The following is a 114,536-nucleotide window of genomic DNA, read 5'->3' on the forward strand; positions in this document are numbered from 1 at the left end:
ATCTCCGTCGCGGAGGCGCTGCGCATCGGCATCCGGCTGGCGTCCGCGGTCGAGACCGCGCACCGTGCCGGCATCCTGCACCGGGACATCAAGCCCGCGAACGTCCTCACCACCGACTTCGGGTGGCCCGCGCTGACCGACTTCGGCATCGCCGCGACGACGGGCCACGGGGCCGGCGCCACGGTCGGCATGTCGATCCCGTGGTCGCCGCCCGAGCTGCTGGGCGAGCACCCCACGGGCGACGAGCGGTCGGACGTCTACTCGCTGGCCGCCACGATCTACTCCCTGCTCGCCGGGCGGACCCCGTTCGAGGTCCCCGGTGGCCAGAACACCGCCCAGCAGCTGGTCGGGCGCATCGAACGGGCGCCCCTGCCGCCGACGGGCCGCAACGACGTGCCGCCGAGCCTGCAGGAGCTCCTCGAGCGCGCGATGGCCAAGCACCCGACCCGCCGCTTCGCGTCCGCGGCGGCGGTCGCGCGTGCGCTCCAGCAGGTCGAGGCCGACCTGCGGCTGCCGATCACGCCGCTCGACCTCATGGACGCCCCCGGTGCCGAGCCGGACGTCGGTGCGCCGGTCAGACCGTCCGCGGACGAGGGACGCGAGGACGCGACCCGGCTGCGCTCGATCGTCACCGTCGCCCCGTCGGCGCCCGTCCAGGAGCCGGTGTCTCCGCCGCCTCCCGGCGCCGACGAGCCGACCCGCCTGCGGGGCGTCACCTACGTCGCTCCCGAGCCGACCAGCGCACGGCCCGGGCCGGTGTTCGTCACGCCGGCCGAGACGGCGGAGCCCGAGCCGGACGAGACGCTCCAGCGCGGCAGGTCGCGCGCCGTGGCGGGCATCGTGTCCGGCGTCGTGGTGCTCGCCGCGGTGGTCGCGATCGGAGCGGCGGCCCTGCGCGGGGACGACCCGACCAGCGACGGACCGACGTCGGAGTTCACGCAGGACGCCCCGCCCACGCGTATCGCCGACGCCGTCCCCTCCCCGTCGGGGCTGCAGGGCGTCCGTCAGGGCGACGGTTCCGTGCTGTTCACGTGGGACAACCCGGAGCCGCAGGAGGGTGACCGCTACGTGTGGGGCGTCCTGCAGCCGACCGGCGAACCCGAGCTCGCCCTGATCGACGCGCTGAAGGTGACCGTCCCCGCCGACCAGGCGACGACCGCCCAGGTCTGCATCCAGGTCGCCATCGTGCGCGCGGACCGCCGGGTGTCGGCCGAGCCGGCGCAGGGGTGCACGTCATGAGGTGGCGTGCGGTCCGCTCGCGGGCGACCACGGCGGCGGCCGTCGTGACGGTCCCGGTGCTGGTGCTCGTGCTGGCACTGTTCGACCAGGGGTTCCCCCTCGCCCGTCTCGACCTCAACGACGGCGGCGTGTGGCTGACCGCCACGAGCAAGCTCCAGCTCGGCCGGTACAACGCGCAGGTCGAGGAGCTCAACGGCGGGCTGTCGGCGGCGGGCAGCACGTTCGACGTGCTCCAGGACGAGGGCGACGTGCTGCTGGTCGAGCCGGGCTCGATCGCGGTGGTCGACCCCGCGTCGGTCACGCTCGCCACCCAGGTCGCCGTGCCGGGCGCGAAGGTGTCCATGGCTGCCGGCGTCGTGGCGGTCGTCGACCCGGACGGGAACGTGTGGGTCCGGTCGATCGCCGACCTCGACACGCTGCGGATCGCGACGGACGCCCCCGACGTCGAGCTGGGCGAGGGCGGTGCCGCGGTGGTCGCGCGCAGCGGCGCCGTGCTGGCCGTGGCCGCGGAGGACGGGGCGGTCACGCGGGTCGACCTCGTGGACGGGACCGCCCGCAGCACCCCGGTGGGAACGGTCGGCGCCGGCCCCGTCGACCAGGTGACCGCCGTCGGCGACGTCGCGGTCGTGCTGTCGGACGGCACCGTCCGGACGCCGGACGGCGAGGTCGAGGTCGACGGCGACGGCCTGGTCCTGCAGCAGCCCGGACCGGAGGCGTCGCGGGTGCTCGTGGCCAGCCGCACCGCGCTGCTGGAGGTCCCGCTCGACGGTGGCTCCCCGGTGGAGCACCCGACCGCGGGGTCCGGCGTGCCCGCCGAACCCGTGCAGGTCGGCCGGTGCGCCCACGGAGCCTGGGCGTCGGCCGTCGGCTCGTACCTGCAGCTGTGCGACGGCGACGACGCCGAGGTCAGCAACCTCGAGGAGATGTCGAGCGCGGACGTGCTGAAGTTCCGGGTGAACCGACAGGTGGTCGTCCTCAACGACACGCTGCGCGGCCGTCTGTGGATGCCCCTGCAGGACACCGACCTGCGCGTGCCGAACTGGACCCAGATCGAGCCCGAGGAGGAGCCCGACGAGGCCGAGGAGGAGACCGAGGCGTCGGACACCACCCAGGACCTCGTCACCGAGTGCTCCGCCGAGTCGGCGCCACCGACCGCGGCCGACGACGAGTTCGGTGTGCGGCCGGGCCGGACCACGATCCTGCCGGTGATCGACAACGACTCGTCCTCGGACTGCGGGATCCTCGCGATCTCGGTGTTCGACCCCTTGCCCGCCGAGTTCGGGACCGTCGAGGCGATCTACGGGGGCCGTTCGCTGCAGGTCGCCGTCGCCGAGGGTGCCACCGGCACGGCCGAGCTGACGTACACGATCACCGACGGGCGCGGCACCAACGCCCCGTCCACGGCGCGCGTCGTGCTGACCGCCCGGGACGGCTCGCTCGACTCCCCGCCGGTCCAGCTGCGGACCGGGGCGCTGCAGGTGGAGCAGGGCGGGCAGGCCGACCACCAGGCCCTCGCGGACTTCCAGGACCCCGACGGCGACGACCTGGTGCTCGTCGGCGCCACCGCGGACCCCGCCTCCGGGTCGGTGCGGTTCCGCCAGGACGGTTCTGTGACGTTCCGCGCGGACGGCGCCCAGCTGGGCCGCACGAGCGTGACCCTCCTCGTGTCGGACGGCACCTCCACGACGGAGGGGCGGCTCGACGTCGACGTGCGCCCCACCGGCTCGCTGCCACCGCAGATCGACCCGGTGCACGCCGTGACGTACGTCGACCAGCCCGTGACGCTCCACCCGCTGGACCTGGTGCGCAGCTCGTCGGCCGAGCCGCCCCGGCTCGCGGGTGTCGACGAGGTCGTCGGCGCCACCATCACGACCGACCTGCAGGGCGGCACCTTCACGTTCAGCGCGGCCCGTGCCGGCAGCTACTACGTGCCGTTCCTCGTCTCGGCCCCGCCGCAGCAGGCGACCGGTCTGGCGCGGATCGACGTGCGGGTCTGGCCCGAGACCGACCAGCCGCCGATCGCGGTCCGCGACCAGGCGTTCCTGCCGGCCGACGGCGAGGTGACGGTGGACCCCCTCGCCAACGACACCGACCCGGCGGGCAAGGTGCTGGTGCTGCAGTCCGTCGACGCGCCGGACGGGCTGCGGGTCGCCATCCTCGAGCACCACCTGGTGCAGATCTCGTCCGAGCGCACGCTCACCGCTCCCGTGGCGCTGCGGTACACCGTCTCGAACGGGCAGGACAGCACGGTCGGCGAGATCATCGTGCACCCGGTGCCGCCGTCGGCCACGTCGCAACCTCCCGTGGTGCCCAACGTCGAGGTGGACGTCCGGACCGGCGGGGTCGTGACGATCCCGGTGCTCGACGACGCGTACGACCCGGACGGCGACCGGCTCACCCTGCGGACCGAGCTCGTCGAGCCCCTCGGCACGGGGGAGGGTCTGCTCTTCGTCTCGGGCGACGTGCTGCGCTACCAGGCGCCCGACGAGCCCCTCACGGCGCGGGCCACCTTCGAGGTCGAGGACGCCACCGGCAACCTGACCGCCGCGACGGTGACCGTCCGCGTGCACGCGTCGGACGCGAGCACCAAGGCTCCGCCTCGGCCGAAGGACCTGGTCGCGCGCGTGTTCCAGGGCGACACCGTGCGCATCTACGTCCCGCTCGTCGGGATCGACCCGGACGGCGACGGCGTGACGCTGCTCGGCATCGCGTCGTCCGCGCTGCGCGGTCGGGTCGTCGCGACGGGTGCCGACTGGCTGGAGTACCAGGCGTTCCCCGACGAGGTCGGCACGGACGAGTTCACCTACGCCGTCGAGGACTGGGTCGGGCAGCGTGCGGTGGCCACGGTCCGCGTCGGCATCAGCCCGCGGCCCACCGACTCGGCGACCGTCGTGGCACGCGACGACGAGGTCACCGTGAAGCCCGGCCAGCGGGTCGAGGTCCGGGTGCTGGCGAACGACGTCGACTCGAGCGGCGGCGACCTCGCCCTGGACCCGGTGCTGGAGAAGGCGGACGGCGTCGACGCGGTGGTCGAGGACCGGCGCATCGTCGTGCGGGCCCCCGACGAGCCGGCGGTGCTCCAGATCGTCTACACCGCGTCCAACAAGCGCGGCGGGCGGGACACCGGCGTGCTCACCGTGACGGTGTCCGCGGACGCCCCGGTGCTGCCGCCGATCGCCCGCGACATCGTCGTGCCCGCGACCGACACGCTGGACCGCACCGAGGTCGCCGTGGACGTGCTGGCCGTCGCGCAGAACCCCAGCGGGCCGCTGAGCGACCTCGAGGTGTCGGTGCCCGGTTCGCAGGCGGACGTCGCGCGCGTCACGGAGGACGGACAGGTCGTCGTGACCCTGGTCGACCACGCCCAGACGGTGCCGTACCTGCTGACCAACCGGACAGGGGCCAACCCCGTGGCGTCCTACGCGTTCATCACCGTGCCGGCGCTCGGGTTCTTCCGGCCCGTGCCCCGGCCGAAGGCCCCCGAGCTGCGCGTCGCGTCCGGCGAGCGCCTCGTCATCCCGCTCGGCGAGCAGGTCCAGGTGGCTCCCGGGCGCACCGCGCGGATCGCCGACTCCCTGGGTGTGTCCGCGACGCGGTCCGACGGCACGAGCCCGATCGTGGACGACGAGACCCTGCAGTTCACGTCGGCGCCCGGGTACGCCGGACCGGCGTCGATCACCGTCCCCGTCACCGACGCGTCCTCCCCGGGCGACACGTCCGCCCGGACGTCCGTCATCACGCTCCAGATCACGGTGTACGCCGTCGACGACTACCCGCCGACGTTCGAGCCGTCGACCATCGACGTGGCGCCCGGGGAGCCCGCGCTCGCCGTGGACCTCCGGTCCTTCACCACCGGGCCGGAGGGGGCGAACCCGACGGACGGCCGCTACGCCTACACGCTCGTCTCAGCGATCCCGGCCGGGTTCTCGGGCGCGATCACCGACGGCGTGCTGAGCATCGCGGCGGACGCGACGACGCCGAAGGGTCGCAACGAGACGCTGGCCGTCCGGGTGGGTTACGGCCGCACGGGCTCGTTCGAGACGTCCATCGGGGTCCGGGTCATCGCCAGCACGCGGCCGACGGCGCGCGTGGTCGACCGCACCATCGACGGGGTCGAGGGACGGCAGAGCACCGTCGACGTCCTCGAGGGTGCGTTCAACCCGTTCGCGCCCGACCCGATGACCGTCGTCGGCGCCACGGTCGAGACGCCCGGTGCGGGCACCGCCGGGGCGACGGCCAGCACCGTGAGCGTGCGGCCGGCCGAGGGGTTCATCGGCCAGATGGTCACGCGGTTCCGCGTCCGGGACGTCACGGGCGACCCGGACCGCGAGGTCGAGGGTCGCGTCACCGTCGTCGTCCGCGGCAAGCCCGCCACGCCGAACGCCCCGCGGGTCGGCGAGATCCGGGACCGGACCGTCGTGCTGTCCTGGGACGCGCCCGACAACCGCGGCGCGCCGATCACCGGGTACCGGGTCGTCGCGAGCCCGGGCAACCTCGTGCGGCAGTGCGCGAGCACGACCTGCACGATCGACGGCCTGACCAACGACGTCGAGTACACCTTCACGGTCGCGGCGCAGAACGAGGTCGACTGGTCGGAGCCGAGCGGACCGTCCGCCCCGGCACGACCCGACGCGGTCCCGGACGCGCCGTCCGCACCGACGCTGGACTTCGGCGACGGCTCGGTCCGGGCGACGTGGCCGGCGCCCGCCTCGGCCGGCTCGCCGATCACCAGCTACACGCTCGAGATCTCGCCCGCGCCGCCGGCCGGGCCGTCCTCGGTCACGTCCCCGACGACGAGCTACACGTTCTCCGGCCTGCGCAACGGCACGGCGTACTCCGTGCGCGTGCGCGCGCACAACAAGGCGGCGGAGCCCAGCGGCTGGTCGCCGTCGTCGCAGCCCATGGTGCCGGCGGGCGTGCCGGAGGCCCCGCTGAACCTCACCGCGCTGCGCGCGGAGACCACGCTCGGCGGCCAGATCAACGTGGCCTGGACGGAGCCGGACGGGAACGGTGACCGGGTCACCGGGTACGAGCTGGTGATCTCCGGCGGGCCGAACTCCCGCACGGTCCCGTTCGAGGGGACGGGGACGACGTCGTACGCGTTCACCGACGCGGCCAACGGGGCGCCGTACCAGTTCTCGGTCCGGGCGAGGAACAAGGCGCCGGGGTGGTCGGCACCGGCGGTCACGACGGCCTCCACCTACGGTGTTCCGGCGGCGACCACGATCACCTCCGCGGTCGGCGCCCCCACGGCCGAGCCCGGCGACGGCAGCGTGCGGGTCGTCTGGGCCAGCGCCGACCCGAACGGCTCCCCGGTCACGTCCTACCGGCTGTTCGTGAACGGCACGGACATCGGCGACGTGGGCACGGGCACGTCCCGGGACGTGGGCGGGCTGACCGGCGGTGCCGACGCCACGTTCCAGGTGCAGGCGTGCAACGTGGCGGGCTGCGGCGAGTGGTCGGCGCCGCGGTCCGCGTCGCCGGTGCCGGTCACCAAGCCGTCTCCCGCGTCCGGCGTGAGCCTCGACGACCCTGCGCGCAACGACGACCGCCAGCCCACGTCGATCACCGCGCGGTGGGCGGCGACGAGCGCCTGGGGCGGCGGGTCCGGCACCGTCTACCGGGTCGACTTCTCCATCGACGGTGTCGTGACCGACACGCAGCGGGTGACGGGCCTGACGGCGACGTCCACCGCCAGCATGCCGACGCTCTCCTTCCTGCGGCGGTCCGCGACCTTCCGGGTCGTGGTCACTGCGGAGACCTCGGCGGGCGCCTCGACGCCGGCACCGAGCGCGGACAAGGTCGTGCAGCGGGCGAGCGAGCCCGGGGACGTCGCCGACGGCTACGCCCTGACCGTCTCCGACGACGGGGCGTCCATCTCGTCCGACTGGGCCGACGTGCAGGACACGGGCGGCGCCGCGATCACGGGCTACCTCGTCCAGGTCAAGGTGGGCTCCGACGGCTGGGCGGACATGCCGACCACCGGGACGTCGCAGCTCAGCAACGCGCCGCTGCCCGCACCCGCCGCGCCCGGGACGGCGATCACCATCCGGGTCCGCGCCCAGAACCAGTTCGGTACCAGCCAGCGCTGGGCCCAGTCGGTCGAGGCCCGGGTGCCGGAGCCTCCTCCGGCCACCCCCTGACCCACCCTGACCTCCCACCACCGCAGCACCCCGAGACGGAGACACCGCACATGACCCCCGAGCAGAGCACCTGGTTCGCCGAGACGTTCGACGCGCTCGTGTCCAACGTCGGGCTGGCGCTGCTCGGCAAGGAGCGCCCGGTGCGCCTGGCGCTCACGGCGATGGTCGCCGAGGGTCACCTGCTGCTCGAGGACGCACCCGGCACCGGCAAGACGTCGCTGGCCAAGGCGCTCGCCGCGACCGTGCAGGGCAGCCACCACCGGATCCAGTTCACGCCGGACCTGCTGCCGTCCGACGTCACGGGCGTCACGATCTACGACCAGAGCACCCACCGGTTCGAGTTCCACCCCGGGCCGATCTTCGCCTCCGTCGTCCTCGCCGACGAGATCAACCGGGCGTCCCCGAAGACGCAGGCGGCCCTGCTGGAGGTCATGGAGGAGGGCCAGATCACCGTCGACGGCGTCACGCACCCCGTCGGCCGCCCGTTCATGGTGATCGCGACGCAGAACCCCATCGAGCAGGCGGGCACCTACCGTCTGCCCGAGGCGCAGCTGGACCGGTTCCTCATCAAGACGTCGCTGGGCTACCCCGACCGCGCGTCGACGATCGAGATCCTGGCCGGGGCGAAGGACCGCACGACGAACCTGACCCCCCGGATCACGACGCAGGCCGTGGGCACGCTGGCGGACCTCGCGCAGACCGTGCACATCGACGAGGTCGTGCTCGACTACGTGGCCCGGCTCACGGAGGCGACGCGCGACGACTCGCAGACTGCCATCGGGGCGAGCGTGCGCGGGGGTCTGGCGCTCGTGCGGACCGCGAAGGTGTGGGCCGCGGCGGCCGGGCGCGAGTACGTGATCCCGGACGACGTGAAGGAGCTCGCCCAGCCCGTCCTCGCGCACCGGCTCCTGCTCGACACCGAGGCGGAGTTCGCCGGCGTGACGGCGATCGAGATCCTGGCCCGGATCCTCGAGACCACCGCGCCGCCGGCCGTGCGGGTGGGCTGACCGTGGGTCTGCGGGTCTCACCGCTCGGTTGGGGGGCCGCCGCCGTGGCGGCCCTCGGTCTCGTGCTGGGCCGGTGGTTCGGGTGGCTGGAGCTCGCGGCGCTCGGTGCGGGGCTGACGGCCGTGGTCGCGGTGTCGCTGCTGATGACCGTGGGCCGGGCCCGCTACGCCGTGACGCTCGACATGGCCGACCGTCGTGTGAAGGTGGGGGAGCGCGCCCTCGGCCGTCTGGAGGTGCGCAACGTCGCGCGCCGCCGGTCGCTGCCCTCCCGGATCGAGCTGCCCGTCGGCGCGGCCGTCGCGGAGCTCGCGGTGCCGGCGCTCGGACCCGGTGCCGCGCACGACGACCTGTTCGCGATCCCGACCACGCGCCGCGCGGTCATCGTCGTCGGTCCCGTCCGCTCGGTGCGCGGGGACCCGTTCGGGCTCGTGCGACGCAGCGTGCGGTGGACCCGGCCGGCGGAGGTGTTCGTGCACCCGCTCGTCGTGTCCCTCGCCGGTGCGAGCGCGGGCCTCCTGCGCGACCTGGAGGGTCAGGCGACGCGCGACCTGTCGGACTCGGACCTCTCGTTCCACGCCCTGCGCGACTATGTCGCAGGAGACGACCGGCGGTACATCCACTGGCGCACGACGGCGCGCCGCGGCAGCCTCATGGTCAAGCAGTTCGAGGACACCCGGCGCACGACGACGGCGCTCGCCCTGGCCACCGACCCGGCGGACTACGCGGACGACGACGAGCTGGAGCTCGCGGTGTCCGTCGTCGCCTCCGTCGGCGTCCAGACGATCCGCGAGGAGCGGGACCTCGTGGTGCTGGCCGGCCCGGGCAGGCTGCGCGCGGAGACCCCGCCGCTCCTGCTCGACGACTGCTCCGGGGTCGCGCTGTCGAGCGCGGGTGCGCCCGTGACCCTGCTGGGCCGCCGCGTCGTGCGCGAGGCGCCGGAGGCGTCCGTGGCGATGCTGGTCACCGGCTCGGTGCCCGGCGACGCCGAGCTGCGGCTCGGCGCCCAGCACGTGCCGGCCGGGACGCGCACCGTGGTCGTGCGGTGCGAGCGCGGCGCCGACGTGTCGGTGCGGACGCAGGGCTCGCTGAGCCTCGCGACGATCGGCCGCCTCGACGACCTCCCGCGGCTGCTGCGGCGGGTGACCGCGTGACACCCCGACCCGCCCGCCGCGCCGCGGTCGACATCGTCTGTCTCGTCGGCGTGCTCGCCTTCGTTCTGGTGCCTCTCCTCGAGGTGTACGGCGGGCTGACGGCGCTGCCCGCGCTGGCGGGTGGTCTGCTGCTCGGCACGTCGGTGGCGGTGCTCGGTGCGGTCCGGCGCTGGTCGGCGATCACGGTCGTCGCGGCGGTCGTCGTGGTGTACGTGGTGGCCGGCGGGGCGCTGGCTGCACCGGGGACCACGCTCGCCGGGGTGGTGCCCACCCCCACGACCGTCGTGGACCTCGCGCGCGGCGCCGGCTCGACCTGGAAGCAGCTGCTGACGCTCCAGCCGCCGGTCGGCTCGGAGGGCACGCTGCTGGTCGCCGCCTACCTGCTGGCGCTCGTCGGGTCCTGCCTCGCCGTGTCGGTCGCCCTGCGTGCACGCACCGGTGCCGCGGCGGCGTCCGCGGCTCTCGTGCCGGTGGGGGTGGCGATCGCGACGATCGTGCTCGGCACCCGGCGCCCCATCGTCGACCCGGTCCTGACCGGCGTGGTGCTCGTGGTCGTCCTGCTGCCCTGGGCGGCGTGGCGGGCCGGGGTGCTGCGGGCCCGGCGGGTGGTCGCGACCGGCGTCCTCATGGGCGTGGCGGTCGGCGCCGGCGTCCTGGGTGCCCCGGTGGTGGCGGGCGGGACGGAGCGGCTCGTCGTGCGCGACGAGATGGTCCCCCCGTTCGACCCGCGTGACTACCCGAGCCCGTTGTCGGCCTTCCGCAAGCTCGTCAAGGACGACGCCTCCCTGTTCACGGTCTCCGGCCTGCCCGACGGGGCGCGCGTCCGGCTGGCGACGATGGACCGGTACGACGGCGTCGTCTGGAACGTGGCGGGGGACGGGTCCGCGCAGGCGTCCGGCGAGTTCCGCCGCGTCGGCTCCGAGATCGACACGACCGTCCGGGGTGAGCGCGCGCGCGTCGAGTTCACCGTGCAGCAGCTCGACGGTGTGTGGCTGCCGACGGTCGGTCAGGCCACGGCGTTCGACATCGCCGACCCGGACGCGGCCGGCGACCTGCGCTACAACGACGCCACCGGTGGGGCGGTGCTGACCGGGGGCGTGCACGAGGGGCTCGAGTACGGCATCGACGTCGTCGCGCCGCGCGTGCCGGCGGCGACGGAGGTGGGCAGCGCGCCCGCGGCCGACATCGCCCAGCCGCCGCTCGTCGGCCAGCCGGACGCCGCCGCGGTGACTGCTGCCGACGTGGCGCGCGACGCCGGCAGCCCGGTGCAGATCAGCGAGGCGCTGGAGACGTGGCTCGCCGAGGAGGGCTACTTCAGCCACGGTGTCGACGTCTCGGGCACGGAGTCGCTGTCCGGCCACGGAGCCGACCGGATCACGGCGCTGCTCGGCGGCGACCTCATGGTGGGTGACGGCGAGCAGTACGCCGCGGCGATGGCGCTCATGGTCCGGGAGATGGGTCTGCCGGCGCGGGTCGTGCTCGGGTTCGTCCCCGGGGCGGACGGCGAGGACGGCCCTGCGGATGGGCCCGTGGAGGTCACGGGCAAGGACGTCCAGGCATGGGTCGAGGTGGCGTTCCAGGGCTACGGCTGGCTCCCGTTCGACCCGACGCCGCCCCCGGAGCAGACGCCGCAGGAGGAGGACCAGGAGAAGCCCTCCGAGCCGAACCCGCAGGTCGTGCAGCCGCCGCCGCCGCCGCCCGGTGCCGTCACGCCGCCGGACGAGGACACCGAGCAGCCCCAGACCGACGACCCGGACGAGACGACCGACGGCAGCGCGCTGTTCTGGCGGATCGCCCGCGTGGCCGGGATCGTCGCGATCCCCGTGCTCGTGCTCGCGCTCCCGCTGCTCGTCGTCGTCGCGCTGAAGGCCCGGCGCCGCCGCCGTCGTCGCCGCAGCCCCGACCCGGTGGCCCGGGTCGCGGGCGGCTGGGACGAGGTGCTGGACACCGCTCGTGACCTGCGCCGCCCGGCCGGTGCGCTGGCGACGCGCAACGAGTCGGCCCGTGAGCTCGCCGCGTCGTTCGCCGACGCCCCCGGGGGTGCGCTGGTCGCCACCCGGGTCGGCGCGCTCGCGCGGTCGGCGGACCACGCCGTGTTCAGCGCCGGCGAGCCGAGCGGCGCGCACGCCACCGCGTACTGGGCCGACGTCGAGCAGACCGTCGCCGCCATGACCCGCAGCGTGGGCTGGCGTCGGCGCGTGCGCGCCCGCGTGTCGACCGCCTCCCTGAAGAACCACCGCAACCGCCGCCCGAAGGGCACGTCATGACACGTCACGGATCCCACGTGCACGACCCGTACTCGGGCGGGGACGACCTGTCGCCCGCGACCCTGGCCCGGCGCCTGTCCGCCGGCCTGCTCGACCTGGCGCTGCTCCTGGTGCTCGGCGGCGTGCTGGTGGTCGTCGGCCTGTCCCGGGGCAGCGGCGCCCTCGTGGCGCTCGGCTGCGCGTCCCTCGTCGTGGTGTCGGTGGCCCAGTGGGTCGCGCACGGGTGGACGGGATCGACGCTCGGGCGCCGCGCGGTCGGCATCCGTACGCTCGACGTCGAGTCGCGCACCCCGATCGGCCTGCTCCGCGTCCTGCTGCGGGGCGCCGTGATCGCCGCCGGTGTGCTGGCGCTCGGTGTCGGGCTCCTCGTCGTGCTCGTCTCGCCGGCCTTCGACCGGACCGGGCGGCGGCGGGGCTGGCAGGACCTGGCGGCCCGCGACGAGGTGCTGGACGTCCGGGGGGCGCGGCGGCCGGTGATCGTGCCGGCACGGGCGCGCCGCGCCGAACCCGACCCGGCGCCGCCGCAGCCCGCGGCACGTCGGCCCGTCACGGTCCCGGGCTGGGCTGTGGCCGAGCCCGGCAAGGACGGGACCGCGCTGCTCGACCTCCTGCTGGACGAGGCACGGCCGGCGGCGCTCGTGCTCGCGCCGCTGTCCCAGCAGCGCAGCGGACCCGACGTGGACACGCGCGCGATCCCCGTGGTCCGTCAGGTCGGGCTCAGCTACGGGCTCGCCCCCGAGCTCGAGCTGACGCGCCCGGCCGGCCCCCGTGCGGACCTGCTCGCCGCACCGGCCCCGACCACCGCGGTCGACCGTGCGGCGGCGGAGATCGAGCTGGGCGACGGACGGCGCGTCACGATCGCCCGGACCGCGCTGGTCGGTCGCAACCCGGCGTCGGACGCTGAGGTGCAGCTGGTGCGCGTCGTGGACCCGGCCCGCTCCGTGTCCAAGACCCACCTCCAGATCGGGGTGGAGCCGGGCGGCGTCTGGGTGGCCGACCGTGGGTCGACGAACGGCACCGTCGTGACGCTGCCCGACGGTGCGCAGGTGGTGTGCCGCGTGGACCAGCAGGTGCGTCTCCGGGTGGGGTCGACGGTGACGTTCGGCGACTGCTCCCTTCGGCTGGTCCGCTCTCCCGGCCAGGACCGCCAGGACCCCGTGGCCTAGTCTTCGACCATGGCGGACCGGCGCCCCGCTGCGCGGATGCAGCTCGTCGAGGTCGAGGACGCCCCGACAGCGGCAGCACTGCCGCGCCCGCCGGACGACCTGCCCCGGCACGACGCCGCGGTCACGCAGGGGCCGCCCCGGCCGCGCGCGCGGCTGCTGCGCAGGTGGTGGCCCGTGGCGGCGGTCGTCGTGCTCGTCGTCGTCGTGTCGGGTGTGGTGTCCGCCGCGCGGGACCGTGCGTTCGTCGCACGCATCGCGGCGGTGCCGGGCCTGGTCCGTCCCCTCGACGCGGCGCCCGAGCCGCTGTGGGAGACCCGGGGGTCCACGCTGCCGGGCACGATCCTCGCCGCCGACGGCGCGCTCGTCGTGCTGGAGGGTGGCGACCGGGCCTGGACCGTGACGTCGCACGACCCGACGTCCGGCGAGCGGCGCTGGGCGGTGGACGTGGCGCCGGTGTCGCGCGCCGGGTTCGAGGCGACCGCGGCGGTCTGCCCCCCGCTGCGCGGTGACGTCGGCGAGCTCGTGGTGTGCCTGGTCCGGCATCCCCGGGTGCTCTACTCCGACGAGGCGTCGATCCAGGAGATGCCGCGGATCATGGTGGTACCGGTGTCCGCGCAGGACGGCGAGCGCCTGGGGGAGTGGCAGGTCCGCGGGGAGCTCGTGGCCTTCGACCGCGTCGAGGACGACCTCGTCATCGGCACGCTCGACGCCGAGGGCCGGATGACGGTGCAGCGGCGCGACGCCCGGACGGGGGACGTGGTCTGGTCGGTCGTCACGTCGGTCGTCATGAACGACCCGGTGATCAGCGTCGCGGCGACGATGCGCGTGCTGCCCCCGCTGGTCGTGCTGGACGGTGGCGCCACGATCGTCCTCGACGTCGACGACGGCAGCACCCTCATGACGGGACCGCGGTTCGGCGGGCTGCAGGTGGCCGCCCTCGGGGACCGGTTCGCCACGTGGGCCCCAGTCGGCGGCGGGCGCGTCCACGACGCCGACGGCACGGCGCTGTTCGAGGTGGCGGGCCTGCCGGCGCAGCTGTCGGCTGATGACGGCTCCGAGGCCGGCACGATCATCGTCGACGAGGGGTCGCAGGTGTCCGGCGTGGATGCGGCGTCCGGCGCGCCGAGGTGGCGGACCCCGTCTTCCCTCGACCCGCGCCTGCTCGTGTCCGGCAGGCTGGTGATGTCCGGCGCGGACCGGTACGGCGTGCTGGACGCCACGGACGGCTCCACGGTCTGGGACGTCGACACCGGCGACGTCCTCGCGTGGGACCCCGTCTCGGACGGCACGCTCGTGATCGGTCCCGGCACGTCCCCGGACGGCAGCCCCGAGCTGTGGGGACTCGGGCTCGAGGACGGGGTCCGGTACTGGGCCGTCCCCCTGCCCGAGGGGGTCCGTCGGGTCGACGCCGTCGGCGGCCACCTCGTCGTGCGGACCGAGAGCGACCTGATCGTCTACGGCTGACGCGGCGCGGGGTGGTCGCCGTCTGCCGTGAGACGACCTGGTCGCGAGGTTGCGGAACGTCCGGTCGTTCGGGGTACGGTGACTTCGTGCTCGCAGTCACCCTCCTTCTTCGCTGCCGCGACGAGGCCCTCTAGGCCGCATCCTCGTCGCGGTGTCGTGTGTGCCGGCTGACTCCCCGCCGAACCGCCCGAAGGACGAGAAGACCATGACCTATCTGGAGACGAGCGCACAGCAGCCGTCGTCGATGCCGGTGCACAAGTACCGCCCGTTCCACGAGCAGATCCAGGTGGACCTGCCCGACCGCCGCTGGCCCGACAACCGCGTCACGCAGGCGCCCCGCTGGTGCGCCGTCGACCTGCGCGACGGGAACCAGGCGCTGATCGAGCCGATGAACCCGGCCCGCAAGCTCGAGATGTTCGAGCTGCTGGTGCAGATGGGCTTCAAGGAGATCGAGGTCGGCTTCCCGTCGGCGTCGCAGACCGACTTCGACTTCGTCCGGATGCTGATCGAGGAGGACCGCATCCCGGACGACGTCGTGATCCAGGTGCTGACGCAGGCGCGCGAGCACCTGATCGAGCGGACGTACGAGGCGATCGCGGGCGCGAAGCAGGCGATCGTGCACCTGTACAACTCGACGTCGACCCTGCAGCGCGAGGTGGTGTTCCGGTCCGACGAGGACGGCATCGTCGACATCGCGGTGTCGGGCGCACGCTTCTGCCGCAAGTACGAGGAGCTCGTCCCGGACACGGACGTCTTCTACGAGTACTCGCCCGAGTCCTACACCGGCACCGAGCTGGAGTTCGCGCTGCGGGTCTGCAACGCGGTGCTCGAGGTGCTGGAGCCGACGCCGGACCGCAAGGTGATCATCAACCTGCCGGCCACGGTCGAGATGGCGACGCCGAACGTGTACGCGGACTCGATCGAGTGGATGAGCCGCAACCTGCGCTACCGCGAGAGCGTCGTGCTGTCGCTGCACCCGCACAACGACCGCGGCACGGCCGTCGCCGCCGCGGAGCTGGGCTACCTGGCGGGTGCCGACCGCATCGAGGGCTGCCTGTTCGGCAACGGTGAGCGCACCGGGAACGTCTGCCTGGTCACCCTGGGCATGAACCTGTTCAGCCAGGGCGTGGACCCCCAGCTCGACTTCTCCGACATCGACCACATCCGCCGCACGGTCGAGCGCTGCAACCAGCTGCCGGTCAACGAGCGGCACCCCTACGGCGGGGACCTGGTGTTCACGGCGTTCTCCGGGTCGCACCAGGACGCCATCAAGAAGGGGCTCGACGCGCTGGAGGCCTCGGCCGCCCGGCAGGGCAAGACGGTCGACGACGTCGTCTGGGCCGTCCCGTACCTGCCGATCGACCCGAAGGACGTCGGACGCTCCTACGAGGCGATCATCCGCGTGAACTCGCAGTCCGGGAAGGGCGGCATCAGCTACCTGATGAAGTCCGAGAAGGACCTGGACCTGCCGCGCCGGCTGCAGATCGAGTTCTCGCAGGTGGTGCAGCGGCACACCGACCAGCACGGCACGGAGGTCACGGCGGACGAGCTGTGGCACATCTTCAACGACGAGTACCTGCCGGTCGAGGCCGGCAGCCCGTTCGAGCCGTGGGGCCGGTTCTCGCTGCGTGGTACGCGCGGGACCAGCGTCGAGGACGGCCCGGACACCCTGGAGATCGACCTCGTCGACCGGGGGGTGGAGCGCACGCTCCAGGGGTCGGGCAACGGCCCGGTCGCGGCGTTCGTCGCGGCCGTGAAGACCCTCGGCGTCGACGTCGCGGTGCTGGACTACGCCGAGCACGCGCTGTCGGCGGGCGGTGACGCCACCGCGGCCGCGTACGTCGAGTGCGCCATCGGCGACGAGATCCTGTGGGGTGTCGGCATCGACCCGTCGATCACGACGGCCTCGCTCAAGGCGATCATCTCCGCCGTCAACCGGCACGAGCGCTGAGCGCACCCACCCAGAGCCACCGGCCAGGCGGACGACCCCGCCGGCCGGTGTGCCCGGGGAGGGGTGCGTCCGGCGATCCCGCCCGCACCCCTCCCCGGGTCAGCAGTGCTCGGACACGTGCTCCGGCGATCCCGGGGCGGTGAGGTCCCGGTCGCGCAGGCTGGTCATCACCGGCCGGTCGGGGTCGGCGCAGATGCTCTGCAGCGTCCCGGTGTACTCGACGGCGATCACCTGGTCGCCGTACAGCGCGGTGTAGGCCGCGCACTCGTCGAACTCGTGGCACTCCTCGGCGACGGCGAAGTCGAACCCGATCGCGTCGACCTCCTCGGCGGTGAGGTCCGGGGTGTTCTTCTGCCCGACCGCCAGCCCGCGCTCGTGCGCGGCGTCGGTCACGGTCGCCGCGATCGCGAGGGTGTCCTCCCGGTCCAGCCGACCGCCTGACCGGGTCCACGAGTCGAGGTTGTCCAGCTCCACGGCGTCGAACCCGGCTGCACCGCAGCGCTGCAGCACCGCGTCGACCCTCTCGGTGAGCGCATCGCGCTGCGCGGTGTCGAGGAGGTACTCGTCGGGCCAGGCGGGGTCCGGCTCCACCAGCAGCGCGGGGTCGACGGACTCGTCGGGCTGGGTCTGGAAGGCGTTCACGTAGCAGACGGAGTAGACGCCGTCGGCGGGGGTCGCCGTCGAGTCGCGCACCACCACGGTCACGTCCGCGGCCGGCGGGTAGGGCTCTCCCAGCTGATAGTCGGCGACGCCGACCGGCAGCGGGTCGACCTGCACGGAGGGCGCGCACGCGCCGAGCGAGAGCACGGCCGCCGCCACCAGGACCGTCCCTCGCCAGCGCACGCCCGATGGTCGCACCCTGACCGGGCCGAGCGGACCGCCGGTCGCGATCCGGACGTCGTGGCGTCTCGCCGGTGCGTGTCCCGGGGCGTCCGTGTGGGCGCGGCGGGGGACAATGCTCGGGTGAGCCTCTACCGCGACGAGGCGATCGTCCTGCGCACCCACAAGCTGGGGGAGGCCGACCGCATCGTCACCCTCCTGACCCGGTCGCACGGGAAGGTCCGTGCCGTCGGCAAGGGGGTGCGCCGCACGTCGTCGAAGTTCGGGTCGCGGCTCGAGCCGTTCATGTACGTGGACCTGCAGCTGAGCACGGGGCGCAACCTCGACATCGTCACCCAGGCCGAGACGCTGGGACCGTTCGGCCGCAAGATCTGCGAGGACTACACGCTCTACACCGCCGGCACGGTCATGCTGGAGACGGCGGACCGGCTGGTCGACGCGGAGCACGAGCCCTCCCTGCAGCAGTACTGGCTCCTGGTCGGCGCGGTGAAGGCGCTGGCGTCCCGGGACCACGCACCCGGTCTCGTGCTCGACTCGTACCTGCTGCGCGCGCTCTCGGTCGCCGGGTGGGCCCCCAGCTTCACCGACTGCGCGCGCTGCGGGGAGCCCGGGCCGCACACCGCGTTCGCGGTCGCGTCGGGTGGCGCCGTCTGCCGGGCGTGCCGGCCACCCGGTGCGGCAGCGCCGGCACCCGAGACGTTCGCGCTCCTGGCCGCGCTGCTTGCGGGAGACTGGTCCGTCGCCGACGCCAGCGCCGAGCGGCACCGCGGCGAGGGCAACGGCCTGGTCGCCGCGTTCTGCCAGTTCCACCTCGAGCGCCAGCTGCGCTCGCTCCCGATGGTCGAGAGGGTCTGAATGCCGGTCCCGCCCCCGCCGCACCCCAGCGGCGAACGCGCTCCCGAGATCCCGAAGGAGTTCGTGCCCCGGCACGTGGCCGTCGTCATGGACGGCAACGGGCGGTGGGCGAACGCCCGCGGGCTGCCCCGGACGGCCGGTCACGCCGCGGGGGAGGCGTCGCTGCTCGACGTGGTGGCAGGTGCCATCGAGGTGGGTGTCGAGTACGTCTCCGCGTACGCGTTCTCCACCGAGAACTGGTCACGGTCGCCGGACGAGGTGCGCTTCCTCATGGGGTTCAACCGGGACGTGCTGCGCCGCCGCCGGGACCTGATGAACTCCTGGGGGGTGCGGGTCCGCTGGGCCGGCCGGCGGCCGCGGCTGTGGCGCTCCGTCATCGCCGAGCTCGAGACGGCGGAGGAGCTGACCAAGCAGAACTCCACGGTGACGCTCACCATGTGCGTCAACTACGGGGGTCGCGCCGAGGTGGCGGACGCCGCGCAGGCGATCGCGCGCGAGGTCGCGGCCGGCCGCGTGAAGCCGGAGAAGGTCAACGAGAAGCTGTTCGCGCGGTACCTCGACGAGCCCGACCTGCCCGACGTGGACCTGTTCCTGCGGTCCTCCGGCGAGCAGCGGACGTCGAACTTCATGATCTGGCAGGCCGCCTACGCCGAGCTCGTGTTCCTGGACGAGCCGTGGCCGGACGTCGACCGGCGGCACCTGTGGCGGGCGGTCGAGACGTACGCGCGCCGGGACCGGCGCTACGGCGGTGCCGTCGACAAGCCGGGTCAGACCTCGGCCTGAACCTCCGGCGACCCTGCGGGCTGCGCCCGGCGCAGCAGCCGTCGCCGGACCAGCCAGCCGACGACCAGGACCACGACGAGCACCGCAGCGGCGAGCGCCCACGGCGACGTCGCGAACAGCGACACGGCCGCCCACACGGCGCCGAAGCCGACCGTCGCCCAGACGACCGCCCAGACGAGCGCGCCGGGGATCGAGGCGATCGCGAAGCGCAGGTACGGCATCTTCACCAGCCCGGCGGCCGCGAAGATCGCGGTCTGCAGCCCGACGGTCAGGTACGCGAGCGTGACGGCGACGGGGCCCCAGCGTCGCACCAGGCCGAGCCCACGCTGCGCGCTGCGCGTGTCCGTCCAGGTCTCGAGCCGCCGGACCGTCACGTGCCACCAGCCGGGCGCGCCCTCCTGCTCGTGGACCGCCTGCGCCCCGCGGACGACGCCGCGCCCCGCCCAGTACGTGCCGTGCGAGCGGGCCATCACGATGACGAAGAGACCCGCGACGGCGACACCGAGCGGCACGCTGCCGAGGTGATAGGCGTCGAGGGGGTCCACGACCCGATCCTACGTCGTAGGTGAGGGTCGCCTAACCGAGCCGGAGGCGTCGTCGACGTCGTCGACCAGCAGCACGTCGTCGACCATGTCCGGGTGCGGGTCCTGCGGGGCGGCCGGCCGGCGCAGGATCGGCTGCAGCGTGGCGGCGACCGCGTACACGAGGATCGCCAGGACGACGATCGTGGCGCCCGGCGGGATGTCCTGCCAGTACGTGAGCACCAGCCCGGCGACGCTGACGACGACCCCGATGACGCTGGCCAGCGTCATCGTGCGGCCGAACGACCGGGCGAACAGCTGCGCGATGGCAACGGGCACGATCATCAGCGCGCTGACCAGCAGGAGGCCGACCACCCGCATCGCGATGGTCACGGTGAGGGCCGCGATGGTGGCGACGAGCATCGACAGCAGCCGCACGGGCAGGCCGCTCGCGCGGGCGAACTCCTCGTCGTGGCTGACCGCGAACAGCGCCGTGCGCAGGCCGACACCCACGGCGAGCACGAGGACGGCCAGGGCGACCGTCCACCACAGGTCCGCCGTCGATACCGTGGAGATGGAGCCGAACAGGTAGCTGATGAGGTTGGCGTTGGTGCCGCCCGCGAGCTTGATGAGCAGGACGCCGCCGGCGATGCCGCCGTAGAACATGAGCGCGAGGGCGAGGTCGCCGCTGGTCCGGCCGCGCTCGCGCACCAGCTCGATGACGATCGAGCCGACGACCGCGGCGATGACGGCACCGGGGAGCGCCAGCGCGTCCTGCGGGACCAGGCCGGCCCAGCTGCCGACCAGCCAGCCGAGCGCGACGCCGGTGAGGGCGACGTGGCCGATGCCGTCGCCCAGGAGGGCCATCCGGCGCTGCACCAGGAACGTGCCGACGACCGGCGCGGCGGCACCGACGAGGATGGCCGCGACGATGGCGCGCTGCATGAGGGGGGAGCCGAGCAGCTGGAGCACCTGGTCCCACGCGGTCACGGATTCACCTCCACGGACAGCGACGGCCCGGTGCGCGGCGGCTCCGGGTCGGAGTGGGCGTGGGTGTGGTCGTGCTCCTCGCCGGCATGCTCGCTGCGGGCCCGGGGTGGCGGCCCGTCGTGCGCGACGCGACCGTGCCGCAGCACGACCGCCCGGTCGATGAGGGGGGCGAACGGGCCGAGCTCGTGCAGGATCACGACGACGGTCGTGCCGGCGTCGTGCAGCCGGCTCACGGTGTCGACGAACGTCGCCTGCGTGGGGATGTCGATGCCCGAGGTCGGCTCGTCGAGGACCAGGAGGTCGGGGTCGCGGACCAGGGCCCGGGCGATGAGCACCCGCTGCTGCTGGCCGCCGGACAGCTCCTGCACACGCTGGAACGCGCGGTCGGCCAGACCGACGTCGGCCAGGGCGTCGAGCGCCCGGCGCTTGTGCCCGCGTGGCGGTCGCAACGTGCGGCCGTTCAGCAGGCCCGACGTCACCACCTCGTAGGCGGTCGCCGGGACACCGGCCGCGGCCGGCAGCCGCTGGGGCACGTAGCCGATGCGGTCCCACGGGGCGGCCGGCCCGAGGGGCGCGCCGAAGAGCCGGACGTCGCCGGCCGTGCGCCCGACCACGCCCAGCAGCGCACGGACCAGGGTCGACTTGCCGGAGCCGTTGGCGCCCAGCAGGGCCAGCACCTCGCCGGCGGGCACGACGAGGTCGATGCCGTCGAGGATCGGCTGGCCGCCGAGCGTCACGCCGAGGCCGGTGGCCTCGATCACGGGTGTGCTCACGAGCAGGACAATGCCATGCGCAGCGCGTCCAGGTTGGCCCCGGCGATCGAGAAGTAGTCGGCGTCCGGGTCGGCCAGCCCCTCGATCGGGTCGAGGACGGCGGTCTGGACGCCCAGGTCGCCCGCCAGGGTCTCCGCGACCTTCGGGCTGACCAGGGTCTCGAAGAAGATCGTGCTGACGCCCTCGTCGCGCACGAGCTGCTCGACCTCCGCCAGGCGGGCGGGCGACGGCTCGGCCTCGGGGTCGACGCCCGAGATGCCGACCTGGCGCAGGTCGTAGCGGTCGGCCAGGTAGCCGAACGCCTCGTGCGACGTGACGAACGTCCGGGAGTCGCACTGCTCCAGGCCGGCGGCGTACTGCGCGTCGAGCTCCTCGAACCGCTGGGTGAGGGCGGCGGCGTTGGCGGCGAACGTGTCGGCGCCGTCGGGGTCGATCTCCGTGAGCGTGTCCGCGACGTCCTGGACGACCGACGGCATCCGGCTGGGGTCGAGCCAGAAGTGCGGGTCGAGGTCGCCGTGCTCCTCGTGCTCCTCCTCCGTCTCACCCTCGTGGTCCTCCTCGGCGGGCGCCATGAGCGTCGTGTCGCTCGCTGCGTCGACGACGTGCGCCGGGGAGGTCTGGTCGACGGCGTCGTCCACCGCGGCCTGGAAGCCGGACAGGTAGACCACGAGATCGGCGGAGTCGATGCGCGCGACCTGGGCGGGGGAGAGCTCGACGTCGTGCGGCTCTGCGCCGGGAGGGGTCAGGCTGGCGACGTCGACCCGGTCCCCGCCGACCTGCTGGGCGACGAACTGGAGGGGGTAGAAGGAGGCCAGGACGTCGACGGTGCCGTCGTCAGCGCCCGACGCGCCGGCGCACCCGGTCAGAACCAGGGGCAGCGCGGCGAGAGGGGCGAGCACGGTGAGACGACGACGCAGCGTGGACATGACGATCATTCTCAGTTAGACGAGAACCGTTGTCAAAACGCGTTCTGCTCCTGACGGGTAGCCTGGCTGCTCCACCCTGTTCCGCCGTGGCGCCCGTCGCTGCGGTCCACCCGTCCGCGACACCCAGCCGCGGACGCCACCACCCTGGAGTGATCGATCGTGGCTGCACCCTCCCGCCTGGACTCCGTCGTCTCCCTCGCCAAGCGGCGCGGGTTCGTCTTCCCGAGCGGTGAGATCTACGGCGGTACCCGCTCCGCATGGGACTACGGACCGCTCGGCGTCGAGCTCAAGGAGAACATCAAGCGCCAGTGGTGGCGCACGATGGTGACCAGCCGCGACGACATCGTGGGCCTGGACTCCTCGGTGATCCTCCCGCGCCAGGTCTGGGTCGCCTCCGGCCACGTCGGCGTCTTCACCGACCCGCTGACCGAGTGCCTCTCCTGCCACAAGCGGTTCCGCGAGGACCACATGCTCGAGGCGTTCGAGGAGAAGAAGGGCCGCGCCCCCGAGAACGGCCTGGCCGACATCGTCTGCCCCAACTGCGGCACCCGCGGTCAGTGGACCGAGCCCCGTGACTTCAACATGATGCTCAAGACGTACCTCGGCCCCGTCGAGGACGAGTCCGGCCTGCACTACCTGCGGCCCGAGACCGCGCAGGGCATCTTCGTGAACTTCGCCAACGTGAGCACCACGTCGCGCAAGAAGCCGCCGTTCGGCATCGGCCAGATCGGCAAGTCGTTCCGCAACGAGATCACGCCCGGCAACTTCATCTTCCGCACGCGCGAGTTCGAGCAGATGGAGATGGAGTTCTTCGTCGAGCCCGGCACCGACGAGACGTGGCACCAGTACTGGATCGACCAGCGCACCGACTGGTACGTCGACCTCGGCATCGACCGCGACAACCTGCGGCACTACGAGCACCCGGCCGAGAAGCTGTCCCACTACTCCAAGCGGACCGTCGACATCGAGTACCGCTTCGGCTTCCAGGGCAGCGAGTGGGGCGAGCTCGAGGGCATCGCGAACCGCACCGACTTCGACCTCAAGACGCACACCGAGCACTCCGGCCAGGACCTGTCGTACTTCGACCAGGCGTCCGGCACCCGGTACGTGCCCTACGTCATCGAGCCCGCGGCCGGCCTCACCCGCTCCCTCATGGCGTTCCTCGTCGAGTCGTACACCGAGGACGAGGCACCCAACACGAAGGGCGGCGTCGACGTCCGCACCGTGCTCAAGCTCGACCCGCGCCTCGCACCGGTCAAGGCCGCCGTGCTGCCGCTCTCCCGCAACGAGTCCCTGTCGCCCAAGGCTCGCGACCTCGCGGCCGAGCTGCGCAAGAGCTGGAACGTCGAGTTCGACGACGCCGGCGCCATCGGCCGCCGCTACCGCCGTCAGGACGAGATCGGGACGCCGTTCTGCATCACGGTCGACTTCGACACGCTCGACGACCAGGCGGTCACCATCCGCCACCGCGACGACATGACGCAGGAGCGCGTCGCCCTGGACAAGGTCGTCGGCTACCTGGCGCAGCACCTCGTCGGCGCCTGACCTCGCACACGTCGAAGGGCCCCTCGACCGAGGGGCCCTTCGCCGTGCTCAGCCGTCGACGCGACCGCCGACCGACGCGATCGCGTCACGCAGGAGCGCTCCGCCGTCAGGCTGCTCCGCGTAGCACTCGCTGAGAGCTCCGGAGCAGCCGGCGTTGAGGAACGGGGTCCCGTCGGAGCCGACGAAGATCGGGAACGCCACCTCACCGGTCCAGGCGCCGTCCTGGTCGATGGGGCCGACACCTCGGTCGGCGGTCGCGCTGTTCGGACTCGTCTGGACTGCGTAGAGCAGGCGGCCGTCCGCTGTCGGTGCGCGGAATGTCGGCACCTCCACGTGGTGCACCAGCTCGCCGCCCCCCGCGATTCCGGACGGAAAGTAGATCACGACGCGGGGGTCGGGGATCCCCAGGGGCACTGCTCCGGTGAGCATGGTGGGGTTGCCGATGTCGTTGAGTACGTAGGTGGTGTCGAGCGTCGCGGGGTACGTCCGCCCGGCGTAGTCCGAGGCGGTGTCGTCGCTCCGCCAGGTGAGCGTCGTGCGACCGAACGTCGGGGCGTCGACGACCTCGCCCTTCTCGCGAAGCTCGAGCGCAATGCCCATGTCTGCCCGTGGGATTCGTGGGTTCGTTGCCACACCTGTGGCGTCGAGCACGCGGAGGTCGAACACGAGTCCCGTGTCCCACCACGGCCGGCCGTTCGCGTCGGTCTCGGGGATCAGGGTGTTCGTCGCGCTGAGACCGGCGGGCAGGGGCGCCACCTGATCCGTCCCGATGCTGGACGGCTGCTGCGGCCGAGGCGTCAGAGCCTGACTCCCGAGCGTGATGCCGGCGACGACGACACCGACGCCGGCCGCAGCGGTGACGACGTGCGTGGCAGAGCGCCGGCGCCGACGTCGGCGGCCCGCGACAAGGGTCTCGCCCGGGTCGAGCGACATGGGCGGCAGAGCGGCGTCGACCCGGGCGCGCAGGGAGCCGACGAGGTCGTCGTCGGACAGGGTCGGGCTCATCGGGTGCTCCGGTCGGTCGGGTCGTTCGAGGTCAGCGCGGTGCGCAGGGTCGCGAGGCTGCGCGACGCGGTGGACTTCACGGTGCCGACGCTGACGCCGAGCTCGGCGGCCACCTCCGCCTCCGGCAGCCCGAGGAAGTGCCGGAGCACGACGATGCGGCGCTGGCGCGGGGAGAGCAGGGCGAGCGCGCGCACCAGCTGGTCGCGGTCGTCGGACGGCCCGAGCGCGCCGGACGACGAGCCTTCCGGCAGGTGCTCCGGAGCGGACAGGACCTCCCGCCGCCGTCGGCGCCACGTGTCCGTCCGGAGGTTCACCAGGACGCGTCGGGTGTAGGCGAGCGGGTCGTCGGCGCGGGCGCGGGACCACGACGCGTAGGTCCGGACCAGCGCGCTCTGCACCAGCTCCTCGGCGCGGTGGGCGTCGCCGACCAGCAACCAGGCGGTCTTCAGCAGCGTCGCGGAGTGCGCCTGCATGAAGGCGGTGAACTCCACGTCGACGCCCGGCGTGCTCGACGCGCGCCCGGTCGGCAGGACGCGGACCGAGTCGTCGCCGGCGTCGTCGACCGGTGCTGCGCCGCGAGGCGCGAGGGGGATCGGCATGGAGCTCACACGGTAGAAGACGCACGACCGGCCGGGAAGGTTGAGTGCACAGGTGACATCCGTCATCCCGAGCCGGTGACGGTCGGCGGGGGAGCGCCGCCCACCCGCCGGTCAGGATCGAGCCATGACCTTCACCGACACGTTCCCGCTCCCGGCCGAGGCCGGGACCGGTCCGCTCGCGATCCACCTGCGCGGACTGCACAAGTCGTTCGGCGCCGTGCGCGCCGTCGACGGCATCGACCTGGCCGTCGCGCCCGGCGAGGTCGTCGCGTTCCTCGGCCCCAACGGCGCCGGCAAGACGACCACGATCGACATGCTGCTCGGACTGGCTCAGCCGGACGCCGGCTCGGTGTCGGTGCTGGGCCTCGATCCCAGCCGGGCGATCGCCGAGGGCCGCGTCTCCGCCGTGATGCAGAGCGGTGGCCTGCTCAAGGACCTCACGGTCGGCGAGACCGTCGAGCTGACCGCCTCGTTCTTCCGGTCCGCGCGCTCGGCCACCGAGGTGCTCACGCGTGCGGGCATCGCGGACATCGCCGACCGCAAGGTGGGCAAGTGCTCGGGCGGTCAGCAGCAGCGGCTGAGGTTCGCTCTCGCGCTGCTGCCCGACCCGGACGTGATCGTGCTCGACGAGCCGACGACGGGCATGGACGTGGAGGGTCGCCGCGACTTCTGGACCGCGCTGCGCGCCGACGCCGCCCGGGGCCGGACGATCCTGTTCGCCACGCACTACCTGGAGGAGGCCGACGCCTACGCCGACCGCATCGTGCTGGTCAGCAGGGGGCGGGTCGTCGCCGACGGGTCCGCCGCCCAGGTGAAGAACCTCGCCTCGGGCCGGGTGGTCACCGCGACGCTCCCCGACCTCACCGCCGAGCAGGACGCGGCGCTGCGGGCGATCCCCGGTGTCCAGTCGGTCGAGCAGCGACGCGACCGCGTGCTGGTGCACACGTCCGACTCCGACGGCGTCGCCCGCCACCTGCTCACCGCGACCGCGGCGAGCGACCTCGAGATCACCGCCCGAGGGCTCGAGGACGCGTTCCTCGCCCTCACCACCTCAGGGAGCCCGGCATGACCACCGTCGTCGACGCACCGACCACGACCGCTCGCGTCCCGCGGACCGGCTTGGTGAACGGCCCGTTCCTCGCCATCGAGCTGCGTCGCCTGCTGCGCAACCGCCGGACCGTGATCTTCACGCTGATCATGCCGCCGGCGTTCTTCCTGATCTTCGGCACGGCCGACATGTACACGACGCAGTCGGTGGGCAACGCCAACGTGACCGCGTTCATCATGGTCTCGATGGCGCTGTACGGCGCGATGCTCGCCACCACGAGCGGCGGCGCGAGCGTCTCCGTGGAGAGGTCGCAGGGGTGGACGCGACAGCTGCGGCTGACCCCGCTGCGCCCGGCGACGTACGTGCTCACCAAGGTGGCCGTCGCGATGGTCATGGGGCTGGCCGCGGTCGTCGTGGTCGCGGCCGTCGGGCTGGTCAGCGGCGCCTCGGGCGACACCTGGGCGCTCGCCGGGTCGCTGGCGCTCGCCTGGGTGGGCTCCGTGGTGTTCGCCGCGTTCGGCCTGTTCATGGGCTACCTGCTGCCGGCCGAGAACGTCATGCAGATCCTCGGGCCGGTGCTCGCGCTCCTGGCGTTCGCCGGTGGTCTGTTCGTGCCGCTCGGCGACGGGCTGTTCGCCGACATCGCCAAGGTCGTGCCCACGTACGGCCTGGCCGAGATCGTCCGGGCGCCTCTGACGGGGGAGGCCCCGAGCATCTGGGCCGTCGTCAACGTGGTCGGCTGGGCCACCGTGTTCGTCGGCGGCGCCGCCTGGCGGTTCCGTCGCGACACCGCCCGCGTGTGACCGCGCGTGTGAGCGGGCCCGCGGACGGCCTACCGTGGGCGCCGTGACGGCAACCGCGACCCAGCGACCCGGCAGCGTCGGACCGGGCCGGCCAGGCGTCTGGCGTGTCATGCGGGTGGTCGGACCCGTGATGGGCATCGTCTGGGTGGTGTTCCTGCTCCCGGCGTGGCAGTCCGCCTGGGACGCCCCGCAGGGGATCGAGCGGATCCTGTCCCTGGCTGCGATAGCCGGGCTGGCCCTCACCTTCGGTTGGGTCGTGGTCACGTGCGCCGGACCTCGCGGTGGCCCGGGACCGCATCCGGCAGCGGCGCGCGTGCTCGCCGTCGAGCTGTTCCTCGTCGGCCTGGCGACGCTCGCCGCCGAGTCGCGGGGGCTGGTCGGCCTGGTGTTCGTCAGCGTGTCGGCGATCTTCCTGCTGCGGGACCCACGAGCTCTGTTCGTCCCCCTCTTCGCCGCGGCCGTGATCCTGGCCGTCCCCCGCGTCGTCCCGGGGTGGGACACGATCGACGACCTCATCGTCTCGGTCTTCCTCGCGTCGGTCGCCGTGTTCGGGTTCACGCAGCTGGCGGCGCGCAACCGGCAGCTGGCCATCGCTCAGGACGAGGTGGCCGTGCTGGCGGTCGAGCGGGAGCGCGAGCGGATCGCGCGCGACATGCACGACATCCTCGGGCACTCGCTCACCGTGATCTCGGTCAAGGCCGAGCTGGCGGGCAAGCTGTTCGACGTCGACGCCGAGCGCGCGCGCGCCGAGATCGCGGAGGTGCAGGGCCTGGCCCGGGCCGCGCTCGCGGACGTGCGCGCCATGGTCTCGGGGACGCGCGCGGTGACGCTGGCGGGGGAGCTGGCCGGTGCGCGGCAGGCGTTCGACGCGGCCGGGATCGAGGCGCAGGTCCCCGGCGCGCTCGACCAGGTGCCCGACGACCTGCGCGAGCTGTTCGCGTGGGCCGTGCGCGAGGGGACCACCAACGTCCTGCGGCACGCTGCGGCCAGCCACGTGCAGATCACCATGACGCAGGACACGCTCGTCGTGGACGACGACGGGCGCGGGCCGGCCGTGGCCGGCCCGGGCAACGGGCTGAACGGGCTGACGCAGCGCGCCCGCCAGGCGGGCGCCCGCGTCGAGGTGGCGGAGAACGACAAGGGCGGGTACCGCCTGACCGTGACGAGGGCCCGATGATCCGCCTGCTGCTGGCCGACGACCAGGCCCTGGTCCGCGGTGCCCTGGCCGCGCTGCTGGACCTGGAGCCCGACCTCACGGTGGTCGCGCAGGTGGGGCGAGGGGACGAGGTGGTCGAGGCGGCGCGAGCGAGCAGCGCGGACGTCGCCCTGCTCGACGTGGAGATGCCGGGCACCGACGGGATCACCGCCGCGGCGGAGCTGCGCCGGACCTTCCCGGCCTGCCGGTCGCTGATCGTCACCACCTTCGGCCGCCCGGGCTACCTGAGGCGGGCGCTGGATGCGGGCGCCAGCGGCTTCGTGGTGAAGGACACGCCGGCCGAGCAGCTGGCCGACGCGGTGCGGCGGGTGCACCGCGGCCTGCGCGTGGTCGATCCGGAGCTGGCCGTCGAGTCGTTGGCGGTCGGGACGAGCCCGCTCACCGAGCGCGAGCGGGACGTGCTGGTCGCCGCTTCGGGCGGCGGGACGGTCGCGGACATCGCCCGGGAGACGTTCCTGTCCGAGGGCACGGTGCGCAACTACCTGTCCGCCGCGATGGGCAAGACGGGCGCCCGGACGCGGGCGGAGGCCGTCCGGCTGGCGCAGGAGAACGGCTGGTTGCTCGGCTGAGGGACAATGGCTCCATGACCATGACGACTCCCGCGGTCCCGGCGCGCCCCGGCGCCGTGCTGCCGCCGTTGCGCATCGGTCCGCTGACCATCGACACGCCGGTCGTGCTGGCGCCCATGGCGGGCGTCACGAACGCCGCGTTTCGCCGCCTGTGCCGCGAGTCGGGCGCCGGTCTGTACGTCGCCGAGATGGTGACGTCCCGCGCCCTGGTCGAGCGTGGTGAGGAGTCGATGCGGATCATCTCGCACGAGCCCGACGAGCGACCGCGTTCCGTCCAGGTCTACGGCGTGGACCCCGCGACGGTCGGTGCCGCGGTCCGGCTCATCGCCAGCGAGGACCGCGCCGACCACGTCGACCTCAACTTCGGCTGCCCGGTGCCCAAGGTCACGCGACGCGGCGGGGGAGCCGTGCTGCCCTGGAAGCGGGACCTGTTCCGCGCCATCATCACGGCCGCGGTCGAGGCGGCACGCCCGTACGGCGTCCCGGTCACCGTGAAGATGCGTAAGGGCATCGACGACGACCACCTCACCTACCTCGAGGCCGGCCTCGTCGCGCAGGAGGTCGGGGTCGCCGCCGTCGCGCTGCACGCGCGCACCGCTGCTGACTACTACTCCGGCACCGCCGACTGGGACGCGATCGCGCAGCTCAAGCAGACGGTCACGGACATCCCCGTGCTCGGCAACGGCGACATCTGGTCCGCCGAGGACGCCCTGGCGATGGTCGCGCAGACCGGGTGCGACGGCGTCGTCGTCGGCCGCGGCTGCCAGGGGCGGCCCTGGCTGTTCGCCGACCTCGCCGCCGCGTTCTCGGGGTCCGACGAGCGCATCACGCCGGGCCTCGGGTACGTCGCGACCATCGTGCGCCGGCACGCCGAGCTGATGGTCGAGCACTTCGGGGACGAGGGCAAGGCGCTGCGCGAGATGCGCAAGCACATGGCCTGGTACTTCAAGGGCTACGTCGTCGGCGGGGAGACCCGCGCGGCGCTCGGCCTGGTGTCGACGATGGCCGAGCTCGACGAGCGGCTCGGGCGGCTCGACCTGGAGCAGGGCTACCCCGGTGCCGGCGCCGAGGGGCAGCGCGGTCGCGCCGGGTCGCCCAAGCGCCCCCTCCTGCCGTACGGCTGGCTGGACTCGCGCGACCTGTCCGACGAGTTCGCGAAGGCCCTGCACGAGGCCGAGCTGAGCGTCTCAGGCGGCTGACGCGGGGGTCTGATGCCCCGACGTGCCGTACCAGCTCTCGGTGGCGGTGCTCAAGGCTTGTACGCGGGAAGCGCTCCTCGCCGGCGGTGCGTCAGACGCGCCGGATCGTCACCCTGGCGGCGATGCGGTCGAGGGTCGACGTGGTGGCGGTCGGGGCGCCCAGGTCGGGCGTGGTCACAGCGAGAGCGCCCGCGGCCGACGCGCGGGCGAGGGCACCCTCGACGGGGAGGCCGTCCAGCGTGCCGCTGAGCAGTCCGGCCAGGAACGCGTCGCCCGCGCCGTTCGTGTCCACGACGTCGTCCACCGGTGCGGCCGGGACCTCGATCCACCCGTCGGCGTCGAGCGCGAGCGCGCCGTCGCCGCCGTCGGTGCACACCGCCAGCCGGCACCCGCGCGCGACGGCGTCCGACAGGTAGGCACGCGGGTCGGCCAGCCGCTCGGCGCTCACCAGCAGCACGTCCGCCGCGGCCGCGAACGCGCGCGGGTAGTCGCCGACGCCGTCGTCGTCGTGCACGTCGCACCAGACCGGCACCCCGGCGGCGCGCGCGGCGGCCAGCAGCGGACGGCTGTGGTCGGCGAGGTCGAGGACGGCCGCGTCGACGTCGTCGAACGACGGGACCGACGTGGCCGCGGGATCGGGGAGCTCCAGGTAGATCGAGACCCGGGAGCCGTCGTCGGTCATGAGGTTGACGTGCCGCTCGGTCGCCGCGACGTCGAGCACGACGGTCGTGACCCGGGGGTGGTCGAGCGCGGCGCGCACGAGTCGGCCCTCGCGGTCGTCGCCGATCGCGGTGCGCAGCGTGACGTCGACGCCGAGCGCTGCCAGGGTGACCGCCTTGCCGGCGGAGGTGCCGCCCAGCCCGTCGTGGTGGCTGCTGGCGAAGAGCGCCGACGACCGCGGCTCCGGCAAGGCGGCGATCCGGATCAGGGTGTTCCAGGACGACGGGCCGTTGACGAGGACGCGAGGCACGTCGTCCAGCGTAGGGCGCTAGGGTGGCTCGGACCTGCAAGTTGCTGCAATGAGTTGCAGCCTGCCCCGGATGGTGACGATGACGCGCCTGCCTGCCCGTGCGACCGCCCTGGCCGGCGCCGTGCTGCTCCTCGCGGCCTGCACCGGCACCCCGGAGCCCGCGGCGGCACAGCGGCGTGACGTCGGCGTGCAGCTGTTCCAGTGGACCTGGGACGCGATCGCCGCGGAGTGCACCGACACGCTCGGCCCCGCGGGCTACGCCTGGGTGGTCACCAGCCCGCCGCAGGAGCACATCGTCGGCGAGCAGTGGTGGACGTCGTACCAGCCCGTCAGCTACCGGGTCGAGTCCCGGCTCGGCACGCGCGACCAGTACGCGGCCATGGTCGAGACGTGCCACGACGCCGGCGTCGACGTGTGGGCCGACGCGGTGGTCAACCACATGACCGGCCAGGACCAGCCGGGCACGGGCTGGGCTGGCTCGCCGTACAGCCACGACGACTACCCGGGCATCTGGACCGAGGCCGACTTCCACCACTGCGGCCTGACCCCGAACGACGACATCGCGAGCTATCAGGACGCCGCCCAGGTGCAGACGTGCGAGCTGGTGAACCTGGCGGACCTCGCCACCGAGACCGAGCGCGTCCGGTCGACGATCACCGCGTACCTGGAGGACCTGCTCTCGCTCGGCGTCGACGGCTTCCGGATCGACGCGGCCAAGCACATGCCCGCCGAGGACGTCGCCGCGATCGTCGCGGACCTGCCCGAGGGGACCGGGATCGCGCAGGAGGTCATCCGGGGCAGCGGCGAGCCGATCACGCCGGAGGACTACCTGGGCAACGGGCAGGTCTACGAGTTCGCGTACGGCAAGGAGCTCCAGGGCGTGCTGGCGAGCTCGCCCGGCCGGGCTCTCGAGCTGGGCGCCTCCGCGTCGTGGGTGCCGTCCGACCAGGCGGTGGTCTTCGTCGACAACCACGACACCGAGCGCAACGGCTCGACGCTGAGCTACGCCGACGGCGAGCGGTACGCGCTGGCGAACGTCCTCATGCTCGCGGGCTCGTACGGCACGCCGGTGGTCTACAGCGGCTACGCGTTCTCCGACCGCGATGCCGGGCCGCCCCAGGACAGCGACGGCCGGGTGCTCGACGCCTCCTGCGGCGAGGCGCAGGAGGACGGGGACTGGGTCTGCCAGCACCGCTGGCCGCAGGTCGCGGGGATGGTCGGCTGGCGCAACGTGGTCGGTGACGCGCCGCAGGTCGACCTCTGGTCGGAGGGCGACGCCGTGGCGGTCGGCCGCGGCGAGCGCGGCTTCGTCGTCGTGAACCTGGGTGACGACGAGCTGCGCGCGGAGCTGGCGACGAGCCTGCCCGACGGCGACTACTGCGAGGTGCTGGAGGCGCAGGGCTGCTCCCGGTCCACCGTCCGGGACGGCGCGATCAGCGTCACGGTCCCGCCGATGTCGGCGCAGGCCTGGCACGTCGACGCGCGCCCCTGAGCGCGGGACGGCCCCGCCGTGCGGCGGGGCCGTCCACCAGGGCTCAGGCGGTGCAGCGAGCCCAGGCGGTGACGTCCGACGGCACCAGGACGGTGCCGTCGTCGGCGACCGAGAGGTCGGCCGAGGACAGCAGCACCTCGGCGCCCGCGGGCAGTGCCACCGGCTCCGGGCCCAGGTTGGCGACCACCAGGACGTCCCGGTTCACGAACGCGATGACGTCGTCGCCGAGGCCGTGCAGCCACTCCATCCCGCCCGAGCCGAGCCCCGACTCGCGGCGCAGCCGCAGCGCCGAGCGGTACGTCTCGTACGTCGACCCCTCGACACCGCGCTGGGCGTCGAGCGCGTAGGTCGCCCACGCGGCCGGCTGCGGCAGCCAGGTCACCCCGGTCGGCGAGAAGCCGAAGCCCTCCGCGTCCGCGGCCCACGGCAGCGGCACCCGGCACCCGTCACGACCGCGCTCCGCACCGCCGGTCCGGAAGAACGCCGGGTCCTGGCGCAGGTCGTCGTCGAGCGACGTGTGGTCGGGCAGGCCGAGCTCCTCGCCCTGGTACAGGTACGCGGAGCCGGGCAGGCCGAGCATGAGGAGCGACGCGCAGCGGGCCCGGCGCAGGCCGAGGGTCTCGTCCGGCTGCTCGTCGCCGTGGCCGATGCCGTTCGGGCGGGAGCCGGGCTCGGCCAGGCCGAGCCGCGAGGCGTGCCGGACGACGTCGTGGTTGGACAGCACCCACGTGGTGGGAGCGCCGACGGCGTCCGACGCACGGTAGGAGGCCTCGACGACCGTCCGCAGCGCCGAGGCGTCCCAGTGCGTCGCCAGGAACGCGAAGTTGAAGGCCTGCTGCATCTCGTCCGGCCGCACGTACCGCGTCAGCCGGGACAGGGGCTCCACCCAGGCCTCCGCGACGAGCGCGCGGTCGCCGGGGTACTCGGCGAGGACCTTGTTCCAGGCGCGGTAGATGTCGTGCACGCCGTCCTGGTCGAACATGGGGCCCTGGTTCCCCGCACCCGACACCGTGTCGGTGGGCTCGACGTCGTCGGACCCCTCGATCATGGAGACGTGCCCGTCCCAGTCGGGCAGGCCGGGGGCCTTGACCATGCCGTGCGCCACGTCGATGCGGAAGCCGTCGACGCCGCGGTCGAGCCAGAACCGCAGGACGTCCTCGAACTCGGACCGCACCTCGGGGTGCTCCCAGTCGAGGTCCGGCTGGCGCGAGTCGAACAGGTGCAGGTACCACTCGCCGGGCGTGCCGTCGGGGTCCGTCGTCCGTGTCCACGCCGGGCCGCCGAAGATCGACTGCCAGTTGTTGGGCGGCTCCGTCCCGTCGACCCCGCGGCCCTCACGGAACAGGTAGCGGGCGCGCTCGGGGGAGCCCGGGCCCGCGGCGAGCGCGGCCTGGAACCAGACGTGCTCGTCGGAGGTGTGGTTGGGCACCAGGTCGACGATCACGCGCAGGCCGAGACCGTGCGCGCGCTCGAGCATCTCGTCGAAGTCGGCGAGCGTGCCGAAGAGCGGGTCGACGTCGCGGTAGTCGGCCACGTCGTAGCCGGCGTCGGCCTGCGGGGACCGGTAGAACGGCGAGAGCCAGACGGCGTCCACGCCGAGCTCGGCCAGGTGCTCGAGGCGGGAGGTCACGCCGGGCAGGTCGCCGATGCCGTCGCCGGACGCGTCCGCGAACGAGCGCGGGTAGACCTGGTAGATCACGGCATCCCGCCACCACTCGCCGTCGGGCGATCCGGCGGTGTGCACCAGGGTGCGCAGGGGTCGGGTGTCGATCGTCGTCATGCGGGCATGCCTCACTTCGGGGTGTCTGAGAAGGGGGGAGGCGCCGTTGCCGAACAGGGTCCCGGGGGACCCGCGGTCGGTCAGAGTACGGCGGGGGCCTGTGTGGGCACAGCGACCGAGGTCAGACCGGGTGCGGCACCGGTGGAGCCGCGCACGATGAGCTCGGGGTGGAACTTCAGCTCGGTCCGGGACGCGTGCGTGCCGTTGATCTCCCCGACGAGAGCGGAGACCGCCGCGTGACCCATGGACAGGACGGGCTGGCGCACGGTGGTCAGCGGCGGGTCGGTGAAGGCGATCAGCGGGGAGTCGTCGAAGCCGACCACCGACAGGTCGCCCGGCACGGAGAGCCCGCGCGAGCGGGCCGCACGGATGGCGCCGAGAGCCATGAGGTCGGAGCCGCAGATGATCGCGGTGTGCCCGGAGTCGATGAGCTCGAGGGCCGCCGCCTGGCCGCCCTCGACCGTGAACAGCGTCGTGACGACGTGCCTGTCCGGGTCGGTCACGCCCAGGTGGCGCTCGAGGTTGACCGCGAACTCCACCCGTTTGCGGGCAGCGGGCACGAAGCGCTCGGGTCCGATCGCTAGGCCGATCGAGCGATGGCCGAGCGAGACGAGGTGGCGGAAGGCGAGGTCCAGGGCCGCCGAGTCGTCGGTGGAGACGGACGGGGCGTCGACGCCGTCGGCGAAGCCGTTGACCAGGACGATCGGCATGCCGCGGCTGCGCAGGCGGTGGTACCGCTCCTTGCTGGCGGTCGTGTCGGCGTGCAGACCGGACACGAAGACGATGCCGTCGACGGCGTGCTCCAGCAGCATCTCGACGTACTGGTCCTCGGTGGTCCCGCCGGGGGACTGCGTGCACAGCAGCGGCGTGTAGCCGCGCTCGGTCAGCATCGTCTCGATGACCTGCGCGAACGCGGGGAACACGGGGTTCGACAGCTCAGGCACCACGAGGCCGACGAGACCGGCGGACCGGGTGCGCAGCTTCTCGGGTCGCTCGTACCCGAGCACGTCGAGGGCCGCCAGCACGGCCTGCCGCGCCTGGGCCGACACGCCGTGCTTGCCGTTGAGGACCCGAGACACCGTTGCTGTGCTGACGCCGGCCTGTTCGGCCAGATCCGTCAGTCGGGTGCGCACAGGCGGCAGCGTAGGGGACACCGGACCTCCTCGTCCGTCGTGGTTCATGGGTGGTTCCGGGTGGCCCAGCGGGCGTGGGGGCACCCTCTGAAACCGTTGCCTGAAAGTTACCGTAACGACTTGCAAGCGCTGTGGCAACGACGCTAACTTCGGCCCATCAGGCCAGCGTCGGTGGGGTTCCGCCGCGCGGCACACACCCCACTTTGGAGATGACGATGCGACGGAGCATCCCTGTCGTCGCGGCGACGCTCGGCCTCGCGCTGACGCTCACCGCGTGCTCGGGCTCGGGCGACACCGGCGACGACACGTCGGCCGCCCCCACGGAGAGCGCCGGTGCGACCGGCACCCTGACGATGTGGGTGGACGACACCCGCATCAACGAGATGGAGCCGGTGGTCGCGACGTTCACCGAGTCGACCGGCATCGACGTCGAGCTCGTGCAGAAGGCGTCGGGCGACATCGGCAAGGACTTCGTCGCGCAGGTCCCCACCGGCGAGGGCCCCGACGTGATCATCTCGGCGCACGACGGCCTGGGCGAGTGGGTCAACAACGGCGTGGTCGCGCCGCTCGAGCTCGGTGACAAGGCCGGTGACTTCTCCGAGTCGGCCATCGCCGGTGTGACCTACGACGGCAAGGTCTACGGCACGCCGATCTCCATCGAGAACATCGCGCTCGTCCGCAACAACGCGCTGCTGACGGACACCCCCGCGGCGACGTTCGACGAGCTGGTCGCGCAGGCCAAGTCGGCCGGCACCCCGTTCTCGGTGCTCGTCCAGCAGGGCCCCGACTCGGACCCGTACCACCTGTACCCGCTGCAGACGTCGTTCGGTGCCCCCGTGTTCGAGCAGTCCGCGGACGGCTCCTACACGGACACGCTCTCGATGGGCGGCCCCGCCGGTGACGCGTTCGCCGCGTACCTGGCCAAGCTCGGCGCCGAGGGCGTCCTCGACCTCGCGGTCGACGGCGAGAAGGCCAAGCAGGCGTTCCTCGACGGCCAGGCGCCGTACATGATCACCGGTCCGTGGAACACCTCGGCGTTCGAGGAGGCCGGCATGGACATCGCCGTCCTCCCCGTCCCGAGCGCGGGTGGCCAGCCCGCCCAGCCGTTCGTCGGCGTCCAGGGTGCGTTCGTCTCCGCGAAGTCGGAGAACCCGGTGCTCGCCAACGAGCTCGTCGTGAACTTCCTGTCGACCGAGGCCGCGCAGGACGCGCTGTACGCCGAGGGTGGCCGCATGCCCGCCAACTCGGCGTCGGCCGCGAAGGTGGACAACGGGATCCTCAAGGGCTTCGGCGAGGCGGGCGCCACCGGCGCCCCCATGCCGGCCATCCCCGCGATGAGCTCCGTGTGGGCCTTCTGGGGCGCCACCGAGGCGCAGATCATCAGCGGGCAGGCCGAGCCGGTCAGCACGTGGAACACGATGGTCGCCAACGTCCAGGACGCCGTCGACAAGGTCTGACGGTGAAGGACGTCCCGCCGGCGGCGCGCAGCCGCCCGGCGGGACGTCCTTCCTGCACGCCGTGCCTTGCCGGCAGCACGCCGTGCCCCTGCCGGCGATCCCCGTAGCAGCCACCTGCGTCCCCGGAGGACCCGCATGACCGACCAGCAGACCCTGGAGCCACCCGCCCCGCCCGAGGCTCCCGGGCCCCGGTCGCCCCGTCGCTCGCGTGGCGACGGCTCCCACGCCCGCAACTTCTCGGCCGGCTTCGTCGTCAAGCTGATCCTCGTCGCCCTCGTCGACGCGCTCGGCGTGTACGGGATCCTCGCGGCCCTGGCCGTCCAGTCGTGGGGCATCCTCGCGTTCCTCGTGCTGGCCCTCGTGGCCGTCAACTGGATCTACTTCTCCAAGCGCGCGGTGCCGGGCAAGTACCTCATCCCGGGCCTGCTCTTCCTGCTCGTCTACCAGCTGTTCGTCATGGCCTACACGGGCTACGTGGCGTTCACGAACTACGGCGACGGGCACAACTCCACGAAGGCCGACGCGGTCGAGGCCATCTCGATCCAGAACGAGACCCGTGTCGAGGGATCACCCACGCTCCCGCTGACCGTCGTGCAGCGCGACGGCGAGCTCGGGTTCGCGGTCGTGCAGGACGGCGACGCGGAGGTCGGCACCGCCGAGGAGCCGTTCACCGCGGCCGACGACGCCACCGTCGAGGGCGAGCGCGTCACCGCCGTGCCCGGCTGGGAGGTGCTGGGCTTCGCCCAGATCGCCGAGCAGCAGGCGGCTATCACCGAGCTGCGGGTCCCGTTCTCCGACGACCCGTCGGAGGGGTCGGTCCGCACGCAGGACGGCTCGACCGGCTACGTCTACCAGTCGACGCTCGTCTACGACGAGGCGACCGACACCTTCACCGACTCGGCCACGGGGGAGACGTACACCCCGTCCGAGTCCGGGAACTTCGTGTCCGAGGACGGCGACGTCCTCACCCCGGGCTGGCGCGTCGGCGTCGGCCTCGACAACTTCACGCGCGTCTTCACCGACTCCCGGCTGGCCGGACCGTTCGCGCAGATCACCGTCTGGACGTTCGCGTTCGCGTTCCTCTCGGTGCTCACCACCTTCGCGGTGGGCCTGTTCCTCGCGATCGTGTTCAACGACCCGCGGATCCGCGGCCGCAAGGTCTACCGGTCCCTGCTGATCCTCCCGTACGCGTTCCCCGGGTTCCTGTCCGCGCTCGTCTGGAAGGGCATGCTCAACGAGCGGTTCGGGTTCGTCAACGAGGTCCTGCTCGGCGGCGCCGACATCGGCTGGCTGACCAGCCCGTGGCTGGCCAAGCTGTCGATCCTGATGGTCAACCTCTGGCTGGGCTTCCCGTACATGTTCATCGTCTGCACGGGCGCGCTGCAGGCCATCCCGGCCGACACCATCGAGGCCGCGAAGATCGACGGCGCCGGGGCGTGGCGGATCTTCCGGTCCATGACGCTGCCGCTGCTCATGATCTCCGTGGCGCCGCTGCTGATCGCGTCGTTCGCGTTCAACTTCAACAACTTCACGCTGATCTACATGCTGACCGGCGGAGGCCCCAACTTCGTGGGCACCCCGGTCGTGGTCGGCCACACGGACCTGCTCATCTCGATGGTCTACTCCGTGGCCTTCGAGAGCGGGAACAAGCAGTACGGCCTGGCGAGCGCGCTGTCGATCCTCATCTTCATCGTGGTCGGTGCGATCAGCTACGTCGGCTTCCGCCGGACCCGCAAGCTCGAGGAGATCTGAGATGGCCAGCACCGTCGTGGACCGCGAGACGCCGAGCACCGTCGTGGAGCGGGACGGCGCCCCCCGCGGGCGTCGCTGGTGGATCGAGATCGGGTGGCGGCACGTCGTCGGCATCGTGACGATCGTGATCTGCATCGTGCCGCTCGTGTACGTCCTGTCCGCCTCGCTCAACCCGGGCGGGACGCTGACCGGCTCGAACCAGCTGTTCCGCACGATCGACCTGCAGAACTACCGCGAGCTGTTCGAGGGCAACTACAGCAGCTGGTTCGCCAACTCGATCGTCATCTGCACCGTGACCTCCATCGGCACGGTCCTCATGGGCGGCGCCGCCGCGTACGCGTTCTCGCGGTTCCGGTTCCAGGGGCGGCAGGGCGGCCTGACCGCGCTGCTGATCGTGCAGATGTTCCCGCAGATGCTCGCGTTCGTGGCGATCTTCCTCGTGCTGCTCTCCATCGGTGACGTGTTCCCGATGCTCGGCCTGAACAGCCGGCTCGGGCTCATCGCGGTCTACCTGGGCGGCGCGCTCGGCGTGAACACGTTCCTCATGTACGGGTTCTTCAACACGGTCCCGCGCGAGCTCGACGAGGCGGCCAAGATCGACGGTGCCACGCACGCACAGATCTTCTGGACGATCATCCTGCGCCTCGTCGCGCCGATCCTCGCCGTGGTCGGCCTGCTGTCGTTCATCGGGACGTTCGGCGAGTTCATCATCGCCAAGGTCGTGCTGCAGCGCCCCGACGAGTTCACGCTCGCCGTCGGCCTGTACTTCTGGGCGGCCGACGAGCGCAACGCCCGCTGGGGCCTGTTCGCCGCCGGCGCCGTGCTCGCCGCCATCCCCGTCGTCCTGCTCTTCCTGGCCCTGCAGAGGTACATCGTGTCCGGGCTGACGGCCGGGTCGGTCAAGGGCTGAGCGTGGGCCACCTTCTCGACCAGCCCCACCACGACGGCTCGGAGCTGTACGTCCGGCGCGCCACGCCGCGGCTGGGCGACGTGGTCCCGGTGCGGGTCCGCGTCCCGGCGTCGGGGACCGAGCGGGCCGTCTGGCTGCGCACGGTCCGCGACGCCGAGCCGCGGATGGTCCCCACGCGGCTCGAGCGGGTCGACGCCGATGCGCGCTGGTACGTCGGCGACGTACCGGTGCACAACCCCGTGGCCGCCTACCGGGTCCTGCTCGACGAGCCGGGCGGCTACCGGTGGCTGAACGGCCGCGGCCTGCACGCCCGCGACGTGCCGGACGCCGGCGACTTCCGGCTGACCGTGCACGACCCGGCCCCGGCCTGGATGGACACCTCCGTGGTCTACCAGGTCTTCCCCGACCGGTTCGCGCGCTCGGGCCGGGAGACCGGCACCCCTCCCGACTGGGCCCAGCCCGCGGCCTGGGACGACGAGCCCATCGCGTCCGGCCCGGGAGTCGCGCAGCAGTACTTCGGCGGCGACCTGCCCGGCGTCGAGCAGCGCCTCGACCACCTGCAGCGCCTCGGCGTCGACACCCTGTACCTGACACCGGTGTTCCCGGGCCGCTCCAACCACCGCTACGACGCGAGCACGTTCGACCACGTCGACCCGCTGCTGGGCGGCGACGAGGCGCTCGCGTCGCTGAGCCGTGCGGTGCACGCCCGGGGCATGCGGATCCTGGGCGACCTGACGACGAACCACACCGGCGCCGGGCACGAGTGGTTCGGGCGCGCCCGCGCCGACCGGTCGAGCGAGGAGTCGTCGTTCTACTACTGGACCGAGGAGGAGCCCGGGTACGTCGGCTGGCTCGAGCACGCGTCCCTGCCGAAGCTCAACTACAACGCCCCGGCGCTGGCCGGGCGGATGGTCGAGGGGCCGGACTCCGTGATCGGCCGCTGGCTGGTCGAGCCGTACTCCCTGGACGGCTGGCGGATCGACGTCGCCAACATGACCGGCCGCTACGCCGACGACGACCTGACGCTCCAGGTGGCCCGGACCATCCGGTCGACCATGCACGCGCTGAACCCCGAGGCGGTGCTGGTCTCCGAGCACTTCCACGACGCCGGCACCGACCTGGCCGCGGGCGGCTGGCACGCGAACATGAACTACTCGGCGTTCACGCGGCCCGTGTGGACGTGGCTGGTGGACCCGGACCTGGACCTCGGCTTCCTGGGCATGCCGGTGAGCATCCCGCGCCGGGACGGCGTCTCCATGGTCGAGACCATGCGCGACTTCGACTCGACGGTGCCGTGGGCCGTGACCACCCACCAGTGGAACATGCTGGGCTCGCACGACACCGCGCGGCTGCGCACCGTCGTCGGGACGCGCGAGCGGGTCGAGCTCGCCGCCGGCCTGCTGTTCACCTACCCGGGGACGCCGGCGATGTTCGCGGGCGACGAGGGCGGGTTGACGGGTACCAACGGTGAGCACGCCCGCGGCACGATGCCCTGGGACCAGATCGACGCCGGCGGTGGGCCGCGCTGGGACTCGGCGACGTTCGAGATCTACCGGTCGCTCATCGCGGTCCGGCGCGGCTCCCGGGCACTGCGGGAGGGCGGCATGCGCTGGGCCGTCGTGACCCCGGACGCGGTCGCGTACCTGCGCGAGACGACCGACGAGCGCGTGCTCGTGCTCGTCGCGCGCGGGCCCTGGGAGGGCACCGTCCTGCCGCGGCACCTGCTCGCGCCGGGTGCGTCGCCGGAGAACCTGTACGGCGGCGCGGACCTCGACGTGCGACCGGACGGGCTGGGCCTGCCCGGCGACGGGCCGGGTGTGCAGGTCTGGCGGCTCGCCTGATCGTTACGCTGGCACGGTGACCGCACTGGACCAGGCCCTCGACCTCGACGGGTACGTCGACGCCGACCGGGCGCGCTGGGTCCGCGAGCCCGCGAAGTCCCGCGAGCGGACGGCGTTCGAGCGGGACCGCGCACGTCTCGTGCACTCGTCCGCGCTGCGCCGCCTCGGGGCCAAGACGCAGGTGCTCGGGCCGTCGTCGGACGACTTCGTGCGCACGCGGCTGACGCACACGCTCGAGGTCGCGCAGGTGGGCCGCGAGATCGGCAAGGCGCTCGGCTGCGACCCCGACATCGTCGACACCGCGTGCCTGGCGCACGACCTGGGCCACCCGCCGTTCGGGCACAACGGCGAGCGGGCGCTGGCGGAGCTGGCCAAGGGGATCGGCGGGTTCGAGGGCAACGCCCAGACGCTGCGGCTGCTCACCCGCCTGGAGCCCAAGGTCGTCGCCCCCGACGGCCGCGCGGTCGGGCTCAACCTGACGCGGGCCAGCCTGGACGCGTCGGTGAAGTACCCGTGGCGGCACCTGCAGGGACCGGTCAGCGCGGCGAGCGGGCGGCCCACGCACAAGTTCGGCGTCTACGAGGACGACCTGCCCGTCTTCGCGTGGCTGCGCGAGCAGGCGCCGGACGGCCGCAAGTGCCTCGAGGCGCAGGTCATGGACCTGGCCGACGACATCTCCTACTCGGTGCACGACGTGGAGGACGCGGTCGTCGGCGGGCGGCTGGACCTCGAGGTGCTCGGCGTCGCGGGCGAGCGCGACCGCGTGGTCGAGGCGGTGCAGACCTGGTACGGCGACGCCGTGAGCGCCGAGGGGCTGCAGGACGCGATCGACCGGCTCGTCGCCGCGCGGCTGTGGCGTCCGGGGTTCGACGGGTCCCGCGCGGCGCTGGCCTCGCTCAAGGACTCCACGAGCCAGCTCATCGGGCGCTTCGCCAAGGCGTCGCAGCTGGCCACGCGCGAGGAGTACGGCACCGGGCCGCTGACCCGGTACGCGGCGGACCTGATCGTCCCGCACGAGACTCTCGCCGAGATCCTCGTGCTCAAGGGCCTCGCCGTCACCTACGTCATGGCGCCGCGGGAGCTCGAACCGCTCTACCACCGGCAGCGCGAGGTGCTGGTCGACCTGGTGCACGTGCTGTCCGAGCGGGCGCCCATCGCCCTGGAGCCGCCGTTCGCCGCGGACTGGGTCGAGGCCGAGAACGACGCCGCCCGCCTGCGCGTGGTGATCGACCAGGTGGCCTCGCTGACCGACGTCTCCGCCGCCGAGCTGCACGCCCGTCTGGTTCACCCGCCCCGGCACGGCGGACCGCCCGTCCTCGTCTGAGAACGGTCCGGCACTCAGGGCGCCGACGCCTAGACTCCTCGCGTGGCAGGACGCATCCGGCGGGAGGACGTGGAAGCGGTCCGCGAGCGTGCCCACATCGAGGAGATCGTCGGTCAGCACGTCACGCTGAGGTCCGCGGGCGTCGGCTCGATGAAGGGCCTGTGCCCGTTCCACGACGAGCGTTCCCCCTCCTTCCACGTGCGCCCCCAGGTCGGCCGCTACCACTGCTTCGGCTGCGGCGAGGGCGGCGACGTCATCGACTTCGTGCAGAAGGTCGACGGGCTCGGCTTCTCCGAGGCGGTCGAGTACCTCGCCGGCAAGGTCGGCCTCCAGCTGCGGTACGAGGAGGGCGGCGGTCCGCGGTCGACCGAGGAGCCCGGAAAGCGCCGGCGGCTCATCGAGGCCCACAAGGTGGCCGAGGAGTTCTACCGCGAGCAGCTGAGCACGCCGGCCGCTGCCGCCGGCCGCCAGTTCCTCGCGGAGCGCGGCTTCGACCGGACCGCCGCGGCGGACTTCGGGGTCGGGTTCGCGCCGCAGGGCTGGGACTCACTCCTGCGACACCTGCGCGGGCGCGGGTTCACCGAGGCGGAGCTGACGCTGTCCGGGCTGGTCAGCCAGGGGCAGCGCGGCATCTACGACCGGTTCCGCGGCCGGCTGGTGTGGCCCATCCGCGAGGTGACAGGGGAGACCGTCGGCTTCGGCGCGCGGCGGCTGTTCGAGGAGGACCAGGGGCCCAAGTACCTGAACACCCCCGAGACCCCGCTCTACAAGAAGTCCCACGTCCTGTACGGCATCGACCTGGCCAAGCGGGACCTGCAGCGCGACAAGCGGGTGGTCGTCGTCGAGGGGTACACCGACGTCATGGCCATGCACCTGTCCGGCGTCGGCACCGCCGTGGCCACCTGCGGCACGGCGTTCGGGTCCGACCACGCACGCATCGTGCGACGGCTCATCGGCGACTCCGGGTCGTCCGGGGGCGTCCAGCTGGCCTCCGGTGCCTCGGTCGGCGGCGAGATCATCTTCACGTTCGACGGTGACGCGGCCGGTCAGAAGGCGGCGCTGCGGGCATTCGGGGAGGACCAGTCCTTCTCCGCGCAGACGTTCGTCGCCGTCGAGCGGTCCGGCATGGACCCGTGCGAGCTGCGCCAGGCCAAGGGCCCCGACGCGGTCCGCGCCCTGGTCGCCGGCCGGACGCCGCTGTACGAGTTCGTCATCCGCTCGACCCTCGCGTCCTACGACCTGCGCACCGCGGAGGGCCGGATCGGCGCCCTGCGTGCCGCCGCCCCGGTCGTCGCCGGGATCCGCGACGCCGGTCTGCGCCCCGAGTACACCCGGTTGCTTTCCGGCTGGCTGGGCATCGACGACCAGGACTCCGTGCGCCGGGCGGTGCAGGGCGCGTCGACCCGCCCGCAGGCCGCCGGCCGGTCGCAGTCCAGCAACGAGCGGCCCACCGCATCCGCCGAACCGACTCCCGTGCCCCTGCAGCGCATGCCCGTCCCCGACCGCCGGGACCCGGTCGCGCAGATCGAGCGCACCGCCCTCGAGGTCGTGCTCCAGCGTCCGGACCTGGTCGCGGCGGACTTCGACGAGCTGCCGACCGACGCGTTCGGCGCTCCCGCCTACCGCGCGGTCCACGAGGCCATCCGCGCTGCCGGCGGGCTCACCGTCGCCCGGCCGCTCGTGCAGGCGTCGGGCGGCTCGACCGGCTGGGTCGGTGCCGTCATCGAGGAGGCCGCCGAGCCCGTCCGCGGCCTGGTCACCGAGCTCGCCGTCGCACCCCTGCCCGAGGACCGGCCGGAAGCGCTCGAGGGCTACGTCAAGGGCGTCGTCCTGCGCCTGGTCGAGATCGGGTTCACCCGGCACATCGCCGACCTGCGCGGACGCCTCCAGCGCATGGACGCCGAGGCGGACCCGGCCGCGTACCAGGCCGCGTTCGCGGAGCTGGTCGAGGTCGAGGGCCGCCGCCGGAACCTGCGCGAGAGCGCCTGACGCCTCAGCGCAGGGCGACCAGACCGGTGCCGTCGTCGGCCGGCAGCGCAGCGGGCACGGAGTGGACGGCCGCCGTCACCGTCATCGCGCGGATCGAGAGCTGGCCGCCGTAGTACGACAGGAACGCGGTGTCGGTGGCGTCGCGGCCGGTCGCGATCCGGACCAAAGAGCCTCGCGGTGCCAGCCGGGTGGCGTCGACCACGTGCCAGGCGCCGTCGACGTAGGCCTCGGCGACCGCGTGGAAGTCCATCGGCTTGAGGCCCGGCGCGTAGACCGACACGAGGCGGGCGGGGACGTCCTTGGCGCGCAGCAGCGCGACGACGAGGTGCGCGAAGTCCCGGCACACCCCGCGGCGCTTGAGCAGGGTGTCGGTGGCACCGTCGGTCGGCAGGCTGGAGCCCGACAGGTACGTGACGTGGCCGGTGACCCACGCGACGACGGCGTCGAGCAGCTCGGGTCCCTCGATGCCCCGGAACTGGTCCCGGGCGAACGCGAGCAGGCGGTCCGACTCGGCGTAGCGGCTGGGCCGGCGGTACTCGACGAGGTCGACGTCCTCGACGGGCGGCAGGTCGCTCTGGCCCGTGATGGTGGCCTGGTAGTCGACGACCAGGCGGCCCGCGGGGGACAGCACGCGGTGCATGCGGCCGCCGTGCGCCATCTTGATCTCGGCGACGTCCAGGGCCCCGTCCTCGTGGCGCACCGAGAGGATCTCGGAGCGGTCGTAGGCGCCGTCCGCGACGGCGACGGAGAGCAGGATCTCGAGCGGGTTGCGCACGTCCAGGGACAGGTGCGAGGTGACGGTGCGCAGCACGGCCGGGGGTCCTTTCCCGGCCATCGGCGGCCGGACCATCAGGGGGGCAGGCGCAAGTGTGAGGCTCGCGCGGCCATCCGTCCAGCCCGCGGACAGAACCCGGTGAACACGCAGGTCAGGGGCCTGTCCCACATCGTTCCCGACGGCTCTGGAGACGACTGCGGCGCGGAGGGTTACCCGTGGGTAGCCGACCTCCGCGCCGCATCGTCACCGGGACGCTCAGCGGCTGCGCACCGCCGGGTCCAGCACGTCCAGCCGGCGGCCGTCCCACCGCACCGGCAGGGGGTCGCTGACACCGCCGACGAAGCCCCCGTCGGCACCCGAGTGATGGAAGGCCAGCAGGACCCACTCGCCGTCCGACCGGCGGCGCACGAGGCGCCCGCTGTAGAGGGTGTCGTCCGTCGCCTGGTGGGCGTCGGCCACGTCGTACGGACCCAGCAGGCTCGCCGCAGGGGCGGCCCAGACGCCCCCGGTCGCCCCCGTGGCGACCGCGGCCGCGGACATGTCCGTCGCCAGGCAGGAGAACAGCAGCACCGGCGCGCCGTCGACCACCTCCACCTGCATCACCTCGAGCTGACCGAACCCCTGCCCGGGCTCGCTCAGCGGGGGCCGGAGCTCCCACGTGCGCAGGTCCGGGGACCAGGCGTGGCCGACGACGCCGCGGTCGTCCGCCGGGCCGGTGCGGCCCCGGGCGGTGACGAGCATGTGCCACCCGTCGCCGTCCGGGTCGGGGAACACCCACGGGTCGCGGAACGCCTCGTCGTGCCACTGGCCGTCGGCCAGCACCTCGTACCACTCGCCGTCGGCGCGCAGCACGGGGTTGGTCGGCGACTTGTGCCAGGTCAGCAGGTCGTCGGAGGTGGCGTACCCGATCGTCTGCACGTTGCCCTCCGGCGTGAGCGTGGCTCCCGTGTAGAAGAGGAACCACGTGCCGTCGGGGTGCCGCACGACCGAGCCGGTCCACGTGGCCAGGTCGTCGAACGCCGGTGCGTCGCTGCGCACGAGGGCGTCCGGCACCCGGGTCCAGTCCTGCAGGTCCGACGACACCGCGTGCCCGATCGAGGCCCGGTAGTGCCGGCGGTCCGGCTCGTGCAGCGCACGTGACGCGTAGAGGAAGAAGAGGTGGTGCTGCTCGCCGTCGTCGGCCAGCCAGAAGTCCCACACCCAGGACTCGGGAAGGGTGAACATGGGTCTGCCTTTCACGCCGTCGCCGGCGGGGATGGAGGGGGTCAGCCCTTGACGCCGCTGGCGGCGACGCTGCTGACGAAGGCCCGCTGGAACGAGAGGAACACGATGAGCACGGGCAGCGTGATGAGGGTCGTGTAGGCCATCACCTCGCCCCAGGCGGGGTTCAGCTGGAAGAAGTACTGCATCCCGACCATGACGGGCCGCAGGTTCTCCTCCTGCACGACCATGAGCGGCCACAGGTACGAGTTCCACGCGGGCAGGAACGTGAGGATCGCGACCGTGGCGAACGCCGGGCCGGCCAGGGGCACGACGATCTTGCGGTAGATCGTGAACCACCCGGCGCCGTCGATCCGGGCGGCCTCGTCGAGCGACTTCGGGATCGTCGAGAAGTACTGGGTGAACAGGAAGATCGAGAACGCGTTCGCGATGAACGGGATGATCTGCACCTGGTAGGTGTTCAGCCAGCCGAAGTCGTACTTCGGGACCCCGCCCTCGAACACCAGGGTCGGCAGCTTGGACACCCAGTAGACCATCGGGATCGCGATCGTCTCGAAGGGCACGATGAGCGTCGCGATGACGACGGCGAGCACCGCCCCGCGGCCCTTCCACTCCAGCCGGGAGAGCGCGAAGCCGCACATGCTGTTGACCACCAGGCCCAGCACGACGATGAGCGTCGTGATCAGCACCGAGTTGATCATGAACCGCGCGACGGGGACGCGGTCGAACACGTCGCGGTAGTTGTCGAGGCTGAGGTCGCCCACGGGCAGGAACGCGTTCAGCGACCGGACGTCGGACAGGATCTGCGCGTCGGGCTTCAGGCTCGAGATGAACATGAAGACCATCGGGAAGAGGAAGATGACCGCGAAGAGCGCCATCGCGAGGTAGGACCACACGTTGCGCCGGCGGCGCTGCTGGCGCTCGGTCCGGTCCAGCTGCCGGCTCGAGGGCGCGGTGATGGTGGCCATGGCTCAGTCCTTCTCTCGGGTCACGAAGCGCTGCACGAGGGCGATCACGAGCACCAGCACGAAGAAGATGAGCGAGATCGCGGCCCCGTAGCCGGTCTCCTGCTCGCGGTACCCCTTGCGGACGGCGTGGTAGACGATCGTCGTCGTCGAGTTCTGCGGGCCGCCCTGCGTCATCACGTCGATCTGCACGAACAGGCCGAGGGCCGAGATGGTGATGGTCACCAGGACGAAGATCATGGTCGAGCGCAGGCCGGGCCACGTGACGTTCTTGAACTGCGCCCAGGCGTCGGCGCCGTCCATGCGCGCGGCCTCGTAGAGCTCGCCGGGGATGGTCTGCAGCCCCGAGAGCCAGATGAGCATGTGGAACCCGACGGCCTGCCAGATCGACAGCACGATGATCGCGGGCAGCGCGGTCCGAGGGTTGTTCAGCCAGTCGGCGCCCTGCAGCACCCCGAACGTCATGGTGTCGATGAACGAGTTGATGAGCCCGGTCGGCTGGTACATGAACTTCCACAGGATCGACACCACGACGATCGACGTGACCACCGGGATGAAGTAGACGATCCGGAAGAACGTGACGCCCCGCAGCTTCTGGTTCACCAGGACGGCGAGCAGCAGACCCAGGCCGGCCTGCACGGGGACGACGACGATCGCGAACAGGAACGTGTTGAGGACGGACCGCAGGAACACGGGGTCCTGGGTGAACGCCCGGATGAAGTTGTCGAGGCCGACGAACCGCGGCGGGTTCGGCGAGATGAGGCGCGCGTTCGTGAACGACAGACCGAACGCGAGCAGCACGGGGACGATGAGGAACAGGCCGAGCAGGATGGCCGCGGGCGCGGCCATCGCGAGGCCGGAGCGGCGTTCGCCGCGGGCGCCGGCCGAGGACCGGCGGCGGGCGAGATCAGGGGTGGCCGGTGGGCGCGCGGGCGCCACGGACGTGGTCGAGGAAGCCATGGTGGTGTCCGTTCAGGCGGGGGCAGCAGCGGTGCTGCCCCCGCCGGGCAGGACGGCTCAGAAGCCGTAGCCGTCGTTGGACGTGATGTTGGTGTCGATCTCCTGGACCGCTCCGTCGAGGGTCGACTGGACGTCGGAGCCGCTCATGATGTCCTTGGCGGCCTTCTCGAACGTGCTCGAGATGACCGGGTACGCCGGTGTGGCAGGACGGGCGAGGGCGTAGGCCTGCGACAGCTCCACGAACGGGCGCAGCGGGTCGCCCTCACCGAAGTTGGCGGAGAGCTCCTCGGCGGCGGCGGTCGCCGGGATGACCACCTGCTTGTCGCTGAACTCGGCGATGTACTTGTCCTGGAAGCTGAACTCCAGGTACTCGCGTGCGCCGTCGACCGCGTCGCAGCTGGACGAGATGCCCCACTGCCAGGAGCCGCCACCGATCTTCGGGCCGTCGCCGAAGTCCGGCGGGGGCAGGATCAGCAGGTCGTCGCCGATCGCCTCGAGGGAGCCCATGGCGTTCCAGACGCCCGTGTAGCTCAGCGCGACGACGTCGTCGTTGAACTCCTGGTTGCCGATGGTGCCGGAGTTGCTGGTGTACCCGTTGGCGAACGAGTCCTGGAACCAGGTGAAGAACTCGACCGCCTCGGGGCCGTTGAGCGCCCCGTCCGCGGTGAGCATCGTCTCGCGGTCGATGAGGTCACCGCCCGCGCTCTGCAGCATGGGGGAGTACGCGTACGACCACCACTCGCCCTTGTCCTCGGCACCGATGTCGAGGGGCGTCTCGTAGCCGGCGGCCTTCAGCGTGGCCAGGGCGGCGTCGAACTCCTCGATGGTCCACGGCTCGTCGATGGTCGGGATCCGGATGGCGTTGGCGTCGAGCACCGACTTGCGGGCGAAGATCGACAGTGCCGCGTCCCAGTAGCCGGCGGCGTAGATCTCGTCCTGGTACGTGCCGACGGCCGTCGGGAGCAGGTTGTCGGTGATGCTCGTGGGCAGCTCGAGCGGCTGGATGTACTCCGCCCACGCCCAGTTGGGGACGATCGGGCCGTCCATGTCGAGCAGGCACGGCAGGTCGCCCGCGGCCGCTGCGGCGACGATGGCGTCGTTGTAGGCGCCCTGCGGGAACGACTCCGTCACCACGGTGTACTGGTCCTGCGACGCGTTGAAGTCGTCGATGATCTTCGTGTAGACCTCCAGCTCGGCCGGGTTGCCGGCGGAGTGCGTCCACATGGTGAGCTCCTGCGGTCCGTCACCGGACCCACCGTCGCCCTGACCCGCCTGCCCGCAGGCGGAGAGTGCCAGGGCTGACGCCGCCGACACCGATACGATCGTGACGAGGGACCTGCGCTTCATCGTGGGTTCCTTTCCTGGTGCCCGACCGGCAAGTCGGGTCACCGCTCCACGACCACCGACGGTGGTCGTTGGGGATTGCGTGTCAGGTCCGTCGCCGGCTGTCGCTCGCAGCTGTGGCCGGCGGCGGACCCACCGAGTCCCGATCGACGATCGGGCAGGGCATGAGGTGAGGGGCGTCGGGATCGTCCGGCGTCCGGATGCCGAGGGCGACCTCCATCGCCCATCGGCCCATCTCGTAGTGCGGCAGCGCGACGGTGGTCAGCGGCGGGTCGAGGTCCGCTGCGACGAGCTGCTGGTCGTCGTACCCGACGATCGAGAGGTCCTGCGGGACGGCCAGGCCGCGGCGGTGCGCCGCCACGTACGCGCCCGCGGCGATGCGGTCGTTGAAGCAGAACAGCGCCGTGGGCCGGTGGTCCTCCGGCAGGTCGAGCAGCCGGTCGGTCGCCTCCCGCCCGCCGGCGGACGAGGTGTCGCAGCGGACGTGCAGCGCGGGGTCCGGGTCGATGCCGGCCTCGGCGAGCACCTGGAGGTAGCCCTCGTGGCGCAGGTCGGAGGCGACGGGCGGGTGCGGCTCGTCGACGTCCACGTAGGCGATCCGACGGTGCCCGGCCGCGACCAGCGCCCGGACGGCCGCGACGCCGCCCGCGCGGTCGTCGGGGACGACCGCTGGGAAGCCGCCGTCGGCCGGGCGGCAGTCGAGGAACACGGTGCCGCGGGGGAGCGAGGACGGGGCGTCGACCACCCGGTGCCACATGCAGGCGTAGATCATCGCGTCGACCTGCTGGGCGGCCAGCGCGCGGATGGCCTCCCGCTCCACGGTCTCGTCGGCGTCGGTGTCCACGAGGAACACGAGGATGCCGTGCTCGCGGGCCACGTCCTGGGCGCCGGCCAGCATGCGGCCGGCGAAGGGGGTCGTGGCGATCCGGTCGGAGATCAGGCCCACCGTGTGGCTGCGCTGGGTCCGCAGGCCGCGTGCCACGGAGTTCGGCGTGTACCCGACCTCCTCCGCGGCGCGGCGGACGCGGTCCCGCGTGGCGTCCGTGATGCGGGCCGTGCGGTCGTTGAGGACCAGCGAGACGGTGGCGGTGGAGACGCCCGCCGCGGCGGCGACGTCGGAGATCCGTGCTCGCGCCATGTCACCCCTCACTTCCTCGTGAGCCGCTGCTAAATCGATTAAACAACTGCGCAGAGCATGCCGCCGATCCCGTGGGGCGTCAAGTGGTCGAGGGAAAGTCGCGGGCGCTCAGGCCCGCGCCAGCACGACGGCGGTGACGACCAGCCCGTCGCCGACCGCCCACCGGCCGTGCAGCACGTCGGTGCCCAGCCCGGTCCGGCGGAGCCGTGCCACGAACGTGCCGTCGCCGAGCACGACGTCCACGTCCTCGAACCCGAGCCACGACCGCGTCACGGGGTACCAGACCTTGTAGACCGACTCCTTGGCCGAGAACAGGACACGGTCCGCGCACAGGGCGGGCTCGGTGCGGGCGACCGCCCGCTGCTCGTCGACGCTCAGGACGAGCGCATCGACGCCGGGCGGCAGAGGCGCGTGCGGCTCGGCGTCGATGCCGATCCCCGCCCAGCTGTCGGCGCGCCCGACGGCAGCGGCGCGGTACCCGTCGACGTGCGTCATGCTGCCGACGATCCCGGCCGGCCACACCGGTGCGCGGTCGGGTCCTGCGGGGACGGTCGCGTCCGGCAGACCGAGCCGGCGCAACGCGATCCGCGCGCACCCGCGGACCGCGGCGTACTCGGCACGGCGGGCCGGTACCGCGTTCGCGACCCCGGGCTCCTCCGACGGGTGCAGGACCTCGGGCAGCGGGGGACCCGCGTGCTCGGCCACCTCGACGCCCACCGGCAGCACCCGTCCCATCACCTCGCGCAGTCTGCCAAAGCCTGTTCGCCGCGGGCTGAGTTGTTTCGGGAAACCTCAGGCACCCGAACGTCGTTATGACGTGCAGGACCATCGACGGAGGAGAGGCATGTCGCGACGGATCAAGGGTCTGGTGGAGTTCGAGGACGACCGTGGCGCGGTCGTGCGCTACGTGCGGCACGCCCACGGAGGCGGGCTGGTCTCGCCGGCCGCCCGCGCGCACGAGAGCGCGTGGCTGGCCGACACGTCGTACGTCGAGGCCGGCGCGGTGGTGCACGAGGGTGCACGGGTCGGCGCGGGCAGCTGGGTCGACACCGACGTCGTGGTCGGCGCCAGGGCGGTCGTCGGGAGCAACGTGCACCTGGGTGCCGGGACGCGCGTGGGCGCCGATGCGCGCGTCGGTGCGGGTGCGCGCCTCGGGGAGCGGGTCGTCCTCGAGCCGGGTGCCACCGTGCCCGCCGACCAGGTCGTCCCGGACGAGACGACCGTCGCCGGGTCGGGCCGAGGACGCCCGTCAGGGTACGAGCGGGCCGCCTAGCTCCGACCGCAGGGCGTCGACGGCCAGCTCGACGGCGTCGGCAGCCGTCATGGCCCGGGCGCGGGTCCGCAGCCCGGAGACGTGGTCGGCGCCCATCCGGTCCAGGACCACGCGCACCCGCCGGGCCGCGTCCCCGACGAGCTCGGACGCCGCGTCGGCCGACTCGGCGGCCAGGAGCAGGACACCCGCCGCGTCGGACGACCCGTGCGCGTCGAGGAGGATCGCCGCGTCGCGTGCCGTCGTCCACAGCTGGGTGAGGTTCCCCGCGGCCGACCAGTAGCGCAGGAGCCCGACGTAGTCCTCAGCCGCCGCCCGGACGTCCCCCTGAGCGGCGCGCGACGCAGCGAGCCCGACCGCAGCGACCCCCTCGATGAAGCCGGCGCCACACCCTCGGGCGAGGTCCACGGCCGCGGTGTAGCTGGCGACAGCCGCGTCGGGGTCGCTCGCGGCGCTGAGCTCACCCGCGACGTAGTGGAACCACGCGCGGTGAGACAGGCTCGGCGCCCTGCTCAGCGCTCGTCCCGCGTCGTCGAGCAGGGCACCCGCTCCCGACGCGTCGCCGGCGTAGCCGAGGGCGAGCGCGCCTGACGCGAGGTACGGCGACGGCAGCGGTGACAGGGCCGCGGCGACGGCCCAGTCCTGCGCGGCGCGCGCGTGGTCGCCGCGGAAGAGCGCGACGGCCGCCGACGCGCTCCAGGCACTCACGACGCCGGGGTCGTCGCCGGCGGCCTCGATCGCGGTGCGGGCCAGCCGCGTGGCGCCGGACAGGTCCCCGAGCAGCCATGACGCCTCGGCGGCCGCCGCGCGGACCGCGTGCTCCCGCGGGTCGCCCTGCAGCAGCGGGTCCTGCTCGAGCTCGACGGCCCACGCCCAGAGCTCCGTCAGGTCTCGCCACGTCCCGGCGTCGTCCAGGGCCAGGGTGATGTCGATCCGCGGCTCCACGTCGGCGCGCCCGCGCGACAGGTCCCTCGCGGCACGCAGGTTGGCGAGCTCTGCCCGGAGCCGACGGTCCGCCGCCTGCTCCCCGTCGCCGACGACGGCGGCCCCGATCTCGGCGGCGGCCCGGGACGCCCACCGCAGGAACGTGGTCTCGGCGGCCGCACGTTCGCCGCGCGCGTCGAGGTCGTCCAGGAGGAACGACCGGATGGTTTCCAGGAGCCGGTAGCGCACCTGCTCCTCGTGGGCGGCGTCGACCAGGGAGTGGTCCACCAGGCGGGCCAGGACGGCGACCGGCTCGGCTCCTGGAGCCGCCTCGGTCGACAGCCGCTCGAAGGTCTCCAGGTCGACACCCGCAGGGAACGGCGCGAGGCTGCGCAGGACGGCCCGGTCGGCCGGGTCGAGGAGGCGGTACGACCAGTCGATGGTTGCGCGCAGGGTCTCCTGCCGGGCGTCGGCGGTGGGTCGTCGGGCGGAGAGCGCGTCGAGCGCCCGCCCGAGCCGCTCCTGCAGCGCCGCGAGCGGCACGGCACCCAGCTGCCCGGCGGCGAGCTCGATGGCCAGCGGGAGACCGTCGAGGCGGCGCACCACGTCCAGGAGCGCCGGGGCATCGTCCGGCGCGGGGGTGTAGTCGCGCACCCGCAGCCGAGCGTGCTCCAGGAAGGCCTGCACGCTCGGCTGGTGCGCGAGGGGCGTCAGGTCGCCCTCGCGGGGCACGGGCAGCGGCTGGAGGCGGACGACGAACTCTCCGGGCGCGTGCAGCGTCACGCGGGACGTCGCCAGGATCCGCACGGTCGGTGCCGTCTCCTGGAGCGCGACGACCAGGTCGCGCACCGCGTCCACCACGTGCTCGCAGTTGTCCAGCACCAGCAGGGTAGCCCTGCCGCTGAGCATCGTGGCCACCGCCGCGGGCGCCGGGTCGCGCGTGAGGCGCAGCCCCAGGGCGGCGGCGACCGCCTCGGGCACCCGCGTCCCCTCCGTGACCGCCGCCAGCCGTACCGCGACGCTCTCGGTGCCCGTGCGGTCGCTGTGCTCGGCGGCCGCCTGCAGCGTGAGCCGCGTCTTGCCGACGCCGCCCGGTCCTGTCACGGTGAGCACCGGCTGGCTGTCCAGGAGCCGCAGCAGCTCCGTGACGTCATGGTCGCGTCCCACCAGCGGCCCGGCCGGTGTGCGGACCGCCGACGTGGTGCGGACCCGGCTCGGCGCCAGGGACCCGGCGGCCACCAGACGCTCCCACGTGCTGAGCGCGGGGGTGGGGTCCAGGCCCGTCTCGTCCGCGAGCCGCCGCCGGAACGCCGCGGCGGTGTGCATCGCGTCCGCGGTCCGGCCCTCCGCGGCATACGACCGCATGAGCAGGATGACCGTGCGCTCCCGCAGGGGGGACGTCGCCACCGCTGTCGCCGCGTCGGCGGACCGGCTCGTGCCGCCGACGACCTCGGCCTCGGTCGCGTCGTCGCGCAACCGGAGCCAGAGCTCGTCCAGCGCGACCTTCTCGACCGCCAGTCCCGGCCGGTCGACGAACTCCTCGAGCGCGCCGCCCCGCCAGAGACGCAGGGCGTCCGCCGGGGAGTCGTCGGCGAGCCACCGGGCGTCCGCCACGTCGAGCCCTCCGTCGCCGAGCTCGAGGACGTAGCCGCCGTCACCGTGCCGCAAGCGGTCGGCGTACGGACCGAGATGACGCCGTACCCGGGAGACGTGGCTCTGCACCGCCTGCGTGGCGTCCCGGGGCGGATCGTCCGGCCACAGCTCGTCGACGAGCGCGGTGCGGCTGACCTCCCGGCCCTCGGCCATCGCCAGCACCGCCAGGACGGCCCGCCGCCGGTTGCCGGGGACATCCACGGGGATGCCGTCGACGAGGAGGCGGAGGGGACCGAGGAGCTCGACACGCAGTCCGCTGGCCACCCGACCTCCCTCCGCACGGTCCAGGTGGCCACTGTGCCGGGTCGGCCCCGTGCCGCACCAGGGAGATGTGCGTCAGCCCCGTGCCAGCGCCGTGCCAGCGGTGCCCGGGATCGTCGGGACCGAGGCGGCACGGAGCCGTCGGACGACGAGAGGACACCCCATGACGATCGACCTGCAGACCGAGAACGACCACGGCCACGCAGCCACAGAGCTCGACCTGGACCGCGTCGTGGCGTTCGCCGGGCAGATCGCCCAGAACCACGCCATCGCCAGCAACGGCGTCCTGACCTACCTCGGGGACCGGCTGGGCCTCTGGCGGACCCTGGCGTCCGTCGGGCCCGTGACCAGCGCCGAGCTCGCGGAGCACGCCGGGCTCGCGGAGCGGTACGTGCGGGAGTGGGTCTCCGCGCAGGCCGCCGCCGGCTACGTCACGTACGACGCGGCCACCCAGCGGTTCACGCTGCCCGCCGAGCACGCTGCGGTCCTCGCGGACGACGACAGCCCGGCCGCGCTCGTCGGCGCGTTCGAGATCACGGCCGCCGTGTGGGCGTCGGTCGACCGGCTCGCCCACGCCTACACCACCGGGGAGGGGGTCGGGTGGCACGAGCACGACGACCGCCTGTTCAGCGGGGTCGAGCGGTTCTTCCGGCCGCTGTACGCGGGTTCGCTGGTGGACGCGTGGATCCCGGCGGTCGACGGCCTGACCGCCCGGCTGACCGCCGGAGCGCGCGTGCTCGATGTCGGCTGCGGTCTCGGCTCGGCGACCCTGCTGATGGCCGAGGCGTTCCCGGCGTCGACGTTCCTCGGCGTGGACAACCACGGCGAGTCGGTCCGGCGGGCCACGGCCGCGGCGCAACGGGCGGGGGCGGCCGACCGGGTCGCGTTCACCGAGGCTGCCGCGGACGAGTACGACGGGGGGCCGTACGACGTGATCTGCATGTTCGACGCCCTGCACGACATGGGCGACCCGCTCGGTGCGTTGCGGCACGCCCGCGCCGCGCTGTCGGACGACGGGATCCTGCTCGTCGTCGAGCCGGCGGCCGCGGACCGGCTGGAGGACAACCTGCACCCGCTCGGGCTGAGCTGGTACGCGGCGAGCGCCACGATGTGCGTGCCCGGCAGCCTGTCTCAGGCGGGCGGTGCCGGGCTGGGTGCCCAGGCCGGCGCGGCGCGCCTGCTCGAGCTGTTCGCGCTGGAGGGATTCGGCACCGCACGTGTGGCGGCCACGACCCAGTTCAACCTGGTGATCGAGGCGCGTCGCTGAGGTGGTGCGGGGGCGTCGTCCGTGCGTGCACGGGCGACGCCCTAGGTCCCGAGCAGGCCGCGCAGGACGCGCGTCAGCACCCGCTCGACCTGGTCCGCGTCGGGCTCGGCGGGCGGGGTCGCCAGCGCGGCTGCGAGGTGCGGATGGGCGCCTGCTCCCACGAGACCGGCGAGGTGCGCGGCCGCCGCGAGCTGGCGGCGCCGGTCGACCGGGCCCGTGCCGCGCTGCTCGATCTCCGTCCCGGCCAGGAGGCGGACGACCGCGGTGAAGACGCCGACGGCCTCGAGCTTACGGTGACCGTCGAGCTCGAGGTCCTGCATCGCACCGAGGGCGTGCTCGAGGTAGTCGACCGCGCGGGGTCCGAGGTTCCCGGTCGCGGCGGGTGTCGCCAGCAGCCACGGGTGCCTGAGGTAGACGGCGCGGCTCTGCCGGCCGAGGGCGAGCAGGTCGGCGAGCCAGTCCGTGCCGGCGAGGACGGAGTAGTCGATCTCTCCGTTGACCTGGTCCACCATGAGCGCCACGAGCTCGTCGCGGGACTGCACGTACCGGTAGAGCGAGGCCGACCCGCCACCGAGCGCCTCGGCCACGGAGCGCATGGTCACGGCTCCGAGCCCGACGGAGTCGGCCAGCCGCACGCCGACCGCCGCGATGCCGTCCCGGGTGTGCTCCGGGGCCCGGCCCCGGGCGCCGCGGGCGGGACGCAGCCAGATGCTCGTGTGCTCCGTCTCCATGCGTCCCACCCTCTCATCCATGGTCTAGAATAGCGAACACTGATCGCAATTATGGAGGAGCCTCCGATGTCGACCTGGACCCCCACGCAGCGCGCTCGCAACGGCGACGTCGAGATCGCGTACGACCGCCTCGCCGGCTCCGACGGCATGCCGCTGCTGCTCGTCATGGGGCTCGCGACGTCGCGGTTCTGGTGGCCCACCGGGCTCTGCGAGGAGTTCGCCGCGCAGGGCTTCGCGGTGGCCCGCTACGACCAGCGCGACGCGGGGGAGTCCAGCCGGATGCCCGACGTCGCCGGGTCGAACCCGTTCCGCGCGCTGTTCGCCAAGAAGGGAGACGCCTACACGGCCGAGGACATGGTCGACGACGCCGTCGCGGTGCTCGACGAGCTCGGCTGGCCCCAGGCGCACGTCCTCGGCCACTCCATGGGCGGCGTGGTGGCGCAACGCCTCGCCCTGCGGCACCCCGACCGCGTCCTCAGCGTGGTGTCGTCGGCAGCGCTGCCCAGCGACGTGTCGGGCCTGCGGGTCGCCCGCTACCTGCGCGTCGGGCTCCTGGCCAGGCTCGCGCGCAGGACGTTCCCCGACGGGCGCGACGGCGACATCGAGGCCAGCCTCGCAGTGGCCCGCGGGGTCGCCTCGCCTGCGTACCCGTTCGACGAGACCGCCGCGCGGGAGTGGATCGAGCGCGCGGTCGACAGCGGCCCGCGGGACACCCGGGCGCAGAGCCGGCAGATCGGGGCGCAGTGGCACGGTCCCCGGCTGCGGGACCTGCACCGGCCGACCCTGGTGCTGCACGGCGAGGCGGACCCGATCCTGCGGGTCGCCGCGGGCAGGGCGACCGCGAAGGCTGTCAGCGGCGCACGGCTCGTCACGATGCCCGGGGTCGGGCACGACCTGCCCGCCGAGCTCTGGCCGACCGTCGCCCGCGAGGTCGGGGAGCTCGCACGACGAGCGAGCGTGGTCTGAGCCGTCAGGCACGACCTCGGGCGCACCACGCCACGGCCGGGATCTCGAACGGCGCCGCCGGGAGCAGCTCGGCGCACCGCGCCCGCAGCGCCTCGCGCTCGGGGTCCCCGAGCGATGCCACGTAGGCACCTGCCGGTCCGACGCCCAGGGTGAAGGTGGCCCACCACTCGTCGACGGACTCGTAGCGCGCACCGACGGACTCGCTCCAGGACTCGACGTCCCGCAGGCCCGCCGCGCCGAGCAGCTCGGCGAGCTGGCCCTCCCGGGTCCCCGGCCGGGCCGCCTCGCCCGGTGCTGCCGGGTCGAGGTCGTGCGCCGCCCGCCAGAACGCGTCGAGCGGTCCGCCGTTGCCGGCGTGGTCCCACACGTTCGCAGCGACCACGCCGCCGGGGCGGGTCACGCGGGCCATCTCGGCGAGCCCCGCGACCGGGTCGGGCAGGAAGTGGACGACGAGCTGCGCGACCGCCAGGTCGACGGAGTCGTCCGGCAGCGGGAGCGCCTCGGCGACGCCGGTCATGACCCGCAGACCGGGGAACCGCTCGCGTGCGGCGACGACGAACGACTCGGAGGGGTCGACGGCGCTGACGGCATCGACGCCCAGACGCGCGACCAGCTGGGCGGTCAGGGCGCCCGGGCCGCAGCCGACGTCGAGCGCTCGGGTACCCGCGGGGATGTCGAGGGCCGCGGCGAACCGCGCCGCGAGCGGCTCGGAGAACCGGCCCATGAACCGGAAGTACACCGCCGCGGTGACCTCGAACCCCATCCACCGACGGTAGCGCCGTAGTCTCCGGCCATGAGCACCCTTGACGAGGTCGGCGAGCGCGACGGCTGGCGATGCTGGTTGTGCGACGAGCCGGTCGACCCCGACGCGTCCGTCAACGCCGACCGCGGCCCCAGCATCGACGGCGGCGCGGTGCCGAAGGGAAAGAAGCCGGTCCCCGGCTCCGAGCGTCTGGCGCACCGTGCCTGCAACACGAAGAAGGGAGCGGTCAAGCCGGTCGTCGCCTGGTCGCCGGACCTCTTCGTCGTGGACCCGGCCCCGATCGTCGCCAGCGTCGAGCGGCTGACCCGCAAGGGCGGCCGTGAGGTGGTCGGTCGCTGCCCGACGCGTGCGGACGGCGATGCGGCCGCGACCTGGCTCGTGGACCGCCTCTCGCGGTTCGCGCCCGGCCTGCGCGTGGCAGCCGACGTCGAACCGGGCGGGGGTCAGTTCCTGCTGGTGCTGCGCACCGTCTGACGCGGGCTCAGCTGCGGGAGGGGAGGGACGGCCGCAGGGCCGGAGCCGGGGACACGGTCCTCCCCGGACACCCGCCGACGATCGTCAGTGTGAGGCCGTGCGCGACGCTGCGACGCAGTGCCGCGGCGAGCACGTCGGCGACGACCGGTCCCACCCGACCGACCCCGCGCAGGTCGACCGTGACGTGCCCGAGGTCCACCGCCGCGAGCATCGCGCGCGAGATCGCGTCGGCCAGCTCGTCCTTGTTCGACAGGTCGACCGACCCGGCCACGCGCAGGACCGACGCGTCCGCGCTGCGCTCGGTGTGCAGGTCGAGGCGCCGGCGCCGGGCCGTGGGGACCGGAGACGCGGTGGTGCCGCAGAGGGTCTCGTCGAGCAGCTCGCTCGTCGTCGCCTCGATCCCGCCGGCCGCGACCTGCACCACCCTCTCGGCGAGCTCGCGCAGCCGGGTGTTGTGCCGCTGCGAGCTCTGCTTGAGGACGCCGAAGGCCGCGTCCTCGTCGACGCCGTAGGTGAGCATGAGGATGCCCTTGGCCTGGTCGATCGTGGCGTGCGACTCCAGGGCGAGCGCCAGCTCCGAGTTCACGCGCTCGGCCAGCAGCGTGTCTCGTGCCCCCGTGACGTCGACGAGGAACCCGGTCACGTCCCCGCCGCCGCCGGCGATCGCCATGACGACGTGGCGGACCGCACCCGACATGCTGACGAGGCGGTACTCGCACGCGCGAGGGTCCGGGTCGTCCCTGCACCCGTCCAGGGTCCCGGCGACCACGGACCGACCCTCCGGGTGCACGTGGGAGAGCAGGAGCTCGCGGGTGGGGACCACCTCGCCCGGCTGCATGCCGTGGATCAGGAACATGTGGTCGGACCACCACCACCGGTCGCCGTCCGCGCCGGACCGGAAGCGGCCCACGTCCGTGCTGGTCGCCGTCATCGGAACCCCCAAGTGGTGGCACCGTGAGGAGACCGGGAACCGGGGGCTCGTGTCTGAACCACCAGCACGTTCGTCACGACGCCGTGGACGGTACCTCCCAGGCTATGCCTTGTGGGGGTCAGGGTCGCCGTCCCGGGGTGGCGGGTTCGGCGGCTGCACCGCCGAGGCGGGCTGGACCCGGCAAGATAGGGACCTGACCCCCGCGCCGGCGAGAGGACCCTCATGGCTGCAGCGGCCCTGTACCTCGGCGCCGCTCTGCTCGGCGGGCTCGTCGCGGTGCTCCTGCGGCTGCCGCCCCTCGTCGGCTTCCTCGCGGCGGGCTTCGCCCTCGGCGCCGCGGGTGCCCCCGACCTTCCATACCTGGAGCCCATCGCCAGCTTCGGTGTGGTCCTGCTGCTGTTCGCCATCGGGCTCAAGCTCGACGTCCGCACGCTGCTGCGCCGCGAGATCTGGCTGACCACCGTCGTGCACCTCGCGATCAGCGTCGCGATCGGGCTCGGGTTCCTCGGCCTGCTCGCCGTCATCGGGTTCGGCTACGTGGCGGGCGAGTCGTTCGGCGCGCTCGCGCTCGTCGGCTTCGCGCTCTCGTTCTCCTCGACCGTGTTCGTCGTCAAGGTGCTCGACGACCGCTCCGACACCACGGCCCTGTACGGACGGATCGCCGTCGGCGTGCTCGTCATGCAGGACGTCGCGGCGGTCATCTTCCTGTCGCTGTCCAGCGGGGAGCCGCCGAGTCCCTGGGCGCTCCTGCTCGTCCTGCTGGTTCCCGGGCGACGCCTGCTGTACCGGGTCTGGGACCGCGTGGGACACGGCGAGCTGCAGGCGTTGTTCGGCGTCTGCGTGGCCGTGGTGCTCGGGTACGGGCTGTTCGAGCTCGTCGGCATCGCCGGTGACGTCGGTGCCCTCGTCGTCGGCGTGCTCCTCGCGGCGCACCCCCAGGCGGGTGAGCTGTCGCGGTCGCTCATGACCTTCAAGGACCTCATGCTGGTGGCGTTCTTCGTGCAGATCGGCCTGCACGGCACGCCCCACGTGCTCGAGGTCGGCCTCGCGCTCCTCCTGCTGCTGCTCCTGCCCATCCAGGTCGCGGCCTACGCGGTCGTGCTGTGGCTGATGAGGCTGCGCCGCCGCACCTCGTTCCTCGCCGGCCTCGTCCTGTCGAACTACTCCGAGTTCGGGATCATCGTGGTCGCCGTCGGTGCCAGCACCGGCCTCCTCGACGAGCAGTGGGTGGTCGTGGTCTCGCTCGCCGTCGCGTTCAGCTTCGGGCTGTCCGCGATCGTCAACCGCCGCGGCGTCGAGCTGGCCTCTCGGCTGTCCCGCCTGCTGCCCGCACGCGACAGCGACCGGCTCCACCCCGACGACCGGCTGGTGGACATCGGCGACGCGGACGCCCTCGTCCTGGGCCTCGGGCGCGTCGGCTCTGCCACGTACGCACGGCTCCGCGACGAGTACGGGCTGTCCGTCGTCGGCGTCGAGCACGACCAGACCCGTGTCCTCGCGCTCGAGGACGAGGGGTACGAGGTCGTGCGCGCCGACGCCACGGACCTCGAGTTCTGGAACCGCGTGCAGCGGGCCGGCCGGGTCAAGATGGCCGTGCTCGCGATGCCGTTCCACAACGCGAACCTCATCGCGCTCGCACGGCTCCAGGCCGCCGGCTTCACCGGCAAGGTCGCGGCCGTCGCGCGGTACGACGACGACGTCGCCGAGCTCGAGCGGCACGGTGCGGACGCCGTGTTCCACCTGTACGGCTCGGCCGGGTTCGCGCTCGCGGACCACGCGGCCGAGGTGCTGCTGCAGGGCCGGGCCGGTTCAGCGCCGGCACTGCACCCCCCGGCGCGGCCGGGCGACGAGCGGGACGTCCTCGACCCGCTGGAGCGCCGGGCGGAGCCCGCCTAGACCGTGCCGGTCAGAGGCCGTGCGCCCGCGCCCAGGCGACGGCCTCGGCCCGGGTGGACACGCCGATCTTGCGGTACGCGCTGCGCAGCTGGGTCTTGACCGTGTTGCGGGTCACCCACAGCCGCGCGGCGATGTCCTCGAGCGTGATGTCCTCGCCCAGCTCTCCCATGACGACGCGCTCGCGCTGGGTCAGGGCGCTCAGGCCGGTGGCGGGCATGGGGACGGTCTGCTGGCTGGTCACGGTGTGCCTCCTGCGGTGTGACGTCGGTGCTGCTCAGGAGGTCGTCCCGTCGGCGGGGGAGCCTGACGTCGGCCTCACCCTCTCTATCGGCACGCGAACGGGTGAATATGACAGTCGAGGGACCGGTGATTCTGCCGATCTCGGGAGGGTCGTCACCCGATCGGCCGATGTGGGCCCCTGACCTGCTGCTCAGTGCAGCCGGGGGAGTATCTGGTCCGTCGCGAGCACGGCCCGGAAAGGGTCTCCCCGCTCGGCGAGCCGGTCCAGGATCGTCCGGACGGTGAACGCGTCGGGCCGCAGCCACGGCTCGTCGAGCTCCTCCCAGGTGATCGGGGCGGAGACGGGCGCACCGGCCGCCGCGCGCGGGCTGTACGGGGCGACGAGCGTCTTGTTGATCGCGTTCTGCGTGTAGTCGAGCCGCGCCTGGCCGCCGCGCTCGCGGACCTCCCACCGCCAGCTGACGATGTCGGGGACGACCTTCCCGACCGTGCGCGACAGCGTCTCCACCCAGGCCCGTGTCTCGTCGAACGTCGGACCGGTGGCGATGGGGACCCAGACCTGGATGCCCCGGCGCCCGGTGAGCTTGGGCTGCGCCCGGACGCCCAGGTGCGCGAACGCGTCCCGGTGCAGACGGGCGAGGACCAGGACGTCCTCCCACGGCGTCGACGTGCCGGGGTCGATGTCGATCAGCGCGTACGTCGGCAGGTGCGGCTCGGCCGTGCGCGACGTCCAGGCGTGCCACTCGAGCGCGCCGAAGTTGGCCGCCCAGACGAGGGTGGCCGGCTCGTCGACGACGACGTAGGTGGTCGTCTCGCCGGGGTCGGCGTCCGGGTTGTCCCACCGGCCGACCCAGCCGGGGGCGTGCGACGGCAGCTGCTTGTGCCAGAAGCCCTTGCCCTGGGCGCCGTCGGGGTAGCGGTGCATGTTGAGCGCGCGCCCGTGCAGGTAGGGCAGCACCACCGGAGCGATCTGCGCGGCGTACCGCACGAGGTCGCGCTTGGTGACGGGCGCCTCGCCGTCGCGCGCCGGGAACAGGACCTTGTCCAGGTTCGTCAGCCGCAGCCGCCGGCCGAACAGCTCCCACGTCCCGGCCTTCCCCAGGTCGTCCAGCGCCCCGAGCTCGTCGGCGCTGGGCGGCTCGACCGTCGGCGCGCGCAGGTCGATCGACGCCTCGGCCGCCGGGAGGTCGGAGCGCCACAGCCGGTCCGGGTCGGCCTTGACCTCGTCGTTGGTCCGTCCGCTGAGCACCGACCGGGGGTGGTCCTCGGCGTCCCAGCCGGGCACGGCGTGCTCGTCCCGCTTGTGCAGGAGCAGCCACTGCTCCTTGCCGCCCGCCTCGCCGCGGCGCACCAGGACGACGTGGCCGCGCAGCTTGGAGCCGTGCAGCTCGGCGTGCAGCTCGCCCGACGCGACCTCCGCGGCCGGGTCGCCCGTCTTGTACGGCTCCCACGTGCCCTGGTCCCAGACGATGACGTCACCCCCGCCGTACTCCCCGGCGGGGATGACCCCCTCGAACTGCATGTACTCGATCGGGTGGTCCTCGACGTGCACCGCCATCCGGCGCGCGGCCGGGTCGAGGGTGGGCCCGCGCGGGACGGCCCAGCTCACCAGGACGCCGTCGATCTCGAACCGCAGGTCGTAGTGCAGGCGCCGGGCGCGGTGCCGCTGGACGACGAAGCGCCGGCCGCCGTCCTGGTCCGGTGCGGGCCGGCGGTCTCCGGACGGCTCGGGGGTGCGACCGAAGTCGCGCATCGACCGGTAGGTGTCGAGCCCTCCCGATCTCCCGGTGGTCCGCTCCTCGCCCATCCGTCCTCGCTCCCGCCGCGACGTGTGCCCGACGACGACAGCCTGCCGGACCTGTCGTCGTCGGGCACCCGGGCTCACTCCTTGTGCAGCTTGTCCTGCACCGTGCCCGCGATCTTCTCCATGGCGTTGGGCAGGTCCGTCGTGCCGTAGAGGCGGGAGTCCGGCCGGGTGGGGGGCGGCATGGGGACGCCCGCCGGGGGCTCGGCGACGTACGTGAACTCTCCCTTGCCGTCCGGGGTCGGACCCGACGCCCAGGACCCCTCGGCCGCCTTCTCGCCGTCGGAGAAGTTGATGTACTGGTAGGCGACCTCGCGGTCCTCCTTGTCGAGCGGGAAGTTGCTGGGCACGGGCAGCTCCTCGGCGCCTTCGGCCCGCAGCTCGGCGGCAGCGGCGAGCCACTGGTTCTGGTGCATCGTGTCCCGGGCCAGCAGGAAGCCCAGCAGGTCCCGCACGCCGGTGTCGTCGGTCATGTGGTAAAGCCGGGCGACCTGCAGGCGGCCCTGCATCTCGGCGTTGGCGTTCGCCGTGAAGTCGGCCAGCAGGTTCCCGCTGGCCGTGATGTAGGAGCCGGACCACGGGTTGCCCATGCTGTCGACGGGCCGTGCTCCGGCACCGGCGACGATCGCGTGCTGCAGGTCGGTCCCGCCGATCACCGCGGCCACGGTCGGGTCGTCCTGCATCGCACCCTCGGTGACGCCGACGGGTGCCTTCTCCAGCAGCTGGGCGATCATCGTGGCCAGGATCTCGACGTGCCCGAACTCCTCGCTGCCGATCCCGAACAGCAGGTCGCGGTACTTGCCGGGGATGTGAGTGTTCCAGGACTGGAACGCGTACTGCATGGCCACGGTGATCTCGCCGTACTGGCCGCCGAGGACCTCTTGGAGCTTGCGGGCGTACACGGCGTCGGGCTGGTCGGGCTTGGCCTGGTGCTGGAGGGTCTGCCGGTGCAGGAACATGGAGAACTCCCGGAGGGGTCGGCCGCCGGGCCGTGCCGACGGCGGCTGTCTGCCCGGGTCGGCGTCGCGGTGCCTGGGGCCTCCGCAGGTCCTCGACCTGAGCCCCGACACGCTGCTGCATCGGTGGACGTCCCGCGGCGTACCGGGGCCGTCCCCTCGACGGTAGCCCCCGTCCCGGGTGCCGCAACCCGGCCGGGCGGATGGCACCATGACGTGATGCCCGTGGAGCCGGCCGTCCTCGCCGAGGCGATCGCCGCAGCCCGCCGGGCGCTCCCGGGGGTCCGCCCGGACGGGTGGCTGCCGTCCGTCCAGGGTGCGGTCGGGCACGTCGTCGGGCTGGCGGACGCCGATGCCGGACCGCTCGTCCTCAAGGTCTACCCGGCGTCCCACGTCGGCGCGCTCGGCACCGAGGTGCTGGCGCTGGAGCTCGCGGCGAGCGCGCTGACCCTCGAGGTCCCGCGCGTCGTGCTCCGCGGCGACCTCAGCCACCCCGGCGTGGACGGATTCGTCCTCATGACGAGGATCGCGGGCACCCGGTGGGCCGACCTGCGGCCCGTGCTCCGTCCCGAGACCACGACCGCGCTCGCCCACGCGGTCGGCGCCGAGCTGCGTCGGCTGCACGAGGTGCGCGGCACGCGGTACGGGGCGTTGGTGGTCGACGGCTCGTCGACCGCCTCCGCCTGGGACCGGGTCGTGGAGCGCAGCACCATCGCGCTGACCGACTACGTCGCGACGAGCGGGTCCGCCGCCCTCGCGACGCGGGCACGCAGGTTCGTCGAGGACCGTCGTGCCGCCGTCGACTCGTGCGCCGGGCCGGTGCTGTGCCACCACGACGTCATCGACGGGAACCTCCTGCTCGACGGAACACCGACCCTGGTCGGTGTGCTCGACTTCGAGGCGGCCACATGGGACGACCCGCTCAGCGACCTCGCCCAGACGCTGGTCCACGTCCGCTTCCACGCGCCGGGCGACGTGCCCGCCCTGCTGGCGGGGTACGGCATCACGTCCGACGACGAGCGGGCACGGCTGGCCGTGTACGACGTCCTGCACGTCGTCGCGGAACGCGCCTGGATCGCCCACGACCGCCCGCACGGCTGGCGCGGGTCGGTAGCCGCGCTCGACCACCACCTCGCCACCGTGACGTGACGCTGCCCAGGGGTGTCGAGCGCGCCGAGGTGCGCAGCCGCTCCCCGGTGCGGGGCCGCGCCGCCTCTACGCTGTGCCGGTGGCCACCACTGTGCGAGACGTCGCAGCCCTCGCGGGCGTCTCGGTGAAGACGGTCTCCCGCGTGGTGAACGGTGAACCGCACACCCGCCCGGAGATGGTCCAGCGTGTCATGGCCGCCATCGCCGAGCTCGACTGGACCCCGAACCCGAGCGCGCGCTCCCTGCGCTCGCGGCGGACGGGGCTGATCGGCGTGGGGGTCGCGGAGCTGCGGCGCCCGTACCTGGCGACCCTGGTCCAGGCACTGGTCACGGAGGCCGACCGGCGGGGCCTGCCGGTGGCGGTGGAGCCCCACCACGGGGACCCGGACCGGATGCGCTCGCTGCTCGACGCACGCGGCCGACTCTTCGACGGCCTGGTGCACATCGGTCCGCTCGAGCCGGGCGTGGCGACCGACGGTGCACTCACGGACCGGCCGGTCGTCGTGGTCCAGGGCGGGGACGTGTCGGCGGAGGTGGACCAGGTCCGCGAGGACGCCGACGAGGCTGTCGCCCTGATCGCCCGCCACCTCGCGGTGATGGGCCGGCGGCGGCCCGTGCTGCTGGGCGCGGACCGGGCTCGCACGGTCGGGGAGGGGGCAGACGTCCCGTCCGCATCGATGCGCGCCGCACTGGCCCGGGCCGGCCTCGACGTCGGGGACGTCCCGGTGGTGCGGCTGGACGGCGTCGCGGACCGGAGAGCCGGGGCCGATGCCGCGGTCCGCGCGCTGGACGACCACCCCGGGACGGACGTGCTGGTCTGCGCGAGCGACGAGGTCGCCCTGGGCGCGCTCGCGGTGCTGAGCGCCCGCGGGGTGGACGTCCCCGGCCGGGTCGCCGTCATCGGGTACGACAACCTCGACGACGGGCAGTTCACCACGCCGACGCTCACGACGATCGACCCCGGAGCGGGCAGGCTCGCCCGGGTGGCGCTCGAGCTGGTGGCCGACCGGCTGGCGGGACGGGCCGGCGCCCGGCCCGCGGTGGTCACGCTCCCGGTCGACCTCGTGCGCCGGGACTCGACGCTGGGGCAGGACCGGACATGAGGCGGCCCACGCTCGCCGACGTCGGGGCGGTCGCCGGGGTCTCGGCCAAGACGGTGTCCAACGTCATGCTCGGTCGCCGCGAGGTCTCGGAGGCGACGCGCCTCGCCGTGCTGGCCGCGGTCGAGGAGGTCGGGTACGAGGTGAACCTGGCGGGCCGTGGGCTGGTGTCCGGGCAGACCGGCCGCGTCGCGGTCGTCGTGCCGAACGTCTACCAGCCCTACTTCGCGGAGCTGGCCGAACGCGTGATCCTCGCCCTCGAGCCGCACGGGTACACGACCATGCTGCGCATCGCGAACGGCGGCGACGCGGAGCTCGAGGCGGTGCTGGGCGCGACGGTCAGCACGGTCGACGGCGTCATCTACTGCCCCCACCACCTGCCGGACCACGACGAGTCGCTCCAGCCACGGCGGCCGGTGGTCCAGCTCGGGGGAGCGCCGACCTCCCGCTGGGACTGCGTCGTGATGGGCGAGTTCGAGGGCGCGGAGGCCATGACGCGGCACCTGCTCGAGAGCGGGCGCCGGCGCATCGCGCTCGTCTGGAACAGCTCGCCGGGCGTCGTGCCGCACGACGACCGGCTGGAGGGGCACCTGGCAGCGCTGCGCGCGTTCGGCGTCCCGCGCGACGACACGCTGCTCGTCACGGGGTCCGACTGGGACCGGCGGGCGTCCGGCTACGAGGCGATGGTCGGCCTGCTGCGGTCCGGTGCCTCGTTCGACGCGGCGCTCTGCGTGAACGACGCGATCGCGGTGGGCGCGCTCCGGGCGCTGCGTCGCCACGGGCTGCGGGTCCCCGACGACGTCGCCGTGACGGGTTTCGACAACACCGACGAGGGCGAGTTCACGGTCCCGTCGTTGTCGTCGGTCAGCCCTCGGCAGGAGGAGATGGTCGAGCACGCGGTGGCCATGCTGCTCGAGCGCATCGCCGGTGCAGACGTCCCGGCGCGCGAGGTGCGCACCGGGGCTGACCTGGTGCTGAGGTCGTCCTCGGGCCTGCCGACCTCCTGATCCGTCTGCCCTGATCGCGGCCCGCGCGACGCGCTGCCGGCGCATCGGCGCCTGGGACGCGCGCGCGAGCGCCCCGGGCAATCCTCGGAATTCGGTCGCTTGTCCACTATTGACATCGCTGAAGTGACTCGGCACGATCGTCCTCGCCACCGCACGCGGAGCGTTGGCCGCCACCGTCCCGGAGGCGGCGCCGTGGGTGTCGGCCGCACGACGCGACTCTCACGACGACCGTCCCGATGGCTCCGTACGGCATCTCAAGGAGGAGATCTCATGGCTCGTACCATCCGCTCAGCGCGGCCCCGGACCTCTCGGCGGGCGCTGACCTCGACCGTGGCCGTCGCCGCGGCCTCGGCCCTGCTCCTGTCGGCCTGCACCGGAGGTGACGACGCGTCCGACGACGGCGGGTCCGACGCGTCCGGCGGGGGCGAGGAGCTGAACATCCTCGTCGTCAAGCACCCCCTGACCAAGGCGATGTCGGACATGGCCTGGGTCGGCGAGCTCGAGAAGGCGGCCGACGTCTCGATCACCTGGGAAGAGGTGAGCGCCGACTGGGACCAGAAGAAGTCGACGATGCTCGCCGCCGGCGACACCCCCGACCTGATCATCGGCGCGAACGCGATCACGGACTCCGACCTCGCGACGTTCCGGACGCTGTTCGAGGACCTCAGCGACGACATGGACGCCCTGCCGAACGTGCAGGCGATGTTCGACGAGGTCGACGGTGCGGAGGCCATGGCCAGCCAGGCGGACGGCGCGGTCTACGCCCTGCCGAGCTGGAAGGAGTTCTGGCCGCAGGCCATCACGCGCCAGTACATCAACCAGCAGTGGCTCGACACGCTGGGCCTGGAGATGCCGACGAGCTGGGACGAGCTGTTCGACGTGCTCGTCGCGTTCGACGAGCAGGACGCCAACGGCAACGGCGACCCCTCCGACGAGATCCCCTTCGACTGGTCGCCCGTCACCACCACCGGCTACGGCTACTTCCAGCCCACCGCGCTGCTCGGCAGCCTCGGCCTGCCGATCACCGCGGGCGGCGGCACCGGGTACTTCGTCGAGGACGGCGAGGTGGGCAACTTCCTCGCCGACGAGCGCTGGAAGGAGGTCCTGACCTTCCTCAACCGCGCGTACGCGGCGGGCCTGGTGAACCAGAACGTCATCACGCAGGACTACTCGGCGTACCAGTCGGTGGCGCGGGGGTCCGGCGACACGGCCTCCGTCGGGTTCAGCTGGGGCTGGACGGCGTCCGACCGCTTCGGTGCGCAGCTGGCCCCGCAGTACGCGTCGATGGCGCCGGTGCCCGCGGAAGCGGGTCAGGACGCCCCGGTGACCTGGAGCTACGACTTCGAGAACCTCACCGCGAACCACGTCGTGGTCTCCGCCCAGACGAAGGCCAAGGCCGCCGCGCTGCGGCTGGTGAACGCCTTCTACGACCAGGACACCTCGGTCCAGGTGCTGTTCGGCGACCTCGGCACGAACGTCACCAAGGTCGACGACACCACGTACGAGGTGCTGCCGCCGGCCGACGGCCAGAGCGACCCGTCGACGTGGAAGTGGACGTCCACGCTCGCTGACGCGGGACCGCTGTGGATCCGCGAGGACCTCGACGTCACGCTGCCCACCGACCTCGCCGAGGCGGTCGAGCAGAGCGCGCCGCTGGAGGAGGCCGTCGCCAACGTCGACCCCGACACGGACGTCCTGCCGCCGTTCCTGAAGATGTCGACCGAGGACCTGAGCACCATCTCGCTGAACAACTCCACGATCCTCAACCTCACCCAGACCAAGTTCGCGGAGTTCGTCACCAGCGGCGGCATCGACGACGGCTGGGACGAGTACGTCGCCCAGCTGGAGGCGTCCGGGCTGGAGCAGAACATCGAGCTCTACCAGAAGTACTACGACGAGTACTCGGGCTGAGCCCCTGGTGCGGCGGCGGGCGTGACCGTCCGCCGCCGCACCGCACCGCAGAACAGACCCGCGACGGAGCGGGACGGAAGGTGGGTGGTGTCGTGGCGCTGACTCTGGACGAGACCGCGACGAAGGTACCGGGCACGACGCCGGTCGGACCGGCGATGAAGGGCCGTCGCACGCGTGCGCTGTCGCGGCACCTGCGGACGCGCTGGCAGCTGTGGGTCATGGTGGCCCCGGCCGTGATCGTGACGCTCGTGTTCGCGTACTTCCCGATGTACGGCATCCAGCTCGCGTTCCGCGAGTTCGACTTCACCGCCGGCCTCACCGGCGGCGAGTGGGTCGGGATGAAGTACTTCACCCAGTTCTTCTCCAGCCCGCTGTTCTGGGACCTGATGCGCAACACGGTCGCCATCAGCCTGACGACGCTGGTGGTCGGGTTCATCGCCCCGGTGGTGCTGGCGCTCGCGGTCAACCAGGTTGTCGGGGTGCGGCGCCGGCGGTTCACGCAGACCGCGACCTACCTGCCGCACTTCATCTCGATCGTCGTGGTCGTCGGCATGCTGCAGGTGTTCCTGTCGCCGACCTCGGGCGTGATCCCGAACTTCCTGGGCTTCTTCGGCGTCTCCGACACCAACTACCTCGGTGACCCCGGCGCGTTCGTCCCCGTGTACGTGATCTCCGAGGTCTGGCAGCACTGCGGGTGGAACAGCATCATCTACCTCGCGGCGCTCTCCAGCATCGACACCCACCTGTACGAGGCGGCCCGGGTGGACGGCGCCAGCCGCCCCCAGATCATCCGGCACATCGACCTGCCGGCCCTCGTGCCGACCATGGTCGTCCTGTTCATCCTCAACATGGGCGGGGTGCTGAACGCGGGCTTCGAGAAGGTCTTCCTGATGCAGAACCCGCTGAACCTGTCCGCGTCGGAGGTCATCTCCACGTACGCGTACAAGATCGGCATCCTGCAGAGCCAGTTCAGCTACGCCACCGCCATCGGCCTGTTCAACACGGTCATCAACTTCGCCTTCCTGGTGCTCACCAACCAGGTCGCCAAGCGGTTCGCGAACACGAGCCTCTGGTGACGGCGACGACGAGCGGGAGAGCTCCCATGACGACGACGACCCTGCGTCGCGGCAGGACCCCGGGCGACCTGCTGTTCTCGATCGGTCTCGGCACGGTCATCGTGCTGGTGCTGTTCGCGACGCTGTACCCGATCTACTTCGTGCTGATCGCCTCGGTCAGCGACCCGACCCTGGTGGCGACCGGCAAGGTGTGGGTCCTCCCGCAGGGCCTGAGCACCTTCGGCTACGAGCAGATCCTGGCCGACGACCGCATCTGGACCGGCTACCGCAACACGCTGGTCTACACGGTGGTCGGCACGGCGCTGAACCTCGTCGTGACGCTCCCGGCGGCGTACGCGCTCTCGCGGCGGGAGTTCGGGCCGCGCAGGCCGCTGATGTTCTTCTTCGCGTTCACGATGTTCTTCAGCGGCGGGCTCATCCCCACGTACCTGCTGTACCGCGACCTGAACCTGCTCGACAACTGGCTGGTCTTCGTCATCCCGTCGGCGCTCAACGTCTACAACCTCATCATCGCCCGGGCGTTCTTCGAGAACTCCCTGCCGGAGGAGCTGTTCGAGGCGGCGACCCTGGACGGCGTCGGCTACCTGCAGTTCTTCTGGCGCATGGCGATCCCGCTGTCGAAGGCGATCATCGCGGTGATCGGGCTGTACTACCTGGTGCAGCACTGGAACGACTTCTTCACCGGCCTGATCTTCGTGCGCGACTACGACAAGCAGCCGCTGCAGATCGTGCTGCGGGACATCCTGCTGTCCAACCAGGCGTTCGCGGGCGGTGCCGGCGGGGCCGGCGGCTCGGGCGGGGGAGCGTACGCGCAGCAGTTCGCCGACCAGATCAAGTACGGCGTGATCATCGTGTCCACGCTGCCCGTCCTGCTGGTCTACCCGTTCGTGCAGAAGTACTTCGAGAAGGGCGTCATGGTCGGGTCGGTGAAGGGCTGATGCACCGGCTCCTCGGGTGGCACACGAAGGCCGGCGACCTCGGTCTGCGGCTCCTGCAGCTGCACCTGCTGTGGCTCTGGTGGACCCTGCGCGGCGCAGTGGTGCTCGGGGTGTTCCCGGCGACGGCGGCGGTCCTCGCCGTGGTCCGTCGCGACGCGATGCGCGGGGACGACGACCGCGACCGGCTCGCGCTGCGGCAGGAGTTCGGCGCCTTCTGGCGCCAGGAGCTCCGGCCCGCGAACGGGGTCGGCTGGACGGTCACCGCCGTCTGGGCCGTCCTGCTGCTCGACCGCCACCTGCTGGCCGTCGTCGACCTCGGCCTCGCCGGCCCCGTGCTGGCCGGTCTCCTGTGGGTGGTCACGGCCTTCGCGTTCGTGATGACGGCTGCGCTGCCTGCGCTCTCGGCGCACTTCGCCGAGGGACCGGGAGCGCTGCTGCGGCGTGGAGCCGCGCTGGTCGTCGCGCGTCCGCGTCAGGCGCTGCTGAACGCGGCCGTCGTCGGCGTCGTGCTCTGCACCTACTACGTCGTGCCGGGGCTGGTCCCCGTGTTCGGCGTCGCGCTGCCCGCCTCCGTGTCCTTCTGGTACCTGTGGGGGAGCGGCCTGCTCGCGGCCCCGACGACGAGCCCGGCGCCGGCCCGTGCGGCCGCGGTCGCCGCGTCCCGCTGACCCCCACCCTTCGTGCACGCCCGACCGCGGGCGAGAGATGAGATGTCCGTGACCGACCTGTTCACCGTCGACGGGACCACGCTGCGCTGGCGGGGTGACGGCGAGACCCTGGTGGTCGAGCCCTGGGGCCGGGACAGCGTGCGGGTGCGCTCCGCGCTGGGCGACGTGGTCGACGCCGACTGGGCGCTCCTCGTGCCGGACCCGGCGGCGCACGCCGAGGTCACGATCACGGTCGACGGCGCCACCGCGACCCTGGCGAACGGCCGGATCCGCGTCGTCGCCACGGCGTCGAGCGGGCGGGACTGGCAGACCGGTGCCCTGGCCCACGACTGCCGCCTCGCGTTCCACGACGCGGACGGCCGGCTGCTGTTCTCCGAGGTGGCGTCGGGCGGCGCCCTGAAGGTGCGCTCGCGGACGTACCGGCCGCTGCCGGGCGGGGGCGCGCGCGCCGAGCTGGCGCTGTCGGCCCCGGTGGACGAGCACCTCGCGGGCATGGGCCAGTACCAGCAGGACCTGGTGGACCTCAAGGGCGCCACGTTCGAGCTGGCGCACCGCAACTCGCAGGCCAGCGTGCCGTTCGTGCTCTCGAGCGCCGGGTACGGCTTCCTCTGGCACAACCCCGCGATCGGTCGCGCGACCTTCGGCAGCAACCGCACCGAGTGGTCCGCGGAGAGCTGCCGGCAGCTGGACTACTGGGTCACCGCGGGCGCGACCCCGGCGGCGATCACCGCCCGGTACGCCGAGGCCACGGGGCACGCGCCGATGATGCCCGAGCACGGCATGGGGTTCTGGCAGTGCAAGCTGCGGTACACCCACCAGGAGGAGCTGCTCGAGGTGGCCCGCGAGCACACCCGTCGGGGGCTGCCGCTCGACGTGATCGTCGCCGACTTCTTCCACTGGCCGCACATGGGCGACTACCGGTTCGAGGACGAGTTCTGGCCGGACCCCGCCGCGATGGTCGCGGAGCTCGACGCGATGGGCGTCGAGCTCATGGTGTCCGTCTGGCCACAGGTGTCGCTCGAGTCGGAGAACTTCGCGGAGATGTCCCGGCGCAACCTGCTGGTGCGCAGCAACCGCGGGATCGACGTCCAGATGTGGTTCGGGGGCCCCAGCCGCTTCGTCGACGTGACCAACCCCGAGGCGCGCGAGCTCCTCTGGGACCGCTGCCGGGAGGGCTACGCCCAGCACGGGATCCGGCTCTTCTGGCTCGACGAGGCCGAGCCGGAGTACGGCGTGTACGACTACGACGCGTACCGGTACCACGCGGGCCAGGGCGTCGAGGTGGGCAACCTCTACCCGCAGGCGTTCTCGCGCGCGTTCCACGACGGGCTGATCGCCGAGGGCGAGGAGTCCGTGGTGAACCTCGTGCGGTGCGCCTGGGCGGGGTCGCAGCGGTACGGCGCCCTGGTGTGGTCGGGAGACATCCACTCCGACTTCCCGACCCTGCGCCGCCAGATCGTCGCCGGCGTGCACATGGGCGTGGCCGGGATCCCGTGGTTCACCACCGACATCGGCGGCTTCGGGGGCGGGCGGACCGACGACCCGGACTTCCACGAGCTGCTGGTCCGGTGGTTCCAGGTGGGCACGTTCCTGCCGGTCATGCGCCTGCACGGCGACCGCGGCCCGGCGCGCGAGGTCCACGCCACGGATGGCACGCCGCGGCAGCCGACCGGTGCGGGCAACGAGCTGTGGTCCTTCGGCCCGGCCGTCTACGAGGTGCTCGAGCGGTACGTGCACCTGCGCGAGGACCTGCGCGACTACACGCGCGAGCTGATGGCCGCGGCGCACACCGATGGCCAGCCCGTGATGCGCGGCCTGTTCCACGAGTTCCCCGACGACCCGGTCGGCTGGACCGTCGCCGACGAGTACCTCTACGGACCCTCGTTGCTGGTGGCTCCCGTGCTGGAGGCCGGGGCGACCACCCGCCGCGTCTACCTGCCGGACGGTGCGACGTGGACGTCCCTGGTCTCCGGCGAGGTCCACGACGGCGGCCGCTGGGTGGAGGTCGACGCGCCGCTGTCCGTGCTGCCGGTGTTCGCCCGCGACGGTGCTTTGCCGCACCTGGTCGGTCGGCTGCCGGCCGCATGACCACCGCATCCCACCGATCCGTCCCGCTCGTCCCAGGAGGCTCCCGTGAGACGTCAGGCAACCGTCTCGATCGGCCCGGCGGCCCGATGATCGCCTTCCCGCTCGCCCACGTCCGCCTGCTGGACGGTCCGTTCAAGGACGCCCAGGACGCCGACGTCCGGTACGTGCTCGCACTCGACCCCGACCGGCTGTGCGCCCCGTACCTGCGGGAGGCCGGTCTGGAGCCCGCTGCTCCCGGCTACGGCAACTGGGAGGGCGACGGGATGGGCGGCCACATCGGCGGCCACTACCTGTCGGCCTGCGCGCAGCTGTGGGCGGCGACCGGGGACGACCGGCTGCGCGACCGTGTCGAGCACGTCCTGGACGTCCTCGAGCGCTGCCAGCAGGCCGTCGGCACCGGGTACCTCGGCGGCGTGCCCGGGGGAGCGGCGCTGGGCGAGGAGCTCGCCGCGGGCGTCGTCGACGCCGACACGTTCAGCCTCAACGGTCGGTGGGTCCCGCTGTACAACCTGCACAAGACGGTCGCCGGTCTGCTCGACGCCGCCACCGTCGGCACCTCCGAGCGGGCCCTGAAGATGGCGATGTCGTGGGGCGACTGGTGGCTGTCGGTCAGCCGGGGGATGCAGGACGAGACGTTCGAGCAGATGCTGCACACCGAGTTCGGGGGGATGGCGGACGCGTTCGCGCAGCTGGCGGAGGTCACGGGTCGCCCGGAGTACCTCGCCGAGGCGCAGCGGTTCGCGCACCGCGAGGTGCTCGACCCCCTCGCCGAGGCGCGCGACGTCCTCGACGGCCTGCACGCCAACACCCAGATCGCCAAGGTCGTGGGCTACGCGCGGCTCGCGGGCCTCACCGACGACGGTCGGTACCGTGACGCGGCCGAGTTCTTCTGGCGCACGGTGACGTCGCGCCGGACCGTCGCCATCGGCGGCAACAGCGTGCGTGAGCACTTCCACGCTCCCGATGACTTCAGCACGATGCTGTCCGAGCGTCAGGGCCCGGAGACGTGCAACACCTACAACATGCTCAAGCTCACCGCGCTGCTGCACCTGGCGTCGGGCGACGCGGCCTACCTCGACTTCTACGAACGGGCGACGCTCAACCACGTGCTGTCGTCCCAGCACCCGACGCGCGGTGGGTTCGTGTACTTCACGCCCCTGCGGCCCGCGCACTACCGCGTGTACTCCCAGCCGCAGACGTCGATGTGGTGCTGCGTGGGTTCCGGCATGGAGAACCACGCCCGCTACGGCAGCCTCGTCTTCGCCCGGTCCGACGACGACCTGGTGGTGAACCTCTACCTGGCGGCGTCGCTCGACTGGGCCGACCGGGGCCTGACGGCGCGGCTCGACGCCGACCTCCTCTCCTCGGACACCGCCGTCCTGCACCTCGCCGCAGCGTCGCCGGTCGAGCTCGCGCTCCGGCTCCGGCGGCCGACATGGGCGGCCGACGTGCGTGTCGAGGTCGACGGTGAGCCGGTCGACGCGGAGCAGGCCGGGGGCTACCTCGTCCTGCGGCGCACCTGGTCGGGCACGCACGAGGTGACGGTCCGCTTCTCGACCGCGCTCGCGGCCGACCCGCTGCCGGACGGCTCCCCGTGGGCCGCCCTGCGCTGGGGACCCGTCGTGCTGGCCGCACCGGCCGGGACCGATCGTCTCGACGGGCTCCTCGCCGACGAGCAGCGCATGGGCCACGTCGCGGCGGGGCCCACGCGGCGCCTCGCGACGACACCGGTCGTGGCCGCGACGGATGTGCTCGACGCCGCCGTGCTGGTCAGGCGCGACCCGCTGGAGGTCGACCTCACCGTCTGGCCGGAGGGCGCCGACACGGCGGTCCCCGTCCGGCTCGTGCCGTTCAGCACGATCCATGACGCGCGGTACACGCTGTACTGGCCGGTCGGCCACGACGTGGTCGCGCGCCGCGCGCAGCTCGCCGCCCAGGACCGGGCGGAGTCGTCGGACGTCGTGGTCGTCGACGAGGTGGTCGCCGGGGAGCAGCAGCCCGAGTCCGACCACGCGTTCGCCGGCGAGCACACCCGTGCGCACACCGCCGACGGCACCCACACCCGGAGCGCCACGGGATGGTTCTCCTACACCCTGCACGACCCCGACGGGTCGGCTGCCGTGCTGGAGACGACGTGGCTCGAGCCCGACGCCGCAGACCCGCGTGCCCAGGAGCTCCGGGTCGGCGGCGCGGCCCTCGGGCCACCGACCCGCACCTGGGTGGCCGACGGCGTCGTCCACGAGAGCTACGAGCTGACAGAGGTGCTGCCGGGCTCTCGCGACGACCGGCGCCTGACCGTGTCCGTCCACGCGCGGGACGGCGTGCCCACGATGCACCTGGTCCGGCTGCGGCTGGTCGCGCCGACCGCACCCTGAGGGCCGGCCGCGCCCGCGGCGACGCCCGTCGTCGCCGGAGCTCCTCTCGCGCTCACCACGGCCACCCACGGCCCGAGATTGACAGGGAGTCGCCGCAGACCGCACTATCTACCTCAGATGTGACACCGGTGTCAGACACCGGTGTCACATAAGGCGGAGAGTACGGCCGGTCCTTCTCGGGTCCGCGGTCGACCTGCGCGCACGACGAGCAGACGCCCCGCAGGAGGAAGCAGTGCGAGAGCAGTGAGCCGACGACACGTGGCCGGGCTCGACCTCGGCAGCACCGGGATCAAGGTCCTGATCGCGGACGAGCTCGGGACCGAGGTGCTGGTCCGGCAGCAGCCGACGCCGTGGCGCGCTGGGCCGGGCGGGACGACGGAGCTCGATGCGGACGCCCTCGTCGGGACCGTCCGGGTTCTCCTGTCCACGGCAGCCCGCGACCTGCGCGCGGCCATCGACGACCCCGTGGCGACGATCGAGGTGCTCGCCGTGTCGGGCATGGGGGAGACCGGGTTCCTGGTCGACCGGGACGGTCGGGCGGTCGGGCCCGGGATCGCGTGGTTCGACCCCCGGGGCCGAGCGGAGATCGAGACGCTCCCGGAGCACGTGCTCGACGAGTTCGCTGGGCGCACCGGGCTTCCGGCCGGCGCCCAGGTCTCGGTCGCCAAGCTGATCTACCTCCGGGACGCGGGGGTCGACCTGCGCACCGTGCGGTGGTTCAACCTCCCGGAGTTCCTCGCGATGACGATGGGCGCCGAGGCGGTGAGCGAGTACTCCCTCGCCTCGCGGACCGGTCTCCTGGACCAGGACTCGGGGAAACCGTGGCTGGAGCTGATCGAGCACCTGGGCGCGTCCGAGAGCCTGCTGCCGCCGCTCGTGCACGCGGGAACGCCGCTCGGTGCGGCGAACGCGAGCTGGGTACCGGACGGCTTCCTCGGCGCCCAGGTCACGGTCGCCGGTCACGACCACCTCGTCTCCGCGGTGTCCGGCGGTGTCATCTCCCACGACCGCTACCACGTGTCCATGGGGACCGCCGAGGTGCTCCTGCGGGTCATCGACGAGCCGCTGTCGTTCGACGACCGCGCGGAGCTCGCCCGGTACCTGATCAACTCGGTCCGGCACGTCATCCCGGGCAAGTCGGTGATCGTCGCCGGGGTGAAGAGCGGCCTGCTGATGCGCCGCGCCCTGCAGCTGTCCGGGATCACGGATCGCGCGGGTCGGGACAGGCTGGACGACGACGCCTGCGCGCTGCCGCTCGAGGGCGCGCTCGACCCGGGCAGCGTCGAGGTCCGTGGCGCCCGCAACGACGACGGGGTGCTCTTCCTGACGGTCCGCGGGGACGGCGTCAGCCCCGCCGAGCTGTTCAACGCCGTGCTGCGGCACAGCAACGACGAGATCCGGCTGCTCATCGACGTCATGGACAGGGTGATCGCACCCGCGCGCTCCAGCCTGCTCACCGGCGGCTGGGCGGGCATGACCAGCGTCCGACGTGCGCGTGCAGCCGTGCTTCCCGGGCTCGTCGTCTCCGGCCGGGACCAGGACACCGCATACGGGGCGGCCCTCTTCGCCCTGGGCCTGCTCGAGTCCGACCTCCCCGCTGCCGTCAGCCGGGGCTCGGCCTGACGTCCCCACAGTCCGCGAGCACCCGCTCGGAACCGATAGTGAATCTGGAGAGTCCCATGAACGAGCTCACCACCCTCGAGCGTCGCGGCATGGCTGCGATCTCGACCCCCGCCGGCCACATGCTCATCGTGGCGGCCGACCAGCGCAACGGGATGAAGGCCGTGATGACGGATGCGCCCGACGGCCCGGGCTCGGTGACGCTGACGCAGCTCGCCGGTGCGAAGGCCGACCTGGTGGAGTACCTCGGCAACGAGGCACCCGCGATCCTGCTCGACCCGGAGGTGGCGCTGCCCGCGATCGTCGACGACGGCACCCTCGCCCGGGGGACCGCGCTCGTGGTCGGCATGGACGCGTCCGGGTTCGACACGGTCGACGGGCTGCGGTTCACGCACGTCGTCGACGGCGTCACCGCGCGGACCGTCCGAGAGCTGGGCGGCGACGTCGCGAAGATGCTCTGGTACATGCGCCCGGACGAGCAGGACGCCGCCTCGCGCGTGGGAGACGAGATCCGTGAGCTGGTGAAGTCCTGCGAGGCCGAGGGCCTGCTGCTCATCGTCGAGATCCTCACCTACCGTCTCGAGGACGAGAGTGAGGCCGACTACCAGGCGATCTTCCCGCAGCTCGTCGCGGATGCTGCGCGCATCTCGGTCGAGTGCGGCGCCAAGGTCCTCAAGCTCCCGTACCCGGGCTCGGCCGAGGCATGCGCGGCCGTGACGGCGGCCGCGGACGGCGTGCCGTGGGCTGTGCTGTCCGCGGGCGTCAACCACGAGACGTTCATCAAGCAGGTGGAGATCGCCGTCGCGAACGGTGCCCGTGGCGCGATGGCCGGCCGGTCGCTCTGGAAGGACAGCCTCGCGGTCTCGCACGAGACCCGGCACGACCTGCTCACGACGCGGGCGCTGCCCCGTCTGCGGGAGCTGGCCGCGGTCGTCGACGGGGCGCCGGCCGGCGCGCGATGAGCTCGCCCCGGACAGCGCCGTGAGCGAGCGGGACGGGCACCCGCAGGCGGTCGTCGTCACGGGGCCTCCGGGGTCGGGCAAGAGCACCCTGGCGGCCCTGCTGGCGCGGGGCCTGGGCGCCGCGCTGCTCGACCTGGACACCGCGACGGCCGACCTCACCGCCGTCGTCGTCGGCCTGCTGGGGGTCGAGGACCTCGACGACCCGGTGCTGGCACGCACCACCCGCGCCGCGCGCTACGCGGCGATCGCCGCGGTGGCCGAGGAGAACCTGCGGCTCGGCCTGGGTGTCGTGCTGGTCGCGCCGTTCACGGCCGAGCGCCGCGACCCGTCGGCATGGGCGGCCCTGGCGGCTCGGCTCGAGGCTGCGGGTGGGAGGCCCTCGCTCGTCTGGCTCGACATCGAGCCCGCGGCCGTCGAGGAGCGGCTCCGGCGGCGCGCTGCCGCGCGGGACGTCCCCAGGCTCGCCCGCGAGAGCGGTGTGTCCGGTCTGGACCTCACGGCGCCGCGGGTGCCGCACATCCGGGCCGACGCCTCCCAGGCACCCGAGGCGCTGGCCACCGCGGTCCTCGAGCGCGTGCTCGGCGGGTCCGTCCGTGAGGATGTGCCATCGGTGTCATAGATTCTCCGCAGACTCGACGTCGGACGGAGAAGACCATGGCCACCATGCGTGATGTCGCCGCGCACGCCGGCGTGAGCCCCAAGACTGTCTCCCGTGTCCTCCGGAACGAGGGATACGTCCGGGCCGAGGTTCGCGAGCGTGTCCAGGCGTCCGTCCGGGAGCTGGACTACGTCCCGAACGTCCTCGCCGTGAGCTTTCGCGCCGGACGCGAGTCCGCGATCGGGGTCGCGGTGCCGGACATCGCCGACCCGTTCTTCGCGCAGGTCATCCACGCGGTGGAGGCGGTCGCCAAGGCCCGGCACACCGGGGTGATCGTGACCAGCCTCGGCAACGACGCCGGCCACGAGCAGGAGGCCGTCGAGAACCTGCTGAAGCGGCAGATCGCCGGTCTGATCTCGTGCCCCATCGGACCCGACCAGTCCTACCTGCGGCCGTGGCAGGCGAGGACGGCCATGGTGTTCGTCGACCGGGCACCGGGCAAGCTCGTCGCGGACTCGGTGATCGAGGACGACGAGGGCGGTGGCCGGGACGCGACGGCTCACCTGCTGGCCAACGGGCACCGCCGGATCGCCTTCGTCGGGGACGCCTACCGGTTCCGCACCACCTCGCTGCGGCTGGAGGGCTACCGCGGGGCGCTGACGGAGGCCGGGGTCCGTCCCGACGACGAGCTGGTGTACCTGGGCGACACCGACGGCGCCGACTTCGACGCCGCGCTGCAGGGGTGGCGACGGCTGGTGAGCCCCCCCACGGCGATCTTCTCGTCGAACGCGCGGTGCAGCCTGGACGTGGTCCCCGCCCTGCAGCGGGTGGGCTGGACCGACGTCGGGCTGGTGAGCTTCGGCGACTTCCCGATGGCCGGGTCGCTGACGCCGCCCGTCACGGTCGTCGACCAGGACCCCGCCGCGGTGGGGCGGTTCGCGGCCGAGCGGCTGTTCCAGCGGATCGACACCCCCGATCGGCGCCTCCGCCGGAAGACCGTCCTGCCGGTCCGGCTGGTCGACCGCAGCCCCACCGCGACGCCCGTCACGGCCTGATCGCCGGAGTCATCCGCCCGGCAAGCAGGACGCGCGTTCGACGAGCTGGACCGGGAGAACGGTGTGGCGTCGGTACCGGCGCTGGGGGTGCGCCATGCGGTCGAGGATCCGCTGCGCGGCGAGCGTGCCCAGCGCGGTCGGGTCCTGGTCGATCACGGTCACGGACGGCTCGAGCATGTCCGCCATCGGGAAGTCGCCGAACCCTGCGACGGCCAGCTGCCTGTGGGCGCGCAGGACCGGCACCAGGCTCATCGTCACCCGCGCGTTCGACGCGAAGATCGCGGTGGGTGGCTGGTCGAGACGCTCCAGGGCGGAGAAGGCGGCAGCGGCGGACGCGCGGTCCAGGGCGCCGAGCACGACGAGCGACTCGTCGTACTCGATGCCTGCATCCAGGAGGGCGGCGCGGTATCCCACGAGCCGGCCACGGCTCGTGGGGATCGCGGTGCTGTCCCCGAGGAAGCCGATCCGGACGTGGCCGTGCTCGACGAGGTGCCGGGTCGCCGCGCGGGCGCCGGCGTGGTCGTCCTCCGTGAACGAGTCGGCCACGATGCCGGCAGCCCGACGGTCCACGAACACGAGCTGGGTGCGTGCCGCCCACACGTCCAGGTAGGACTGGTCGGCCGCGATCGGTGCGATGACCAGCCCGCTGAGCGACTGGCGCAGGAGGGACTGGACGATCGCCGGCTCACGCATCGGGTCCTCGCCGAGGCTGGTCATCACGACGGACATCCGCTGGACGGCCGCCAGCGACTCGACGGCCTTGGCGAGCGCCCCGAAGAACGGGTCGGCGATGTCCGGGACGGCGACGCCGAGGACCGGCGCCCGACCCGAGCGGAACGTCGTCGCCAGGGTCGTCGGGGTGTAGCTCAGCTCGCGCAGGGCGGTCTCCACGCGCTCCTTCGTCACCGGGCTCACGTGCGGGTCGCGGTTGAAGACCCGCGACACGGTCTTGGCGCTGACCCCGGCACGGCGTGCGACGTCGCGCATCGTCGCCATGGGTCGCGCCCCTTCCGTCAGCCGGACGACCGTGTCATCGGGCGGTGTAGCCACCGTCGATCGGCAGCGAGACGCCCGAGATCATCGAGGCGGAGTCACTGAGCAGGAACGTGATGGGGCCGGCGATGTCGTCCTCGGTCGCCCACCGGCCGAGCGGCATGGCCTCCAGGAACGGGCCCTCGATGTCCTCCCGGCCCCAGTACCAGGCCGACATCGGCGTCATCACCACGGTGGGGTTCACGCTGTTGACCCGGATGTCGTACCGGCCGAGCTCGAGCGCGGAGACCCGGGTGATGTTGTCCACCGCGGCCTTGGACGAGCCGTAGGAAATGTGGCCGGTGAGCGCGACGAGGCTCGCCTGGCTCGACACGTTGACGATGGCGCCGCCCCGGCCGAGGCGGATCATCGACCGTGACGCGTACTTCGTCACCAGCAGGGTGCCGCGTGCGTTGACGGCCATGACCTTGTCGAACACCGCGATGTCGGTGTCCATCGGGGTGGCGATCTCGCCGCCGAACCCGCCACAGTTCACGACGCCCCACAGGTCGGTGCCGTCCAGCGCGTCCCGGACGGAGTCCTCGCTGGTCAGGTCGAACGGGAGGGCTCGGGCGCCGGTCTCGGCGACGAGCGCGTCGAGCGAGTCCTGGGTCCTGCCGCTCGCGATGACGTCCGCGCCGGCTCTCACCAGGTGGCGGACCGTGGTGCCACCGATGCCGCCACCGGCCCCGGTGACCAGGATCGTGCGGCCGCGCAGATCGAACATGGGAGCTCCCTGGAGGTCGGGGGACTTGAGGTGTGCTCGCGGCGATGCGGCCCGGGCTCCTACCTCGACGACGCGGTCAATGTAGCCCAGATTCATCGATGTGTCACCGGTGACATATGGTGATGTGTCACCGGTGACACGGATTTGTTGACACCGGTGTCATACGGGCATAGGTTCCTCGACAACTCGACACCGACGGATCAACGGACGACCGCCGGGAACCCAGTTCCTCCACTGCGAAACGAGTTCTCCATGGTGACCAACGTCGACACCACGAAGCCCGAGATCGCTCTCTCCGACCCCACGCACGACCTGTCGGTCGACGACCTCGTCGAGCGGGCCCGTGCCCTGGCCCGGTCGGGCCGCCGCACGGTCCTCGGCATCACCGGCGCCCCCGGTGCGGGCAAGTCGACCGTCTGCGCGGCTCTCGTGGATGCGCTCGGCGACCAGGTCGCACTCGTGGGCATGGACGGCTTCCACCTCGCCGACGAGGAGCTGGTCCGCCTCGGCCGACGCGAGCGGAAGGGAGCACCCGACACGTTCGACGTCGCCGGCTACGTCGCGCTGCTCCGCCGGCTGCGCCGCCAGACCGAGCCAGTCGTCTACGCACCACGCTTCGACCGCGGTCTCGAGGCCGCGATCGCGGGTGCGGTCCCGGTCCACCTGCACACCCCGCTGGTCATCACGGAGGGCAACTACCTCCTGCTGGACGACCTCGGGTGGCAGGCCGTGCGCCCGTGCCTCGACGAGGCCTGGTTCCTCGACGTGCCCCCGGACGTCCGCAGCGAGAGGTTGGAGGCGCGCCGCCGGTCGTTCGGTGACACGCCGGACGACGCACGGGTCTGGGTAGCGAACGTCGACACCGCCAACGGACTCGTCGTCGAGGCCACGCGCGCCAGGGCCGACCTCGTCGCCCGGCTCACACCAGCACCCACCCCACCGAAGGAGCTCTGACGATGTCGTCGACCATCCCCATTCTCGAGGCCCGGGGCCTGACCCGGAGCTTCGGCGCCGTGCGCGCCCTCGACGGAGCCGACTTCGACGTGCATGCCGGAGAGGTCGTCGCCCTCATCGGGGACAACGGCGCCGGCAAGTCGACCATGGTCAAGGCGCTCTCCGGCAACCTCGCGCTCGACTCCGGCTCCATCCTCTTCGACGGGTCGGAGGTCGACCTCAGCTCGCCCAGCGTGGCGAGCCACATGGGCATCGAGACCGTCTTCCAGGACCTGGCGCTCGCACCCCACCTCACGCCGCCGCAGAACATGTACCTCGGCCGTGAGATTCCGGCGCCCGGGTTTCTGGGCAAGCTCGGCTTCCTGGACAACAAGACCATGCGGGCCAGGTCGAAGGTGGCGTTCGACGAGCTCGGCGCCACGGTGCGCAGCTACAGCAGCCCGGTCGGCAGCATGTCGGGCGGCCAGCGTCAGGCGATCGCCATCGCGAGGGCCGTCGCCTGGGCGAAGGGCGTGGTGTTCCTCGACGAGCCGACCGCAGCGCTGGGCGTCGTCCAGACGAAGAACGTCCTGGAGACGATCCGCCGGGTGCGTGACAAGGGCGTCGGGGTCGTCTTCATCAGCCACTCGATGCCGCACGTGATCGAGGTCTCGGACCGGGTGCAGGTCCTTCGACTGGGACGCCGCGTGGCCACCTTCCAAGCCAAGGACACCTCGGTCGAAGAGCTCGTCGGGGCGATGACCGGCGCACTGGACGCAGGAGCGAAGTGATGAGCAACGACAGCATGCCTGCCAAGAACGCGACCGCCAACGCCGTCGGCGTGGCCGCCGACGCCCCGCCGACCGGCGAGCCTCGCAGCGAGGCCGCGGTCAGTCCGGACGCCGCCCTGATGACCGTGGACTCGGAGCGCGGCATCGGCGGGCTCGCCCGTCGGATCGTCAAGGTGCAGTCGTTCCAGATCCTGCTGGTCCTCCTGGCGATCTTCGTGGTGTTCTCCGTCCTCGCGCCGGACACCTTCCCCACCTGGTCGAACATGCGGCTGGTCATCCAGAACGTGTCGATCCTCGCGGTGCTCGGCATCGGCATGACGTACGTGATCATCACCAGCGGCATCGACCTGTCCATCGGCTCGGTCCTGGTGTTCTCCGGCGTCATCGCCGCGAAGGTCATGCAAGGCATGGGTGGGGACGGCTGGGGGACCGCGATCGCCGGGATCCTGGTGTCCATCGTCTGCGGCGTCCTGTGGGGCGTCTTCAACGGGTTGCTGATCGCCAAGGCGAAGGTTCCTCCGCTGATCGTCACCCTGGGCACGCTCAGCGGTGCGCTCGGGCTCGCCCAGGTGATCACCGGTGGCGTCGACATCCGCGAGGTGCCGGCCGTGCTCGCCAGCAACATCGGCTACGGCAACATCCCGGGCACCACCATCCCGACCATCTCGGTGATCTCGCTGGTGCTGCTCCTGATCTTCGGGGTCGTCCTGCACAAGACGAAGTTCGGCCTGTACACCTACGCGGTCGGATCCAACGAGGAGTCCGCCCGACGGGTCGGCGTCAAGGTCGATCGCCACCTCATCATGATCTACGCGCTGTCGGGCCTGATGGCAGGCATGGCGGGCATCCTGTCCCTCGCCCAGTACTCGACGACAGCCATCGCCGGCCAGTCCACCACCAGCCTGGCTGTCATCGCGGCGGTCGTGATCGGCGGCACGAGCCTGTTCGGCGGCGTCGGGACGATCTTCGGCACGATCGTCGGCCTGTTCATCCCGGCAATCCTCCAGAACGGCTTCGTCATCACCGGCGTGCAGCCCTTCTGGCAGCAGGTCGCCATCGGCGCCGTCCTCATCGTCGCCGTGTACATCGACCAGCGTCGTCGGGCCGCGGCCTCCCGCGCCACGAAGACGGGCAAGCGGTCCCTCACCCACCTGTTCCGACGGTCAGCGTGAGCCGGCGGTCACAGCACCACCCGTCACCCAGCGCGACGGCGCCAACGACGCACGACTCGACACCCCGAAGGAAGCAGACCATGAAGCCCATCACCAGGATTATCCCGCTCGTCGCCGCGAGCGCGCTCGCGCTCACCGCCTGCAGCGGCGGGGACGGCGACGCAGGCTCCGACGCGAGCGCGAGCGGCGGCACCCAGAAGCTCACGTTCATCCAGGGCGTCGCCGGTGACGAGTTCTACGTCACGATGCAGTGCGGCATCGAGGCCGAGGCCGAGAAGGTCGGTGCCGAGGTCAACACGCAGGGTCCGGCCAAGTTCGACCCGACCCTGCAGAAGCCGATCGTGGACTCGGTCGTGGCCAGCGGTCCCGACGCGATCCTGATCGCCCCGACGGACGTCTCCGCGATGCAGGCGCCGCTGAAGGCCGCCGCCGACCAGGACATCCAGGTCGTCCTCGTCGACACCACGGTCGACGACCCGTCGTTCGCGGCGTCGCAGATCTCCTCCGACAACGAGGGCGGCGGCGCGGCGGCGTTCACGGCCATCCAGGACGCGAACCCGGACGGCGGCAAGATCCTCGTCATGTCGACCGACCCCGGCATCTCGACCGTCGACGCCCGCGTCAAGGGCTTCGAGACCGCCGCGGCGGAGGACTCCACCTTCGAGTACCTGGGCGTGCAGTACAGCCACAACGACACCGCCACGGCCGCCCAGCTGATCACCGCCGCCCTCGCCAAGGACCCCGACATCGTCGGTGTGTTCGCGACGAACACGTTCTCGGCGGCCGGCACCGCGACCGGAGTCCGGCAGGCCGACAAGCAGGACCAGGTCACGGTCGTCGGGTTCGACGCGGGTCCGGACCAGGTCGGCCAGCTCAAGGACGGGACGGTCCAGGCGCTCATCGCCCAGGACCCGTACCAGATCGGCGTCGACGGCGTCGACCAGGCCATGGCCGCGCTGACCGGTGGTGAGGTCACCCCGACGATCCAGACCGGCTTCCACATCATCACCGCGGAGAACGTGGACGGCGAGGGCGCTGAGTACCTCTACAAGTCCAGCTGCTGAGCCTCGCACGCGGCTTCCCCTGCGCCCCTCCACGAAGGGGAGGCCGCGTGCCCACCTCGTTCCGAAGGACGCCGTCATGACGACTCACCTCGACGCAGGTGCCCTCGACCACCTCGGTCCCCACGTCGCCGTACCCGGCTACGACCGCGACCAGGTCGGTTGCGGGATCGTGCACCTCGGAGTCGGCGCGTTCCACCGCTCTCACCAGGCGATGTACGTCGACCGGCTGCTGCACGACGGGGCGTCGGAGTGGGGGATCTGCGGGGTCGGCGTGCTGCCGGCCGACCGGACCATCGCCGACGTCCTCCACGAGCAGGACGGGCTGTACACGCTGCTCACCGTCGACCCGGACGGCCGCACGGCGGCCCGGGTGATCGGCTCGCACGTCGCGCACCTGCACGCCCCGGCCGACCCGAAGGCGGTCGTCGACCGACTGGCCGACCCCGCGACGCGCATCGTCTCGCTCACCATCACCGAGGGCGGCTACGGCGTCAACGACGCGACGGGGGAGTTCGAGCCGCACGACCCGGCGACGCTCACCGACCTGGCCGGCTCCGCACCGCCCTCCAGCGTGCTCGGCCTCGTGGTCGCCGCGCTCGCGGTCCGCAGATCCGCCGGGACCGCACCGTTCACGGTGATGTCCTGCGACAACATCCAGGGCAACGGGCACGTCGCCCGGACCGCGGTCACGGCGTTCGCGCGTGCTCTCGACCCCGGGCTGGCCGAGTGGATCGGCGAGCACGTCGCGTTCCCGAGCTCCATGGTGGACCGGATCACGCCCGCCACGACGCCGGAGGTGGTCGCCGCGGTGGCCGCGCTCGGCGTCGAGGACCGCTGGCCGGTCCGCGCCGAGTCGTTCACCCAGTGGGTCCTCGAGGACCGGTTCAGCGCCGGCAGGCCCGCCTTCGACTCCGTGGGCGTGCAGGTCGTCGACGACGTGATGCCGTACGAGCTGATGAAGCTGCGCCTGCTGAACGCCTCCCACCAGGCCATGAGCTACCTCGGCATCCTCGCCGGCGAGACCTACGTGCACGACGTGTGCCGCGACCCGCTGTTCGTCGGGTTCCTGCTCGGCTACATGCGCCGCGAGGCGATCCCCACCCTGCAGGCCGTGCCCGGCATCGACCTGTCCGAGTACTGCGACCAGCTGATCGCCCGGTTCAGCAGCGAGGCCATCCGCGACACCCTGGCGCGCCAGGTGGTCGACGCCTCGGACCGGATCCCCAAGTTCTTGCTCCCCGTCGTGCGTGCACAGCTCGCCGCGGGTGGCGAGATCGCCCGGTGCGCCCTGGTGCTCGCAGCGTGGTGGGAGTACCTCGAGGGCGCCACGGACGAGGACGGTCCGCCGGTCCAGGACAAGCGGCTCCGCGAGCTCCTTCCGTTCGTCGAGGCCGAGAAGAGCTCACCGGGCGCGTTCCTCACGTACGAGCCCGTGTTCGGGGACCTCGGGTCCGACGTCGTGCTCCGTGACGCCTTCGTCGCGGCACGTGCCACCCTCGCCCGCGACGGCGCACGCGCCGCGACAGCCGCCCTGGCCTGAACCGCTCACAGGAGGAACCGAGATGAACATCGTGGTGGGTCACGTACAGACGCCCGAGGGAGAAGCGGCCCTGGACGCAGCAGTCGCGCAGGCGCGGGTGTCCGACGCCGTGCTGCACGTGATCAGCGGCCCCGACACCGGCGCCGACAACGCCTTCGACATCTCACTGGAGCAGCATGCGGATGCGCTCGGCGCCAGGCTGGACGCGCTGCACGTGCGCAACGTGGTCTACGCCCACGACCCGACCCTCGACCCGGCCGACGAGATCCTCGACCGGGCGCGCACCGCGGGCGCGGAGCTGGTCGTGATCGGGCTGCGCCGACGCAGCCCCGTCGGCAAGCTGTTCCTGGGCAGCACCGCGCAACGGGTGCTGCTCGAGGCGGACGCCCCGGTGCTCGCGGTCAAGCGACACCCGACCTGACGGTGCGGCCGCTGCGGCGCCTCGTCACGAGAGCTGCCCGTGGTCGAGCCGTGAGCCCGACCAGCGAAGTCTGCGCGTGAGCGTCGGGGGCCGCAACAGCACGAAGGCCCCCTGCGAAGGGGGCCCGACCTGCGGTGATACTGGCTCCCTCGACTGGACTCGAACCAGTAACCGTCCGATTAACAGTCGGATGCTCTGCCAATTGAGCTACGAGGGATCGTGCGGGAAGAAACTCTAGCAGCCGTCCGAGGGTGCCCCGGACAGCTCAGCGGGGCAGGCCGACGGCGTCGCGGACCTCGTCCTCGGCCGCGTCCACGACAGCCGCGACGGCCGGGTCGGACAGGTCGATCGTCGCGTCCCCGAGGACCTGCGTGAACATCGTGCCGGCCTCGTCCCGCCGCAGGACGACCCGGGCGCGCTGACCGCGGGGGAGCGTGACGGACACCGCGTGGACCACCGACTGCTGCACCCGCTCGCGGAACGTCTGCGAGAACGCGAACGAGCCGGGCACCTCGGAGAAGGTCAGCCGCTCCGACTCGCCCCAGACCCAGCGCAGCGTCATCGTGCGCGTCGCAGGGTCGAGGGAGCCGTGGTCGACGTCGGACCACGGGTGCCGGACGACGGGACCGTCGGGTGCGAGCAGGTGCAGCGCGCGCCGGGTCGCGACGGCCCGCCGTCCGTCGGACAGCTCGGTGCTGACCAGCACGGTGTCGCCAGGCCTCAGGTCCAGCCGGGTGCGGTCGGTCGGGGGCAGGCGTCGACGGGAGAACAGGGCCACCGCCTCACGGTACCCGCGGGTGCGCGGGCTCCGACGCACGCGTGCGGCCTCGGTAGGGTGTGCGGTGCCTCGGGGCAGTAGCTCAGCCGGTCAGAGCAGCGGACTCATAATCCGTCGGTCGTGGGTTCAAGCCCCACCTGCCCCACCATCTCCCGGGCTCTCCGGTCGCCGGAGCGGCCCTCTCCTGCCACGATCAGCATCGCCGGGGGGCCGAGACGAGGAGATGACGTGGTGACCACGAGCAGCACGGCGAACGCACAACGGTCCTGGGAGCTGGCGGCGCGGGCGGGCTACGCGGTCAGCGGCGTGCTCCACATCCTCATCGGCGTCCTGGCCCTCCGCGTCGCGTTCGGCAGCGGCGGTGAGCAGGCCGACCAGTCGGGGGCGCTCAGCACGATCTCGAGCACGCCGTTCGGCGCGGTGGTCCTGTGGTTCTCCGTCGTCGCGTTCTTCGCGCTCGGGGCGTGGCAGGTGGCCAAGGCGATCCACGGGCGGTTCGGGTCCGGTGACTCCGGGGAGCGCGCCAAGGCCGCCGGGCGCGCGGCCGTCTACATCGCGCTCGCGTTCGCGGCCCTGAGCTTCGCTCGCGGTGGCGGCTCGGACGCGTCGACCCAGACGGCGGACCTGACGGCCAAGCTCATGGCGGCGCCGTTCGGGCGCATCCTGGTCGGCGCGGTGGGCCTGGCGATCATCGGCGTCGGGATCTACCACGTCTACAAGGGCTGGAAGAAGAAGTTCCTGCAGGACCTCCAGCGGCTGCCGTCGGGGACGGCGGGGCCGGCCGTCCGGCGGCTCGGGGTGCTCGGCTACGTCGCCAAGGGGGTGGCTCTCGGCATCGTCGGTGTGCTCTTCGTCACGGCGGCGGTGACGGCCGACCCGTCCAGGTCGACCGGGCTGGACGGTGCCCTGCACACCCTGCGGGACCAGCCGGCGGGAGTCCTTCTGCTGGTCATCGTCGCTCTGGGGTTCGTCGCGTACGGCGTGTACTCGTTCGTGCGCGCCCGTTATGGCCGCATCTAAATCACCCGTTTGCGCGCGAATCGTGCGGCGAAGGTTGTTGCACAGGCGTCCAGATACGGGCATAGTTCTCTTTGTCAGCGACAACGGCAAACCCGCTGCAAGGCGGGGACGCAAAGCCACGGGGCCTACATGGCCAGCCGAGCTACCGAACGACAGGAGATCCATCATGGCTGTTACCACCACGGACGCCCCCCTCTCGCAGGGTGCCCTGCTCACGCCGGGCGAGGTCGCCGTTCTCTTCCGCGTGGACCCCAAGACGGTCACCCGCTGGGCGCAGGCCGGCAAGCTCTCCGCCGTCCGCACCCTCGGCGGCCACCGCCGTTTCCACGAGTCCGAGGTGCGTTCGCTCCTCACCGGCGTTCCCACGCAGCGCGCGGCGGAGTGAATTCACTCTCCACAGCTCTCAAGAAAGCCCCCACGCTCCTGGAGCGCGGGGGCTTTCTGCATTCTTCAGAGGTCGATCGGGTCGCGGCTGATCGGGCAGGTCATGCAGTGACCGCCGCCGCGGCCGCGTCCCAGCTCGGCCCCGCGGATCTCGAGCACCTCGACCCCCGCCGCGCGTAGCAGGGCGTTCGTCGTCGTGTTGCGGTCGTAGGTGAAGACCACGCCCGGCTCGACCGCGACGGCGTTGTTGCCGCTGTCCCACTGCTGGCGCTCGGAGGCGTACGCGTCGCCACCGGTCTCGATGACGCGCAGCCCCGGGAGCCCGAGCGCGGTGGCGACGACGTCGACGAACGGTGCCGTGCCCTCGTCGGTCAGGTGGACGCGGCCGCCGTCCGCCGGCCGGAGGGTGAACGAGTGGATCGCGTCGACGATCTTCGGGTACAGGGTCACCACGTCGCGGTCCGCGAACGTGAAGACGGTGTCCAGGTGCATCGCGGCGCGCAGCCGGGGCATGCCGGCGACGACCACGCGCTCGGCGGCACCCTGCTCGAAGAGCGCCGCAGCCAGCTGGGTGATGCCCTGGCGTGACGTCCGCTCGCTCATGCCTATCAGCACGGTCCCGTTGCCGACGGGCATGACGTCGCCGCCCTCGATCGTCGAGCGTCCCCAGTGCTGCTCGGGGTCGCCCCACCAGACCGTGGAGCCGACGAACGCCGGGTGGAACCGGTAGACGGCCTTCATCAGGAGCGTCTCGTCGTGCCGGGCCGAGAAGTACAGCGGGTTGAGCGTGACGCCCCCGTAGAGCCAGCACGTGGTGTCGCGGGTGTAGAGGGTGTTGGGCAGCGGCGGCATGACGTACTCGCGGGCGTCCGGCGAGTACTCGGCGAGCGCGAAGTGGTCGTCGTCGAACCCGCCGGTGATGTCCACGGTCGCCAGCCCGCCGACGAGGAACTCGGCGAGCTGGCGGGGCTCGAGCCGCTCGAGGAACTCCCGGGTGTCGTCGATCAGCTCCAGACCGACGTCGTTCGGGCGGATCTTGCGGTCGAGCAGCCAGTCGCGTGCACCGGGCACCGCCATGGTCTCGGCCAGCACGTCGTGCAGCTCCAGCACCTCCACGTCGCGCGCCCGCAGCTCCGCGACGAACGCGCGATGGTCCGCGATCGCGTTCTCCACCCAGAGCACGTCGTCGAAGAGCAGGTCGGACGCGTTCGTGGGGGTGAGCCGCCGGTGCGCGAGCCCGGGCTCGCAGACCAGCACCCGGCGGAGCCGTCCCACCTCGGAGTGCACGCCGTTCGGTGGGTCCGTGGGCATCTCGGCGCTCCGGTCGTCGTCAGTGCACGGTGGCGAGCACGGCTGCCCGCACGTCGTCCAGGGTGCGCTCGGGTTGGAACACCAGCCACTCGAGGCCTGCCAGGAGGGTGGCCCCGAACAGCGCGGCGGCGGTCAGGGACGGGTCGCGGTCGGGCCAGGCCTCGGCGACGACGGCCGCGAACGCACCCATCGACTCGTCGCGCACCAGGCGGATGGAGTCCTGCCAGCTGCGGCCGGTCCGGAACGTCTCGGCGATCATCAGCTTGGCGAAGTCGGGGTGGGCCCGGATCTGGCCGAGCAGCTCGGTGACGAGCGCCTCCAGCGCAGCGTGGCCGTGCAGGCCGTCGGAGGCGGTGCGCAGCGCGACGGTGAGGCGCGCGACGCCCTCGGTGATGATCGCCTCGAACAGCCCCGACTTCGAGCCGAAGTTGTAGAACACGCTGCCCTTGGCCACCCCGGCGGCCGACGCGATGTCGTCGACGGACGTCGCGGTGAACCCGCGGTCCGCGACGAGGGAGAGCGCGGCCTCGACGATCTGGTCCCGGGTGGCCGTCGCACGCATGCCGGCCAGCCTCTCAGATGCTCAGGGCGGGGTGCAGACGCGCCACGGTCCACGTCCGCAGGCGCCCCGCCTTCCACGCGGTCACCGCGAGCGACGCGAACGCCACCGCGACCAGGTAGACCACGGCGGTCCACAGCCGTGCGTCGGGCGCCCCCGTGATCAGGCTGCGCAGCCCGCCGACGGCGTACGTCATGGGCAGGACGTGGTGGATCGCCTGGAAGAACGCGGGCGTGGTCTCCACCGGATAGGTGCCGCTCGCGGAGGTGATCTGCAGCATCAGCAGCGCGATCGTCGCCACCTTGCCGGCGGCCGACCCGAGGACGGACAGGAGCATCTGCTGCAGCGCGAGGAAGCACGCGGCGACGAGGAGCAGGAACGCCACGGTCCCGACCGGGTGCCCGATGTGCAGGCCCAGCCCGAGCCCGACGACGCCGAGGAGCAGCACGACCTGGCCCGCGCCGATGACCAGCGACGGCAGGTACCCGGCGAGCGCGACCCGCCACCCGGACGCGGGCGTCGCGAGCGCGCGGGTGGGCAGGGGGCGCAGGAGCAGCCACGTGATGAGCCCGCCGACGAACAGCGCGAGCGGGATGAACAGGGGGGCGAACCCCTCACCGAGGCTGGCTGCCGGTGCGACGTCCTCGTCGTCGATCGCCACCGGGGTGGACAGGGCACCGGCACGCGCCGTGCGCTGCGCCGCGCTGTCGTCGGGGATCTGCGTCGCACCGTCGCTCAGCCCGTCGGCCAGCTGCTGGGCGCCGTCCCCGAGCCGGCCGGTCCCGTCGGCCACCTGGGTGGCCCCGTCGGCGAGCGTCACGGTCCCGGAGGCGAGCGCCGCCGACCCCGTGGCCAGGGTGTCGGCGCCCGCAGCTGCCTGCCGGGCGCCCGAGGCGAGGTCGGAGGCCCCGGACGCGACGGAGACCGACGAGTCGGCGAGCGTGCCGAGCCCGGTGCTGAGCGTCTGCGCACCGGCGGCGGCCTGCGCCGCACCGGAGTCCAGGGCGTGGAGCTGCTCGGTCATCGCGGACAGGGTCGCCGCGTCGGGGAGGTCTGCTCCGGCGAGGCCCGCCAGGAGAGCCGCGGCGTCCGGGTCGCCCGCCGCCGCGCGTGCGCTGAGGTACGCGCTCACCTGCGTCAGCCCGTCGGTGAGCGCGGGGAGCCGGCCGGTCAGGGCGTCCACCTGCTGGGTGGCGGCGTGCACCCCGTCGGCGACGGACTGCGCGCCGGACGCCAGCGGGCCGCTCGCGTCGGCCGCGCTGCGTGCGCCGGCGGACAGCTGCGTGGCGCCCGAGGACAGCCGGTCCGCACCCGCGGCCACGTCTCGCACACCACCGTCGAGGGTCGAGGCGCCGGCGGCGAGGCGGGCCGCGCCGTCCTCGGCGTCGATCGCGCCGTCGGCCACCCGCTGCGCGCCCTCGCCCAGCTGCTGCGACGCGTCATGCAGGGACACGGCGCCGTCGGCCGCCTGCACCATGCCGTCACGCGCCGACCCCAGCCCGACCAGCACCTGGTCCACGGCCTGCTCCCCGGCGGTCGCCGCGACACCGTCACGCACGTGGTCCATCGCCGAGCGGCCGAGGGTGGTGCCGATGAAGGACGTGGCGTCGTTGTAGGTCACGTCGATCTGCGCGGCGGTCGGTGTCTCGCCGCCGGCCGACACGAGGTCGGCCGAGAAGTCGGCGGGGATGGTCACCGCGAAGTAGTAGTCGCCGTCGCGCACCCCGGCGGCTGCGTCGGTGGCATCGGTGACCACCCAGTCGAGCGCGGCGCCGTCGACCAGCTCGTCGGTCAGGTCCTGGCCCGCGGTGACCCGGGCGCCGTCGCGGTCGGCGCCCGCGTCGGCGTTCACCAACGCGACGGGCATCGCGTCGAGGTGTCCTGTCGGGTCCCAGAACGCCCAGAGGTAGAGGGCGCCGTACAGGAGCGGGACCAGCAGCATCGCCGCGACGGCGAGCCGGGGGAGCCGACCGCGGCCGAACCGGCGCAGCTCGGTACCGGAGGTGAGCGAGAGCATGGCGGGTCCTTCAGGGCGTGGGGGTGGAGACGGGCAGGACGGTCCAGCGGGCGCCGACGGCCTCGTCGGGGTCGGCGCAGGACGCGACGACCGTGACGCCCGTGCGGGCGAGCGCGTCGAGCCGGTCCCAGACCAGGTGGCGGCGCGTCCGGTCGTGCACCTGGTCCACGTCGTCGACGACGAGCAGCCGGGGCCCCTGGGCCATGGCGAGGGCGATCCGGAGCAGGAGCACGTCGACCTCGTCGAGGTGCCAGACGACCGTCTGGACGTCAGGGACGGGCAGGTCGCCGAACACCGGGGCCAGCACGCGGTCGACGGTCGCCTGGTCGGCGCGGGGAGCGCGCCGGTACCAGGGCGCGAGCCAGGCGAGCCGTTCGCGCACGTGCGCACCGACGGTCACCGAGTCGTCCAGGTCGTCGATGCCCGCGAAGCCCGCGAGGGCCGCCTCGCGCTGCACGAGGGCGCGGTGCGTCGGCAGCCGGTGGCCCAGCACGACGAGGTCGGACGACGGGTCCGGTGCCATGCGGCCCGCCAGGGCGAGCAGCAGGCTGGTGCGCCCGGCGCCCTGTGGCCCCCGGACCAGCGTGAGGGTGCCGGCCTCGATCTCGAGGTCGAGCGGTCCGAAGACAGGCCCTCGGTCACCGTGCAGCTGCAGGGCGAGGGCGGTCACAGCGGGCACGGGCATGACGACTCCTTAGACTGACCAGTCAGTACAAAAGACTACGCCGGCCGACGCCCTTCGATCCGCCCGGACCATGTCGTCCTGCTCACACTCGGCCCCCGTGACGCCGTGCGGAGACCCGACCCCGCCTCGTCGACCGGCGTGCCGTGCGAGGATCGTCCGCATGGCCATGCGAGAGATCCGGACCGTCGGAGACCCCGTCCTGCGCACCCCCTGCGACCCGATCACGACGATCGACGACCGCGTGCGCGGTCTCGTCGACGACCTGCTGGAGACCGTCGACACCGAGGGCCGCGCCGGCCTGGCGGCGAACCAGATCGGCGTGAGCCTGCGGGCGTTCTCGTGGAACATCGACGACGAGGTCGGCTACGTCCTCAACCCCACGATCGTCGAGCTGTCCGAGGACGAGTACCAGGACGGTGACGAGGGCTGCCTGTCGGTCCCCGGCCTGTGGTACCCGACGCACCGCGCCTGGTACGCCCGCGTCGTCGGCACCGACCTGGACGGCAACGAGGTCGTCGTCGAGGGGACGGAGCTCATGGCGCGCTGCCTGCAGCACGAGGTGGACCACCTCGACGGCATGCTCTACCTCGACCGTCTCGAGCGGTCGGTGCGGAAGAAGGCCATGCGCGCCATCCGCGACACGCTGTAGGTCGCTGGCGCATCACCAGATCGTCCGGCATGCTGTCCCCAGCACGCCGCGAAGCTGTCCGTCCGGCATGCGTACTCCTGGGAACGTGACTGAGGTCGTTGGGGAAGGCGAACCTCGAGCCCGTTCAGGAGGACGACATGGCTGGTGCGATCACCCGCGGTGTACTTTTCGTGCACTCTGCACCGCGCGCGCTGTGCCCCCACGTGGAGTGGGCGGCAGGCAACGTGCTGGGCTCACGCACCACGTTCGACTGGACGGCGCAGCCGGCCGGTCCGGGCTTCTACCGTGCTGAGCACTCGTGGCAGGGCCCGCAGGGCACCGGCGCGCGCCTAGCCTCCGCCCTGCGCGGCTGGGCCCACCTGCGCTACGAGATCACCGAGGAAGCCAGTCACGGCGTCGACGGCTCGCGGTGGAGCCACACGCCCGAGCTCGGCATCTTCCACGCCGCGACCGACGTGCACGGCAACATCGTCGTGCCGGAGGACCGGATCCGCGCCGCCCTCGAGCACGCCGCCGACCCGCTCCGGCTGCGCAGCGAGCTCGACCTCGCACTGGGGCAGGCGTGGGACGACGAGCTGGAGCCCTTCCGGTACGCCGGTGCCGGCGCCCCCGTGCGCTGGCTGCACCGCGTCGGCTGAGTGCTCCGGGCGAGCCGAACTTAATCGCTTCGCTCGGCCACTGGACGTTCACAGCGTGCGCCCAGCCGTGGACCCTAGCGTCCTGACCTGTTGCAATACGGCCGTCACTGGCCGTGCCAGGGGGACACGATGAGGGGAAACCACGCATGAGGACGCCACGCAGGACCACGATCGCGCTCGTCTCGGGGGTGTCCGCAGTCGCTGCGCTCACGTCCTGCAGCAGCGGGGCCGCGAGCCCGGACACCGCGGACGAGGCCGCCGAGCAGCCGTCGGAGGCGGCCGTCGTCGAGGAGCCCGCGGCGCCCGAGTACGCCGACGGCACCTACACCGCGACCGGCTCGTACGAGTCGCCGGCAGGTCCGGAGACCGTCGGTGTCTCGATCACCCTCGCCGACGGCATGGTGTCGGCCGTCGAGGTCACGCCGGAGGCCACCAACCCCGCGTCGCAGAAGTTCCAGACGCAGTTCGCCTCGGGCGTCGCCGACGTCGTCGTCGGCCAGCCGATCGAGGGCCTCACCGTCGACGCGGTCTCCGGCTCCTCCCTCACCCCCGAAGGGTTCAACGCGGCGCTCGTGGAGATCGCCGCTGATGCGCACGCCTGAGGCGTCCTTCGACGCGATCGGCACCCGGTGGTCGATCCACGTCGACGGGCCGCTCGACGTGGTCACGCGGGCACGGGTGCAGTCGCGGATCGCGTCGTACGACGCCGTCTGGTCCCGGTTCCGCGACGACTCCGTGGTCGCGCAGATGTCGCGCGAGCCGGGGACGTACCGGCTGCCCCCGGAGGCCGGCCCGCTGCTCGACCTGTACGCGACGCTCGGTCGCTGCACCGACGGCGCCGTGTCCCCGTTGGTCGCACGCAGCCTGGTCCGGCTCGGGTACGACGCCGGCTACTCGCTCCGTGCGGGCGTCGCTGAGCCGGCACCCGCCTGGGACGACGTGCTCGAGCGCGACGGGTGCACCCTCGTCGTGCGCGAGCCCGTCCTGCTCGACGTGGGTGCCGCGGGCAAGGGCCAGCTGGTGGACCTCGTCGCGGCCGAGCTGCTGGACTGCGGCATCGAGGCCTACGTGGTCGACGCCGGCGGGGACCTGGTCCACCGCGGCGGGACCGCGTTCCGGGTGGCGCTGCAGCAGCCCGGCGACCCCACGCGCGCGATCGGGGTCGTGGACCTCGACGGCGCCGCCCTGTGCGGGTCGGGGGTGGACCGCCGTGCGTGGGGCGACGGGCTGCACCACGTGCTGGACGCGCGGACGGGGCTGCCGACGCAGGAGGTCGTCGCCACCTGGGTCGTCGCGGACACCGCGATGGTCGCCGACGGTCTGAGCACCGCCCACTTCTTCGCGGACCCCGACCGGCTGGAGGCGGCGATCGACCACACCTACGTGCGGATGGTCGCCGACGGCCGGGTCCGGTACTCGCTGGGCCTCCCAGGGGAGCTGTTCGCATGAGCACCGTCGACACCGTCCTCGGCCGGGTGACGATGTACCGGCTGGTCACCATCGCGCTCGGCGGGATCCTGCTGGTCGCGCTGGTGCTGTCCGTCCTCGGGCCGGTGCAGCAGGACCCCGTCGCCCTCGTGGTCAGCACCGCGGTCGCCGTGGTGGTCAGCGTGCTCGCCGGCCGCGCGTGCGGGGCGCTCTGGCGCACCCGCGTGCACACCGAGTCGGCTGTCATCACCGGCCTGATCCTGGCCCTGCTCTTCTGGCCGGAGACCACGCCGACGGGTCTCGGCATCGTCGCGCTGGCCGCCGTCCTGGCCGCGCTGTCGAAGTTCGTCGTCGCGGTCCGGGCCAGGCACGTGCTCAATCCTGCCGCCGCAGGCGCCCTCGCCGCTGGGCTGCTGGCCCCACTGTTCGGAGGCTTCGGCGCCGTGTGGTGGGTGGCGACCCCCGCCCTGCTGCCCGTCGTCGCGCTGGCGGCACTCGCCGTCGTCGTCCGGACGCGTCGGCTCGCGCTCGTCGCCACCTACCTGGCCGCTGCGCTCGCCGTGCTCCTGCCGCGGCTGGTCGCCACGGGCGCCGCACCCACCGACGCCCTGCTGACGGCCCTGCAGTCCTACCCGCTGGTCTTCGCGGCCGGGTTCATGCTCACCGAGCCGCTCACCCTCCCGCCCCGGCGGTGGCAGCAGCTCGCTGAGGCCGCGCTCGTGGGCGCGCTGACGGTCGTCCCGTTCAGCCTCGGCGTCCTGTACGCGTCACCCGAGCTCGCGCTGGTCGTCGGCAACGTCCTGGCCTTCACGGTCGGGCAGCGGCGGGCCGTCCACCTGCGGGTGCGTGCCCAGCGGATGGTCACTCCCGGCATCCGGGAGGTCGCGTTCGCGTCCGACGCCGCCGTGCGGTTCCGCCCCGGGCAGTGGATCGAGCTGCACGTCCCCCATCAGGGCGCCGACGCGCGGGGGTCCCGCCGGGTCTTCTCCCTCGCGACCCCGCCCGACCACACGGACGGCGTCGCCGTGGCGTTCCGGGTCACCGAGTCGCTCAGCTCCTTCAAGCAGGCGCTCAGCGCGCTGCCCGAGGGCGGGCTCGTGCGCGCGACCGGGGTCGGCGGCGACTTCGTGCTGCCCAAGGACGCGGCCGTCCCGCTGCTGCTCCTCGCGGGCGGCATCGGGATCACCCCGTTCGTGAGCCAGCTGTCCGACCTCGCCCGGTCGGGCGCCCGGCGGGACGTCGTCGTCGTGCTGCTGCTCGGCCCCGGCGACGAGGCGCCCTACGCCGACGTGCTCGTCGGGTCCGGCGCGCGCGTGGTCGTCGTGAGCCCGCAGCGGCCGACCGCGCTCCCGGAGTCGTGGGTGTTCGCCACCGGGCCGACCATCGACGCCACCACGCTGAAGGAGACCGTGCCCGACGCCGCACGCCGGGTCGCGTACGTCTCCGGCGGACCGGGCATGGTCGAGCACTCGCGCCGCGTCCTGCGCCGCTCGGGTGTCCGCCGCATCCGCACGGACGCCTTCAGCGGCTACTGACCGGCGGACCCGTGGGGGGACCCGGCGACCGGCAGCCCGACGTCAGACCGAGGCGACGACCAGCGCGACGTTGTGGCCGCCGAAGCCGAACGAGTTGTTGACCGCCGCGATGTCGCCGTCGCGCAGGGCGCGGGGCTTGTCACGGACGAGGTCCAGCACCAGCTCGGGGTCGGGGTTGTCGACGTTGATGGTCGGCGGTGCCTGCCGGTCGTGCAACGCCAGGACGGTGAAGATCGTCTCCAGCGCGCCGGCGCCGCCGAGCAGGTGGCCGGTCATCGACTTGGTGGCCGAGAGCGCGACGTGGTCCGCCTCGTCCCCGAGCAGGCCGCGGATGGATCGGGCCTCGATGAGGTCGCCCACGACGGTCGACGTCGCGTGCGCGTTGACGTGCACGACGTCCTTGCGGGCGACCCCGGACTCCTCGAGGGCGGCGCTCATCGCGCGGATCTGCCCTTCGCCCGAGGGCTCGGGGGACGTCATGTGGTAGCCGTCGGCGGACAGGCCGACGCCGGCGATGCGGGCGTAGACGCGGGCGCCGCGGGCCGCGGCGTGCTCGGCGCTCTCCAGGACGACCACACCGGCCCCGTCGCCCATGACGAACCCGTCGCGGTCGACGTCGTAGGGGCGTGAGGCGCGCTCGGGGTCGTCGTTGCGCAGCGAGAGCGTGCGCGACGCGGCGAACGCGGCGACGTTCATGGGGTGGATCGACGCCTCGGTGCCACCGGCGATGACGATGTCGGCGCGGCCGGTGCGGATCATCTCGACGCCGTAGCCGATGGCCTCGGCGCCGGAGGCGCAGGCGGACACGACCGCGTGGGCGCCGGCGCGGGCACCGAACTCGAGCGACACGTAGGCCGTCGGGGAGTTGGGCATGAGCATCGGCACCGTCATCGGCAGGACCCGACGCGCGTTGCCGCTGGCGAGCAGGCCCTCCCACGCGTCCAGGATCGTGCGGATGCCGCCGATGCCGGAGGACACGACGGAGCCCAGCCGCTCGCCGTCCACCTCGGGGGAGCCCGCGTCGGCCCAGGCCTCGCGGGCGGCGATGACGGCGTACTGCGCGGACGGGTCCATCCGCTTCATCTCGGGCCGTGCCATGGCCTCGGACGGGTCGACCTTGATGGTCGCCGCGAACCCGACCGGCAGTCCGAACCTCTCGACCCAGTCGTTATCGAAGCGGCGGGCGCCCGACTCGCCGTTCAGCGCGGCGGCCCAGGTGCTGGGGACGTCACCGCCGAGAGGCGTCGTGGCTCCCAGTCCGGTGACGACGACGTCGGGTACGTGGCTCATCGGTGCTCCAGATCTGCGGTCGAGAGACTGCGAGAGGGTCAGCCGGTCCCGGGCGTGCACGCCCGGGACCGACCGGTCGCGCGGGATCAGGCCTGCGCGCCCGTGATGAACGAGACGGCGTCGCCGACCGTGGCGAGGTTCTTGACCTCGTCGTCGGGGATGCGCACGTCGAACTTCTCCTCGGCGAGCGTGACGATCGTCATCATCGACAGCGAGTCGATGTCGAGGTCGTCGGTGAAGGACTTCTCGGGCAGGACGGAGTCCGTGGGCAGACCGGTCTCCTCGCTGACGATCTCGGCCAGGCCGGCCAGGATCTCCTGCTCGCTGTACGCCATCGGTATCTCCTCGTGTGGGTTGGTGCTTCGGGGATGGAGCTCGGGGTCGGACGAACGGTACAACCGGCGTCGTACCTCAGGGGTGTCAGGGCAGGACGACGACCTGCGCCGCGTAGACCAGGCCGGCTCCGAAGCCGATCTGCAGGGCGAGCGCACCGCTCGGTACCTGACCCTCGCGCAGCAGGCGTTCGGTCGCCAAGGGGATCGACGCGGCGGAGGTGTTGCCGGTCTCCGCGATGTCCCGGCCGACGACGACCGTGTCGGGGAGCTTGAGGGTCTTGATCATCTGGTCGATGATCCGCATGTTCGCCTGGTGCGGGATGAAGGCCTCGATCTCGTCGGCCGTCACGCCGGCCGCGTCCATCGCCTTCTGCGCGACGGGCGCCATCTGCCAGACCGCCCACTTGTAGACGCTCTGGCCCTCCTGCCGCAGGGTGGGCCAGCCGAGACCCTCGTCCCGCGTGGCGAGCCAGGAGTGCGTCTGGCGGATGGCCTGGGCCTGGCTGCCGTCGGAGCCCCAGATGGTCGGGCCGATGCCGGGCGTCTCGGAGGGGCCGATCACGACCGCGCCGGCGCCGTCGCCCAGCAGGAAGGAGATCGTCCGGTCCGCGGGGTCGACGAGCTCGCTCATCTTCTCCGCGCCGATCACCAGCACGTTGCGCGCGGTGCCTGCACGGACGAGGGCGTCGGCCTGGCCGATGCCGTAGCAGTAGCCGGCGCACGCGGCCGAGATGTCGAACGCGGCCGCCGGTGTGGCGCCGATGCGGTCCGCGATGATCGCCGCCGCTGCGGGCGTCTGGTGGAAGTACGTGACCGTGGACAGGATCACCGCGTCGATGTCCGCACCCGTGAGGCCCGCGTTCTCGAGCGCGGCCCGCGCAGCGCCCTCGGCCAGGTCGAGGACGTCGGTGCCCGCCTCGGCGCGACGACGCGTGACGATGCCGGTGCGCTGGCGGATCCACTCGTCCGAGGAGTCGATGGGTCCGACGAGCTCGTCGTTGGTGACGACCCGCTCGCCGCGGACGCCTCCGACGCCCAGGATGCGGGTGTGGGCCGGGCCGGTGGCCTGCGTGAGAGTGGGACGGGTCACGACGACTTCTCCAGGTGGCTCTCGGGGTCTCCGGCATGCCGACGGACGAGGTCTCGCGCGGCGTCCAGGTCGGCGGGGGTCTTGACGGCGACGGTCTCGACCCCGGGCAGCGTACGCCGGGCCAGCCCGGTGAGCACCCCACCGGGAGCGACCTCGAGCAGCCCGGTGACCCCGAGTGCCTGGAGCGTCGACTGGCACAGGTCCCAGCGGACGGGGTTGGCCACCTGCGCGACGATCAGCTCGAGCGCCCGGGCGCCGGACGCGACGACGGTGCCGTCGGAGTTGGTCAGCAGCGGGACCATCGGCTCGCCCGGCGTGACGTCGTCGGCCGCGGCTCGCAGCTCGGTGACGGCGGGCGCCATGTGCTCGGTGTGGAACGCGCCGGCGACCTGCAGGGCGACGACGCGTGCACGGGTGGGAGGAGCGGCGGCGAGGGCGGCGAGCGCGTCGAGGGTCCCTGCGGCCACCACCTGGCCGCCGCCGTTGACGTTCGCCGGCACCAGGCCGTGCTCGGCGAGAGCGGCCAGCACCTCGTCCGGGTCACCGCCCAGCACCGCGCACATGCCGGTGGGGGTGGTCGCCGCAGCACGTGCCATCGCGGCGCCGCGCACCGCCACGAGGCGCAGGGCCTCGTCGTCGGTGAGCACGCCGGCGATCGCTGCCGCGGCGAGCTCGCCGACGGAGTGTCCGGCCGTCGCCCCGACCACCCGCTGCGCGGCGATGTCGAGGGCGTCGTCGGGACCGAGCTCGAGGACGGCCCGCAGGCTCGCGAGCGCCGACGCGACGAGCAGCGGCTGCGCCACGGCGGTGTCCCGGATGGTGTCGGCGTCCGACGTGGTGCCGTGGGCGACGAGATCCAGGCCGGTCGTGCGGGAGGCCCGCGCGATCGACTCGGCGACGGACGGCAGCTCGAGCCACGGGGCGAGCATGCCGGGGGACTGGGCGCCCTGACCGGGGCAGACGACGACGAGCACCCGACCACTCTGCCTGGCGCAGCGAGCCGACCCGCCTCACGGCGTGCACCAACCTTGTCGGGCACCCTTGTGCGACTCCTACAACGCGTCGCTCCCGTCGCCGTGCATGGTCAGCGCGGGCCGACCGCGGGAGCAGGCTCCACGGCGTCCAGCCGGCCGAGCGCCAGCGCGGTCTGGAGCACGTACGACTCGCGGGCGTCCAGCGGGTCCCAGCCGGTGACGTCGGCGACGCGGCGCAGGCGGTACCGGACCGTGTTGGGGTGCACGTACAGCGTGCGCGCCGCGGCCTCGAGCGAGCGTCCGGTGCCCAGGTACGCCGACACCGTCTCCAGGAGGGACCCGGGGCTGGCGGCGAGCGGCGCGTAGGCCTGCGCGACGAGCGTCCGGCGGGCGGTGACGTCCCCGATGAGGACGCGCTCCGGGAGGAGCTCGTCGGCCTGCACGGGGCGGGGTGCCTGCTCCCACGCGGGGGCGGCGAGCAGGCCGGACAGCGCGGCTCGCGCGGACCGCGCGGAGTCCGTCAGGTCGCCCACCACCGGCCCGATCACCACGGGACCGGGCCCGAACCGGGGCAGGAGCGTCCCCGCGGCGGCCAGCAGGTCACCCTCCCCGCCCAGGAAGACGACGAGCCGGTCGCCCTGGATGCCGACCAGGGCGTCGTCGGCGGCGCGGCGGGTCGCGCGACGCAGCTCGGCGGCCCGGACGTCGTCGAGGGCGGACGTCGTCGTCCCGACCATGACCAGCGTCGATCCCCGTCCGCTCCAGCCGAGCGCCGCGATCCGTGAGCGCAGCGCGTCGTCGACGTCCCCGCGCACGAGCGCGTCGACCACGAGCGCCTCGAGGCGGGCGTCCCAGGCACCGCGGACCTCGGCGGCGCGGGCGTAGACCTCGGCCGCGGAGAACGCGACCTCGCGCGAGTAGCGCAGCACCGCCTCGCGCACCTCGCGCTCGTCGCCCGGGGCGGCGAGGCGGTCGCTGTGGGTCTCGACCACGTCGACGACGACGCGGACGAGCTGGAGCGTGTGCTGCAGCGAGATGGACCGCGTGAGCTCGGGCGGCGCGGCCGCGAAGATGTCCCCGACGCCGTGGGGCGGGCGCGTCGGCTCCGCGAACCAGGTGACGAACGCGGTGATGCCTGCCTGGGCCACCAGCCCCACCCAGGAGCGGTCCTCCGCGGGCAGCGCGCGGTACCACTCGAGGTCGTCGTCGAGCCGGCGCATGGCCGCCGCGGAGAGCAGCCCGGCGCTGTCGCGCACCCGGCGCTGGGTCTCGGGTCCGCCCCGCGCCTCGAGCACCGGCGTGCGCAGGCGGGCGGGCGCCGAGCGCCGCGGCCGGCTCGGTGCCGGTGCCGGGTCCGGCTGGTCGGACGCAGTGGCGGGGGCGGAGCCCTTCCCGCGCGGTGAGCTGGACATGGGCCGAGCATAGGGTCGGGGATTGTGGGAAGTCGACAAAGGACGGTCCGTCGCCGCCCTGTCGGCCGTGCCTGGCGAGTGTGAGGTATGTCGTCGAAAGGGTGTGGTCCGCCCCCAGCGGATAGGGTCGCGTCATGGCTCTTCTGCCCCGTTTGCGTCAGCTCATGCGACGGCCGTCCTCGGCCTCGCGGGTCGGCGCGCGCCGACCGACGACTGCTGCGCGGCGCGGCGACACGCTCCACGAGGACGCGCTGCGCTCGATGCTCAGCGACGACCCGAACAACGACCGGGCCTTCGTCGCCCTCGCGGAGATCGTCCGTCGCCGGGCTGCGGAGGCCAGTCCCGACCACGACCCGCTCTCCGCCGAGACCACGGACACCGAGCGGCAGCGCGCTGCCGACCTGGCCGTCTGGGCGCTCGGCGAGGAGCTCGCGGGCAACCCGCGGGCCTGGTACCCGCTCATCGAGGTCGCGCGCCTGTCGGTGCACGACGACCACGAGGGCACGCTGCGCCGGCTGACCACCGCCGCCGAGCGTGACCCGTCGGGCAAGGCGCTGGTCGAGGCGCTGGGCCTGCTGCGTGAGGCCGGCCTGCCGGTCGACGCCCTCGGTCTCGGGGTGGGTCACTGGCGGCCGCGCGAGCACGACCCCGAGGTCGCCCGCCAGCTCGTGCTGGCGTCGATCGAGGCCGGCCGGCCGCTCGAGGCCAAGCAGCACATCGCCGCCCTCGACCTGTACCCGAACCAGCGCGAGATCGCCGACCTGCGGCGCGAGCTCGAGCGTGACGTCGCGCACGCCGAGCAGACCATCCCCGGCACCTGACGACCGCACGACGAAGGCCCGGGCTCCTCCGCGGAGCCCGGGCCTTCGTCGTCAGCGCGTCAGCTCAGCTGTCGCCGCCCGTGTTGCCGGACGTGCCGGCCGTGACGTCGTCCAGGCGGTAGCGCTCGATCGCCTGGGCCGGCGCCTCGGCGGCCACCGCGCCAGAGCGCGCGAGCTGCTGGAGCACGCGCACCACCGTCGACGGGCCGTCGATCTTGAAGTGCCGACGGGCCGCCGCGCGGGTGTCCGAGAAGCCGAAGCCGTCGGCGCCCAGCGTGGCGTACGGGCCGGGCACCCAGGCGCGGACCTGGTCGGCGACGAGGTGGTCGAAGTCCGTCGTCGCGACGAACGGGCCCTCGGCACCCTGGAGCTTGGCCGTCAGGTACGGCACGCGCTCCTCCTCGCCGGGGTGCAGGTACGCGTGCTGGTCCGCGGCGAGCCCATCGCGGCGCAGCTCGTTCCAGCTGGTCACCGACCACACCGCGGCCTGGACGCCCCAGTCCTCGGCAAGGAGCTTCTTGGCCTCGAGCGCCCACGGCACCGCGACGCCCGACGCCAGGATCTGGGCGCGCGGCCCGTCACCCTCGGCCGGTGCGACCAGGTGGATCCCGCGCAGGATGCCCTCGACGTCGACGCCCTCGGGCTCGGCCGGCTGCTGCATGGGCTCGTTGTAGACGGTGAGGTAGTAGATGACGTCGCGGTCACGGTCGTGACCCTCGCCGTACATCCGCTCGATGCCGTCCTTGACGATGTGCCGGATCTCGTACCCGTACGCCGGGTCGTAGTGCACGACGTGGGACATGGTCCCGGCCAGGAGGGGCGAGTGGCCGTCGGCGTGCTGCAGGCCCTCACCGGTCAGGGTGGTGCGGCCGGCGGTGGCGCCGATGAGGAACCCGCGGGCCATCTGGTCCCCGGCGGCCCAGAACTGGTCGCCGGTGCGCTGGAACCCGAACATCGAGTAGTAGAAGTAGAACGGGATCAGCGGCTCGCCGTGCGTCGCGTACGACGTGCCGACGGCCTGGAACGCGGAGGCCGAACCGGCCTCGTTGATGCCCGTGTGCATGATCTGGCCGGACTCGGACTCCTTGTAGGAGAGCATGAGCTCGCGGTCCACGGACATGTAGTTCTGGCCGTTGGTGTTGAAGATCTTGGCGCTCGGGAAGATCGAGTCGAGCCCGAACGTGCGCGCCTCGTCGGGGATGATCGGCACCAGGCGGTGACCGAACTCCTTGTCCCGCACCAGGTCCTTGAACAGGCGCACGAGCGCCATCGTCGTGGCGACCTCCTGCTGCCCCGAGCCCTTGGCCAGGCCCTCGTAGACCTTGTCCGCCGGCAGCGTGAGCGGCTTGTGCGTGGAGCGACGCTCCGGCACGAACCCACCGAGCTGGCGGCGGCGCTCGAGCATGTACTGGATGCCCTCGTCCTCGGCGCCCGGGTGGAAGTACGGCGGGACGTACGGGTTCTCGTCGATCTGCTCGTCCGTGATCGGGATGCGCAGCGAGTCCCGCAGGGTCTTGAGGTCGTCCGCCTTGAGCTTCTTCATCTGGTGCGTGGCGTTGCGCCCGGCGAAGCCGGAGCCCAGGCCGTAGCCCTTGATGGTGTGCGCCAGGATGACGGTCGGCTGCCCCGTGTGCTCGCGAGCAGCCTTGTAGGCGGCGTAGATCTTGCGGTAGTCGTGACCGCCGCGCTTGAGCGCCCAGATCTCGTCGTCCGTCATCTTCTCCACGAGCTGCTTGGTCCGCGGGTCGCGGCCGAAGAAGTTCTCGCGGATGAACGCGCCGTTCTCGGCACGGTAGGTCTGGAAGTCGCCGTCGGGCGTCGTGTTCATCAGGTTGACGAGCGCGCGGTCCTTGTCGGCCTCGAGCAGCGCGTCCCACTCGCGACCCCAGACGACCTTGATGACGTTCCAGCCGGCGCCACGGAACTGCGCCTCGAGCTCCTGGATGATCTTGCCGTTGCCGCGGACCGGGCCGTCGAGACGCTGCAGGTTGCAGTTGACGACGAAGGTCAGGTTGTCCAGACCCTGCTGTCCGGCCAGCTGCAGCATGCCTCGGGACTCGGGCTCGTCCATCTCGCCGTCGCCGAGGAACGCCCAGACGTCCTGCTGGCTCGTGTCCTTGATGCCGCGCAGGTGCAGGTACCGGTTGGTCCAGGCCTGGTAGATCGCGCTGGAGGGCCCCAGGCCCATCGAGACCGTCGGGAACTCCCACAGGTCCGGCGCCAGGCGCGGGTGCGGGTACGACGGCAGGCCGCCGCCCGGGTGCGAGAGCTCCTGGCGGAACCCGTCGAGCTGGTGCGCGGACAGGCGCCCCTCGAGGAAGGCGCGGGCGTAGACGCCGGGGGAGGCGTGGCCCTGGAAGTAGACCTGGTCGCCACCACCCGGGTGGTCCTTGCCGCGGAAGAAGTGGTTGAGGCCCACCTCGGTCAGCGTCGCCACGGACGCGTAGGAGGAGATGTGCCCGCCGACGCCCACGCCGGGCCGCTGGGCCCGCGTGACCATCACCGCGGCGTTCCAGCGGATCCACGAGCGGTAGCGGCGCTCGAGCGCCTCGTCGCCCGGGAAGTAGGGCTCGTCCTGCACCGCGATGGTGTTGACGTAGGGGGTGTTGAGCGAGGCCGGGATGGCCACGTTCCGCTGTCGCGCGTGCCGCAGCATGCTCAGCAGCACGTACCGCGCGCGGGGACCGCCCTTCTCGTCGATGAGTCCGTCGAGGGACTCCACCCACTCGCCGGTCTCGTCCGGATCGATGTCCGGCACCTGGCTGAGCAGGCCACCGATGAGCGGTCCTGTCTCGTCGATCGAAGCCACCAGCGCTCCTTGCCTCTCGTCCGCGCGCACGAGCCCGGTCGGCATCGGCGGCGCATCTGGCCCGAACCGCCGGACGCACGCCGGTGTGGGCGGCGACGACGGGTGCGGGTAGTCGACCCATTCTCGGACCCCGAGGGCCCGAAAGTCACACCGAGTAGCAGGAACGTCCACGTGACGTCCGTGACAGTGGTCCCTGCTCGGCTCGCGCTCGGGTCCCGCGACGCCGCGACACCGTCATCCGTGCAGGTCTTGCGTGCGCCCGTCCGGGTGCGGTGGGCTAGCGTGTGCGGCAATGAGCAGGCGGTCCCCGGACGGGACCGCCGAGACGGAGGGAGCGGTCCGGACGTGTCATCCACCGCGGACGAAGGCGCGTCGCAGACGGCCGCCCGCTTGGGCTTCACCTCGGGCCAGGTGGTCCAGGAGTTCGGCTACGACGACGACGTCGACGACGAGCTGCGCACCAGCCTGGAGACCGTGACCGGCACGGAGCTGGTCGACGAGGAGTACGACGACGTCACCGACGGTGCCGTCATCTGGTTCCGGGACGGCGACGGCGACCTGACCGACGCGCTCGTGGACGCCATGACGGTGCTCGACGACGGCGGCCCCATCTGGGTCCTCACCCCGAAGGCGGGGCGGCCCGGGCACGTGTCCCACAGCGACATCGAGGAGGCGGCGACCACCTCGGGTCTGCACGCCATGACCACGTTCTCGATCGCGCCCGACTGGTCCGCCACCCGGCTCGGCGCGCGCGGACGCGGTCGCTGACCGCTGGTCGTACCGCACCTCGCACGGCACCGCGGTCGTTGTTACAGTCCGCGCCATGGACTCCACCGACCGCACCACGCCCCCGATCGGGGCTCCCGCCCCGGAGTTCTCGCTCCCGGACACGCACGGCACGCCGGTGACCCTCAGCGGGTTGCGGGGCGGTCCGGCCGTCATCGTGTTCGTCCCGTTCGCGTTCTCCGGCACGTGCACCGGTGAGCTCTGCGAGCTCCGGGACAACATCAAGGAGTTCGAGCAGGCCGGCGCCCATGTCGTCGTCGTGTCGTGCGACCCTGGCCACTCCCTGCGCGCCTGGGCGGCCCAGGAGGGCTTCGCCTTCGACCTGCTCTCCGACTTCTGGCCGCACGGCGAGGTGGCACGCGCCTACGGTGTCTTCGACGAGAGCCGAGGAATGGCCGTGCGCGGCAGCTTCCTGGTCGACGCCGAGGGCGTGCTGCGCTGGAGCCTGGTCAACCCTCCCGGACGGGCCCGCGACTTCTCCGCATACCGTGCCGCGCTGGCGGAGCTCTCCGCCTGACGACCACGCCCGCCGGTAGGCTGGGCGACCGTCGAGCCGCCCGCTGGTCGGGTGGCTCTGGGGCCTGTAGCTCAGCTGGTCAGAGCGCCGCGCTTACACCGCGGAGGTCGCCGGTTCGAAACCGGCCGGGCCCACCGCACGGACCGGTTGTTAGGGTCCAGCCATGCCCGCGACCCTGCCGTTCGTCTCCCGGCTGACGGTGTACCCGGTGAAGTCGTTCGCGGGCACCGTGCTCGACTCCCTGGAGCTGGGCGTCGCCGGCCCGCGCGGGGACCGGCGCTGGATGGTGGTCGACGCCGACGGCGACACGGTCACCGCGCGCAAGCACCCCCGGATGCTCTCCGCGGTCGCGACCCCCGACGGTCCCGGGGTGCGCCTCTCGGCGCCCGGCCTGACCGACCTGGTCGTGGGCGTGCCCGCCGGACCACCGGACGTCCCCGTCCGGCTCAGCCGCCTCGACACGGCGACCCGAGCGGGTGACGAGGCCGACGCGTGGTGCTCCGAGCTGGTCGGGCGGCCCGTCCGTCTGGTCCACCTGGACGACCCCGCTCGGCGCGGGATGTCGGAGAAGCACGGCGGCTCTGCCGACGACCCGCTGGCCCTGGTCGACACCGGACCGGTGCACGTCACGACGACCGCGTCGCTGCGTCGCCTGGACACCTGGGCGGCCGAGCTCCACGACGAGCGCGTCGAGCGCGCCCTCGCTGCCGGGCAGCCGGCGCCCGAGCCGTGGCGACCGCTGGACGTGCGGCGGTTCCGGCCGAACCTGGTGGTCGACGGGGACCTCGAGCCGTTCGCCGAGGACGGCTGGGCGCGGCTCGTCGTCGGGGACGTCGAGCTGCGGTTCGCCGACCACTGCGGCCGGTGCGTCATGACGACGATCGACCCGGACACGCAGGTCAAGGGCAAGGAGCCGCTGGCGTCGCTCGCCCGGCACCGGCGCCGCGACGGCGAGGTGTGGTTCGGGATCCAGATGGTCCCCGTCCGACCCGGGTCGGTCACCGTCGGCGACCGCGTCGAGACGTCGGACCGGTAGCGTGCGGCACGTGAGCGCACCGGTCCTGAGCGACGTCGTCCGGCTGCTCGAGCGGCGCTACCCCCCGTCCACGGCCGAGTCCTGGGACGCGGTGGGTCTGGTCACCGGTGATCCCGGCCAGCCCGTCCGCCGCGTGCTCCTCGCGGTCGACCCGGTGGCTGCCGTCGTCGACGAGGCGGTCGCCTGGGGTGCCGACCTCGTCGTGACGCACCACCCCCTCCTCCTGCGCCCGGTTCACTCGATCGCGGCGACGACGTTCAAGGGGGCGCTGCTGCACACCCTCGTGCGCTCCGGCACGGCGCTGTACACGGCGCACACCAACGCGGACGCGGCGGCCGGGGGAGTCAACGACGCCCTCGCGGCGGCGCTCGGCCTCGTCGGCACGGTCCCGCTGGACGCGGCGCCCGTGGAGGCGCTCGACAAGCACGTGGTGTTCGTCCCGGTCGGGGACGCGGAGCGGCTGGTCGACGCGCTCGCCGCCGCGGGCGCCGGGGCGATCGGCGAGTACACGCGGTGCGCGTGGACGTCGACGGGCGAGGGGACCTTCACGCCGTCCGACGCGGCGTCGCCGACGATCGGGTCCGCCGGTACGGCGTCGCGCGTGGTCGAGGCCCGGGTCGAGATGGTTGCCCCGCGTCGCCTCCGCTCGTCCATCGTCGCCGCGATGCGCGCCGCCCACCCCTACGAGGAGCCGGCGTTCGACGTGCTCGAGCTGGCGTCGTGGCCCGGCTCGACGGGCACCGGTCGTGTGGGGTCGCTGCGCGAGCCCACGACGCTGCGGGCGTTCGCGGCCTCGGTCGCGGCTGCGCTCCCCGCGACCGCGCAGGGCGTGCGGTTCGCCGGCGATCCCGAGGGGCGGGTCGAGCGCGTGGCGGTCGTCGGCGGGTCGGGCGACTCGTTCTTCGACGCGGTCCGGGCGTCCGGCGTCGACGCCTACGTGACGGCGGACCTGCGCCACCACCCGACGTCCGAGCTCCGCGAGCGCGCCGAGCACGACGGCTCGTCCACGCCGTACCTTCTCGACGTCGCCCACTTCGCCTCCGAGTGGCCGTGGCTCGCGCACGCGGCCCGCGCCCTGGAGCAGGACGCCGCCGCCGCGGGCACTACGGTGGAGACCCGCGTCAGCACGGTGAGCACCGACCCGTGGACGGGACGCGTCGCGAGCCCGGAACCGCATGGAGAGCACGACCCCGAAGCACCCCCGGAAGGACACCCGTGACGACTGCACCCGCAGCGGACCAGCGCCGACTGCTCGACGTCCAGGCTCTCGACACGCGCCTGGACCAGATCGCCCACAAGAAGCGCACCCTGCCGGAGCTCGCGCGGCTGACCGAGCTGGACTCGCAGGTCACGGACCTGCACACCGCCCTGGTGACCTCCCAGACGGCCGTGAGCGACCTGCAGCGCGAGCTGCGCAAGGCGGAGGCCGACGTCGAGCAGGTGCGCGTGCGTGCCGCGCGCGACCAGGCCCGGCTGGACTCCGGCACCGGCAGCCCCAAGGACCTCCAGGCGCTGCAGAGCGAGCTGGTGACCCTCGGACGCCGGCAGTCCGAGCTCGAGGAGGTCGAGCTGGACGTCATGGAGCGGCTCGAGGCTCACGAGAAGGCGCTCGCCGAGGTCACGACCGCGCACGAGTCGCTCGCCGAGAAGCGCGCCGGGGTCGAGGCTGAGCGCGATGCCGCGTACGCCGCGCTCGACGCCGAGGCGGAGACGGTCCGCGCCGAGCGCGCGACGGCCGCCGACGGTCTGGACGCCGGGCTGGTGACGCTCTACGAGCGGCTGCGCGCCCAGCTGGGCGGCAAGGGCGCCGGCGCACTGCGCGGGCGCCGGTGCGAGAGCTGCCGGCTCGAGCTGAACCCGCTCGACGTCGAGGCGATCGTCAAGGCACCCGAGGACCAGGTGGTGCGCTGCGAGGAGTGCGGCCGGATCCTCGTGCGCCTCCCGGAACCCGCGAAGGGCTGATCCGCGGCTCGCGCGACCCGCGTCGGAGGGACAGACTGCGAGGCGTGAGCGACGCCGCCGAACCGCTGGAGACCACCCCCGCCGACCCCGCGGGTTCGCCGCCGAGACGGGCGCCGCGGCCGTCCGGCGCAGGCGTCCGGTTCGACGAGGAGCAGCCGGTCACGGTGGTCCTCGTCCGGCACGGGCAGACGACCATGACCGTTACGCGCGGGTACTCCGGCTCCGGGGAGCCCGGCCCGCCCCTGGACGAGACCGGTCTGCGGCAGGCCCGTGACGCCGCCGACCTGGTCGACCGCGTCGGACGGGACCTGTGGGGCGACATCCCGTACCCGAGCGAGATCATCGCCTCGCCCATGGTCCGCACGCAGCAGACCAGCGCGGTCATCGCCGAGAAGCTGGGTCTGGCCGTCCGGACGGACGAGGCGTTCCAGGAGGCGAACTTCGGGGAGTGGCAGGGCCTGACCGCCGAGCAGATCGAGGAGCGGTGGCCCGGGCAGCTCGAGCCGTGGCACACGAAGGCCGACCTCCGGCCACCGGGTGGCGAGTCGATCGAGGACGTCGGTCGCCGGCTGCAGCGCGGTCTGGACCAGCTGCTGGCTGAGGGGGTCGACCGGACGGTCGTCGTCGTGAGCCACGCCGTGGCCATCCGCGCCGCGCTCGGCGTGACGATGGGGGCGCAGCCGTCGTCGTGGAGCCAGCTGCGGGTCGCGCCCGCGTCGGTGAGCATCGTGCGCCTCTTCGCGGACCGTCGCGACGAGATCGCGGTGGTCGGTGTGCCGAGCGAGGGTTGGTCGTCCTGAGCCGTCAGCTCGCGGCGACCAGCGCGAGCGTGGCAGCGACGACCGTGAGCGGGGCGAGCAGCAACCCCTGACGCACGATCGTGCCGGCCGGGACACCGAGCATCACCGTGCGGCACCGCTGCCACCACAGCACCGTCGCCAGCGAGCCCCAGGGCGTGATCAACGGCCCCACCCCGGTACCGACGAGCAGCGCAGCGACGCGCAGCGGGTCGGACCCGGCCGCCGGC

At 72.9% G+C, this 114,536-nt stretch carries 99 protein-coding genes, 3 tRNA genes and 1 riboswitch (2 of these 103 running past the window's edge); of the genes, 63 read left to right on the forward strand and 39 right to left on the reverse strand.

Annotation, left to right across the window (positions count from 1 at the left end; genetic code table 11):
- The 8 genes from CXY01_RS00250 to leuA form a co-directional block, all read left to right on the forward strand.
- Positions 1-1,239, forward strand: partial view of a serine/threonine-protein kinase gene (locus tag CXY01_RS00250; RefSeq protein ID WP_146925076.1) — the 3' portion only. The gene continues 330 nt to the left of window position 1, outside the view; only the last 1,239 of its 1,569 coding nucleotides appear in the window; the start codon falls outside the window, past its left edge; it ends in the stop codon at positions 1,237-1,239.
- Positions 1,236-7,382, forward strand: a complete 6,147-nt coding sequence (locus tag CXY01_RS00255) for an Ig-like domain-containing protein (RefSeq protein ID WP_146925077.1) — start codon at positions 1,236-1,238, stop codon at positions 7,380-7,382. Before CXY01_RS00250 ends, CXY01_RS00255 begins: the two co-directional genes overlap by 4 nt.
- A 50-nt stretch (positions 7,383-7,432) precedes the next feature.
- Complete coding sequence (locus CXY01_RS00260; protein WP_146925078.1) at positions 7,433-8,389, forward strand: AAA family ATPase; 957 nt, start codon at positions 7,433-7,435, stop codon at positions 8,387-8,389.
- A 2-nt stretch (positions 8,390-8,391) separates the two neighbouring features.
- Positions 8,392-9,540 (forward strand): DUF58 domain-containing protein, encoded by a 1,149-nt coding sequence (locus CXY01_RS00265; RefSeq protein WP_246124872.1) that lies wholly within the window; start codon positions 8,392-8,394, stop codon positions 9,538-9,540.
- The gene (locus CXY01_RS00270) at positions 9,537-11,807 is read left to right on the forward strand and encodes a transglutaminase-like domain-containing protein (RefSeq protein ID WP_146925079.1); all 2,271 of its coding nucleotides are present in this window, start codon (positions 9,537-9,539) and stop codon (positions 11,805-11,807) included. Before CXY01_RS00265 ends, CXY01_RS00270 begins: the two co-directional genes overlap by 4 nt.
- A complete protein-coding gene (locus CXY01_RS00275; RefSeq protein ID WP_146925080.1) occupies positions 11,804-12,973 on the forward strand; it encodes an RDD family protein in 1,170 nt (389 codons plus the stop codon). The genes CXY01_RS00270 and CXY01_RS00275 overlap by 4 nt, the downstream gene beginning before the upstream one ends.
- Positions 12,974-12,982: 9 nt before the next feature.
- Positions 12,983-14,437: a PQQ-binding-like beta-propeller repeat protein gene (locus CXY01_RS00280; protein ID WP_146925081.1), complete on the forward strand. Its 1,455-nt coding sequence runs from the start codon at positions 12,983-12,985 to the stop codon at positions 14,435-14,437.
- Between the two features lie 205 nt (positions 14,438-14,642).
- Positions 14,643-16,388 (forward strand): 2-isopropylmalate synthase, encoded by a 1,746-nt coding sequence (gene leuA, locus CXY01_RS00285; RefSeq protein ID WP_146925082.1) that lies wholly within the window; start codon positions 14,643-14,645, stop codon positions 16,386-16,388.
- Between the two features lie 99 nt (positions 16,389-16,487).
- On the opposite strand, the gene CXY01_RS00290 is transcribed toward leuA, so the two are convergent.
- Positions 16,488-17,231 (reverse strand): endo alpha-1,4 polygalactosaminidase, encoded by a 744-nt coding sequence (locus CXY01_RS00290; RefSeq protein ID WP_222594455.1) that lies wholly within the window; start codon positions 17,229-17,231, stop codon positions 16,488-16,490.
- Positions 17,232-17,351: 120 nt separating this feature from the next.
- On the opposite strand from CXY01_RS00290, the gene recO reads away from it, so the two are divergent.
- Complete coding sequence (gene recO / locus CXY01_RS00295) at positions 17,352-18,083, forward strand: DNA repair protein RecO (RefSeq protein WP_146925083.1); 732 nt, start codon at positions 17,352-17,354, stop codon at positions 18,081-18,083.
- Positions 18,084-18,866, forward strand: coding sequence for an isoprenyl transferase (locus CXY01_RS00300; protein ID WP_146925084.1), 783 nt, complete (start codon positions 18,084-18,086; stop codon positions 18,864-18,866). It abuts the gene before it with no gap.
- Here CXY01_RS00300 and CXY01_RS00305 read toward each other — a convergent pair.
- From CXY01_RS00305 to CXY01_RS00320, 4 genes are read right to left on the reverse strand one after another with little or no spacing between them, the layout of a single operon-like run.
- On the reverse strand, positions 18,851-19,411 hold the full coding sequence (locus tag CXY01_RS00305; protein WP_246124873.1) for a DedA family protein: 561 nt from the start codon (positions 19,409-19,411) through the stop codon (positions 18,851-18,853). The genes CXY01_RS00300 and CXY01_RS00305 overlap by 16 nt on opposite strands.
- A gap of 9 nt (positions 19,412-19,420) precedes the next feature.
- On the reverse strand, positions 19,421-20,377 hold the full coding sequence (locus CXY01_RS00310) for a metal ABC transporter permease (RefSeq protein ID WP_146925085.1): 957 nt from the start codon (positions 20,375-20,377) through the stop codon (positions 19,421-19,423).
- On the reverse strand, positions 20,374-21,150 hold the full coding sequence (locus tag CXY01_RS00315; RefSeq protein WP_246124874.1) for a metal ABC transporter ATP-binding protein: 777 nt from the start codon (positions 21,148-21,150) through the stop codon (positions 20,374-20,376). Before CXY01_RS00315 ends, CXY01_RS00310 begins: the two co-directional genes overlap by 4 nt.
- Positions 21,147-22,076, reverse strand: a complete 930-nt coding sequence (locus CXY01_RS00320) for a metal ABC transporter substrate-binding protein (protein ID WP_246124875.1) — start codon at positions 22,074-22,076, stop codon at positions 21,147-21,149. The genes CXY01_RS00315 and CXY01_RS00320 overlap by 4 nt, the downstream gene beginning before the upstream one ends.
- A 159-nt stretch (positions 22,077-22,235) precedes the next feature.
- Between CXY01_RS00320 and CXY01_RS00325 the strand changes: the two genes are divergently transcribed.
- Positions 22,236-23,621 (forward strand): glycine--tRNA ligase, encoded by a 1,386-nt coding sequence (locus tag CXY01_RS00325; RefSeq protein WP_146925087.1) that lies wholly within the window; start codon positions 22,236-22,238, stop codon positions 23,619-23,621.
- Positions 23,622-23,669: 48 nt separating this feature from the next.
- On the opposite strand, the gene CXY01_RS00330 is transcribed toward CXY01_RS00325, so the two are convergent.
- Both CXY01_RS00330 and CXY01_RS00335 read right to left on the reverse strand, forming a co-directional pair.
- Positions 23,670-24,626, reverse strand: a complete 957-nt coding sequence (locus CXY01_RS00330) for a hypothetical protein (protein ID WP_146925088.1) — start codon at positions 24,624-24,626, stop codon at positions 23,670-23,672.
- Positions 24,623-25,225: a SigE family RNA polymerase sigma factor gene (locus CXY01_RS00335; RefSeq protein ID WP_146925089.1), complete on the reverse strand. Its 603-nt coding sequence runs from the start codon at positions 25,223-25,225 to the stop codon at positions 24,623-24,625. The genes CXY01_RS00330 and CXY01_RS00335 overlap by 4 nt, the downstream gene beginning before the upstream one ends.
- A gap of 124 nt (positions 25,226-25,349) precedes the next feature.
- Here CXY01_RS00335 and CXY01_RS00340 point away from each other — a divergent pair, with 124 nt between their 5' ends.
- Genes CXY01_RS00340 through dusB form a run of 5 tightly spaced genes read left to right on the forward strand, consistent with a single transcriptional unit; the run spans position 25,350 to position 30,060 of the window.
- Positions 25,350-26,294 (forward strand): ABC transporter ATP-binding protein, encoded by a 945-nt coding sequence (locus CXY01_RS00340; RefSeq protein ID WP_146925090.1) that lies wholly within the window; start codon positions 25,350-25,352, stop codon positions 26,292-26,294.
- Positions 26,291-27,076, forward strand: coding sequence for an ABC transporter permease (locus CXY01_RS00345; RefSeq protein WP_146925091.1), 786 nt, complete (start codon positions 26,291-26,293; stop codon positions 27,074-27,076). The genes CXY01_RS00340 and CXY01_RS00345 overlap by 4 nt, the downstream gene beginning before the upstream one ends.
- A gap of 43 nt (positions 27,077-27,119) precedes the next feature.
- Positions 27,120-28,253 carry a sensor histidine kinase gene (locus CXY01_RS00350; RefSeq protein ID WP_146925092.1) on the forward strand — a complete coding sequence of 378 codons (1,134 nt, stop codon included), beginning with the start codon at positions 27,120-27,122 and terminating at the stop codon, positions 28,251-28,253.
- Positions 28,250-28,861 carry a response regulator transcription factor gene (locus tag CXY01_RS00355; RefSeq protein WP_146925093.1) on the forward strand — a complete coding sequence of 204 codons (612 nt, stop codon included), beginning with the start codon at positions 28,250-28,252 and terminating at the stop codon, positions 28,859-28,861. Before CXY01_RS00350 ends, CXY01_RS00355 begins: the two co-directional genes overlap by 4 nt.
- A gap of 14 nt (positions 28,862-28,875) precedes the next feature.
- Complete coding sequence (gene dusB, locus CXY01_RS00360; RefSeq protein WP_146925094.1) at positions 28,876-30,060, forward strand: tRNA dihydrouridine synthase DusB; 1,185 nt, start codon at positions 28,876-28,878, stop codon at positions 30,058-30,060.
- A gap of 91 nt (positions 30,061-30,151) precedes the next feature.
- Here the strand turns inward: dusB and CXY01_RS00365 are convergent, their stop codons facing one another.
- Positions 30,152-31,030: a carbohydrate kinase family protein gene (locus tag CXY01_RS00365; protein WP_146925095.1), complete on the reverse strand. Its 879-nt coding sequence runs from the start codon at positions 31,028-31,030 to the stop codon at positions 30,152-30,154.
- Positions 31,031-31,100: 70 nt separating this feature from the next.
- Here CXY01_RS00365 and CXY01_RS00370 point away from each other — a divergent pair, with 70 nt between their 5' ends.
- Positions 31,101-32,522 carry an alpha-amylase gene (locus CXY01_RS00370; RefSeq protein ID WP_146925096.1) on the forward strand — a complete coding sequence of 474 codons (1,422 nt, stop codon included), beginning with the start codon at positions 31,101-31,103 and terminating at the stop codon, positions 32,520-32,522.
- 43 nt (positions 32,523-32,565) lie between these two features.
- On the opposite strand, the gene CXY01_RS00375 is transcribed toward CXY01_RS00370, so the two are convergent.
- The gene (locus CXY01_RS00375; RefSeq protein WP_146925097.1) at positions 32,566-34,302 is read right to left on the reverse strand and encodes a glycoside hydrolase family 13 protein; all 1,737 of its coding nucleotides are present in this window, start codon (positions 34,300-34,302) and stop codon (positions 32,566-32,568) included.
- Between the two features lie 80 nt (positions 34,303-34,382).
- On the reverse strand, positions 34,383-35,483 hold the full coding sequence (locus CXY01_RS00380) for a LacI family DNA-binding transcriptional regulator (protein WP_371862739.1): 1,101 nt from the start codon (positions 35,481-35,483) through the stop codon (positions 34,383-34,385).
- Positions 35,484-35,644: 161 nt separating this feature from the next.
- Here CXY01_RS00380 and CXY01_RS00385 point away from each other — a divergent pair, with 161 nt between their 5' ends.
- The 6 genes from CXY01_RS00385 to dnaG all read left to right on the forward strand — a co-directional run bounded on the left by CXY01_RS00385 (position 35,645) and on the right by dnaG (position 44,708).
- Complete coding sequence (locus CXY01_RS00385) at positions 35,645-36,892, forward strand: sugar ABC transporter substrate-binding protein (RefSeq protein WP_307724376.1); 1,248 nt, start codon at positions 35,645-35,647, stop codon at positions 36,890-36,892.
- A gap of 135 nt (positions 36,893-37,027) precedes the next feature.
- Positions 37,028-38,644: an ABC transporter permease subunit gene (locus CXY01_RS00390; protein ID WP_146925099.1), complete on the forward strand. Its 1,617-nt coding sequence runs from the start codon at positions 37,028-37,030 to the stop codon at positions 38,642-38,644.
- Position 38,645: 1 nt separating this feature from the next.
- The gene (locus tag CXY01_RS00395) at positions 38,646-39,554 is read left to right on the forward strand and encodes a sugar ABC transporter permease (protein WP_146925100.1); all 909 of its coding nucleotides are present in this window, start codon (positions 38,646-38,648) and stop codon (positions 39,552-39,554) included.
- Entirely contained in the window at positions 39,551-41,395 is a 1,845-nt protein-coding gene (locus CXY01_RS00400; RefSeq protein WP_146925101.1) for a glycoside hydrolase family 13 protein, read from the forward strand. The genes CXY01_RS00395 and CXY01_RS00400 overlap by 4 nt, the downstream gene beginning before the upstream one ends.
- Positions 41,396-41,411: 16 nt before the next feature.
- Positions 41,412-42,719: a deoxyguanosinetriphosphate triphosphohydrolase gene (locus CXY01_RS00405; RefSeq protein ID WP_146925102.1), complete on the forward strand. Its 1,308-nt coding sequence runs from the start codon at positions 41,412-41,414 to the stop codon at positions 42,717-42,719.
- 42 nt (positions 42,720-42,761) lie between these two features.
- Complete coding sequence (dnaG, locus tag CXY01_RS00410; RefSeq protein WP_146925103.1) at positions 42,762-44,708, forward strand: DNA primase; 1,947 nt, start codon at positions 42,762-42,764, stop codon at positions 44,706-44,708.
- Between the two features lie 4 nt (positions 44,709-44,712).
- Here dnaG and CXY01_RS00415 read toward each other — a convergent pair whose 3' ends face one another.
- From CXY01_RS00415 to CXY01_RS00445, 7 genes are all read right to left on the reverse strand, one after another.
- A complete protein-coding gene (locus CXY01_RS00415) occupies positions 44,713-45,519 on the reverse strand; it encodes a transglutaminase-like domain-containing protein (RefSeq protein WP_186813241.1) in 807 nt (268 codons plus the stop codon).
- A 219-nt stretch (positions 45,520-45,738) separates the two neighbouring features.
- Positions 45,739-46,707 carry a family 43 glycosylhydrolase gene (locus CXY01_RS00420; RefSeq protein WP_146925105.1) on the reverse strand — a complete coding sequence of 323 codons (969 nt, stop codon included), beginning with the start codon at positions 46,705-46,707 and terminating at the stop codon, positions 45,739-45,741.
- A 41-nt stretch (positions 46,708-46,748) separates the two neighbouring features.
- Complete coding sequence (locus CXY01_RS00425; protein WP_146925106.1) at positions 46,749-47,672, reverse strand: carbohydrate ABC transporter permease; 924 nt, start codon at positions 47,670-47,672, stop codon at positions 46,749-46,751.
- Positions 47,673-47,675: 3 nt separating this feature from the next.
- Entirely contained in the window at positions 47,676-48,629 is a 954-nt protein-coding gene (locus tag CXY01_RS00430) for a carbohydrate ABC transporter permease (RefSeq protein ID WP_146925107.1), read from the reverse strand.
- 57 nt (positions 48,630-48,686) lie between these two features.
- The gene (locus CXY01_RS00435; protein WP_246124876.1) at positions 48,687-49,853 is read right to left on the reverse strand and encodes a sugar ABC transporter substrate-binding protein; all 1,167 of its coding nucleotides are present in this window, start codon (positions 49,851-49,853) and stop codon (positions 48,687-48,689) included.
- Positions 49,854-50,058: 205 nt separating this feature from the next.
- Positions 50,059-51,111 (reverse strand): LacI family DNA-binding transcriptional regulator, encoded by a 1,053-nt coding sequence (locus CXY01_RS00440; RefSeq protein WP_146925109.1) that lies wholly within the window; start codon positions 51,109-51,111, stop codon positions 50,059-50,061.
- 108 nt (positions 51,112-51,219) lie between these two features.
- Positions 51,220-51,846: a 4'-phosphopantetheinyl transferase family protein gene (locus CXY01_RS00445; RefSeq protein ID WP_146925518.1), complete on the reverse strand. Its 627-nt coding sequence runs from the start codon at positions 51,844-51,846 to the stop codon at positions 51,220-51,222.
- A gap of 109 nt (positions 51,847-51,955) precedes the next feature.
- Here CXY01_RS00445 and CXY01_RS00450 point away from each other — a divergent pair, with 109 nt between their 5' ends.
- The gene (locus tag CXY01_RS00450; RefSeq protein ID WP_146925110.1) at positions 51,956-52,384 is read left to right on the forward strand and encodes a transferase; all 429 of its coding nucleotides are present in this window, start codon (positions 51,956-51,958) and stop codon (positions 52,382-52,384) included.
- On the opposite strand, the gene CXY01_RS00455 is transcribed toward CXY01_RS00450, so the two are convergent.
- Positions 52,361-55,222 (reverse strand): AfsR/SARP family transcriptional regulator, encoded by a 2,862-nt coding sequence (locus tag CXY01_RS00455; RefSeq protein WP_146925111.1) that lies wholly within the window; start codon positions 55,220-55,222, stop codon positions 52,361-52,363. The genes CXY01_RS00450 and CXY01_RS00455 overlap by 24 nt on opposite strands.
- 160 nt (positions 55,223-55,382) lie before the next feature.
- On the opposite strand from CXY01_RS00455, the gene CXY01_RS00460 reads away from it, so the two are divergent.
- On the forward strand, positions 55,383-56,486 hold the full coding sequence (locus tag CXY01_RS00460; RefSeq protein WP_146925112.1) for a class I SAM-dependent methyltransferase: 1,104 nt from the start codon (positions 55,383-55,385) through the stop codon (positions 56,484-56,486).
- Between the two features lie 41 nt (positions 56,487-56,527).
- Here CXY01_RS00460 and CXY01_RS00465 read toward each other — a convergent pair whose 3' ends face one another.
- Complete coding sequence (locus tag CXY01_RS00465) at positions 56,528-57,217, reverse strand: TetR/AcrR family transcriptional regulator (protein ID WP_222594456.1); 690 nt, start codon at positions 57,215-57,217, stop codon at positions 56,528-56,530.
- Positions 57,218-57,283: 66 nt separating this feature from the next.
- On the opposite strand from CXY01_RS00465, the gene CXY01_RS00470 reads away from it, so the two are divergent.
- Positions 57,284-58,183 (forward strand): alpha/beta fold hydrolase, encoded by a 900-nt coding sequence (locus CXY01_RS00470; protein WP_222594457.1) that lies wholly within the window; start codon positions 57,284-57,286, stop codon positions 58,181-58,183.
- Between the two features lie 4 nt (positions 58,184-58,187).
- Here CXY01_RS00470 and CXY01_RS00475 read toward each other — a convergent pair whose 3' ends face one another.
- On the reverse strand, positions 58,188-58,946 hold the full coding sequence (locus tag CXY01_RS00475) for a class I SAM-dependent methyltransferase (protein WP_146925114.1): 759 nt from the start codon (positions 58,944-58,946) through the stop codon (positions 58,188-58,190).
- A gap of 30 nt (positions 58,947-58,976) precedes the next feature.
- Between CXY01_RS00475 and CXY01_RS00480 the strand changes: the two genes are divergently transcribed.
- On the forward strand, positions 58,977-59,420 hold the full coding sequence (locus CXY01_RS00480) for a hypothetical protein (RefSeq protein ID WP_146925115.1): 444 nt from the start codon (positions 58,977-58,979) through the stop codon (positions 59,418-59,420).
- 7 nt (positions 59,421-59,427) lie between these two features.
- Here the strand turns inward: CXY01_RS00480 and CXY01_RS00485 are convergent, their stop codons facing one another.
- Entirely contained in the window at positions 59,428-60,351 is a 924-nt protein-coding gene (locus tag CXY01_RS00485) for an ANTAR domain-containing protein (RefSeq protein ID WP_146925116.1), read from the reverse strand.
- 222 nt (positions 60,352-60,573) lie between these two features.
- On the opposite strand from CXY01_RS00485, the gene CXY01_RS00490 reads away from it, so the two are divergent.
- Positions 60,574-62,247, forward strand: a complete 1,674-nt coding sequence (locus CXY01_RS00490; protein ID WP_146925117.1) for a cation:proton antiporter domain-containing protein — start codon at positions 60,574-60,576, stop codon at positions 62,245-62,247.
- Positions 62,248-62,257: 10 nt separating this feature from the next.
- Here the strand turns inward: CXY01_RS00490 and CXY01_RS00495 are convergent, their stop codons facing one another.
- The 3 genes from CXY01_RS00495 to CXY01_RS00505 form a co-directional block, all read right to left on the reverse strand.
- Positions 62,258-62,464 (reverse strand): helix-turn-helix domain-containing protein, encoded by a 207-nt coding sequence (locus CXY01_RS00495; RefSeq protein WP_146925520.1) that lies wholly within the window; start codon positions 62,462-62,464, stop codon positions 62,258-62,260.
- A gap of 213 nt (positions 62,465-62,677) precedes the next feature.
- Positions 62,678-64,294, reverse strand: a complete 1,617-nt coding sequence (locus CXY01_RS00500; RefSeq protein WP_146925118.1) for a non-homologous end-joining DNA ligase LigD — start codon at positions 64,292-64,294, stop codon at positions 62,678-62,680.
- A gap of 74 nt (positions 64,295-64,368) precedes the next feature.
- Positions 64,369-65,250 carry a manganese catalase gene (locus tag CXY01_RS00505; RefSeq protein ID WP_146925119.1) on the reverse strand — a complete coding sequence of 294 codons (882 nt, stop codon included), beginning with the start codon at positions 65,248-65,250 and terminating at the stop codon, positions 64,369-64,371.
- A gap of 216 nt (positions 65,251-65,466) precedes the next feature.
- On the opposite strand from CXY01_RS00505, the gene CXY01_RS00510 reads away from it, so the two are divergent.
- From CXY01_RS00510 to CXY01_RS00570, 13 genes are all read left to right on the forward strand, one after another.
- The gene (locus CXY01_RS00510) at positions 65,467-66,396 is read left to right on the forward strand and encodes a phosphotransferase family protein (protein ID WP_146925120.1); all 930 of its coding nucleotides are present in this window, start codon (positions 65,467-65,469) and stop codon (positions 66,394-66,396) included.
- 79 nt (positions 66,397-66,475) lie between these two features.
- Complete coding sequence (locus CXY01_RS00515) at positions 66,476-67,498, forward strand: LacI family DNA-binding transcriptional regulator (protein WP_246124877.1); 1,023 nt, start codon at positions 66,476-66,478, stop codon at positions 67,496-67,498.
- The gene (locus CXY01_RS00520; RefSeq protein ID WP_146925121.1) at positions 67,495-68,502 is read left to right on the forward strand and encodes a LacI family DNA-binding transcriptional regulator; all 1,008 of its coding nucleotides are present in this window, start codon (positions 67,495-67,497) and stop codon (positions 68,500-68,502) included. The genes CXY01_RS00515 and CXY01_RS00520 overlap by 4 nt, the downstream gene beginning before the upstream one ends.
- 270 nt (positions 68,503-68,772) lie before the next feature.
- Positions 68,773-70,413, forward strand: a complete 1,641-nt coding sequence (locus CXY01_RS00525; protein WP_146925122.1) for a type 2 periplasmic-binding domain-containing protein — start codon at positions 68,773-68,775, stop codon at positions 70,411-70,413.
- 92 nt (positions 70,414-70,505) lie between these two features.
- Positions 70,506-71,489 carry an ABC transporter permease gene (locus CXY01_RS00530; RefSeq protein ID WP_246124878.1) on the forward strand — a complete coding sequence of 328 codons (984 nt, stop codon included), beginning with the start codon at positions 70,506-70,508 and terminating at the stop codon, positions 71,487-71,489.
- A gap of 26 nt (positions 71,490-71,515) precedes the next feature.
- Positions 71,516-72,427: a carbohydrate ABC transporter permease gene (locus CXY01_RS00535; RefSeq protein WP_146925123.1), complete on the forward strand. Its 912-nt coding sequence runs from the start codon at positions 71,516-71,518 to the stop codon at positions 72,425-72,427.
- The gene (locus CXY01_RS00540) at positions 72,427-73,095 is read left to right on the forward strand and encodes a YesL family protein (protein ID WP_146925124.1); all 669 of its coding nucleotides are present in this window, start codon (positions 72,427-72,429) and stop codon (positions 73,093-73,095) included. Before CXY01_RS00535 ends, CXY01_RS00540 begins: the two co-directional genes overlap by 1 nt.
- 48 nt (positions 73,096-73,143) lie before the next feature.
- Complete coding sequence (locus CXY01_RS00545; RefSeq protein ID WP_246124892.1) at positions 73,144-75,183, forward strand: glycoside hydrolase family 31 protein; 2,040 nt, start codon at positions 73,144-73,146, stop codon at positions 75,181-75,183.
- 86 nt (positions 75,184-75,269) lie between these two features.
- Positions 75,270-77,558, forward strand: coding sequence for a beta-L-arabinofuranosidase domain-containing protein (locus CXY01_RS00550; protein ID WP_146925126.1), 2,289 nt, complete (start codon positions 75,270-75,272; stop codon positions 77,556-77,558).
- A gap of 243 nt (positions 77,559-77,801) precedes the next feature.
- On the forward strand, positions 77,802-79,181 hold the full coding sequence (locus tag CXY01_RS00555; protein WP_146925127.1) for an FGGY-family carbohydrate kinase: 1,380 nt from the start codon (positions 77,802-77,804) through the stop codon (positions 79,179-79,181).
- 56 nt (positions 79,182-79,237) lie between these two features.
- Positions 79,238-80,140 (forward strand): tagatose-bisphosphate aldolase, encoded by a 903-nt coding sequence (locus CXY01_RS00560; protein ID WP_146925128.1) that lies wholly within the window; start codon positions 79,238-79,240, stop codon positions 80,138-80,140.
- A 19-nt stretch (positions 80,141-80,159) separates the two neighbouring features.
- Entirely contained in the window at positions 80,160-80,759 is a 600-nt protein-coding gene (locus CXY01_RS00565; protein WP_146925129.1) for a P-loop nucleotide/nucleoside kinase family protein, read from the forward strand.
- A gap of 35 nt (positions 80,760-80,794) precedes the next feature.
- Positions 80,795-81,793, forward strand: coding sequence for a LacI family DNA-binding transcriptional regulator (locus tag CXY01_RS00570; RefSeq protein ID WP_146925130.1), 999 nt, complete (start codon positions 80,795-80,797; stop codon positions 81,791-81,793).
- Positions 81,794-81,802: 9 nt separating this feature from the next.
- On the opposite strand, the gene CXY01_RS00575 is transcribed toward CXY01_RS00570, so the two are convergent.
- Complete coding sequence (locus CXY01_RS00575; protein WP_146925131.1) at positions 81,803-82,789, reverse strand: LacI family DNA-binding transcriptional regulator; 987 nt, start codon at positions 82,787-82,789, stop codon at positions 81,803-81,805.
- A gap of 34 nt (positions 82,790-82,823) precedes the next feature.
- The gene (locus CXY01_RS00580; RefSeq protein ID WP_146925132.1) at positions 82,824-83,552 is read right to left on the reverse strand and encodes an SDR family oxidoreductase; all 729 of its coding nucleotides are present in this window, start codon (positions 83,550-83,552) and stop codon (positions 82,824-82,826) included.
- A gap of 252 nt (positions 83,553-83,804) precedes the next feature.
- Between CXY01_RS00580 and CXY01_RS00585 the strand changes: the two genes are divergently transcribed.
- The 6 genes from CXY01_RS00585 (at position 83,805) to CXY01_RS00610 (ending at position 89,473) form a co-directional block, all read left to right on the forward strand.
- Positions 83,805-84,506 carry a nucleoside/nucleotide kinase family protein gene (locus CXY01_RS00585; RefSeq protein WP_146925133.1) on the forward strand — a complete coding sequence of 234 codons (702 nt, stop codon included), beginning with the start codon at positions 83,805-83,807 and terminating at the stop codon, positions 84,504-84,506.
- A gap of 2 nt (positions 84,507-84,508) precedes the next feature.
- Positions 84,509-85,276, forward strand: coding sequence for an ATP-binding cassette domain-containing protein (locus CXY01_RS00590; RefSeq protein ID WP_146925134.1), 768 nt, complete (start codon positions 84,509-84,511; stop codon positions 85,274-85,276).
- Positions 85,276-86,448, forward strand: coding sequence for an ABC transporter permease (locus tag CXY01_RS00595; protein WP_222594458.1), 1,173 nt, complete (start codon positions 85,276-85,278; stop codon positions 86,446-86,448). The genes CXY01_RS00590 and CXY01_RS00595 overlap by 1 nt, the downstream gene beginning before the upstream one ends.
- Positions 86,449-86,528: 80 nt before the next feature.
- Positions 86,529-87,512: an ABC transporter substrate-binding protein gene (locus CXY01_RS00600; RefSeq protein WP_146925135.1), complete on the forward strand. Its 984-nt coding sequence runs from the start codon at positions 86,529-86,531 to the stop codon at positions 87,510-87,512.
- Between the two features lie 76 nt (positions 87,513-87,588).
- Complete coding sequence (locus tag CXY01_RS00605) at positions 87,589-89,052, forward strand: mannitol dehydrogenase family protein (RefSeq protein WP_146925136.1); 1,464 nt, start codon at positions 87,589-87,591, stop codon at positions 89,050-89,052.
- Between the two features lie 22 nt (positions 89,053-89,074).
- Complete coding sequence (locus tag CXY01_RS00610; protein ID WP_146925137.1) at positions 89,075-89,473, forward strand: universal stress protein; 399 nt, start codon at positions 89,075-89,077, stop codon at positions 89,471-89,473.
- Between the two features lie 141 nt (positions 89,474-89,614).
- Here CXY01_RS00610 and CXY01_RS00615 read toward each other — a convergent pair.
- Positions 89,615-89,690: transfer RNA gene (locus tag CXY01_RS00615), tRNA-Asn, on the reverse strand.
- A gap of 48 nt (positions 89,691-89,738) precedes the next feature.
- Entirely contained in the window at positions 89,739-90,251 is a 513-nt protein-coding gene (locus CXY01_RS00620; protein ID WP_146925138.1) for a hypothetical protein, read from the reverse strand.
- A 71-nt stretch (positions 90,252-90,322) separates the two neighbouring features.
- Here CXY01_RS00620 and CXY01_RS00625 point away from each other — a divergent pair.
- The 3 genes from CXY01_RS00625 (at position 90,323) to CXY01_RS00635 (ending at position 91,656) form a co-directional block, all read left to right on the forward strand.
- A tRNA-Ile gene (locus CXY01_RS00625) sits at positions 90,323-90,399 on the forward strand.
- Positions 90,400-90,482: 83 nt separating this feature from the next.
- Positions 90,483-91,271 carry a DUF1206 domain-containing protein gene (locus CXY01_RS00630; protein WP_186813243.1) on the forward strand — a complete coding sequence of 263 codons (789 nt, stop codon included), beginning with the start codon at positions 90,483-90,485 and terminating at the stop codon, positions 91,269-91,271.
- Positions 91,272-91,346: 75 nt separating this feature from the next.
- Positions 91,347-91,421: riboswitch (cyclic di-GMP riboswitch) on the forward strand.
- Positions 91,422-91,437: 16 nt separating this feature from the next.
- A complete protein-coding gene (locus tag CXY01_RS00635; RefSeq protein WP_056026668.1) occupies positions 91,438-91,656 on the forward strand; it encodes a BldC family transcriptional regulator in 219 nt (72 codons plus the stop codon).
- 65 nt (positions 91,657-91,721) lie between these two features.
- On the opposite strand, the gene CXY01_RS00640 is transcribed toward CXY01_RS00635, so the two are convergent.
- From CXY01_RS00640 to CXY01_RS00655, 4 genes are read right to left on the reverse strand one after another with little or no spacing between them, the layout of a single operon-like run.
- The gene (locus CXY01_RS00640) at positions 91,722-92,966 is read right to left on the reverse strand and encodes an arginine deiminase (RefSeq protein ID WP_146925140.1); all 1,245 of its coding nucleotides are present in this window, start codon (positions 92,964-92,966) and stop codon (positions 91,722-91,724) included.
- 19 nt (positions 92,967-92,985) lie between these two features.
- A complete protein-coding gene (locus tag CXY01_RS00645) occupies positions 92,986-93,528 on the reverse strand; it encodes a TetR/AcrR family transcriptional regulator (protein ID WP_146925141.1) in 543 nt (180 codons plus the stop codon).
- Between the two features lie 13 nt (positions 93,529-93,541).
- On the reverse strand, positions 93,542-95,542 hold the full coding sequence (locus CXY01_RS00650; protein ID WP_146925142.1) for a YhgE/Pip domain-containing protein: 2,001 nt from the start codon (positions 95,540-95,542) through the stop codon (positions 93,542-93,544).
- Positions 95,543-95,552: 10 nt separating this feature from the next.
- On the reverse strand, positions 95,553-96,227 hold the full coding sequence (locus CXY01_RS00655) for an AAA family ATPase (RefSeq protein ID WP_146925143.1): 675 nt from the start codon (positions 96,225-96,227) through the stop codon (positions 95,553-95,555).
- 160 nt (positions 96,228-96,387) lie between these two features.
- On the opposite strand from CXY01_RS00655, the gene def reads away from it, so the two are divergent.
- The 5 genes from def (at position 96,388) to CXY01_RS00680 (ending at position 100,477) form a co-directional block, all read left to right on the forward strand.
- Entirely contained in the window at positions 96,388-96,876 is a 489-nt protein-coding gene (gene def / locus CXY01_RS00660; RefSeq protein ID WP_146925144.1) for a peptide deformylase, read from the forward strand.
- A 137-nt stretch (positions 96,877-97,013) separates the two neighbouring features.
- On the forward strand, positions 97,014-97,514 hold the full coding sequence (locus tag CXY01_RS00665) for a DUF3145 domain-containing protein (protein WP_146925145.1): 501 nt from the start codon (positions 97,014-97,016) through the stop codon (positions 97,512-97,514).
- Positions 97,515-97,660: 146 nt separating this feature from the next.
- Complete coding sequence (locus CXY01_RS00670; RefSeq protein ID WP_146925146.1) at positions 97,661-98,116, forward strand: FMN-binding protein; 456 nt, start codon at positions 97,661-97,663, stop codon at positions 98,114-98,116.
- A complete protein-coding gene (locus tag CXY01_RS00675; protein ID WP_146925147.1) occupies positions 98,103-98,963 on the forward strand; it encodes an FAD:protein FMN transferase in 861 nt (286 codons plus the stop codon). Before CXY01_RS00670 ends, CXY01_RS00675 begins: the two co-directional genes overlap by 14 nt.
- A complete protein-coding gene (locus CXY01_RS00680) occupies positions 98,960-100,477 on the forward strand; it encodes an FAD-dependent oxidoreductase (RefSeq protein ID WP_146925148.1) in 1,518 nt (505 codons plus the stop codon). Before CXY01_RS00675 ends, CXY01_RS00680 begins: the two co-directional genes overlap by 4 nt.
- Positions 100,478-100,519: 42 nt before the next feature.
- On the opposite strand, the gene CXY01_RS00685 is transcribed toward CXY01_RS00680, so the two are convergent.
- The 5 genes from CXY01_RS00685 to CXY01_RS00705 form a co-directional block, all read right to left on the reverse strand.
- Positions 100,520-101,767 carry a beta-ketoacyl-[acyl-carrier-protein] synthase family protein gene (locus CXY01_RS00685; protein WP_146925149.1) on the reverse strand — a complete coding sequence of 416 codons (1,248 nt, stop codon included), beginning with the start codon at positions 101,765-101,767 and terminating at the stop codon, positions 100,520-100,522.
- A gap of 86 nt (positions 101,768-101,853) precedes the next feature.
- Positions 101,854-102,102 (reverse strand): acyl carrier protein, encoded by a 249-nt coding sequence (locus tag CXY01_RS00690; RefSeq protein ID WP_056090400.1) that lies wholly within the window; start codon positions 102,100-102,102, stop codon positions 101,854-101,856.
- Positions 102,103-102,187: 85 nt separating this feature from the next.
- Positions 102,188-103,192 carry a beta-ketoacyl-ACP synthase III gene (locus CXY01_RS00695; RefSeq protein ID WP_146925150.1) on the reverse strand — a complete coding sequence of 335 codons (1,005 nt, stop codon included), beginning with the start codon at positions 103,190-103,192 and terminating at the stop codon, positions 102,188-102,190.
- Entirely contained in the window at positions 103,189-104,166 is a 978-nt protein-coding gene (locus tag CXY01_RS00700; RefSeq protein WP_146925151.1) for an ACP S-malonyltransferase, read from the reverse strand. Before CXY01_RS00700 ends, CXY01_RS00695 begins: the two co-directional genes overlap by 4 nt.
- Before the next feature lie 110 nt (positions 104,167-104,276).
- Positions 104,277-105,578, reverse strand: a complete 1,302-nt coding sequence (locus tag CXY01_RS00705; protein ID WP_146925152.1) for a PucR family transcriptional regulator — start codon at positions 105,576-105,578, stop codon at positions 104,277-104,279.
- 134 nt (positions 105,579-105,712) lie between these two features.
- Between CXY01_RS00705 and CXY01_RS00710 the strand changes: the two genes are divergently transcribed.
- The gene (locus CXY01_RS00710; protein WP_246124894.1) at positions 105,713-106,399 is read left to right on the forward strand and encodes a hypothetical protein; all 687 of its coding nucleotides are present in this window, start codon (positions 105,713-105,715) and stop codon (positions 106,397-106,399) included.
- A gap of 64 nt (positions 106,400-106,463) precedes the next feature.
- Here CXY01_RS00710 and aceE read toward each other — a convergent pair whose 3' ends face one another.
- Positions 106,464-109,208: a pyruvate dehydrogenase (acetyl-transferring), homodimeric type gene (aceE, locus tag CXY01_RS00715; RefSeq protein WP_146925153.1), complete on the reverse strand. Its 2,745-nt coding sequence runs from the start codon at positions 109,206-109,208 to the stop codon at positions 106,464-106,466.
- 345 nt (positions 109,209-109,553) lie between these two features.
- On the opposite strand from aceE, the gene CXY01_RS00720 reads away from it, so the two are divergent.
- The 7 genes from CXY01_RS00720 (at position 109,554) to CXY01_RS00750 (ending at position 114,309) form a co-directional block, all read left to right on the forward strand.
- Positions 109,554-109,976, forward strand: a complete 423-nt coding sequence (locus tag CXY01_RS00720) for a DUF3052 domain-containing protein (protein WP_146925154.1) — start codon at positions 109,554-109,556, stop codon at positions 109,974-109,976.
- Between the two features lie 55 nt (positions 109,977-110,031).
- Complete coding sequence (locus CXY01_RS00725) at positions 110,032-110,511, forward strand: peroxiredoxin (RefSeq protein ID WP_146925155.1); 480 nt, start codon at positions 110,032-110,034, stop codon at positions 110,509-110,511.
- Between the two features lie 60 nt (positions 110,512-110,571).
- Positions 110,572-110,645: transfer RNA gene (locus CXY01_RS00730), tRNA-Val, on the forward strand.
- A gap of 29 nt (positions 110,646-110,674) precedes the next feature.
- Positions 110,675-111,547, forward strand: coding sequence for an MOSC domain-containing protein (locus CXY01_RS00735; RefSeq protein WP_146925156.1), 873 nt, complete (start codon positions 110,675-110,677; stop codon positions 111,545-111,547).
- A 10-nt stretch (positions 111,548-111,557) separates the two neighbouring features.
- Positions 111,558-112,766, forward strand: coding sequence for a Nif3-like dinuclear metal center hexameric protein (locus CXY01_RS00740; protein ID WP_146925157.1), 1,209 nt, complete (start codon positions 111,558-111,560; stop codon positions 112,764-112,766).
- Positions 112,763-113,509: a zinc ribbon domain-containing protein gene (locus CXY01_RS00745; protein ID WP_146925158.1), complete on the forward strand. Its 747-nt coding sequence runs from the start codon at positions 112,763-112,765 to the stop codon at positions 113,507-113,509. The genes CXY01_RS00740 and CXY01_RS00745 overlap by 4 nt, the downstream gene beginning before the upstream one ends.
- Positions 113,510-113,553: 44 nt before the next feature.
- Positions 113,554-114,309 (forward strand): histidine phosphatase family protein, encoded by a 756-nt coding sequence (locus CXY01_RS00750; protein WP_246124896.1) that lies wholly within the window; start codon positions 113,554-113,556, stop codon positions 114,307-114,309.
- Between the two features lie 4 nt (positions 114,310-114,313).
- Here the strand turns inward: CXY01_RS00750 and CXY01_RS00755 are convergent, their stop codons facing one another.
- Positions 114,314-114,536, reverse strand: the 3' portion of a protein-coding gene (locus tag CXY01_RS00755; RefSeq protein ID WP_146925159.1) for an SLC13 family permease. The gene runs 947 nt beyond the window's last position; 223 of the gene's 1,170 nt are visible here — the last part of the coding sequence; its start codon lies off the right edge, out of view; its stop codon occupies positions 114,314-114,316.

It is taken from the genome of Cellulomonas xylanilytica (genome assembly GCF_007989805.1).
GTDB classification, from domain to species: Bacteria; Actinomycetota; Actinomycetes; order Actinomycetales; family Cellulomonadaceae; genus Cellulomonas; species Cellulomonas xylanilytica.

Coding starts and splice junctions, on each gene's coding strand:
- CXY01_RS00475 (WP_146925114.1), bottom strand. CDS start 58,946: ATGGGGTTCGAGGTCACCGCGGCGGTGTACTTCCGGTTCATGGGCCGG.
- dusB (WP_146925094.1), top strand. CDS start 28,876: ATGACCATGACGACTCCCGCGGTCCCGGCGCGCCCCGGCGCCGTGCTG.
- CXY01_RS00355 (WP_146925093.1), top strand. CDS start 28,250: ATGATCCGCCTGCTGCTGGCCGACGACCAGGCCCTGGTCCGCGGTGCC.
- CXY01_RS00665 (WP_146925145.1), top strand. CDS start 97,014: ATGGCTGGTGCGATCACCCGCGGTGTACTTTTCGTGCACTCTGCACCG.
- CXY01_RS00370 (WP_146925096.1), top strand. CDS start 31,101: ATGGTGACGATGACGCGCCTGCCTGCCCGTGCGACCGCCCTGGCCGGC.
- CXY01_RS00340 (WP_146925090.1), top strand. CDS start 25,350: ATGACCTTCACCGACACGTTCCCGCTCCCGGCCGAGGCCGGGACCGGT.
- CXY01_RS00255 (WP_146925077.1), top strand. CDS start 1,236: ATGAGGTGGCGTGCGGTCCGCTCGCGGGCGACCACGGCGGCGGCCGTC.
- CXY01_RS00440 (WP_146925109.1), bottom strand. CDS start 51,111: ATGGCGCGAGCACGGATCTCCGACGTCGCCGCCGCGGCGGGCGTCTCC.
- CXY01_RS00465 (WP_222594456.1), bottom strand. CDS start 57,217: ATGGAGACGGAGCACACGAGCATCTGGCTGCGTCCCGCCCGCGGCGCC.
- CXY01_RS00725 (WP_146925155.1), top strand. CDS start 110,032: ATGGACTCCACCGACCGCACCACGCCCCCGATCGGGGCTCCCGCCCCG.
- CXY01_RS00710 (WP_246124894.1), top strand. CDS start 105,713: ATGGCTCTTCTGCCCCGTTTGCGTCAGCTCATGCGACGGCCGTCCTCG.
- CXY01_RS00675 (WP_146925147.1), top strand. CDS start 98,103: ATGCGCACGCCTGAGGCGTCCTTCGACGCGATCGGCACCCGGTGGTCG.
- CXY01_RS00445 (WP_146925518.1), bottom strand. CDS start 51,846: ATGGGACGGGTGCTGCCGGTGGGCGTCGAGGTGGCCGAGCACGCGGGT.
- CXY01_RS00490 (WP_146925117.1), top strand. CDS start 60,574: ATGGCTGCAGCGGCCCTGTACCTCGGCGCCGCTCTGCTCGGCGGGCTC.
- CXY01_RS00385 (WP_307724376.1), top strand. CDS start 35,645: ATGACGATGCGACGGAGCATCCCTGTCGTCGCGGCGACGCTCGGCCTC.
- CXY01_RS00485 (WP_146925116.1), bottom strand. CDS start 60,351: ATGACGGCGACCAGCACGGACGTGGGCCGCTTCCGGTCCGGCGCGGAC.
- CXY01_RS00540 (WP_146925124.1), top strand. CDS start 72,427: ATGCACCGGCTCCTCGGGTGGCACACGAAGGCCGGCGACCTCGGTCTG.
- CXY01_RS00595 (WP_222594458.1), top strand. CDS start 85,276: ATGAGCAACGACAGCATGCCTGCCAAGAACGCGACCGCCAACGCCGTC.
- CXY01_RS00640 (WP_146925140.1), bottom strand. CDS start 92,966: ATGCCCACGGACCCACCGAACGGCGTGCACTCCGAGGTGGGACGGCTC.
- CXY01_RS00450 (WP_146925110.1), top strand. CDS start 51,956: ATGTCGCGACGGATCAAGGGTCTGGTGGAGTTCGAGGACGACCGTGGC.
- CXY01_RS00705 (WP_146925152.1), bottom strand. CDS start 105,578: ATGTCCAGCTCACCGCGCGGGAAGGGCTCCGCCCCCGCCACTGCGTCC.
- CXY01_RS00580 (WP_146925132.1), bottom strand. CDS start 83,552: ATGTTCGATCTGCGCGGCCGCACGATCCTGGTCACCGGGGCCGGTGGC.
- CXY01_RS00395 (WP_146925100.1), top strand. CDS start 38,646: ATGGCCAGCACCGTCGTGGACCGCGAGACGCCGAGCACCGTCGTGGAG.
- CXY01_RS00570 (WP_146925130.1), top strand. CDS start 80,795: ATGGCCACCATGCGTGATGTCGCCGCGCACGCCGGCGTGAGCCCCAAG.
- CXY01_RS00525 (WP_146925122.1), top strand. CDS start 68,773: ATGGCTCGTACCATCCGCTCAGCGCGGCCCCGGACCTCTCGGCGGGCG.
- def (WP_146925144.1), top strand. CDS start 96,388: ATGGCCATGCGAGAGATCCGGACCGTCGGAGACCCCGTCCTGCGCACC.
- CXY01_RS00575 (WP_146925131.1), bottom strand. CDS start 82,789: ATGGCGACGATGCGCGACGTCGCACGCCGTGCCGGGGTCAGCGCCAAG.
- CXY01_RS00735 (WP_146925156.1), top strand. CDS start 110,675: ATGCCCGCGACCCTGCCGTTCGTCTCCCGGCTGACGGTGTACCCGGTG.
- CXY01_RS00510 (WP_146925120.1), top strand. CDS start 65,467: ATGCCCGTGGAGCCGGCCGTCCTCGCCGAGGCGATCGCCGCAGCCCGC.
- CXY01_RS00480 (WP_146925115.1), top strand. CDS start 58,977: ATGAGCACCCTTGACGAGGTCGGCGAGCGCGACGGCTGGCGATGCTGG.
- CXY01_RS00460 (WP_146925112.1), top strand. CDS start 55,383: ATGACGATCGACCTGCAGACCGAGAACGACCACGGCCACGCAGCCACA.
- CXY01_RS00635 (WP_056026668.1), top strand. CDS start 91,438: ATGGCTGTTACCACCACGGACGCCCCCCTCTCGCAGGGTGCCCTGCTC.
- CXY01_RS00375 (WP_146925097.1), bottom strand. CDS start 34,302: ATGACGACGATCGACACCCGACCCCTGCGCACCCTGGTGCACACCGCC.
- CXY01_RS00505 (WP_146925119.1), bottom strand. CDS start 65,250: ATGTTCCTGCACCGGCAGACCCTCCAGCACCAGGCCAAGCCCGACCAG.
- CXY01_RS00420 (WP_146925105.1), bottom strand. CDS start 46,707: ATGTTCACCCTTCCCGAGTCCTGGGTGTGGGACTTCTGGCTGGCCGAC.
- CXY01_RS00670 (WP_146925146.1), top strand. CDS start 97,661: ATGAGGACGCCACGCAGGACCACGATCGCGCTCGTCTCGGGGGTGTCC.
- CXY01_RS00470 (WP_222594457.1), top strand. CDS start 57,284: ATGTCGACCTGGACCCCCACGCAGCGCGCTCGCAACGGCGACGTCGAG.
- CXY01_RS00260 (WP_146925078.1), top strand. CDS start 7,433: ATGACCCCCGAGCAGAGCACCTGGTTCGCCGAGACGTTCGACGCGCTC.
- CXY01_RS00330 (WP_146925088.1), bottom strand. CDS start 24,626: ATGAGCCCGACCCTGTCCGACGACGACCTCGTCGGCTCCCTGCGCGCC.
- CXY01_RS00435 (WP_246124876.1), bottom strand. CDS start 49,853: ATGTGGACGCACTCCGCCGGCAACCCGGCCGAGCTGGAGGTCTACACG.
- CXY01_RS00550 (WP_146925126.1), top strand. CDS start 75,270: ATGATCGCCTTCCCGCTCGCCCACGTCCGCCTGCTGGACGGTCCGTTC.
- CXY01_RS00380 (WP_371862739.1), bottom strand. CDS start 35,483: ATGAACCACGACGGACGAGGAGGTCCGGTGTCCCCTACGCTGCCGCCT.
- CXY01_RS00610 (WP_146925137.1), top strand. CDS start 89,075: ATGAACATCGTGGTGGGTCACGTACAGACGCCCGAGGGAGAAGCGGCC.
- leuA (WP_146925082.1), top strand. CDS start 14,643: ATGACCTATCTGGAGACGAGCGCACAGCAGCCGTCGTCGATGCCGGTG.
- CXY01_RS00430 (WP_146925107.1), bottom strand. CDS start 48,629: ATGGCTTCCTCGACCACGTCCGTGGCGCCCGCGCGCCCACCGGCCACC.
- CXY01_RS00275 (WP_146925080.1), top strand. CDS start 11,804: ATGACACGTCACGGATCCCACGTGCACGACCCGTACTCGGGCGGGGAC.
- CXY01_RS00345 (WP_146925091.1), top strand. CDS start 26,291: ATGACCACCGTCGTCGACGCACCGACCACGACCGCTCGCGTCCCGCGG.
- CXY01_RS00585 (WP_146925133.1), top strand. CDS start 83,805: ATGGTGACCAACGTCGACACCACGAAGCCCGAGATCGCTCTCTCCGAC.
- CXY01_RS00590 (WP_146925134.1), top strand. CDS start 84,509: ATGTCGTCGACCATCCCCATTCTCGAGGCCCGGGGCCTGACCCGGAGC.
- CXY01_RS00600 (WP_146925135.1), top strand. CDS start 86,529: ATGAAGCCCATCACCAGGATTATCCCGCTCGTCGCCGCGAGCGCGCTC.
- CXY01_RS00520 (WP_146925121.1), top strand. CDS start 67,495: ATGAGGCGGCCCACGCTCGCCGACGTCGGGGCGGTCGCCGGGGTCTCG.
- CXY01_RS00390 (WP_146925099.1), top strand. CDS start 37,028: ATGACCGACCAGCAGACCCTGGAGCCACCCGCCCCGCCCGAGGCTCCC.
- CXY01_RS00535 (WP_146925123.1), top strand. CDS start 71,516: ATGACGACGACGACCCTGCGTCGCGGCAGGACCCCGGGCGACCTGCTG.
- CXY01_RS00280 (WP_146925081.1), top strand. CDS start 12,983: ATGGCGGACCGGCGCCCCGCTGCGCGGATGCAGCTCGTCGAGGTCGAG.
- CXY01_RS00425 (WP_146925106.1), bottom strand. CDS start 47,672: ATGGCCACCATCACCGCGCCCTCGAGCCGGCAGCTGGACCGGACCGAG.
- CXY01_RS00655 (WP_146925143.1), bottom strand. CDS start 96,227: ATGCCCGTGCCCGCTGTGACCGCCCTCGCCCTGCAGCTGCACGGTGAC.
- CXY01_RS00680 (WP_146925148.1), top strand. CDS start 98,960: ATGAGCACCGTCGACACCGTCCTCGGCCGGGTGACGATGTACCGGCTG.
- CXY01_RS00605 (WP_146925136.1), top strand. CDS start 87,589: ATGACGACTCACCTCGACGCAGGTGCCCTCGACCACCTCGGTCCCCAC.
- CXY01_RS00560 (WP_146925128.1), top strand. CDS start 79,238: ATGAACGAGCTCACCACCCTCGAGCGTCGCGGCATGGCTGCGATCTCG.
- CXY01_RS00335 (WP_146925089.1), bottom strand. CDS start 25,225: ATGCCGATCCCCCTCGCGCCTCGCGGCGCAGCACCGGTCGACGACGCC.
- CXY01_RS00685 (WP_146925149.1), bottom strand. CDS start 101,767: ATGAGCCACGTACCCGACGTCGTCGTCACCGGACTGGGAGCCACGACG.
- CXY01_RS00650 (WP_146925142.1), bottom strand. CDS start 95,542: ATGCTCTCGCTCACCTCCGGTACCGAGCTGCGCCGGTTCGGCCGCGGT.
- CXY01_RS00300 (WP_146925084.1), top strand. CDS start 18,084: ATGCCGGTCCCGCCCCCGCCGCACCCCAGCGGCGAACGCGCTCCCGAG.
- CXY01_RS00320 (WP_246124875.1), bottom strand. CDS start 22,076: ATGTCCACGCTGCGTCGTCGTCTCACCGTGCTCGCCCCTCTCGCCGCG.
- CXY01_RS00495 (WP_146925520.1), bottom strand. CDS start 62,464: ATGCCCGCCACCGGCCTGAGCGCCCTGACCCAGCGCGAGCGCGTCGTC.
- CXY01_RS00690 (WP_056090400.1), bottom strand. CDS start 102,102: ATGGCGTACAGCGAGCAGGAGATCCTGGCCGGCCTGGCCGAGATCGTC.
- CXY01_RS00500 (WP_146925118.1), bottom strand. CDS start 64,294: ATGGGCGAGGAGCGGACCACCGGGAGATCGGGAGGGCTCGACACCTAC.
- CXY01_RS00645 (WP_146925141.1), bottom strand. CDS start 93,528: ATGCGTGCGACGGCCACCCGGGACCAGATCGTCGAGGCCGCGCTCTCC.